Raw genomic sequence first — 115,343 nt, forward strand, 5'->3', positions numbered from 1 at the left:
CCGACAACAGCGTGTTCACCCAGGAACTGGATCGCGGGGTGCTTCGGATGCGGTTGCATCTGGATCCCCTGCGCGATCGCGATCCCTTCGACGTCCAGCCCACGGTTTCGCTGCTGCGCACCCAGGCCGACCGCACACCATCTTCCGAAGAGTTGCGATTGGTTTGGGAGAGTCCCGATGTGCTGCAGGCCGAACTCACACTCGAGGGACGGGAAACAGTGTTGCCGACGCTTCACTTCGGCCAAGATCTGCACTGGCAGATGGCCCCGGTCCGCTTGCCCTATTCACCCGAGGCCGCGCCGTCCGATGGCACCAGGGGGCGGGTGACCCTCGAACGGTTGGCTTCGTTCGGCGCAGGTCGTGAGCGCTTGAATCTCGGTGGCTATTGGCGAGATGTTCCGCTGGTCCGCAAATACGTCGATCTGCGGCCCTGGTTCTGCCTGGCTGCATTGCTGTTGATTTTGGGTCTCGTGGCCGAACGCCGAACGGGACTACTCGCGGGTCGTCTGCAGCGAAGTCGCCTCGTTCGGACGGTGCCAACTAGCCCGTCCATGGAGGAATCCAGTCCATCTTCGCGAACGTCGGGCGACCAAACCGTCGAAGCCGGCAAGGCCACCCCGGTTCGGAGAAAAACCGATGACGATGCGGGACAGCGGGAGTCCGGCGGATTGGGTGCGGCCCTGAGTCAGGCTCGCGACCAGGCCGATAAACGCATCGGGAAATAGGCGGTACGGAGAAAGGTCCGCACCGACGAGCGTGGCACGGTGGGCGCGAGTTCGGTGACGAAAACGGACGCCATGTTTTTGAGGGCGTATCCAAGCGGCTAGTTGTTTATGAAAATCTATCCATCGAGATGTGTCTCATCCGTGGGTGACCCTGGTCGATCCAGATCGTTGTCTCCAGCTTCGCCGTTGTCGAGCTGTTCGGTTCCGAGACTGAACGAGGGTGGGGAAGAAGAATGGCTTGCGCGGAAAGCCGTGACCCGCAAGGGATTGGTCGCATAGAATTTTGGGAGACGGCCATTGAATTCTATTGTGACGACAAAGAGACGAATAAATGGCACGCATATCGCACTGCCGTTCCCGGAATCAAACAGACACGTCTTTTCATTGGATACTCAAATGGCTCGTTTACTGGATCAACTCATCATCATCGATATCGAGGCAACCTGCTGGCAGGGAAAGGTACCCAGCGGCATGGTCAGCGATATCATCGAAATCGGGGTGTGCACGCTGGACCTCGCCACGGGCGAGCGCCTGGAAAAAGAAAGTATTTTGGTTCGGCCGCAGCGGTCGACGGTCAGCCCCTTTTGCACCGAGTTGACCACCTTGACCCAAGCTCGGGTGGACGGGGGTTGCACTTTTTCCAAAGCCTGCACCCACCTTGTCGAGACCTACAAAACGAAACGGCGCCCCTGGGCGAGCTGGGGCGATTACGATCGCCGCCAGTTCGAGCGCCAATGCCGCGACACCGGGGAGCCCTACCCTTTCGGTACGTCCCATCTCAATTTGAAGAGCCTTTTTTCGCTGCTGTGCGGACATCGGCGGGAACTGGGCATGGCACGTGCGTTGGATCACCTGGGCCTCACATTGGAGGGCACCCATCACCGCGGAGACGACGATGCGTGGAATATCGGAGCCGTCGCATCGCACCTGTTGAAGCGATATCGCGGGTTGGCCGCTTGAGATGTCTCACAGAACGCGTTGGCGGCATGCCGAAGCCGGAATGATTGCCGTAATATATAAAGCACCCCTCAAAGTTTCTTTCTCTTCATAATCTCGCAAATCGTTTCTCAACAAAGATCGTCACAAATCCATCCCAAAAAAGTCGCAAAAAAAGAAGAAAAAAATAATTGACAACTTATCGCGCTCCACCTTATGATGAACGCGAACGGTTTCGGAACCGTAATAAGTGGAGTTGTGGTAATGAACTGCAAAACATTCAAACTGATCATGACGCGATTTGAACTGACCGCACCGGCAAGTTTCGGTGTAGGCCAGATCGTCGCTGGAAATGATTGGCAGCTCCGCTGCTGCAGAGGTGGACCCACCTTGTGAACGGCATAACCGTTCGGTGAAAAAAGCCCACTTTTGCAACTCGGCAAAAGTGGGCTTTTTTCATTTCGAGAACCGGTAACTACGAGCGAACTGCTTTACTTCCAGCTAGGAGGGGCTACATGGATATCACTTTCGATTCCCTTTCAATCCGTATCACCAAGAGCGCGAACGGCTCGGGTTGTGAACTGTTCGTTCATATTCAGTTTCAGAATGAAGAAGGTGAACCCTGTTCTTTTGAAACAGGTGAAACGAGTACGGCAGGATCGGAAACCGAATTATTTTCATCTTTCGAGCCCCGTGCTTCGTCCGAGGAGAATGACTGATCTCTGAACCCTTCACCGCCTTATGTGGCATCCGATCGGCTCTGATTGAAAAAATACTGGTTTCAATCGCGCTGTGGTGCCGTGTGAACTCAATTATCTAAACCCCACATTCAAGCTTGTTCTCATAGTAATAAAAGGATGACTCTCGCAGTTTTTCCGAGAACCTGTTTCGACCTGTTTCGACACGTCGGCTTCGACGTCGTTCGACACTGCACCGAAACTGGGGGATCCCCTATTTGCACCGAGGAGGTGCCGACATGTTACTCGTGGATTTCAACGGACATCGATATCGACTCAAGCGCGGTGACCTGAACGTGACCGCACGTACCAAGGGCCATGTGATCAAGGAAATGCTGGCCGGCTACTTTCACGTCGATGTGACCCTGTTCGATCCATACGTCGTCGAGTGGGGACAGCGTGGCGAGTTGCGGGTCTACCGCGGCGGGAGTTGCCCGACCAACGCTTGAACGCGGCATCACCGTGTCCCGAACGGAAAAGCTTACATGCACGATCAAGGTGGCGTGGGTTCAAATCCCGCCCGGGCCGTTTCTGTGGCCCGGTAGCTCAGCGGTAGAGCGCTTGAAACGACGCTTTTCGAACTCACATGGTGATCCTGTGGTTTTCCATCTCGCGATCGGGTCGATTCTCCCCGGCTCGATCCGCTCAAGCTTCCAGGAAAAGGAGGAGGCTCGTGTTACACGTGCGCTTCGAGGGCCGTTCCCGTGACGTGCCCCTGAAACAATTGAACCTGACCGCGGCGATGAGCGACGCCCACATTTTGAGTTCGGTCGCGGACCTGCTCGAAGTGAGACGCGAACGCCTTTCGGACTACGTGGTGGACCGCCGACCCAATGGAAACCTGGTGGTTTGCCCGGAAGCCGTGTACGGCTGAGTCCCGCAACGAAGAGGGTCGCTCGTAAATTTTTTTGATCTTTTTTGAATCACACACAAATAAAAAACACTTTTTATCGATACTGCACGATGCGGAGCATCCGCTTCGTTTGCAGGAGGTTTCACATGCTGTCTCAACAATATGAACGCCATTCGCAACAAGAGCGCGACGTCCGCCTGAGCTTGATCAACAGCCTGCTCACCACGCCGCACCGCGAGCTGAAGTCCGTGGCATCGTTTCACACCGAGGCCCTGGCTTTGGATCCGCTCTTCTACGGTCATCTGGCTGTCTGGTATCTCCGCACCGGCCAAGTGCGCGACCACAAGGAAGTGTTTCTGGCGACCTTGCTGACCAGCGAATGGGAAGCCCACCGAGATGCCGGCTTCGTGATGCTCGCCGACCTGCCACCCTATCAGGTGGCGCGGGTTATCGAGTTCATGAAAGTCCACCGAGGCAAAGTGCCGCGATCGACCCGGACCGCCGTCGTGCGCTACCTGCGCCGGCGCGAATCGGATCCCTCGCGCTTTGACCGTGCCGCTTTGAGAGCCCGCAAGGCGATGAAGTACCTGTACGCCACCTTGCACATCAAACCGGCCGATCGAGCCAATCGGATCCTGTTCCGCAACGATCCTCCGCGGGACAGCCTCGCTTACAAACTCAAAACCCTGACGAAGGCCGAAGAACCCGTCGAGCAGGCCCGGATGATCGTGGAGCTGAACATTCCCTACACGATCGCCATCGGTGCGGTTCACCAAGTGACACCCACCGTTCTGTTTGCCATGGTCAATCAGATGAGTCCTCAGGAGGTCATCAACCACATGAGCTCCCTTCAAAAACGAGGCGCTTTGGATCATGCCGATGTCAAAGCTCTGATCGACCGGAAGCTGGAACAGGCCCAAAGGGACGACCGGGTTTCGGCCTACAAAGCCAAGGTGGCGATAGGTGAAGCGAAGCTGGACGAGGAGACGCGTGAGCGACTGGATGCCATTACCGAACGCAAAATTCGAGAAGCGGGACGCATTACGCGTTCGACCGCCCTGCTGGTGGACAAATCCGCTTCGATGAATACCGCGATCGAAATCGGTAAGCGTATGGCCGCCATGATCTCTTCGGTCACGGAAAGCGATCTGCACGTCGTTGCGTTCGACACGGCGCCATATCCCATCGTGGCCCAGGGCACGACCCTGGCCGATTGGGAAAAAGCCTTCAGTTGGTTACGAGCCGGCAACTGCACGTCACTGGGTGCCGGCCTCCTACCCCTGCTGAAGGGGCGCCAACCGGTCGAGCAGATCATCGTGGTCACCGACGAATGGGAAAACACCCATCCCTACTTCGTCGATGTGCTGGCTCGCTACCGGACGGAGCTCGACATCAACCCCGATGTCCTGTTCATCCACGTCGGCAACTACCGGGACACTATGTCCGGGGTGCTGACTTCCGCCGGGGTGCCGGTCGAAACCTACCGATTCGACGGCGATTACTACGCGTTACCCAACCTGTTGCCCTTGCTGTCGCGGCCCAACCGCGTGGATCTGCTGATGGACATCCTGGCCGTTCCGCTGCCGACCCGTGACGACAAGGCGCAAGTCGCCTGAGAACGGGTTCCTCCGTTTCGAGTATTACCTACCTCCCTCCGCAGCGTCCGCGGTGGGGAAAGCCGGTTCCGGTTTTCCCCACCGCCGATGTCAGTCTTCGCGAGGGCAGGCTTCATGTTTTGACTCTGGGATTAGGGCGGACTCTCCGCCCGCCCTCGTCCCCTTTTTTGACGACATTCGATTCTCCGCCCCAGTGCCTGTTGCCCCGATCCAAGCCCCGCGGCCATGCTTCGCGAGGTTTCGATCGCGGCCAAACCCGGCATCGCTCATTGACATCTCCCATGACGAAATAACGAGTTTAAAAAGACTAACTCGTGGATTCGCACCCCAACCAACGACACGTACATACTTGACTGTTAATCAAGACCGCACCCCCCAAAGGGGTGCATCCGTGCCGGTAACTCGTGCGAATTCACCTCAATTATCAATCACGATTCTCGACGATTTCGCAACCCGACTCATGGCGCATACAAACTTGACTCGCAATCAAGCCCGCACCATCGCGTGCGAACCGCGCCTTGGACTTTTGTGAAATCGCACGCTCAATTCAAACATGACGGATTCGCACCCCGACCCTTGGCGCGTACACCCTTGACTTTCAATCAAGCTCGCATCCTGCTCGGATGCACCTCGCGCCAATCACTCGTGCGAATCCACCGATTCAGTCTCTGAACACTTGGGGCTCGGGCCCCGAGTTGTGGGTTTCCCTCGGCGCGGCATCGTCGAGGGCGCTTTCGGTTGCGGGTGGTTTCGTGTTCGTCGGTTCCGGGCCTCGCAGGACCTCTTGCGAGGCATGCGGTTACCGGTGCAGACGAAACCCCCGCTCCCGTTGGCGATTACCCCTGCCAACGCTTACTTCCGTACCGCGGTTCACGGGTTGAACCACTCATGACAACCGGGACAGGACGATACAACGCGGTGCGGAAGTTCCACTTGGATAGCTCCCAAAGAGGCGGTCCATCTCGTTCCTTTCGAGGGCGGGTGGGCCGTCTCTCCCCGGAGAGCGATACCTCGGGAATCATCCTGGAGGGAATGCTTTATGACGTATTCTATGAATGTTCTACACCAATTGAATCAATTGGCCGAAAGGGAGCGCGCCTTTCGCGCCCGCACCTTTCTGGCGCCCTGCCTGGCCGGAGGCGGTGTGCGTACGCGGGTGGACGGCCTGGTCTACCAGTTCCGCATCGACCCGAGCGACTTCGAGGGCTGGGGTCTGTTCCATCCCGACTCTTCGCGAACCGCAAAGGTGGTGGGCGAAGCCGAAATCGATCGGATCGAGGCCTACTTGAATCTGTTTCCCCATTTCCGGCTGTTGCTGGTGGAGCGACTGGGTCGCGGCACCTGGCTGGCCTATCCGGTCAACGAGTCGGACATGCGCCAGCGAGTGGGCTCGGTTCAACCCCTCAAAATTCACCTGGTCCGCGACATGCGGTCATTCGATACGGTGCTTGCCGCTTGGGACGGCAGTCAGTTCTGGTTCGTGGGCGAGGATCGCAAGGCCGATCCTCTGTTCGCTGAAACCCTGCGCCAGGCCGAGCGGGACGGCACTCGTCCTTCGCTCATCAAGGGCCGGGGTTTGACCTTGGAAATGATGCTCGCCTACCAGTTGCGCTGGGTACGCCAGGAGGCCAAACGCAAACCGAAAAACCACGCGCGTTTGTGTGGCGCCTTGAGGTCGGCCGGTGCCGAGTTGGTCGACTTCCACGATCGGGACAACCACTGGGTGGTCACCTGGTCCACCGATCTTGGCGATTCGTTCACTTCAGCCGTGTGTAAAACCGATTTGACCGTGTTGTCGGCGGGTATTTGCCTGGATGACCGGGATAGAGACTTCGACTTGCAATCGCTGGTCGGGGTCGTCGAACGCAGTCCGGATTGGGCTCGTTAGGGGCCTTCGGACATAGATCGGGAAAGGAGAGGTTATGTCGTTTCACGAACACGAAGTTCAATATCGCGGGAAAAACGCCTTGCAGGTCATGACGACCTTCCCGATCACGTTGTGCGGTGTGGGTGCGCTTGGCGCCAACCTCGCCGACCACCTGGCCCGCATGGGGTTCGCCCGCCTGACCTTGATCGACCGCGATCGCGTCGATGCGCGCAACCTGTCGACCCAGCCCTATCAGCGTGGCGATGTGGGCGCGCTCAAGGCCCGCCTGATGGCCCACACCCTGTACCGCGCACTGGGGATCAAGGCCAAGGCGCTCGCTCAGGAGATGACGAAGGACAACGTCGGTCGCTTGCTGGCGGGAAGCGGCCTGGTCGTGGACCTGTTCGACAACGGTCCCAGCCGCGGCCTGGTGACGGAGTGGTGTCGCGAGTTCGACATGCCCTGTGTCCACGCCGGCATGGCCGACGCCTACGGCGAGGTCAGATGGAACGAGCACTACCGCGTTCCCACTGCGGCCCGGGGCGATGTCTGTGACTATCCCCTGGCTCGTAGCCTGGTGATGTTGACCGTATCCGTCGCGGCTGAAGTCATCACTCGCTTTGTGCTCACCGGCACCAAACAAAACTACACCCTGACCCTCGCGGACCTGACGATTCGCGAGGAAGGATGAACTACCCGGGGATCGGACACGCGCCGATCCCCCTTTTTGTCTGGAATCCCGGGATCAGGCTTCGAACAGGCGTGGGCCGCCGGTGAATTCCCAATCGTTGATGGGTTTCAGTTCGTCGCCGAACAGGCATTCGTCGAAGGCCTTGTCCGATACCACCCATTCGTAGCGATAGTCGCCCTCGAACAGTTCGGAATCCAGGTGAATGACGGCACCGAACCAATACAGGCGTCGCAACAGTGCCTCGAATTTATCCAGCCAGGCTTCCCATTGCGTCTCCAGGCTCTCGAACGAACCGGCGAAGTGAATCACTTGGGAACGATGGGTTGCCGCCGCGGGCGCCACGTGAAACATATCGCGTACCAAAGCCGGGGACGCGTCGGTTTCGGGTAGGGTGGCCAGGATTTCCAGGTTGCGTGCGTGGTGGGGGTTCAGGGTCTCCAGTTCCAGCTCGCCGGCATCGATCATGCCGTAAATAATGGTTTCGTGCGTCATGTAATACGACCTCTGCAGGTGTGGTGGGGCAACGCATTATGTCACTACGACGGGGAGCCGGGCCAGTCAAAACTCGACGATCAGTTGTTCGATTCCACCGAGCCGATGGAGGCTGCCGCTTCGCGGACCTCTTCATTCTTGTCGCGCGTGTACTTCGTGAGGATCGTATGCGCTTGGGGGTGCTTGCTGGCCGCCAGTGCCTTAGCCACTGCACCGCGGATCTTGGATTCTTCCTTGCTCTCGAACAGTTTGGTCTTGCTAAGCAATCGATCGAAAAAGGGAATCGTATCGACGCTGTCCAGACTGCCGATCAAGCTTAGGATTTCCAGGCGATCCTTGAGGTCTCCCTCCGGTTCGTAGAGGTTGGATACGAAACGCGCGTAGCTGGCTTGTTCACTGAGTTTGACGTACTGGAAGAGTTTCGAACGAAGGCTGCCGCTGGAACGTTTGAGCAGGGCCTTGCCCTTCTCCACCGCGGCGCGATCGTTGATCAGGAAGATACAGCGGTAGACCAGATCCAAAAGCCGGGTGTTCTTGTCTTCGAGCAGTTTCTCGAGGTAGGGCAGCAACTCCACCGGCGGGCTTTTGGCCATGATCGTCAACAAGTTGCGTTTGATGAACCAGGGTTCGCCCTGTTGAATGGTGCGGTCCAGCTCCTTGAGCAACAAAGGGAAAATCATGGGTCCCATGCGCATGAGGATTTCCAGCAGGCGCCGGCGCACGGCCCGGTCCTCGGAAAGGAACAGGGCGTTCAACAGGGGATTGACGATGCCGAAGCCGTGCTGAATGAAAAGCGACTTCAGGTAGCGCGCCAATTTGGCCTCTTCCGCCTTGATCAGCTCCTCGATCACGCCCACATCCATGAACCGATCCAGTTCCTGGGAGACCATCTTCTGAATTTCGGGCGTTTGTCGGAGCGCCTCTTTGGCCAACAGGTCAAGCCCGTAGGCGAGGCGCACCAAATGATGATTTGCGCGCAGGTACTGCAGGATCTCGAGCAACGATTCCAAGTGGATGCGGTACAGCTCGGGTTCGGTGCAGCGGCTGAAATCCTTGGCGATGGTCTTCAAAATGGAGGAGATCGGCTTCAGCTTGTCTTCGCGAATCAGTGCCTGCACCACCACGTGGTAGCTGGAATAGGCCAGTCGCCGAACCTCGTAGTCCTTCGAGTGCATGTCCTTGCGCATCAGGGTCAGCGACTCTGCCACTTTCTTCAGCTTGTGGTCCTTGATGAACTTGACCATCGAATGGAGCAGGGTTTCGTAATCTTCGTTGGAGATGAACAAATGAACGGCGGGACGTTGACCTTGCGATTCCTGCTTCTGGCGCACGAAATCCTGAACTTCCTCGGTGGGGGCCAGGGACATGGCGACTTCGTCGGCATAGGCGTAGCCGGGCGAAGTGGGCGCCAGGAATTGGTGTGCCGGAATGATATCCGGATCGATGTCCGAAAACGTCTGCTCGGGATCGAAGGTCCCGTTGGTGGCGAGATGCCCTCGCGCGATGGGCAAACTGTCCAGATTGGAAAAGGTGGCATCGAGATTGACCGGGTTGATGGAAATGCGCTGAACATGCTGGCGAAAGAGCATGTTGGAGGCCGAATCGGTGTCGGTAAACCGATTGATCGGTTGTTTCAGGATCCCGATGAACTTTTGTAAGTCCTTGATGTCGGTACCCTCTTCAAAGGTAATGAGTTGAATCTTTCTTTCGCGGCAAATCTCGGAAAACCAACGAGTACTTTCCGATGCATAGACCGAATGGGGGACCGATCTCCCGTTGATTCGGACATGACTCGGTTCCAACTCGATCGAGAGTTTGTCCTCTTCATCCAAGTGGGCCTTGTAGGTCGTCAGGAAGTTCTGAAAGATGCGAACGACCATGGGGTTACCGACCGGGTAGCGCTCGGTGGTATCGAAACAGGCCTTGAGAAGATTGAATATGGCAAGACTGGCTTTAGGTTGCATTGGTTACACGCCCAATCTAGAACTAAAAGACTTATCGAATGAACGGGAGATTCCTTTATTCCGGAGCGATTTTTGGTGGAATAGGGGCCTCGTCCTTTATTCCGAATTGGCTCCTTTTCGAATCTCTCTCGAGTCTTTCCGGCGGTGTGCGCCACGCGGAAAAAACCATCCAGGTGCGTGGAAACGGATACGAAAGCTTAGGGTGAAATCGGACCATGTTAGCCCATTGAGAACCAGTTTTTAGGTAACTGCTGTTGAATCAAACCTTTGTGGGATGACACCTGTTTGGATTGCCCGCATTGGGTATGATTCTAACCCAAGCCGTGCGATTCGGGTGGGTTCGATGTGATTTCTCGACCCCCTCTCGGTGATCTCGCGCACGGCTTTTCGATGAGACGGGCGTGCGGCGATCGCGTGTACCCGATCCGAAAGATGCCGATCCAATGGTCGTAACCTTTTGGTGTTAAAGCACCAAGGGTCCTTCGACGGGCGGCAAGGCACTCGTCGAGAGGAAGTGACATGCTCGCGTTCTTTTTTGGGTTTTATGATCAAATCAATTGGCCGTTTCATTATTTTTTTACAGCGTTTTTTCTCGTGGCCGCCGCCCTCTTCTGGTGGCTCGACCGCAAACGAGGTGGCGACTTCCGCACCGAAGCCCAGAAATTGGGCCTGAGTTACCGAGCCACGTTCGACCCTGGCCTGAGCGAATCCCTTCGAGGTTTGCGGCTCTTGGCGAACACCACCATTCCCGAAGACACCTCGATGGTGGTCGGCGAGGTCGAGGAACACCCGTCCGCCATGTTCGACGTGAACTTTCGTGCCAACGGACCCACCCTGGCGCGACGCTTCCTGTTGTGTTTCACCACTCGGGTACCGGAACGCTTGCCCGAGCTACTCGTGGTTCCCGAGTCGATCGACGACACGATACGGGATATGGTGGGTCGCGAGCGCCTTTATGTGGCGAACGATTGGGTCAACGGTCATTTTCGCGTGGCCTGTCGCGATCGCGAGTTCATCGATCGCTTGATGTCGGGCGAGATGCCCGCTTTTCTTCAGCGTCATCCCACGTCCGTGATCGAAGTGCGAGATCGTCGCATCCTGCTGGCTCGCGAGGTTCCCTTTCAGCCGCAGACGCTCGCGGCGGATATGGATGCCGGCGTGCAAATGGTGGGACTGCTGAAAGGTGCCTTGGATCCGCCGCAGCGCTCCGCCAAAAAGCGCTGACCGGGTTCGAGCGATGATCCGAATGGATGGCCGGGGTTCCTATTGAGGTCGGAAGTACTTTCGACCCACGATGTCCGAAGCCTGAAGGTTGAATTTCATCAAGTACTTGCGCAATCGGTCGCTATCGTTGGAACTCGTCTTACGCGCGCGACTGGCCGCAAAAAGCACGCGCCCCGCTTCGGCCAACGAGCGCGACTGCTCGCACACTTCCAACACTTTCGCCAACTGGGCTTGATCGAATTGATCGATCTCTTCCAATTCATCTTTCGTGAAATAGCGCGCCAGGACCTTGTTTTCCAAACGGGGCCGCTCCCACTGGGCCCGCAACCGCTCCACTTCCTCGGCCACGATGGGCTCGTTGATGCGGCTTCCACCGGAAAGCGTGGCCATCCGCGTCACCGAGGCGTTCAGGTCCCGGAAATTGGCGTTCCATTGACCGTCCGGTCCCGTGGCGAAGTTGAGGAAGCGCGTGTAGGCTTCCTTGTTGAAGGTCGTCGTGCGGCCATGGGTGCGCGCGAATTTCTCCAACTCGTAAAGCAAGTTGGGCTCGATGTCTTCGGGCCGCTCGCGCAGGGAAGGTAACTTGTAAGTCCACAGGTTCATACGTGCCAGGAGATCTTCGCGGAATTTTCCTTCGTGGACCTTTTCCCAAAGGTCGCGGTTCGTTCCGGCGATCAATTGGAAGTCACTGTGGACTTCCCGATCCGAGCCGACCGGCATGAAACTCTTCTCCTCCAGAGCGCGCAGCAACATCGCCTGCTCGTCGCTGCCCAGTTCGCCTACTTCGTCCAAGAACAGGACCCCTTGATGGGCGGCACGCAGAAGGCCGGGCCGATCGCCGATGGCGCCGGTGAAGGCGCCGCGCACGTGGCCGAACAGGGTGGACATGGCGGCGTCGCCGCGCAGGGTGGCGCAGTTGACTTCCACGAAGCGACCGGTGACTTGGCGGCGCAACTTCTTGAGTTCGAAGATCCGTTTGGCCAGGTGGGATTTGCCGGCGCCGGTTGCGCCCATCAAAAGAATCGGGGACTTCGAGCGGATCGCCACCTTTTCGATTTGGTCGATCATGGCGTTGAACCGGGCATTGGCCGTATCGATGCCCGACTTCAGGAACGCCGTGCCCTCCTCCTGTTCCTTGGCGAAACGCGAAGCGATCAAGTCGTATTTGGAAAGATCCAGGTCGATGATTTTGTAGGAGCCGGCCCCCTTGGCCTTTTTCCCGCGTGGCGGCGAGGTTTGAATCAAGTTTGCGGGGAAGTAGCGTGCCTCGGTCAGCAGGAACAGGCAGATCTGGGCGACGTGGGTGCCGGTCGTGATGTGGAGCAGGTATTCTTCCCGATCTTCGTTGAAGGGGTACTCCTGGGCGAATCGCAACAGGGTGGAGAACACCTCCTCGAAATCCCAGGGATCCGTGAAATTCATCGGCTTCACCTGGATTTCCGTTTCGGGAGCGACCGTTTTCATGTCTTCGATCAAAATGTCTGCGGCCTTGGTGAACTCGTCTGGGACCAGCAGGTCGAAGCGATCGATGAGAAAATCCTCGTGCTGACAGATCGAAAGCGTGGGACGCCAACGTTGCCAGCGCTTCTTGCCAAGTCCACCGTCGAGCGTCGTTCCATACAAACCGATCACCACTTTTTTCAAGGTCACGCAACCTCCCCTTCTCGGTTCGAAGATCGTTGGTGCCCATCCGCCAACGGCCTTTCGGCACGCGTCCCCAGCGGTCGCCAATCAGGTGGACCTGCCACGCGACATCGGACCAGGACGAAATCCCGAAATCCGATTCGCCGTCCCTTCGGTTTCCTCTCTGGGAGCAGGCGGGGGATCGATTTCAGGATGGGCACTAGCTGGATTATATAAAAAAATACGGAGATAGGAAAACCGATAGTATTTGTATTCAGATTGGGGCGAGCGCCTGAAAAAGTCGCTGTCAGTGATGTCGAGGTGATGAAGATAAAGCTTTTAATTTCAGGGCATTGATATAAATTTTAACGGAAAGGAATACCTCTTTTTCCCTCTGGCACCCGTGGTGCTCTAGGCCTGCCGGTGTGGCGGGCGGGTAGCCGACCTCCGTTGTGAAAACCAGCGCGGCAGGTATATGAGGGGCAATACCCAAACGCCATTTTTCAGCTCGATTCGGACGGGGTTCTTCCCTGGTCGCACCACCTCTTTTCAAGTTGGCGACCGGATCCGATATATGAAGAGCGTTACCCGGCTACGGCCGCACCACAGAGGGAGTATTTGTATGAGTCACTCAGGTTTTCGTTTGATCGAGACCGAGCACGGAGTTCCCATCAAGGCTTGGATCAAGGGTGTTCCCTTCGATCCTGGTGCCGAAGAGCAACTCCGCAAGACGGCCCAATTGCCGATCATTCACAAATGGATCGCGGTCATGCCCGATGTTCACAAGGGCTTGGGTGCCACGGTCGGTAGCGTGGTTCCCACGAAGAACGCCATCATTCCCGCCGCCGTCGGTGTCGATATCGGTTGTGGCATGATGGCCGTTCGCACCACTTTGAACGCCGCCCAACTGCCGGAAAACCTGCGGCGTTGGCGAACCGCCATCGAGAAAGCCGTACCGCACGGCCGCACGAGTCACGGCGGTCGACGCGACAAGGGTTCGTGGCAGGATGTGCCCAATCGGGTTTCGAAAACCTGGGCCCACCTTTCGCGCGGCTTTCAGGCCATCACCGAAAAACACCCTCGTATCGCCAAATCGAACAACCTGCACCACTTGGGTACCCTGGGTACCGGAAACCACTTCATCGAAGTGTGTCTCGACGAGGAAGATCGCGTGTGGATCATGCTGCACAGCGGATCGCGCGGTGTGGGGAACCGAATCGGTAGCTATTTTATCGAATTGGCCAAAAACGACATGCGGGGTTGGATCGCGAATCTGCCGGACAAGGACCTGGCTTATCTGCGCGAAGGGACCGAACATTTCGACGACTACGTGGAAGCGGTGTCCTGGGCTCAGGAGTTCGCACGCCACAACCGGGCGATCATGATGGATCACGTGCTGGGGGCCATCGCCCAACTCAAAGGCGTTCCGGCCTTCAAGACCGACAACATGGCGGTCAACTGCCACCACAACTACGTCAACATGGAATCCCATTTCGGTGAAGACGTCTGGGTGACCCGCAAAGGGGCCGTCCGCGCCGGTGAGGGTGAGCTGGGCATCATTCCGGGGAGCATGGGCGCGCGATCGTTCATCGTCCGCGGTCGAGGCAATCCCGACAGTTTCCATAGCTGCAGTCACGGTGCGGGTCGCGTCATGTCGCGAACCAAAGCGAAAAAACGGTTCACGCTGGACGACCATATCAAGGCGACCGAAGGCATCGAATGCCGCAAGGATACCGACGTCATCGATGAAACGCCGGCCGCCTACAAGCCGATCGATTCGGTCATCGCCGCTCAATCCGATCTGGTCGAGGTACTCCATACCTTGCGTCAGGTTGTCTGCGTGAAGGGCTGAGGGACAAACTCGGGGCTCGTTCGGGCCTCGAGTTTGCGCCTTCCAAGATAGGGAGCCGTTCGTGGCTTGGGCCCGAGCGCCGATCCCTCGGTGCTTTTATGTGTTTCGCGAGGGCCGGCCCACGCTCGACAGTATTCTCAGGAGTGATTTTATGTTGCGTATCGATGGTTCCATGGGAGAGGGAGGCGGACAAATCCTGCGGAGTTCCCTGGGCTTGTCCCTGTTGACCCGTACGCCTTTCATCATCGAAAACATTCGGGCGCGCCGCGCCAAACCGGGTCTCATGCGGCAGCATCTGACTGCGGTGAAAGCCGCCACCGAGGTGGGGAGTGCCCGGGTCACGGGCGACGAACTGGGTTCGCAACGCCTCGAATTCCATCCAGGAGAGGCCGCCGCCGGTCGCTACCACTTCAAGATCGGCACGGCCGGAAGCGCGGCCCTGGTGCTGCAAACCGTGTTGCCCGCGTTGCTTTTCGCAGAGGAACCCAGTGAATTGATTCTTGAAGGCGGCACCCACAACCCGATGGCTCCGCCCTTCGAATTTCTACAACATGCGTTCCTGCCCTTGCTGCGGCAGATGGGCGCGCAACTGGATCTCGAATTGGAACGGCACGGATTCTATCCCGCCGGAGGGGGCCAGATACGGACTCGCATCCATCCCGTCGAAAACCTGCTGCCCCTGCACCTGCCCGAGCGCCAGGATTCGGTTTCCCTGACCACCCATTCCTGGGTTTCCCAGCTTCCCTATCACATCACCACCCGGCAAATGGATCAGGTCGGCAAGCGTTTGGATATCGCGCCGGATCGACGGCGTCCCCACGTCATCAAGAAGGCGTTGGGTCCCGGCAACGTCCTGCAGGTCCACATCGAGGGCGCCAGCGTGACCGAGGTGTTTACGACGTACGGTCGCAAGGGCAAGCGATCCGAGTATCTCGCGGAGGAATTGAGCTCCGAAGTTCGCGACTTTTTGGATTGCGATGTCTGTGTGGGGCCACACCTGGCCGATCAACTGCTCCTCCCCATCGCCCTGGCCGGGTCCGGTAGTTTTTTCACCGTGAAGCCGACCGACCACACCATCACCAATGCCGAGGTGATTCGCCTTTTTTGCGGAAAGCGGTTTGTCTTCGAAAGAACTCGAGCCGGTGTCTACCGCGTCGGGTTGGACGAGGCGTAGCCAGGTGATGGCCGCACTCGGGCGTGCCCTCCGAAAATGTGGGTTGCGCCACGACAACGACCTGGTTCGAGAGGATTCTCCCCGATCGCGACCTCCAAAAAAAACACCTTTATGAATCGTGTATTTTTCGTTTTTCCGTTATGCTTATACTTGGCGCGCCGCCCTGAGCGTGGGTGGCATCCAATTACCTTGAAAAAGCGATGGTTAAAGGGATTTCAAAAAGCTTCCGATAGGCGTTGAAATTCCATTCGCCCATGAATTCGAAGGTGTTGGAAGTGAGCTGATGTTGCGGTTTCGTGGCCAAGGGGTGGCGGAATCGCGCGGGGTTCCAAAGCCCTTGGATGTGATCTCGATGCGCATCCTCTACCGAGAATCTTTAGCCCTCATGTTGTGTTAGCCATTCGCGTTCCTAATGAATTATCTCAATCTCATTGAACCGCTTCAATAAACATCATGGATGAAGCATGTCCTTGATCGAACCCTATTTTCAGGTATGTTGGTTTCAGGATTCCACGTCAAGTGAACTTGACCGCGCTCCCCGTCTGGTGTTAGAAGGGAACGTTTGTGTGCCATCACCGGAAATAGTCACCAATGGGCGAAAAGGGGCTTAGCTTGAAAGTCGCGTCTCTTTCTCTGAAGTATTTTAAAAAGTTCCACGATCAGACATTCTCTTTCAAGGACCCAGAAACAGGTGACATCAACAACCTGATCGTACTGTATGGCGACAATGCGACGGGCAAGTCTTCCATTTTGCAATCGATCGCGGCGACACTCGGTGTGGCCACCGGCCGTTTGCGTCGCGCCGGGGAGCTCGAATGGCCTGGTTTCCATCTGGAATTGGCCAACAAATCGTGGCAATTCCCCTACGAAGTGGCGCTCGGCATTCACTTTTCAAAGCCGGAACTGGCCGCTGCCTGCGATTATTTTTCCCGGGTTCCCGATTTCGCGGAGAATCCGGAAGCCCTGTTGCCGTCCCAGGAACAGGAGGTCGAACTGAGTCTGGTGGAAGGCAAGGTCAGTGCGCCCAGCCGCGGCCAATACTTTCAATTCCGTGGCCGCGAATACGCCCGCAAGTTGGTGCGCCAGGCGCCCGAGGGGTTCGATCTCTTCAAGCACGTGGGTTCGGTCTTCTGGTACAACGAGTTTCGCGGCTCGTCCGGTCTTCAGGTGGACGAACACGACGACCGCCGCATGAATTTCGACGAAAACACGCTGCGCCGCCGCTTGGCCGATTGGATGTATTTTCACCAGCGGGTCATCGAAGGAAAATACCAATTGCGGCCGGGTCAGCGCGATCTGTACCACGATCTCGAGCAGGCCTTCAAAACCCTGTTTCCCAATCACAGTTTCGAGGGGGCTGTTTCGCGCGAAAGTGGCTCGGAAGTCCCCTGGTTCTTCCTCTACGACGGCCAGAACCAGTACGAGATCTCGGAAATGTCCTCCGGTGAACGGGCCATCATTCCACTGATTTTCGACTTTGCCTTCATGAACATCCACAACTCGGTGATTTTGATCGACGAGGTGGAACAGCACCTCAATCCCGAGTTGCAATTGGCGCTTTTGAATTATCTACCCCGATTGGGATTGAACAACCAATTCTTCCTGACCACCCATTCCGACGTCATTGCCGATGCGGTGCCGGAGTATTCGGTCATCGATTTGAACGAGCTCGAAGCATCGAACGGCTGAGCGGGCGCGGTTGATGGCGATGCGAAGTCGGTACCTGGCGGTGGCGTTGTCGCTGTTCCTGTTCGTGGGCCTTTCGGCTTCCCACGCCGGGCCGCCGGCTCCCAAATGGAACGAAAGTGCGCGCTCCCGCAAGGCGATCGCCAAGGTTCGGCCTGGCCTCGAAAAGCAGCTCGAGGGCCTGCATCTCGCTTGGGGCGCGCCCGTTTTTTTGCGCCTGTTCAAGGAAGAGCGCCAGCTCGAGTTGTGGATGAAGCGGGATCGAACCTTCGCCCTGGTGAAGACCTACCCGATTTGCTACTACAGCGGGAAGTTGGGGCCCAAGCAAGCGGAGGGCGATCTCCAGGCGCCCGAGGGCTTCTACGAGGTGACCTCGGATCTGATGAATCCGTGGAGCGATTATCACCTGTCGTTCAACATCGGATATCCCAATCGATTCGATCGCAGCCTCAAACGCACCGGCAGCCTGATCATGGTTCACGGGAGTTGCGTGTCGATCGGCTGCTTCGCGATGACCGATCCGGCCATCGAAGAAATATGGGCCTTGGTCGATGCGGCCCTGCGCGGCGGCCAGCAGCGCGTACCGGTCCACGTCTTTCCCTTCCACCTGACCGATTCCAAGCTGGATCGCTTCTCCACGAGCCGGTGGTCGGGCTTCTGGAAGAACCTCCAGGAGGGGTACCTGCTGTTCGAGGAGCGGCGCCGCCCGCCGATCGTGTCGGTCAAGGGCGGGCGTTACCGGTTTCGATGAGGCTGGGGCCGGTCACATGGGGTGATCGGCGAGGTAGCGGGCCAGTTCAGGTGCGAAGTAGGTCAACACCATGTCCGCGCCGGCGCGTTTGATGGCCAGAGTGGCCTCCAGCATGGCGCGTTCCTTGTCGACCCAGCCCTTTTCGGCCGCGGCCAGGATCATGCCGTATTCGCCGCTGACGTGGTAGGCGGCCAACGGGACCTGAATGTGGCGACGCACTTCGTGGATCACGTCCAGATAGGCCAGGGCCGGTTTGACCATCACCACGTCGGCTCCTTCTTCGATGTCCAACAGCACTTCCTTGACCGCCTCGCGCACGTTGGCCGGATCCATTTGATAGGTTTTCTTGTCGCCCGAGCGCGGTGCACTGTCCAGTGCGCCACGGAAGGGGCCGTAGAAACTGGAGGCGTATTTGGCCGCGTAGGACATGATGGAGACCTTCTCGAAGCCCTCGGCATCCAGTGCTTTGCGGATGGCGCCGATGCGCCCGTCCATCATGTCGGAGGGCGAGACCATGTGAACGCCCGCGGCGGCGTGCGATACGGCCATGCGGCACAGGACGTCGACGGTTTCGTCGTTGACGATTTCGTCGCCTACCACCAGGCCGTCGTGACCGGTCGTGGTGTAGGGGTCCAGGGCGATATCCGTCTGCAGGTAAAGTTCGGGGATTTCCTGGCGCAGGGCGCGGACGGCGCGTTGAATCAGGCCTTGGTCGTCGTAGGCGCCGGTCCCTTTTTCGTCCTTGTCCTCGCAATACCCGAACAGGTTGACGGCGGGAATGCCCAAGCCGGCCAGCATCTCGCACTCGCGCAAAAGCATGTCGATCGACAGGTGGTAGTTGCCGGGCATGGTGGAAATCTCGCGCTTGACCCCCAGGCCTTCGACGACAAACATGGGATAGATCAGGTCGCCGGTGGAAAGTGTGGTTTCGCGTACCAGGCGGCGCATGGCCTCGTTGGTTCGGTTGCGGCGGTAGCGATGGGTGATCGGCTGCATAATTCCTCCTGGGTCGTCGAGGCCGATTCGGAACTCTTCGATGTACCCGTGCGGCCTCCCGTGAGAAACCCGTCCGGTCGGTGAAAAACCCGTACGCGATCGCCTCGTGTGCATGCTTCACTCTAATGGATGGAGATACGGGGTGCAACGGTGAAAACCGAAGCCCTCCGAGGGCGGCTCGATCCCGCGGCGACACTCAGAAAATCCCCGCCTCGGGGGTGAAACGTGATAGGATTTGGCGGACTCCGGTTACCCGACACTCGAACCGTGTGACCCAAAATATTGTGGCCTTCGATGGGAATTACCCCATATTTGCCCGCGTGTTGTTTTTTTGAGGCGTTTTCATGACTCTTGTGGATGACCTGGTGATCGAAACCACTCCCTGCGATCAGGAATTGCGAACTACTTCGACCGAAGTCGACTTCCGGTTGACCGTCCTGGGCAGCGGCAGTTCCGGTAATTGCAGCCTGGTTTCCAGCGAAGACACCCATCTTCTGATCGACGCCGGGTTTTCGGGAAAAGAGGTTTGCGCGCGATTGGAGAGATCGGGTTTCGATCCCGGCCAGTTGACCGCCATTCTCGTGACTCACGAGCACTCCGACCACGTCAAATCGGTCCACACGCTCAGTCGCAAATTTCAAATCCCGATCTTCAGCACCAATGGAACCTTCGCGGTGGCGCTTCAAGACCGCAAGTTCTACGATTGGCACGAAATCGAATCGGGTCGAAGCTTCTCGCTGGGCGGCATGTGCGTCCACCCCATCAGTTTGCCTCACGATGCCGCGGACCCGATCGGCTTCCGCATCGAATGCGGTGGTCGCATTCTGGGCCATATCACCGATTTCGGTTATCCGAGCGGGTTGGTCATGGAGAGCCTTCGCGGTTGCGATACGCTGTTGATCGAGGCCAACCACGACTTGGAAATGTTGAAGAACGGGCCCTATCCCTGGTCGCTCAAGCAGCGGATCGCCAGCCGTCTGGGTCACCTCTCCAACGAATCGATGTTGGAAATGCTGCCGGAGATTCTCCACGACGACGTGCGCCAATTGGTGTTGGCGCACCTGAGCGACAGTAACAACGATCCTCGCGTCCTTACCCTACAAATGAAGCGAACCCTGCGTCGGCTCGGTTTGGAGAAGATCCCCTTCACCCTCGCCCGGCAAAACGACCCGACGCCGACATATTCGGTATGAGCGACGTTCCCCCCAGCGGAAAACCCAATTACGGTAGCGGTGTCCGCATCGCCCAGGTCATTCACTGGCTCCACCTGCATCCCATCGGACTCAGTGTGCGTGAATTGGCCGACCGGCTGGGCATCCACGAGCGCACCATGTCGCGCTACATCAACACGCTCAAAGAGAGTTTCATCGACGAGGATGGTGAGCCGCTGGTCGAGGTGGTGCGATCGGGGCGCGAGAACCGCCTGCGCTTCCGGCGACGCAATATCGAGATGAAGGGATCGGCCTACGAGTTGATGAGCCTGTACATGGCCCTGGACCTGATGGCCTTTCTCGACGGCACCTTCATTCATCACGGGGCTCAGGATGTATTGAGCCAACTTCAGCAGACCATTTTCAAGACCCAGGGTCACCAGGCCAACCTGATCATGAAAGACTTTCATAAAAAGTTCTTTCACTGGACCGAAGCCCCCAAGGATTACAGCAGCCACAACGAGATCCTCGAGCGGTTGGTGAACGCCCTGATTCGTCAAAAGCAGGTGCGCATGGTGTACCAGTCGCCGGGCAAACCGGAAAAGGTGCACCATCTGCAGCCTTTGAGCATTTTGATGTACAAGCGGGCGCTCTATCTGGTGGGCCGGCGCGAGGTGGACGGCAGCCAGCCCGAGAAGAAGCGCGATCTCACCTTTGCGGTCGAACGCATCAAGGACGTCTCGGTATTGGACACCTGGCAGCCCTATCCCGACGATTACGATCCCGAGAAGCGATTCCAATCGGCCTTCGGTTTGATCCAGGAGCGAGATCCCACCGAAATCCAGTTGCGGTTCGATCGCGTGGTTGCCGCCAACGTCGCCAGTCGGCGGTGGCATCAGAGCCAGGAGCTGACCAGTCTTCCTTCGGGGGCCCTGGACATGCGGCTCAAGCTCGAAACCTCCTCGGAATTGGTGAGCTGGATTCTCAGTTACGGCCCCTATGTGCGCGTCATTTCGCCGCCGAGTCTGCGCCAACGGATCCGAGCGGACCTGGCGCAATCACTTTCCCAGTACGAAGATGAAAACGAAGGGCCGTCCATCAAATCCCCCTATAACCGCGAATGACTTTTATATATATGGTCTTGGGCTCGGCTGTGACGCTGCGTACTTGCCCTTCCTTGCGAAAATCCCGTATAATTTCAGCCAAACTGACGCGAGATTTTCCCAAATGAGCAAGTCACGGGTGGTACAAGTTCACGGTGTAACGGATGTCGGGTGCACCCGTTCGGGAAACGAGGATTGTTTCCTGATCCAATCCACCGAGCAGGTTCGACCGGAACTCAATCCCACGGAGACGCAGCAATTCAACAATGCGCCAGGCATTTTTTTGGCCGTATCGGACGGCATGGGTGGCGCTGCGGCAGGCGAGGTCGCCAGCCAGACGGCGCTGCACGCCTTGCGTGACTTCATGGCCGATCGTCGTCAGGAACTGGCCGAAGCGGGCCCCGAAGATATCGCCCAAATCCTGGAAGGCGGCGTTCATTGGGCCAATCGCGCCATTTTCGCCAAGGCTCGCGAGCTGAATATTCGCAAGCCGATGGGGGCGACCCTGACGGCCGCCTACCAGCAGGAGTCGGTGCTCTACCTGTGCCAGATCGGCGATTCCCGCGCCTATTGTTTTCGCGACGGCAATCTCCTGAAAATCACTCGCGACCAGAGTTTCGTGGGGCACCTGGTGGAGCTGGGCACCATCACCGAGGTTCAGGCCCTGCGCCATCCACAGCGCAACGTAATTCTGCAGGCGTTGGGAACCCAGGACAATTTGAAGGTCGATGTCTCCTACCTGCCCCTGTGCAAGGGCGACATCATCCTGATCTGCAGCGACGGCCTCTATTCCGAGTTCACTCCGGACCAGCTCCAGGAGCGGGTCCGCATGGCTCGGAGCGGGACTCTGGCAAAGCTGGTCCAGCAGTTGGTCGAGGACGCCAAGGTCGCCGGCGGAAAGGACAACATCACCGTGGTCGGCATGTTCGCCCAAGAGGGCTTCCCTCAGCGCGAACCCGGTGAGGTGCCGGGTTATTTGGCGTTTCCCTTTCTCAGTTCGGACAACCCGCTGAAACGGGTCAATTCCATTTTCCACTGATCTGTCGCTCAGGTCGGGTTTCGGATTATCGGAGCGCCTCGTTCCCTTATCGCGGCTTTGCGGTTATGATGATCGCGCCCCGCGCTGTGCCCCACACGCTGCGCTTTTGTAGAATCCGGCCTTGCCAAGGGTGGTTGTGGCGCGTTTTGCGGTGTTTCCGACCGAATACCGGCGTCGGGATCGGCGGGTTCGATCCGATGCGGGTCCCTATCATCGCGGTTTGACCTGTCTTCGAAGAAAGGAAATCCATGACACCCAAGACCGGCGTTCTGCTCATCAATCTCGGAACTCCCGACGATACCACCGTTCCCAGTGTGCGACGTTACCTGCGGCAGTTTCTGTCCGACCCACGCGTGATCGACATCAACCCCGTCGGCCGCTGGTTTCTGCTGAATCTGTTCATTCTCCCCTTTCGACCGAAACAGTCGGCCGAGGCCTACCGGGAGATCTGGAAGCCGGAAGGCTCCCCCCTGATGATCTACAGCCAGGCCCTGACCGATGCGCTGCAAGAAGAGTTGGGACCGGAGATTCCGGTTCGTCTGGGCATGCGTTACCAGAACCCGTCGCTGCGCCTGGCCATGGATGCCTTTCGGGATTTGGGTGTCGAGCGAATCGTGGTGCTGCCGCTCTATCCCCAGTACGCTTCCTCGTCGACGGGAAGCTGCCTGGAAGAGCTGTATCGCATTGCGGGCAGTTATTGGAACACGCCTTCCCTGGCCGTGGTTCCGCCCTTTTACGGGCATCCTTCCTTTTTGGACTGCCAGGCATCGATCGCCCGTGAATCCCTGGGTGATTTGGACCAATACGACGCTTTTTTGATGAGTTTCCACGGTCTTCCCGAACGCCAGATCGTGAAGAGCGAAGTCGGCGGCGGGGGGAACCATTGTTTGGTCGGCAAGGATTGCTGCGCCCGCATCGTCGACGCCAATCGCTATTGTTACCGCGCTCAGTGTTACCACGTGGCACGCGAGATCGCGCAACGTCTGGAGATACCCGAGGAGCGCTATTTCGTCGGTTTCCAGAGTCGCCTGGGACGCACTCCCTGGATCCAACCCTATACCGACCAACTCCTCGAGGAGCTACCCAAAAAAGGGATAAAACGCTTGGGCGTATTGATTCCCTCGTTTACCGCGGATTGCCTGGAAACACTCGAGGAAATCGAGATGCGCGGCGATGAGACCTTCCGCGAAGCGGGCGGCGAGCGGTTGAAAATGGTGCAGTCGCTCAACGACCACCCGGCTTGGATCCAAACCGTGTGTCAATTGATTCGCGAACAGGCGGTCTGAGCGTAGGTCGAAGTCGCGGTCGTTCACAACTTCTTGCTGGCGCAGGGCGGTGACGGCGGTGCTTCGCCGCCGGCGCGTTCCCATTGTTCCGGTGTGTAGAGCTTCAGGGAAAGGGCGTGAATGTCGCGGCTCAGCTCGTCGGCCAGGACCTGATTGACCATGCGGTGGCGGGCCAGCGGTTTTTGCCCCGAGAATTTATCGGTGACCAGCACGACGCGGAAGTGGGATTCCGAGCCCGGGGGCACGCTGTGTTTGTGGCTCTCGTTGACGACCTCGAGAAACCGCGGGGTAAAAAAGGTCGTCAATTTCGTTTCGATGGTGTTTTGTACCGTCACACCAGCCTCCTGTCGAGTGCGGTCGCGTTGCCGCTCGCTCACTTCTTCTTTCGGTACCAACTGCCTCGGGTCAAGCGGTAGATGGTGTCCTTGGGGCTCTGCGAGGGTCGTAGATCCAGCATTAAAAAAACCAAGATACTTGCAAACACCGAAATGCCCAGGGAGATGACCAGCGAGAAACCGGTGACTTCGGCTATTCCCAAACCCAGTAACACGCTCCCCGCAAGAAAAAAGCAAAGGATAATCAAGCGCTTCATAGATGATCCTCGAGTCAGTCGACCACATTCTATATAGATGATCCAAATGGCGACCGGAGTGTTATTCAAACAGAAGTAACGCATCGGGATCAATCAAATAAGAGGTAAAAGAATCGCGGGCCACATCTGCGTTGCAAAATTCCCGCGTACTATCGGTGTTTTGCGTTGGAGATGGAGGCCCGCGCGGCTGGCCATTTTATTTGACAACACCCATTGAAAGCGGTAGGATGCTGAGGCTTAACGGGGAGTAGCGCAGCCTGGTAGCGCATCTGCTTTGGGAGCAGAGGGTCGCAGGTTCGAATCCTGTCTCCCCGACCATCGAACTTCCCGGTGTATCGCCATTGTGCGCCAGTAGCTCAGTTGGATAGAGCAACGGCCTTCTAAGCCGTCGGTCGAGGGTTCGAATCCTTCCTGGCGTACCACTTTCTGCACAGTGGGAAAAGCGAACCCAAGCGGTTACACAAAAGCCCGAAGCGTCAAGCTGGCGGGCTTTTTTGTTTTTAAGAATTGCAGTTTATGAGGCCCATTCGGCAGCCCCGCAGTGATGTTCGGGTCTTACCATCATCCTGTCGGGCTGGTTCGGGTTGGAAAAACCGCGACGGGCACGGATGGTTGTCGCGGCGAGTGAGCCGGCGGTTGTCCTGCGTTTTGTCCTCGTCGGGTTTGCGGGGCCTCGTTCGCGGTCCGGATTCGCGCCAAAAAACGGCGAAAGCCCCCAAGTGTTTTGCCACGGAAAGGGGGCTGCCCGAGAAAAGTCAGGGTGAGAAGCTGTTTCTGCTGTTATTTTTTTATTAAAGAATATTTCGTGTCGCGGCGATCACCTTCGCGCGAGACCACACCCTCGTCGATGAGCTCCTTGATTCGGATGTTCCATGTAGAAGGACTAATCGAAGTTGCGGAGATGATGTCCGATTTTTGGAGGGGACGTCCGGCGTCTTCTAGTGCAGACACGATGCGGCCACGGCTCTCTTTGGCGGACATCCTGTTGCTGACCACTTTTTCGCCCTCTTTGAAGGAAAAGGATAAGCTACGGGTACCGCGCTCGCGCCGTACCACCACGGGAAGATCTTCCTTCTCTGCAACATACATGAAACCCTTGCGAATCTTGCTGGGGTTCTCGCCATCCTCTAAATCCCAATAAACATGGTGTTCTTTAGCGCAAGATTGGGCTTCTTGGAGAATACTCAAATAGTGCTTGTATTCAGCATCCGTTACCAACGGTTTGACCTTTGGCTCAGTTCTAAGTTTTCCCATGTTTCACCTTTCGAGATGTAATGATTGAAAATATTATCATAAATCAAGAGTTATTATAGAAATAAATTGAATCAGTGACGCTTGCCTAGTGTTCCGCGAACCTATGACCGCGCAACGCAACCAAAACATAGCTTAATTAAGCGGTAATTGCAAAGCATGCCAAAACCGGAGTGCATAGTATATCTGAATCGATGGGCTACTACTTCCGTCTTTCGCTGTATTGATGGCGCAACCTGTTTTTTTAGTGTTGCGGCATGGATTCAAAATGGTTCTTTTTTTTCGTAAAGGCCTGGATGATAATGGCTTGCTAAAATTCGACCCATCTTGGCAAGAAGGGAGCACGACTCTCTCGCACCAAGTGGTGGTCGGGTCGGGGGATCATGGTATTTTCGCCGTCGTAACACCTTCATTTTGGGGCTTGGATTCCGAAGTACCCCCCAGACCCTTTCTCGCGTAACGATGCCGTTCCTCGCCTCGTTTGGAGCCCAGTCGGGCCCGATCCATCGCCCGGGCCGGGTGCCTTGATCGAAGGAGTGTCGTATCGGAGCCCGAGTGCCGGTCTCGGGGGACGATCGACTCCTAGCGGTGGGTCGCCGTTCGATTCCCTGCCGTCGCATCCATTCCGCATCGATGGTCATGCGATTGAAGAAGTTCAGTCTTTACTACCGCTAGTTCCGAATGTCGATCGGCTTGCCGGGCGATGGTCGAGGCGTTCGAAAGCGCCGTATTTTGAGGGGAGACGGTTCCCGAATTATTTAAGTCTCAGGTTTTTGATCTCGGTACTCTGGCCCGCTTGATCGACGACCCTTACCGTCCATGGCCCGCTCGAATCGGGGTCGTTCAGCACGATCCAGCGGCGATCGGGGTCGTAATCGCTTTCCACTTCGCCCGACGTGTCGGTGACCCGAATTCGTTCATTGTCGATGCCGCTGCCCTCGTCGCGAACGGGAATGACGATGCGTTTTCCCACGAAGTATTTGTGCACTTTGGGTTTCAGAATGACGGGAGGGCTGATGTCGCGCGCCAGGACGAGCGGGGTCAGATAGGGAACTTTGGCGCGGCGTGGAGATTCGGGCTTCCACTCGTTCCAATGTCTCCATTTCTTTTTGACGGCCGACCACCCGTAAAGCCCCAGGTCCGGTGCCTGATTGGAAACCGAGCCGCTCGCCTCGACGAACAGGCCCTTGGTGGGCCAGCCGTGCCTTCCGAAGCGCAGGACCGGGCTTTTGTACTCCAAAACGCCGGTCATGACTTTGGGGTCGGCCGGCTCCAAAATGACGGCCGTGGGTGGCAGCCCCACTAGTTTGATACCCTTGAGATGGAAGGGGCCGATCTTGTACTCCCAATCGCTTTGATCGGGCAGGCAGCCGACCACGCGCTTGAGTCGGCCGGCGTTGGTCCGCCATACGACGTCGTGTGCGGGCTTGCCCGCCTTGAATTCGGTCCAGAAAGGGACTCCTTTCTCGAGACCTTCCATTTTTTGGGGAAGAAAAAGGGTCCCCTCGGTTTCGTGGGACACCAGTCCCAATCGGTCGCGAATCAAGCTGGCGCCGAGCGTCGTGGGTAGTACCGGCTGCGGCTCCCTGGGTGCGGGCAACACCGCGGCCTCGGGATCCAGACGCTTGGTGAAGGTTCGATTCTGACCCTCCAAATCTTGGATTTCGATGGCCAAGGTGGCGGGCGCCTGGATGTCGGCGATGCCCTCGATCTCTAGAAACGGCATGGTTCCCACCGATTCGGTGCGACCGTCGAAGCAATAGAAAAAGGTGGTGGGTCCAAAACCGGAGTGATAGGGGTCCAATACCAAGCCGGCATCGCGCTGGTGGTTGAAGTCGATGAATTTCGGTTGCCAATGGGCGAGGGTCTTGCCTTCGAAGGTGATTCGGATGGCCGATGGCGCCAGCTTGCTGCCTCGCGGTCCCTTGAGGAAGGCCTCCACGTGGATACCGACTTGGCCTCGGGCCTGGATGGTCTTCCGTCCGGGCTCGGCGACAAAGGGGCCGACATCGCCGTTGACGCGGGCCGCGTCGTTCAGCGGCACCAGGCGAACCCTGCCGAGCGCCGCTTCGGTGTCGAAGGTCAGGGCGGGAAAGTCGAGATAGGTGGGATTGAGTGGGCGGTTGTCTTCGTCGCGCACCTCGAAATGTAGGTGCGGCAGGCCCGCGCCACTCTCCCCCGACCAGGCGATGATATCCCCGGTCTGGACGGGTTGGTTCAACTGCAGGGTCCCGAATCGCTTGGTGGGATCTTTCCCCTTTTTGCGGATCGCGGCGGCGACCTTGGGACCGAACGCCGCCAAGTGGGCGTAGACGGTGGTTTTTTTATCGGGATGCCGAACGTAGATCACCAACCCGTATCCTCGACGGGTCGCACGAACCTGAACCACCCTACCGGCCTTGGCGGGTCGTATTTCGGCGCCTTCCACGCCGCCGGTGGAAAAGTCGAAACCCATGTGGAAGCGCTGCCCGCGGTATTCTCCAAAGGTCCCGGTGACGCCGTGATGGGTGTTCACCGGCCATTGCCATTCGGTGGCGGAAAGTGAGCCGAGGCAAAGACACCATAACAACAAAGGTTTCATCCGGGTCCTCCAGGCGAAAAAGGGAGCGGTCTGGGCTGGGGTTATGCTGAATAGGTTCGCAAGCTTCAAAACCTTACCAAAAAATGAAGAATTTTCGCTATAGAGGTTCGGTATCTCGCTGCAGGCTCACCTGACGAAAAAACCGCGACGAGAAACGAATGCGACTCGGTACGTCGATTTTCTCCGGGTCGTCGGTGCGCGACCGATCGTCCGATGCTCGTTGATTCGACCCAAAACCACCTACATGATGCCGAACATGACCATCAACAAGGCGGTGAAGTTCCATAGCGCGTGAACCCAAATACTGATCAACAGATTTGCCGAACGATAATAGATGATGGCCAAGCCGCAACCGATGGCGAATATCTGCGGCCAGGCCGGTAACGGGTGCATCAACATGAACAGCAGGCTGCTGGTCAGAATCGCGATCCAGGGCTTGGTGTTGCCCAGCAGGAGACGGAAGATGAGCCCGCGGAACAGGATTTCCTCGAAACAGGGAACCACCACGCACAAGAACACGATCAAGACACTGCCCATGATCGGATCCTCGATGATCGCACGGTTTTGTGTATTGTCGATCACGTTGGGAAAGGGCCAGATTCGCTCGATCAGGATCGAGGCGGTGTACGAGGCGTAGAGCACCGCCAATCCGCCCAGGATCTGGAACAGATTCATCCATTTCATTTGGAGGTTGCCGAGCCCGAGCGAGTCCATCATGGGGAATCGGCTGGAGTGGAAAAAGATACGCTTGGCCAGAATCAAACCGATCGCCATCGCCGGCAGGTAGGAGACGATGCGCCGGAGAATACCCGGTTGGCCGGGCAACGCGAATTCCGCGGCGAAGGAGATCGCCAGGTAGGCCAGCAGGTACCAGCCGTAGAACGGGAACAGGTGCTCCACCGGCAGGTAGAGCGGCTTGAGTTTGAAGAACTCCTTCCCTTCCAGCTTGAGATACCGCTGCGAAAAATACATGCTGAGCAGCAGGCCCCAGCCGAATACGGCGAACACCTCGATCAGCCATTGGATCTGGGTGTAGCCGCGAGCCTGGTTCTCGTGATGGCGAATCTGCACGAGCATCTCCGCCGATTCGCGCTCTTTGTTCAGAATCTCGTAGGCACCCAGCGCCAACTGGGCGTCGATCCAATCCTTGACCGATACGGAATCCCAATTGTCCGGTGGATCGGGCCTGGCCAGCATCACGAAGCGCAGCAGCTCGCCCCTCGGGTGCCGTTCCATTTTGGAGAGAACCTGCAGCGCTTCTTCCTGCCGGCCTTCGTGGAAATAGATGAAGCCTACCGGTACCGCGATCTGGGGGTCGTACTCGCTGCGTTCCAAAGCCGACTCCAAAACCGGTTTGAGGGTCTTGAAATCCTGCAGTTCCGCGGTCTTGTACATCAAGTACTGGGTAATCAGGGCGTCGCGGCGGCGACTCAGCCGATCCGCCGTGGACGAGGCTTCGGGCAGGCTCAGGAAATAGGCGGAGACCGCCGTGACGACCGCTGCAACGAAAATGAGAACGGAAAACCGATGACCGGTCATTCAGTCGCCTTCTCCCTCGCCTCCTGAATCGCTTCGTAGAGCGCGCGCGAACTGGGATAACGGGCAACCATGTCCTTGTTCAAACACTTGATCACGATCTGGCACAGTTCCATGGGAAGGTCGGGTCGCAACAACTCGAGGCTGATGGGCGTGGCGGTCAGAATTTTGGAAATCGTGGCGAAGGCGTTGGAGGCGTGGAAGGGATTTTTACCCGAGAGCAACTCGTACATGACGATACCCAGCGAGAAGATATCGGTGCGCTTGTCCAGCGGCTCCCCGCTGGCCTGTTCCGGTGACATGTAACCGGCACTGCCGATGACCATGCCGGCCATGGTCTGGAAACTGTCGTCGTGTCCGCCGTCGGTCTTGTCGAGGAACTTCACCAAGCCGAAATCGAGCACCTTGGGATGTCCCTTGCGATCCAGCTTCAGGTTGTCGGGTTTGATGTCGCGATGGGCCAAGTTCTTCTCGTGGGCGAAGGCGATTCCCTCGATGACGGGCAGCATCAGCTTGTAGAACAAATCGAGCGGAATGCCTTCGGGGTGGTGTTGAATGATATCCGAATACTCCTGGCCCTCCACGTATTCCATCGCCAGATAGTAGGCGCCCTCGAACTCGTCGGCCTCGTAGATACGGGCCAGGGCCGGGTGTTCCAAAATGCGGGCCGCTTGAAGTTCGCGAAGAAAGCGGGCCTTTTTTTCTTTGGTGAGAAGAAAGTTGTTTTGGAGAATTTTTAGCGCAAGTTTTCGATCGTTCTTGATGTCGTAAGCTTCATAGACCACACCGGTATTACCGCCGCCGATGCGGTTGAGGAGCTGGTAATGCGCAAAGGTTGTCCCCATCATAATCAAAACCCAACGAGAAGGCTTTGGCGAAATGAACATGAAACGCCTTTGGTCATTCTACATGATCCCCTAGCATCATTTTTGGCAAAGGCGGGTTTTTTTACAGGATCGCATGGGTCACGGGTGAATCGACGGTTCGTTTTTGGTCACGCGCGTCAACAGAAAGGCGCGAATGTCGGCCGCCTGTCCATCGGTCAACGGAGTGGTGGGATCGATGCGCTCGAGCCACATACTCTTGATTTTGGCGGTGCTGATCGCATCGCGGCGCATGGCGGGACCGATGACCAGGCCGTCGATCTCGAAACCTTCGCCAAACAGATGGCAGGCGTCGCAACCGCGCACGTAGAGCTGGCCGCCGTTTTCGGGGTCACCGTCGTCGGGATCGGGTTGGTCGTTGCGCGGTGCACCGGCGTCGCTCCAGGCTTCCAGGTAGGCCTTTTCGCGTTCGGTGACCTGGGTGCCGTAATCCAGGGGCATCTGCCGCGGCATCGAGGTATCGTCGAAAAAGGTCACCGGCTGATCGAGAATTCCCTCGTAGATCCAGCGGCCGATGGCATCCGCACCGCGAATCACCGTGCCGTCGACGATGGCGGTATCGTAGACCGTCAGGTCGAGATCCGTGACGATGTCGTTGGGGGCGACCTCGGGTTTGGGGTAGGCGTGGCAGTAGCCGCACTTGAGCGTGACGAGTTCGCCGATGCCGTTTTCCCAGGTGGGTTCACCCTGAATCACGATCTCCACCGGTGGGTCCTCACCCAGGGTGTCGGCCTCCGAGCAGGCAACGGTGGCCAGGGCAACGATCAGGGCTCCCGCAAAAAGAACGCAACTCCTGTACATGCAACCTCCTAAAATCGGTAGCCCACGCTGAGCACCAGGTTTCTCAAAAAATCGTCCGTCGCGTTCTGTTCCAGGTTGACGAACAGAGCACCTCTGCGCCAGGTGACGCCGAGCCCACCGTAATAGGTATCTTCCTCGTGGCGCAGGATCGCACCATCCACTTCCACATCGAGGCGGGTTTCGATATCGTTCACACCGAGAAAACCGTAGTATTCGAAATCCTTCCAGATGCGCCCCACGCTGAGGTCGACTCCCTGGTTCTGGAAATCGAAGAGATCGGTGACGTCCGGTTCGGTCACCGGCCCTTCCACATCCCCGTCGCTGTAGCTGGCACGCAGGGCGAAGTGGGTTTTGGCCAATGTGAAGCGGTAGCCCAGTTCCAGGGAGATGAATTCGGCCTCGTAATCTTGGAATTCGATTCCCGGCGCATAGGCGGCACCGAGGTGCAGGCCCGAGGCCAGCAAATAGCGGCCGCGAAACTTGGGCACCAGGTTGGGGGGATCGATCGGTTCGTCCTTGCGACCGACTCGCGTGTCGATGCTGGGTTGCGGGTATAGGTCCAGCACCAGTTCGAGGGCGCGCTTATCGGGTTTGGTGGGCGCACCGGCGGGTCGGAAATCCAGCAAATAGGCGTTGATGGCCTGAAGCCGGCCCGATTGTTCCTGGAAGGTGGTGTCTCCCCAGGCGAGGGCGGGAAGGCTGAACAAAAGGACGATGATGAAACGGAACCCGGTCATGGGTAAAACCTCCTCCCGAAACGCACGCACGTTTCCATGCGGCGGTGGGGGTTGTGGTTCTGAGGACAGTCGAAACGCTCCGGCGATGTAATCGAACCGCAAGGAAAAGCGAGGGTTGGGATAGAGGGAATGCGAGGCCATTGTAACCGGAAACGTGGGGCCGGGCGAGTCCCGTCCGGAAAAAAAGAACATCTTCGGGGTAAAAATGGCGATTGGTGACAAGAGGTCCAAAAAAGAAAAGGCCCCGGAAAGGGGCCTCGAGAGTTTAAGGGATGTCACCTCACATCGCGAGAGGCTTGATCAATGGAGCGATTCAACTAGCAGTCAAATGAACGAAAAAACAGTTACCCGAAACAAGAAGATGGTCCTGATGGTAACCACATCGAGTCGGCCCGAAAAGGGTTGGCTCCCGATGCGATACAGGGGGTATCATGCAATATCCAGGCCTGAAAAACGCGATGTTTCCTGGTCGCGAGACACGTTTTCAAGTGGCTTGGTTTCATGGAGTTAAACAAACCCCCCGGGGTTCCGCGAGAATTCTCCGACTTGGACACGCCCGTGCGTTGCTATAATTCCCTTTCGATTCTCATCCAGCCCCTGGCGTTGCGATCCGGGGTGTGTCGCAAGCCCGATGGCCGTGACCGACGCCCCCATTTCTCGCGGTCCGCCTCCGGACCCGCCTGCGGAATTCGGTGTTGCGCGCCTCGATCGATTCACTTCCTCGTTCCTTCCTCGGTTCTCGACACCAACCCACTGCGTCGACCTGCCCGATCCAGCCGGCGACCCAACCTGTTTTTCATCGGAGCGTCCCTTGATTTCCATTCTCATCATCGGTAACGAAATCCTTTCGGCCCAAATCGAGGAAACCAATCTCAAGCACATGCTTCGCGAACTGGCGATCGCGGGATACGCCGTAGACGAGGTTCGCATGGTGCGCGACGACCGCGAGGTGATTGCGGCCGCCATTCGCGAATTGAGTCGAAACAGTCGCTACGTGATCAGCTCCGGCGGCGTGGGTCCCACCCATGACGACGTGACCCTGGAAGCCTATGGGGAGGCGTTCGGCAGCGAACTGTACCTGCATCCGGATTTGGAAGCGGGGATTCGCAAGTACTACGGCGATCGCATCACCGCGGCGGCGCTGAGGCTGGCGCGCGTACCGCGCAACACCGAGCTGGTTTACGCGGGCAGCAGCAAGTGGCCCATCATCAAGGTGGAAAACTGCTTCGTGTTGCCGGGCCTGCCCGAGATCTTCGTGAAAAAACTGGAGGGCGTGATTCAGGTGCTGCCGTCGGTGCCGCGCCGCTACTACGCCGAGCTGCTCACTTCTGCCGAGGAAGGGGTTTTTGCCGGTGAACTGCATGCCTTCCAGGCTCAGTTTCCACAGATCGAAATCGGCTCCTATCCGCGCTTCGACCAAAGCCATCACGCGGCCAAGGTCACCCTCAAGGGGAACGACGTGGAAGCCTTGGATCGGCTGTTCAACCTGCTGACGAAGTACTTCACCCGGTCCCAGAGTCTGGTGGCCTCGAGCGCTCCGGAACCCTATCGACCCAACAATTGAGCGTCGATCCGGAAACGGAAATACACCAATTGGGAAACACCCTTGGAATACGGACGATATCCGTCAACCGGGACGTTTCGACCGGATGACAATCGCCGCCTTGCCGGACCCGGGCCGTTCGCGCGGCCATGCGCGAGACGGGTATCGGTGACGTGCGCGAAAGGCCGCGAAGTGCGAGCGAGTCGTGGCTGTCCGATACCCGGCATCGAGATCGTTCAGGTGGATTGATCGATGGGCTTGCCGAGATAGCGCCGGTAGGTTTTCTTGCCGGGGTATTTGAACTCCTCGGCAAGGTTCTCTTCCTTGCTGTGGTCGAAATCTCGATCCAGTCCAATGGCGAACCACAGGCGAAATGCCAAGCCCATGTACCAAAACGCCGCTTTGATGCGGTAGACCAACCAACCGAAAATAAACCGGACGTAGTTCAAGTTAGATTCTCCCTGAATCGCCGGGGGCTGTCAGGAGATTCCCTTTACCCCGCTTCCTCTTCTTTTTTGGGTTGTGATTCGCCGGATTCCAGGTTTTGAGGCTCTTCTTTTCCCGAGATGGCGTCTTTGAAATTGCGAATGCCCGAACCGAGGCCCGACCCCAGTTGTGGCAACTTCTTGGCCCCGAACAAAATAAAAACCAGGGCAACGATCAACGCGATTTCCCAGGGTCCGAGAAACGCTAAATGCATTGAGGGCATACGATCCTCCATACTTCAACACGTCGCTAGTGTAACACAGCCACCTGGCTGTCGCGACGTGTTCGAAACCGGATGAGGGGGGTGGCTCAGGCGATGACCGAACAGATCGGGCAGGCGTCCGGCGCATGTCCGCGGGCGGGGCAATACTCGCGCCCGAAGAAAATGATCTGAAGGTGCAGCCGGTTCCAACGATCGCGGGGGAACACCTGTTTCAGGTCCTTTTCAGTCTTGGTGACGCTCTTGCTCTGGGTCAATTTCCAGCGGTTGGCGAGTCGGTGAATGTGGGTGTCGACGGGAAAGGCCGGAACGCCGAAGGCCTGGGCCATGACGACCGAGGCGGTCTTGTGACCGACCCCCGGCAGGGCTTCGAGATCTTCGAAACTTTGGGGAACCCGGCCGCCGTGTTTGTCCAGGAGAATGTGCGACAGGTCCCAGATCGCCTGGGCCTTGCGCTCCGACAAGCCGCAGGGCCGAATGATTTCGCGAATCGCCTCGGGACTGATCCCAATCATCTTTTGCGGGGTATCCGCCTTGGCGAACAGGTGCGGCGTGACCTTGTTGACGCGCACGTCGGTGCACTGGGCCGACAACAAAACGGCGATCAGCAGCGTGTAGGGATCCTGGTGATCCAGGGGAATGGGGACTTCCGGGTAGAGTTCTTCCAGCTTGGCCATGACGAACCTGGCCCGCTCTTGCTTTCTCAAGCCAACCTTCCTGGGTGCGGCGACGAGTCAGGTGGGAAAAGATACTCAGCGCGGTGTTTCGGTGGGTAATTCCTCGGCGGTTTTTCCCGCCGACTTTTCCATGGAGCGCAGAACCGCCTGGCTCCACTGCTCGGTCTTTTGCACGCTTTCGCCCAAATCGTAATTGAGATGGCCGTTCTTGACAACCATCTTGCCCTGGATCATCAGGTGGGTCATGTGAACCTGGTTGCCCCAGCCGTACACCAACTGGTTCAGAAAACGATTGTCGTTGTAGTTGAAGTGGGGGCGGAAGCCTACATCGGAAATGCGAATCAGCATGAAATCGGCGGGCGAGCCGGGCATCAGCAGGGCCGGATTGAGATCCAGCGCGGAGGCCGCATTGGTGCTGCCGAGTTCCCAGAGCGAATTGATATCGGTCTGGGAACACAGGACGTTCATGGTCTTTTGCAGGCTGCGTTGGGAGAACTCCAGCCATTGGATCTCGGTGGGCACCGCGTACACGTTGCTCATGCCGATGGTGCTGGAAGCCACCGCGATGGGGATTTCCTCGCGAATCAGACCCAAGGTGTTGGGGAAATCGTCACCGCGGGCAAGCGAGGCCGTGGGGCAGACGATGGCCGGGTTCTCGAGCTCGCGCAGCATGCCGAATTCTTCGTCTTCCAGGTGGGTGCCGTTGATGACCACCAGGCGTTTGCTCAGAATGCCCATTTTCTGCAGGGCCCGCAGTGGCGAGGTGCCGTACTGCAGTTGGGCGTTCTCGATCTCCGTTTCGCGCTCGGCGAGGATCACGTGCAGCTTGGTGTCGTAGGTTTCGGCCAGCTCGGCGGCGGCGATGATGGCCTCCGACGAGGTGTGCTCCAAACTGTGGATGCCGGGCATGATGCGAATCAGCGGATCGTGTTTGTACTTATCCTGGAGATCCTTGAATTCCTTGAGAGAGGTGTCCAGCGGTTGAATGAAAGCCTTGGTGCTTTCCGAGGCGCCCTGGTCGAAAAAGGTGTAGACCAGGTTGACGCGCATACCGATCTCTTTGGCGATGGAAATGATCAGTTCGCCGAAATTGCCGCGCCCCGGCTCCTTGAAATAGCCGTTGTGCAGGTAGTGGAATTCGCCGATTGCGGCGACGCCGGAAAGCGCCTGCTCGGCCAGGGCGATGCGGTAGACCGCTTCGAACAATTCGGTGTCGATGGCCTGGCTGAGAGGCCATACCAACTTTTGGCGCAGCTCCTGGAAGGGTGCGTTGAAATCGAACAGGCCGCGGAAAATACGGGTGAAGCCGATGTGGTGGGGGTTGATGAATGCCGGCATGAGAATGTGGTCGGGATACTGGCGCACGCTCTTGGCGTTGGCGACCAGTTGCTCGCGTGGGCCGATCGATTGGATGACGCCCTCGTCGTCGACCATGATGCCCCAGTCTTTTTCGAAGCGGCCTTTTATGCACACTCGATCAGCGGACCAAAGTTCCATACCGTCCCTACCCCCCGCGCCTGGACTTGATCGCGGCTTGGGCTTCTCGATCCATGACTCTCTTTTTCAAGGTCTCGCGTTTGTCGTGTAATTTTTTACCGCGGGCCAAGGCCAACTCGCATTTCACGAAACCACGCTTGTTGAAATACAACTTCAAGGGAATGGCCGCCAAGCCCTTGGTCTTCAACTTGCCCATCCAGCGATTCATTTCTCGCTTGTGCATCAGTACCTTGCGCGGTCGGTCCGGGTCGTGATTGGCATAACCCCCGTTGACGTACGGTGCGATGTGAATGGACTGCAGGTAACATTCATCGCCCTTGAACCGCGCAAAGCCGTCCGTGAGGTTGGCTCGTCCCTCACGCATGGCCTTCACTTCCGAACCCTGGAGCATCAATCCTACTTCCAGCTTCTCTAATATTTCATAGTTATGTCGTGCCTTGCGATTCTCGGCAATGACCTTGATGCCCATCTTCGGAGGCGCTCCAATTTAGCCAAACTTGAGTTAAGACACTTTAGCACAAGCGTCTTGAATAAAGAATTATTTTGATGAACCTGAGCTCGAAGCCCAAAACATAGCTTAAAACCGCCCTAAGAAGCGGGTCACTACGAGGTTCGGCGAAAAGTTCTGCCGACTCGTTATGATGCCATCAGAGTGCATTTAATTCTAACGCAAGTCTCGAGAGCCAAACCAAAGAATCACGGGTATTCGGCCGAAAAATCGGGCGTCGAATACCCGATTCCCGGCGAGGATCCGGCCAGGGACCCACGTCCGGTTTCGGCGGAACGCCACCGATTCGGGAACTCAGACGAGGGCGACCTTGAAGACTTCGTCGATGTCGCTCACGGCAAAGAACTCCAGGCCCTTGCGGATGTCTTCCGGGATTTCCTGCCAATCGCTCTCGTTGAGTTTGGGAAAGAGCACGGTCTTGATTTGCGCGCGCGAGGCGGCCAGTACCTTTTCCTTCAGGCCGCCGATCGGCAGCACGTCGCCGCGCAGGGTCAGCTCGCCGGTCATGGCGACCTCGGCCCGCACTTCCCGCTGCGTCAGGCAGGAGAGCAGCGCGGTGGCCACGGTGATGCCCGCGCTGGGGCCGTCCTTGGGGGTGGCGCCCTCGGGGAAGTGGATGTGGATGTCCGACTCGGAGAAGGTCTTGGTGTCGATGCTGTATTTTTCCGCGCGGGTTCGAATCAGCGACATCGCCAGTTTGGCGCTCTCCTGCATGACTTCGCCCAATTGGCCGGTGAGCACCAGGTTGCCCTTGCCGGGCATGCGCGAGATCTCCACGAAAAGGACTTCCCCGCCGACCGAGGTCCAGGCCAGCCCGGCCACCACGCCCACCTGGTTGCGCTTGAGGCGGAAGTCGGGAAAGATCTTGATGGGTCCCAGGTACTCGGTCAGGTTGGATTTGGTGATCCGGTACAGCTTGTCCTCGCCCTCGGCCACCTTGCGTGCCACCTTGCGGCACACCTTGGCGATCAGACGTTCCAGGTTGCGCAGCCCGGCCTCGCGGGTGTAGCTGCCGATCACCCGTTGCAGCACCGGCTTGGAAAAGGCGATGCGCTTGCGGTTGAGGCCGTGTTCGCTGGTTTGCTTGGGAACCAGGTGGCGCATGGCGATCTGGACTTTCTCCTCCAGGGTGTAGCTACCCAGTTCGATGACTTCGAGCCGGTCGCGGAAGGCCGGTTGCAAGGTGTCCAGCGTGTTGGCCGTGAGGATGAACATGGCGTGGGAGAGATCGAAGGGCACACCGAGGTAGTGGTCGCGAAACGACTTGTTCTGTTCGGGATCCAGTACCTCCAGCAGCGCCGCGCTGGGGTCGCCGCGAAAATCCTGGCCGATCTTGTCCACCTCGTCGAGCATGAACACCGGGTTCATGGTACCGGCCTGGCTGATGCCCTGGATGATGCGGCCGGGCAGCGCGCCCACGTAGGTCTTGCGGTGACCGCGGATCTCGGCCTCGTCGCGCAGGCCACCGAGCGAGATGCGCACGAATTGGCGACCCAGCGCCTTGGCGATCGATTGCCCGAGCGAGGTCTTGCCCACGCCCGGCGGGCCCACGAAACACAGGATGGGCGTTTTCAGGCTGGGGTTGAGTTGGCGCACGCTGAGGAATTCGAGGATGCGTTCCTTGATCTCCTCGAGGCCGTAGTGTTCCTTGTCCAGATACCGCTTGGCGCGCTTGAGTTCCAGGTGGTCCTCGGAATACTTGCCCCACGGCAGCTCGGTCATCCAGTCGAGATAGGTGCGAATCAGGCCCGTCTCGGCCGTATCGGGCGACATGTTTTCCATGCGCCGCAACTGTTTTTCGATTTCTTCGCGGGCGTCCTCGGGCAGCTCCAGATCCTTGATCTTGGTGCGGTAATTGTTGATGTCGTCCTGAACCTCGTTGCCCTCGCCAAGTTCGGACTGAATGATCTTGAGCTGTTGGCGCAAATAGAAATCCCGTTGCGAGCGATCCATTTCACCGCGCGCCTGGGAATGGATCTGGGCCTGCATCTCCAGCAGGGCCACTTCCTTGGTGAGGATCTCGTTGACCGCCGTCAAACGCTTGAAGACGTCGAGCTCGTCGAGGATCGCCTGACCCTCCTGGGACTTGATCTCGATGTTGCTGGCCACCAGATCGGCCAGGCGGCCGGCCTGTTCCATGCCGTTGGCCATCACCAGGACTTCCGAGGAGACCGGCTTCCCGAGCGAGGCGCTGCGCTCCAACTGGGACTTGACGTTGCGCATCAGCGCTTCGATCTTCAACTTGTCTTCGTGCGGCTCGCGATCCTGCAACAACTGGATCTTGGCCTCGCGGAAGGGATCTTCCTGGGTGAAGTACTCGACCCGGCAACGGCTGATTCCCTGAACCAGGATGCGCAAGCGCCCGTCCGGCAACTTGATCATGCGCATCACGCTGGCGACGGTCCCCATCTCGAACAGGTCGGTGGTTTTCGGTGTATCCACGTTCTGATCGCGCTGGCCCAGCATCACCAGCATGCGGTGCCCGTTGAGGGCGGCCTCGACCGCCGCGACCCCCGTCTCCCGTCCGACCGAAAAGGGAAAGATGATGAAGGGGTAGAGGGTGGTGTCGCGCACCGCGACAACCGGGAGAACCTCGGGGATTTTCATGTCTTTTTCGGCTTCAACTACGGGATGACTTTTCATAGGCGAGGGGTGAGGCTCCATTGTTTTGATGCGATGGGACAAATCCGTGAGGCGACAGGCCGGGCGCGCGGCGGCTCACGCCCGGGATCGCCGTTCGTTCCGCTTCCGCGGCCACGGGTCATCGCGGCTCGTGAGGCATTAGACCATTGCCCCCGAATGGATTCAACCGAAAAGGAATCCGGGGCTAGACGACCAGGCTGGGCTGGTAGTGATTATAGTCACCGTGCAGGTAGTACCAAATGCAGTTGCGCTTGTAGTTTTTGGCCTTGTAGAGCGCCTGGTCGGCACGGTTGATGAGCGTGCGTCGGTCGCTGATGTCCTTGTGATCCAGGGTGGCCACGCCAAAACTGGCGGAAACGAAGCCCAGCGGCTGTAAATGCCCGAATTCGAACTTGTGACCCACGACTTTCTTGCGGAAGCGTTCGGTGACGCTCAAGGCGGTCGTCAACTTGGTACCCGGCAAAATGATGACGAACTCTTCGCCACCGTACCGTCCGGTCAAATCGAATTTGCGCACGGAGGATGTGAGGATCTCGGCAATTTTTTTCAGTACCCGGTCTCCGGCCGGGTGCCCGTTGGTATCGTTGTAGTTCTTGAAGTGATCGATGTCGAAAATGACCAGGGAGATCGGGTCGCCGGTCGGCGCCAGCAACTTGATTTCTTCGTCGATCTGCTGCTGGATGTAGGCGTGGTTGTACAACTGCGTGAGGCCGTCGATGATCGACGTGTTCTTCAACTTCTCCAAGCGGGCCTTGATGGTGATTTTGTCCGTCAACTGCGTCAGCACCATCAGGTTGTGAGGAGCCAGGATGTCGCTGGTCACGTAGCCGAAGCAGCTTCGCAACAACTCGGGCCGGTAACCGTCGATGTCGCGGGCCTCGGTGATCAACACCACTTCGAGGTCCTTGTTGATGGACTCCAGGCTGGTCAGTACTTCCTGCCCGTTGATGTCGGGCTCACCCAAATCGAGGAACAGCGCGGTGATCTCCTCGTTGAGGATTTTGAAGAACGCGTGTTCGGGCGTACTGGTCCTCTCGAAACTGATGTTGTTACGGGCCAGAGCGTGACGCAAGGCGGAGGTGCGTTCTTCGTTCCGGCCGACGTAAAGGAAGTTCATGCCGACTCCTCAATGCAGTTCAATGATACATCGGAAGTAAGGGGTTTTGGGTTAAGGCATTGATGGGCAATTTTCACGCGAGGAAGGAAAATAAGGCTAATTCGGAGTTGGGCTTGGGTCAAGTCCGAATTCCCGAGGCATTTGGATTCTTGTCTGGAGGGGAATGATCCGCAGCTCCTTTTTTGCGCGAGGTCGATGGATTCGATATCTCGGAACGGACCTCGAGACCGCGAGATCTCGGTTGGGCTTTGGGTTTCATCGGTTGCAGAGTCGTCGGCATCGAGCTCCCCGAAATCCTCTTGGGGTAGGTTGGCCATCCTGAGCTAGAATAGGCCATTTGACACCACCGGTCGGTGACCTTTGAGGGATTCGTCCTTTTTTCGGCAATTTGCCGCGAAGTTCGTGACCTTCACCGCACTATCTCAATGAGACCGCCGCCATGATCGCGTTGCGGCTCCTGGCTTGGGAGGCATACATGAGCCTGGGTTTAGCGATTTTTCTGGGAATTCTTCAAGGGTTGACCGAGTTTTTTCCGGTCTCTTCCTCCGGACACCTGGCCCTGTTCGGCTCTTGGTTCGGCGTTCATTCGGAAGACATGACCTTCGAGATTCTCGTGCACCTGGCAACCCTTGCCGCCATTATGGTCTATTTCCGCAAGGATTGGGTACAACTGATCAAGATCTTTTTGGGTCGGGAGCGCGGTGACTTCCCTCCCCACATCCTACCGTACCTGGTGTTTTCCATGGTTCCGGCCGGGCTGGTGGGCATTTTTCTCAAAGACCACATTCAGTGGATCAAAAACGAGACTTTTTGGGTTGGCGCCTGCCTGATCGTCACCGGGGTGACCCTGCTGTTCGGATTGCGTGTCAAGCGCGAGGGCGTGCCGATGGAAAAACTGGATTGGTTGTTGGTGGTGGCCATGGGCCTGGCCCAGGCCTGTGCCGTGCTGCCGGGCATTTCCCGTTCCGGATCCACGATCATGTGCGCCTTGTTCCTGGGCCTGCACAAGCAGGCGGCCGCGCGCTTCTCGTTCCTGATGGCGGTGCCGGTCATCGGTGGTGCCGGTGTCCTGACCCTCAAGGACCTGCTCGAGCAGGAGGGCACCCTGTCCACGGACATGCTCGCCGCCTACGGCGCGGGCTTCATGGCGGCGCTGTTCAGCGGATTCTTCGCGCTGGCGTTCATGATGCGGTTGTTGGAAGGGCGTCGTTTCTTTTATTTCGGGTTTTACTGCATTCCGTTGGGCATCCTGGCGATGACCCTCTGAGCGGGATGACCCCCTGAGCGGGAAGTTGGGTCGAAGGTTTGGCATGGTGTCTATCGGCCTGGGGTAACGCCGAAAGTGTCGCATTCGATGATCGTTGTTCGTGATCAACCGAATGCTTGAATGGTGATTGTTCGCGGCCAATCCTGGAGGGATGGCCAGCCCCATGCCGGGTCCACCATTGATAAAAACGCGGGCCAACGGCCCGCCACCAGCGGGCACCCCGGAGGGGTGACACATTACAGCGAAGGCGGTCCGGCGATCCGGTCAAGGAGGCAACGCCGACGCAACCCTGGTTGTTCGGGGTTCCCCAACTCCAGCCCTGGAGGGGCGGCTCCGCGAAGGGCCCAACGAAATTGGCGTAAATCCCGTGAAGGGACCACCGGAATTGGTGTGAACTCCGGGAAGAGCCCACCGGATTTAGCGTAAATCCCGCGAAGGGCCCAACGAAATTGGCGTAAATCCCGTGAAGGGACCACCGGAATTGGTGTGAACTCCGGGAAGAGCACCGGGAAGATGACGGGAACTCCGGGAAGGGCTTCGTAGTCCCGCCCCGTTGGGGCTGGAGTTCGAAAACTCCCAACAACCAGGGTTGCGGGGTCGTTCCGACCCCTTACCCTTCGCTGTATTGTGTCGTCCCTTCAGGACGCCTGCTGGTGGCGTGCCTGCGGCACGCGTTTTTATGTCTAGTGGTCCAAGCATACGGCTGGCCATCCCTACAGGATTGGCCGCGAACGGAGAGCATCCAAACATTGGGTTTATTCCGATCCATCGCCCAATCCGTACGGCCACTCCTCCAGTATTGGCCCGGGACGCAACACGCCCAAGCATGGGTTTGATACGGAGTTTGCTATCCCTTCAAGAACGGCCGGAAACAACGTTCGTGGATCAGCACCAGGCCAGGTCGAAGGCCAGGGTGTTGCCGGCCTGGAACGGCACGATGCCGTCGTACTGCGGCGGGACCGTGACCTGGCGCGGGATCAGTACCACTTCCTCGCGGTTGATCGGCAGTCGATAGAAATTGGCGCCGAATTGCGAGACGAACGGACCCAGACGCGGCAGCATGTCGAGCTTTTCGAAGTGGGTGGCCAGGAATTGTAAATGGTACGGGGCGTTGAAGATACCTGCGCATCCGCAGGCCGTTTCCTTGTCCTGGATCAGGTGTGGCGCGGAATCCGTGCCCGAGAAGAACGAGGGATGGCCTTCGCGCACGGCCTCGTTCAGCGCCCTGCGGTCGCCAGGCCGTTTCGCCACCGGTTTGCAGAACAGGTGCGGCTTGATGGTGGCGCCGATGACGTCGTCGAGGGTGATGTCCAGGTGGTGGTCCGTGATGGTGGCGGCCACCTGTTCGGGCATCGAACGCACCAGCTCCACCGCGGCCTGGGTCGTGATGTGTTCCAGCACGATGCGCAGCTTGGGAAAGTTCCGGTGGATGTCGACCAGGATGTCCAGGAACGCGGCCTCGGCGTCGAGCACGAAGGCCTGGGGCACTTCTCCGTGAAGCGAGAGCACCATGTCCGCGCTCTGCATCGCCTCGTAGATCGGGTACATGGCCGTGAAATCGCTGACGCCGTCCTCCGAGTTGGTGGTCACGCCCAGTGGGTACTGTTTGCCCGCGATCACGTTCAAGTTCGCAGCCTCGGCGATGTCCTCGGGCCGGGTGCTGGGTGTCAGTTTGATGGTGGTGAGAATGTCGAAATCGGCGCCCTGTTTCTGCAGATAGGAGCGGTATTCCATGGCTTCTCGACCCGTGGCGATGGCCGGGATGGTGTTGGGCATCGCCAAGACCCGGCAGGAACCTCCCTCCCGCACCGCTTTGATGGCGGGCAGGGTGCGCTCGTCGTTGCGTAAGTGAATGTGCAGGTCGTCCGCGGCAGGAATGCGAAGTTCCAATGTCTCCCCCTTCAAGTGATTCCCATCTGTTCGTCTTTATCGACGTCGATCCGCCCACCGTGAAAAAAACGTTCCGGCTCCTTCGATCGACGCCACCGTGCCACACGATCGGGGAACATCCGAGCCCGTGCGGGACGCCATGAGTTCGGGGCTTCCCCGGTTGTGAACCATGAGCGTCGAAGGGCCTGCTGCCAGATCCCGGCTGAATCAAAAATTGTAACACTGCTCCGCTGGCCCGTGCTTCTCTTATCGAGGGACGGTTGCTATGATTGCCGGTCGTGCAATGATCACCGGAGGCTCCTTTTGCAGGTCAGAACTCAGCTCGAAGTGCCGCATCCCGTCCTCATCAAAGCCAAAAGCTATGTGGAGCAGAAGTCGATTCCCTTTTTCGACTTTTTTCGCGACATGGTTTTTGGGTTTGTGGCTGTCGCGGATCGAAAAGGCTACTATCCCCATGCGATTTACTCCGACAAGGGCGAGCTGGAGACCTTCTGTAGTTGCAAGGAAGCCAAACCCGGTGAACTGTGCTCCCACGGACTGGCGTTGTTCATGCGGTCCATCAACTGGCCCAACGAGCGCATCGTCCTGACGCGGAAATTCGACAACTATCCGTTGTCTCGCTTTTTCCAGACCGTGGGTCGCAACATCTACAAGACCGATCTACTGACCTCGGGGAACCCGCGCCTGACGGTCCCCGAAGGGGTGCTGGACACGCGCATGCTGAACTATCTGGGTTTCGGCGACGGTTCCGGCAAGCAGGCCGAGCGCGATCGCGAATGCCTGGAGGACGCCAAGGAAATCGTGCGCACCTACAGCGAACTGAACATGATGTCCAACGGCTTTCCCTCGGCGCGGGTGCTGTTCGAGGAATCTTCTCTCTACCCCCTGTGTAAATTGTTGTTCCTGCTGCAGGTTCATTCGCCGTTGCAGATCCGCGTCAACCTGGCCGAGGACCACCAGGTCGCGCTCGACATCCAATTGGCCGGCGAACCACTGTTTCACTGGCTAATGCCGATCGACCTGTTCACCAAGGGCTTGCAGAAGGATCGCGAGTTCTGGGAACCCCTGATGTCGTTCGAGATTCAGTCGAATTCGGTCCAGCTCACCTATCGATGCCATTTCCTCGAAAACAACGATTTGGAAATCGAACCGATGGTGTGCCTGAGCGACGACGTCCACGTGCCGCTCCACGAGGTCCAGATCGCCAATCGGAGCCTGTGCTATCACGAGGCGATGGGTTATTTCCACACCCAAATCGGGCTGAGCCCGTTCGAAATGCAGTACTCCCAACCCGGCACCCACCTGATCTCCTATAAAAAGGTGAAGAAGTTCCTCGTCGAGCACCGCGACACCTTGGAAGGCATGGACCGCAGCCTGATGGACGATTCGCTTTTCGGCGAAGTGGTGGTCATCCAGTTCGATCGCATCATTCTGAATTTGATGAATTTCAGCGAGAACGCGTTTCGGTTCAAACTGGAAGCCCAGTTGGGCGAGCACACTTATTCGATCGCCGATCTGCTGGAGCGGTTTCAGGAGCGCGGTCGCTACATCAACATCGGCGGCAAGGTCTTCGATACGACCGGGTACGACGCGATCTACCTGAAACCGATCCTCGAGGCCGGCGTGGGTTCGGGCGTGCTGGACATGGCCTCGCTGTTCCGGTTCCTGACGTTCTTCAAGGGCCGGGTGCAGGTGGAGACCAACGAGCTGACCGCCGAGGTGTTCGAGCGGCTGCGCGATATGAGTACCTTGACACCGCCCGAGCTCGCAGACACAAATCTTTCTTTAAGGCCTTATCAAGAAACGGGATATGCCTGGCTGTACTTTTTGAGAAAACACGGGTTGGGCGGTTTGTTGTGTGATCAGATGGGTCTTGGTAAAACCCACCAGGGCATGGCGCTCCTGGCCGCGGCCGTGAAGGAGAATCCGGATGCGCGCCATCTCGTCGTCGCGCCGGCTTCGGTGTTGTTCCACTGGAAAGACAAGCTGAAGACGTTCTGTCCCGGCATCCGCGCCACCATCTACCACGGCACCGAGCGCGATGCCGACCGCGATCTCCGCAAGTATCAGGTCTTGCTCACCAGTTACGGCACCTTGCGCAACGACGCCGAGCGCTTCGCCGACCACCTTTTCGATCTGATTCTCTTCGACGAGATCCAAAACCTCAAAAACAGCTCCACCAAATCCTATCGCCAGATCACCCAATTGCGCGGTCTGTGCCGCATCGGCCTGACCGGCACGCCGATCGAGAACCAGGTGTTCGAGCTGAAAGCGTTGATGGACTTGGTGTTCCCGGGTTACATGGGCTCCAATTCGGACTTCAAACGCTATTTCGCCGATCCCATTCAGACGTTCAATAAAAAACACGCGCGCGAACGGCTCCACGACATCGTGTTCCCCTTCGTGTTGCGACGCAATAAAAAGGAAGTGCTCCAAGAGCTTCCGGAAAAGGTCGAGGACCTTCGCCTGTTGGAGTTCTCGCCCTACGAATTCGACCTCTACAAGGACGTGGCCACGCGCGGACGCAAGGCGTTGACGGGTCTGGTGGAACGCTCGCCCCAGTTCATGCACGTATTCCAATTGATCGACCAGTTGAAAAAGGTCTGCAACCATCCGGCGCTCTATTTCGGCAACACCGACTACGCCGCTTATCCCAGCACCAAATGGGATACCTTCACCGAATTGCTTCAGGAGGTGATGGACAGCGGCGAGAAGCTGGTGGTCTTCACCCAGTTCCTGGGCATGGTGGACATTTTCCGGCGCTTTCTCACCGAGCGTGGGATCGGACACGCGGTGCTCACCGGCAAGACGGCCCAGAAGAACCGCGAGACCGAACAACGACGTTTCCAGGAGGATCCGAACTGTCGCGTCTTCGTCGGCTCGATTCTCGCCGCGGGCACCGGCATCGACCTGACCGCCGGCAGCGTGCTGATCCACTACGACCGTTGGTGGAACGCCGCTCGCGAGGAGCAGGCCACCGATCGAATTCACCGCATCGGTCAGAAATCGAACGTGCAGATCTACAAATTCCGCGCCCTGGAAACGGTGGAAGATCGCATCGACGCCATCATTCAGCGCAAGCGCCTCCTGCTCGACGACCTCGTCGGCTTCGACGACGAGCAGCTCACCAAACGCCTGTCGCTCGAAGAACTGTTGGAGATTTTGGGATGATGTACCTGGAAGGTGTGCGCGTTCTGGATTTGAGTCGGATACTGGCCGGCCCCTTTTGCACGCAGAATCTGGCCGACATGGGTGCCGACGTCTTGAAGATCGAGGCCCCTGGCGGTGACGACACCCGCACCTGGGGCCCGCCGTTCCAGGGCGACATGGCGGCCTATTTTCAGAGTTGCAACCGCAACAAGTCTTCGCTGGTACTCGATTTGAAGACCGATGACGGTGCCGCGCGTCTGGCCCGATTGATCGAGGTCGCCGACGTGGTCGTCGACAATTTTCCGCCCGGCGTCCGCCGCCGGCTCGGCCTGAGCCGCAGCCGGATCGCCGAACTGAACCCGCGCGCGGTCACCATGAGCATCACCGGCTATCGCGGCGACCGGGCCCAGGAGCCGGGCTACGACATCATGATTCAGGCCGAATCCGGGATGATGGGGATCACCGGGCCCCGCGGCGATCGCGGCGGCGAGGAGGCCTTCAAGGTGGGCGTGGCCCTGGTGGATGTCCTGACCGGGCTGATGGCCGCCAACGGTATCCTGGCGGCGCTGTTTCGGCGCGAGCGAACGGGAGAGGCCGCGGCACTTTCGGTCACGCTCTACCAAACGGCCCTGATGAGCCTGATCAACGTGGCGGCCAACTACCTGGTGTCCGGCAAACCCAGTGCCCGCTGGGGCAACGAACACCCCAACATCGTGCCGTATCAATCCTTTCGCTTGAAGGATCGATCCATCATCATCGGCGCCGGAAACGACACCCAGTTCCGCCGCTTGAGCCTGTTGTTGGGCTTCGAGGAACCGGAGTGGCTGGCGCGTTCCAACGCCGACCGCGTCGCCCACCGCGAAGAGGTCATCGGTCGACTGAGTGCCGTGTTGGCCGATTGGGAGAGCGAACGGCTCATGGCCCTGTTGAAACGCGAAAAAATTCCCCACGCACCGATTTTGCGGCCCGACGAGGCCCTGAGCCAGGTCTCCACCTGGGATCCCAGCGCGTTGCTTGCGTTGGATCACGCCGAGTTGGGTACCGTTCGCCTGCCCGCTCCCGCTTTGGAAGGTACGGGCATGCGCACCGCACACCAGGCACCGCCGCGTCTCGGCGAGGGCGGTGAAGCGATGGCGGCCCGCTGGCTCGAGCCCTGACCGGAAGCCCCCGCGCAGTTCCCGTTCATCCGTAAGCGGTACCAGGCCTGTAGGTGGAGCAGGGGCGGTAAGCCTGCCAGTTCGACCAATCGAAGCAACGTTACAAACTATAGTGAGTTACGTTGAGGAGCGAAGCACACCCAGGTCGCCCCAGGCGTTCATCGGAGACGTTGGTTCATTTCGGAGAGGGGCGTCGTGCCAGGTAGGTACATAGCGGCGATAAGCGCGCCGGATGAACATTTCGAAGTGATTCAGCCCATCTCACCATGCGGGGAGGATGAATGTTGCAGCTTGGTTGGCTCGCAGCGAGGGAATTTCTCGGCTTCGCTCCTTCGCCTATCTGGTTGAGGTTTCATAGGTTGCTTCGACGAGTCGGCCCAGCGGGCCAACCTACAGGCTTGACGCCCCTCTCGAGATGCGGGGAATTTGGACTTTGCGGCTTTGGATTGGGGTCGTGAGGGAAATGATCGGCTTCGCTATTTGGCGCAATTGATTGCTGTAGCTTGGGTTGCTTCGACGAGTCGGCCCAGCGGGCCAACCTACAGGCCTTACGCCCCTCTCGAGATGCGGGGAATTTGGACTTTGCGGCTTTGGATTGGGGTCGTGAGGGAAATGATCGGCTTCGCTATTTGGCGCAATTGATTGCTGTAGCTTGGGTTGCTTCGACGCGTCGGCCCAGCGGGCCAACCTACAGGCCTTACGCCCACCTCACGATGCGGGGACCATGAACTTTGCGGCTTCGTTGGTGCGGCCCGAGGGAAATGATCGGCTTCGCTCATCGGCATTTCGATCGCCTGATTCCTGGAACCCGTGCCCATCCCGGATGGGTACGACCCTACCGGCATTCGGCTTCGATGGCTGCCACGATGTCGTGGTGGAACGGCTTCTCGCTGAATCGACACAGCTCTTGAAGCCCCGTCGGGCTGGTGACGTTGATTTCGATCAGCTCGTCACCCAGGATGTCGATCCCCGCGAACAAAATGCCTTGCTCCTTCAGGTGCGGCTCGATCGCGTTGCAAATGTCGTATTCGCGCTCCGTCATCTCCCAGGGATGCGGCGTGCCGCCGGCGTCCATGTTGTTCAGCTCCTTGCCCTCCGGATGGAGGCGCAGGATGGCCCCCAGCGGTTTGCCGTTCAACAGCAGGATGCGCTTGTCGCCGTCTTTGGCACTGGGGACGTATTGCTGGGCGATGACGCGGTGCGAACCTGCGTGGGTCGCCATCAGCAGGAGTTGATCGAGATTGGGATCGTCGGCCTTGACGAAGAGGATGCCGCGACCGCCGTGTCCGTCGATCGGCTTGAGGGTGACCCGGCCTTCCGATGCGTGAATGTAGTCGTGCAATCGTTGGGTGTCCTGGGTGATCAGCGAGCCTGGCGTGAAGGCGCCGAAAAACAGGGCCGACAGCTTTTCGTTCCAGTTGCGCAGACCTTGGGGACGGTTGATGACGCGGGTGGACGGCGGCAGCAGGTCCAGCAGCAGGGTCGTGTAGAAGTAGCGCCGATCGAAGGGCGGGTCGGTTCGGATCAGGACCGCATCCATGGTGTCCATGGCGCAATCGAGGGCGGGCCGGCGCGTGAACGGCTGGTCGTGATTCTCGTGGACGTCCACCTCGATCACGTTGGCGTGAAGCTGGTTGTCGCGAACGTAGAGATCGTTCTGCTCCAGGAAAAAGACGCGGTGGCCCCGCTGCCGGGCCGCCAGCATGATGAAGTAGGTGGTGTCCTTGTATGCCTTGACGGTTTCCAGGGGATCCATGATGAAGGCGATGTTCAAGCTTTGATTCACGGCGAATTCCTCGCTTCCTTGAGGTGTGGTGATGCGACGCGGGGGAGACGCCACGCGCCGCGATCCGAGATGTTGGGATTAGAACGTTTCTCCCTGCTCTTCCATTTCCTTGACCTTGCGCTGTAGGGTGCGCAACGAGATGTCGAGCAGTTCTGCGGCTCGGGTCTTGTTGTTGCCGCAGTGGGCCATCATCTGGCGAATGGCTTCCTGCTCCAATTGGCCCATGGTCATGCCGACCGGAATCGTCACGCTGCGCGGCCGATCTTCGCGCTGCTCCAGGTATTCCGGAAAGTCTTCGCGGGTGATGCGGTCGCCCTTGCAGAAGATGACCAGGTGCTCCATGACGTTGCGCAGTTCGCGGATGTTGCCGGGCCATGCGTAGGCACAGAGCGCTTTCATGGCCGCCGGGTCCAGCTCCTTCACCGATTTGCCGTGATCCTCGTTGAAGCGACCCAGAAAATGCTTCACCAGCAGCGGAATGTCTTCTTTGCGTTGCCATAGCGGCGGGATTTGGAGCGTGACCACGTTGATGCGGTAGTAGAGATCCTCGCGGAAGCGGCCCTCGCGCACCTCCTCCATCAAATTGCGGTTGGTGGCGAAGACGAAGCGCGATTGGATGCGAATCATGTCCGAACCGCCGACGCGGGTGAATTCGCGGTTCTCCAGCACCCGCAGCAGTTTGGCCTGCAGATCGAGATTCATGTCCCCGATTTCGTCGAGGAAGATGGTGCCGTTGCCCGCCAGTTCGAATTTACCGATCTTGCGGGTGACCGCGCCCGTGAAGGCACCGCGTTCGTGGCCGAACAGTTCGCTCTCCAGGATTTCGGAGGGAATCGCGGCACAGTTGATGGGCAGGAACCGCTGCCCCTTTTTCTGGGAATGCTGGTGCAGCGCATTGGCGAAAAGCTCTTTGCCCGTACCGCTCTCACCCAGGAGCAACACGTTGGCGTTGGTGCCTGCGACGACGCGCACCTTTTCGAACAGCCGCTCCATCACCGCCGATTTGCCGATGATGTTCTCGAATCCGTATTGCTTGTCCAGGCGGCTCTGCAACATGGCGACCTCGCGGTTGAGCGAGGTGTTGGTGATCAGTTTGGAGACGCGGGCGCGGAACTCGTAGAGATCGATCGGCTTGGTCAGGTAATCGTCCGCGCCGAGTTTCATGGCCTCCACGGCCGAGTCGACCGAGGCGAACGCGGTGACCAGGATGATGCCGATTTCCTCGTTGGCTTTCTTGGTCTCGCGCAGGACGGTCAGGCCGTCGGTGCCCGGCATGCGCAGATCGGTGATGACCAGGTCGATATCGCCGCTGTGGCGACGAATGTGCTCGATACCGGCGGCGCCGTCGTTGAAATCCTCGACGTGATAGCCTTTTTTGGCCAGCGCCAGGCGCATCGCTTTGCGAGATTCGCTCTCGTCTTCGATGATGACTACCTGGCCCATGCTCTCCTCGGTGGTGTTCAGGTGTTTTGCCATTGGTTCAGCCACTCCTCTCCAACCACTTTCACGCCCAGGGCCTGGGCCTTGTCCAATTTGGAACCGGGCTTCTCGCCGCAAACCAGCAGGTCGGTTTTCTTGGTGACACTGGAGGTCACCTTGGCGCCGTGCTGTTTGAGGAGGTCGGTCGCTTCCTTGCGGCTGAAGCCGTCGAAGCTGCCGGTGACCACGACCGTCTTGCCGGTCAGGGCCTGCTCGCCGCCGCGATCGCGATCGCCTTCCGCCACCAGTTTCAGGCCCAGTTCACCGAAGGCCGCGAAGGTCTGGCGGTAGCTGTCCATGCGCAAGTGATCGCTGAGGCTGCGGGCCACCTTCTCGCCGATACCGTGAATGTCGGCGAGTTGTTCCACCTCGGCCGCGAGCAGGGCCTCGTAACCGGGAAACACGTCGATCAGCAATTCGGCGACCTTTTCGCCGATCATCGGAATCCCGACGGCGAACAGGACGCGTGCGAAGGGTTGCTGCTTGGATTTTTCGATTTCGCCGAGCAGGTTGCGAATCCATTTGGTGCCCACTCGCTCCAGTTTCCAGAGTTGTTCCTCGTCCAGGCGATAGATCGAGGCCAGATCGGTGAGCAGCTTCAGTTCCACCATCTGCTGCACGCGTTCCTTGCCCAACCCTTGAATGTCCATGGCGTTGCGCGAGGCGAAGTGCATGATGCGGCGTTCCAGTTGAGCCGGACAGGACAGGTTCTCACAGCGCAGCGCCACCTGATCCGCGACCTTGGCGGGCGGGGTACCGCAGCTCGGGCATTGATCGGGCAGTTGGTAGGGGACCACGCCTTCTTCGCGGCGTGCGGTGATGACCTTGACCACCTTGGGGATGATGTCCCCACCCTTTTCGATGAAGACCCAATCGCCGACGCGGATGTCCTTTTTGGCGATTTCGTCGAAGTTGTGCAGGGTGGCGCGAGCCACCGTGGTGCCGGCCAGACCGACCGGTTCGAAGTGGGCGACCGGCGTGAGTACCCCGGTGCGGCCGACCTGAATGCTGATGTCCAAGATCTTGGTGGTGGCCTGTTCCGCGGGGAATTTGAACGCCGTGGCCCATTTCGGGAATTTGGTGGTGTAGCCGATGGTGTCGTACAGGCCGGTGTCGTCCACTTTCAACACGATGCCGTCGGTGTCGTAGCCGAGATCGTCGCGGCGTGCCGACCAATCCTCGATCAGGGTTTCCAGTTGCGCGTGGTCGGTAATCGACGTGTTGAGCGGGTTGACGGGGAATCCCAGGTCGTGGAGGCCTTGGAGCGCGGCCACGTGGGAATTGATCGATTCGGCCCAGGGTCCCAGGGCCTGGTAGACGAAGATGCGCAGGTGGCGTTTGGCGGCTTCGCGGGAATCCAGAAGGCGCATCGAGCCGGCCGCCGAATTGCGCGGGTTGGCGAACAACGGCAGGTTCTCGGCCAGGCGGGCCTCGTTGATGGCGGCAAAATCGCCGCGATCGATGTAGACCTCGCCGCGCACTTCCATGTACTCGTGGGCCTCCCACTCGGAGACGCGCAGGGGCAGGCCTCGAATGGTCTTGGCGTTGAGCGTCACTTCTTCACCGACCTTGCCGTCGCCGCGGGTGACGGCCCGGGACAGCACGCCGTGGCTGTAGGTGAGGCTGAGCGAGACGCCGTCGATCTTCAGCTCGGCCGAATAGTTGAGCTCGTGACCGGCCGCCTTGACGCAGCGTTCGAAATATTGGGCCAGGTCGGCGCTGTTGTATGAGTTCTCCAGAGACAGCATCGCCACGCGGTGGGCGGCCTCGGGGTGGTCGTCGGCCAAGCCGCCACCGACGCGAAACGAAGGCGAATGGGGTCGCACCAATTTGGCGAAGTTGCGTTCCAGGTCGGTCAGTTCGCGTTCCAGCCCGTCGTACTCCGCATCGCTGATCTCGGGATCGTGATCCAGGTAGTAGCGACGGCGGTGATACTCGATTTGTTCGATCAGCTCGTCCATGCGCGCGGCGGCTTGATCGGCGTTGATTTTTCCGGGCTTGGAGGCATCCTGACTCATGTATTCCCTCGATGTGAAATTCCCCGCGGGGTCCGGCAACCATTTGGAAAAGTGGTGACGCGACGGGGTCCGGTGTCCAAGACGAGGCCGGCGGTGGGCGGCCATCGGGGTCCGACGCCAGGTGTTGCTGAACCTACGTGCCGGTCCCTGCTTGGTTTCAGCGCAGGGCCGCCGGGGCGATTCGAGCGCGTCGCCGCGGTCCGGGTCGTCCTCGGTTGTGAGACCGGTTTCCCTGCGACGAACGCCATGGCGCCATCCCCCGCCGGGGTCGATACGTGGGGTCGACCCAAGCCTCGCCGGACGACAATTCGTCTTGCGAACCAAGCGCATCATAACAGGAGGGCCGAGGCAGCGTCATGTCCATTTGAGGGGTTGTCGACGGTCTCCCGAATCGCCGGTAAAGTGCCTCCCGAGGCCGATTTTTTTTAGGGATCGCAGATTTAATGGAATTTAATTCGCTGCCGAAACGATACTCAGCAAATAACGAGGCGTCCAAACCGAACGACCCGCTCGAGACCTGGGAAGCGTTTATTCCCGTCAGGAAAGCCATGAATTTTTTGCTTGAAAAAAGAAAAGGTTCTCAGAAATGCATGTCTTTGGTGTGGTCGTTCCATTGTGAATTTTCTTGGAACCAGCTTTTCAAAACCCAAAAACGAAAGGATTGCGCTCGTCACCACATGGCGAGTTGTGGTAGGTTGAGATTTCGACGTTTTTACAGATCGAGTAAGCCTGTTCTGAATTGTCGCGTTACCAAGAGGGAAATCTTTGCGGAAAGGTCTTCCGTTGCCCTGCGGAAGTCCGAGGCATTGAGACCATATGGTCGCGAAATACCGTTTTCCTCCGTTTTGACTACCCCTCTAACGGAGAGACGGGAATGCGTCCGTGGTCTCTTCTGGCTCAAACAGCGTCCGTCCGGACGCTTTGCGGACTAAACGTCCAATCCGAAAAAGGAATGTTTCCTGTCATGTTCTTCTCCGGTCGTTCGCATTTGTCGTTTTTGGTTTTGACCTTCCTGTTCCTTTGGTCCTTCCTCCCATTGAAGGCCCAGACTACCTCGACCATGTTCGGCGAAGTGAGGCAAGGTGATGGCGATCCATTGCCCGGTGTCCTCATTCGCGCGGAATCGACCGGATTGATCGGTCAACGTATCGCGGTTTCGGATGCCAACGGACATTTCGTCTTCGTCCAGCTTCCACCGGGTAGCTACGAGCTGACCGCCACCCTGGCGGGCATGCAGACCCTGGTCCATACGGTGGAAGTCAGCTTGAATCAGGTGGCCCGACCCATTTTGCGCATGTCGCCCCAAGAAATCGAAGAATCCCTGAAGGTCGTGGGATCCGAGATGCCGGTGCTCGATACACTGGCCATCACCGCCAATTACGACAACGACTTGGTGGACCGTCTCCCGGTGGATCGGGATCAGGCCGGTACCGCCCTTCTCGCGCCCGGGGTCACGGACTTGGGACCCGGCGGCAACGTGCAGATCAGCGGGGCGCCCAGCTTCGAGAATCTGTACCTGGTGGACGGCGGTGTCGCCAATTTCGACAATATCAAGGGTGAGCCCACCCAGATCGTGATCGAGGACGCCATCCAGGAGACCACCGTGTTGACGGGTTCCATCTCGGCCGAGTTCGGTCAGTTCGCCGGCGGGCTGGTCAATACCATCACGAAGTCCGGGAGCAACACTTTCGAGGGCAGCCTGCGCTTCTCCTTCTTTAACGAGGCCTGGCGCGAGGAGAATGCCGTCGAGGAACGCACCAATCTCGAACTGGAAGACGATTTGAGCAACCTCGGCAGCTTGACCCTGGGCGGCCCCATCATCAAGGATCGGCTCTGGTTCTTCGTGGCCGCGCGTCGCGAGCGCGACGGCAGCAACACCCTGACGCGAGATCCGCGGCCGCTGACGAACGAGCAGGCGCGGGAACTGATGCTGCCGCCCGATCAAAGGGCACCCTCGCCGCAAAGTATTGCCACCGACCGTGAAGACGATCGTTTCGAGATCAAGCTATCCAGTCAAATCGCGCCGGGTCACGATTTCGTCGCCTCCTATTTGAGTCGCGAACAAAACGACATCAACGTCGCCGTCGATGCCCTTCACATCAGTGCCATCCCGCCTTTGGAGCAGGAAGACGAATCCCTGCTCAGCCTGAACTATCGCGGACGGCTGAACGACCTCTTTTCGGTGGAGCTCTGGTACACCGACAAACAGGCCGAGCTGCGCGATTGGTTTCCCGAGGTGGGGCCGGGCGAGGACCTGCGCATCGACTACACGCCGATTCAGGATATCAACGGGTCCCAGGGGGCCTACCAGGCGCCTTTTACCACCGGTCCCATTCCCGAGGAACGCGACAACCGGACCTTCAAGATCAAGTTCACCTACCTGTGGCACACCGAGAACATCGGTCTGCATCAACTGACCGCTGGCTATCAGGACTATCGCGATACCCGGCTTTCGAACAATCAGGCGACGGCCTCCGGTTGGTCACTGACCGCGGCCACGCGATTCGATGAGGACGGGAACCCGATCCCCATCTTCTTCCGAGCCAATCCCGTAGTCGGCCTGACCCGTATCAGCTTCCTGCCCATCGAGCAGGAGTCCCAGGGCAGCGATTTCATCGTGCAGTCGGCCTTCATCAACGACGAATGGTTCCTGGGCGACAGCCTGCGGTTCAACATCGGTGTGCGGTACGACCGCAACGATGCCACCGCCCAGGATGGCTCGCCCGTCGCCGACGACGATCGCTTCAGCCCGCGTCTGGCGGTGCGCTACCATCCCGGCGGCAAGCGCGACCACACCCTGAGTGCGGGCTTCGCACGCTACAACGCGCGATTGGCCGATGTGGCCGGATCGGCCTCCCTGGCCGGCCGCGCCAGCTTCATTTCCTGGGTCTACGACGGGCCTCGAACCGAGTCGATCGCAGAAGTGTTTCAGTGGTTCGACGAGAATATCGGCGATCCGCTGAGTCCCGAGGCTCTGGCCCAGGCCGCCATCGTCCGTCGTCAGGACGCCGATGATCCCACCATCGTCATCGCCGACGACCTGACCTCTCCGATCGCCGACGAATGGACCCTGGGCTACGCCCGCAGTTGGGGCCAGCGCGGTCACCTGAAATTCGACTACGTCTTCCGCGATTACCAGGACTACTACGCCACCTTCATCAACCTGGATACGGGCACCAACGAGGCCGGTACGGCCGACCGACAGGTCATCGACAACGATCCCGGCTTCTACAAGCGCGAGTACCACGCCGTTCAGGTCCAGGGCCAGTGGCAATTCTCCCGAAGCGGCTACCTGGGCGGTTCCTATACCTGGTCCCAGACCTACGGCAACAGCACGCCGGAGAACCGCGATACCGGAAGCGCCTCGCTCAATGCACTGACCATCTATCCCGAGTTCAATTCCTTCGACCAACGTGCGCCGAACGCCTATCTGCCCGAGGATCTTCGCCACAACCTCAAGGCCTGGCTTTCCTATTCCTGGGAGTTGGATTTCGGGTTGTTCAACACCACCCTGTTTCAGACCTACCGCAGCGGTCTGCCTTACGGCGCATTCACCGACAACGTCCTTGCCAACGGTGATTTCGGTTTTCCGCCCAATCCGGGCTACATTAACCCGCCGTTTTTCACCCGGTATTTCTTCGACAACATCGGCACCCACCGCACCGATTCGCTGTTGCAGACCGATGTGGCCCTGAACCTGGAAATTCCCCTTCAGCGCATCGAGTTTTTCCTGCGGTTCGACATTCTCAACCTGTTCAACGGCGATGCCACCCACTTTACGTCGGGGCTCGAAACCAACACCGAGTTCCGCAAGCCGTGGAACGTGCTGACCGATACGCCGAATCGTGGCGAGCATTGGGAATACGCTCGCGATTTCGGCGAGGCCCGGGGTCCCGAATCCCTGCAGAGTACGCGCGAATTCCGGTTCGACGTGGGATTGCGTTTCTGAGTCGGGCAGTACACGCCGAATCGGCGCGCCTCCCGAATCCTGGGCCGGGCTCGGCCCGACCCGGTCGGGCAGCGAAATGATCGGGCGATCCGTGGCGCTCGGGTTGGCTTACCGTGTAACAAACTGACAGGATTCGTTTTATCGTTACGATGCCGGTGCCGTCGACGATCGGTCGCCCTTGGCCTTCCGCTCTCCGAGACGGGAAAGGTCTCCGTATCTAGTTGGGCACTGGAGTAGAATGGTGGCATCGATGCAAGGAGCCGCTTCATGGATTTTACCCCGCCGATACGCCGGGTGTCGCATCCCATCACCGATGTGTCGGAATTGACCCCGAAACCGACCATGGCATTTCACCCGCTGGATCCCAACATTCGCTACATTTGGATTATCGCGATCGGTATTCGCTGGACCTTTCTCTTCGTGTTCGCGGTGGTCGTGTCCCTTTCGGTCCTGGCCGCCATGGAGGAGGTTAAGGGCTGGATCGTCGCCGCCTTGGGCCTTTTGATGTTTCTGGCCATGATCAACGTAACCTGGCCGCTCCTGTCCTATCGGCACTGGGGCTATGCCCTGCGCGATCACGACCTCCTGATTCGGACCGGGGTTCTGTGGAAACGGATCTACGCGGTGCCCTTCGCCCGCATTCAACACGTGGATACCCATTCCGGGCCCATCGAGCGCAGTTTCAATCTGGCCAATCTGATCATCCACACCGCCGGGGCCCAGTTGGGCAGCCTGGAAGTGCCGGGCCTGCCCATCGAGGAGGCAGAGGCCTTGCGCGACTACTTATCCGAGGTTGGCCACACGCATGCAAACATCTGAAAATCAAGCCGAATGGCGGCGGTTGCAACCGGCCATGTTGTTGCTGGGATTCGGCGATATTCTGCGGCGCAACCTGGTTCCGGTCCTGCTCGCCATGATGCTGCAAAAACAGAGAACCTTCATCCTGATCTTCGTGTTCTTCGGGTTCATCCTGTCCCTGTTCAGCCTGATCCTGCGGTTCATCAGCCTGCGGTACCTGGTCGACGCCGACCACATCACCATTCACGAAGGCATTTTCTCCAAGAAGATCCGGCGGATTCCCATCAAACGGATTCACAACATCAATGTGCGCCAAAACATCGCTGCCCGTTTGTTGGGCGTGGTGCGGCTGGACATCGAAACCGCGGGTGGCGGCGCGGCCGAAGCCACCTTGGTGGCGCTGACCCGTTCGGAGGCGGATGAGATCATCGCGATCGTCCGCGAAGGGAAAAAGGAGGCGGGAATCCTTGCCCCGTCCGACGATGTGGACGAGCAAGGCGAGGAAGCCTCCGACGCGGTGTACCGCATCAGCCTGATCGACATCCTGGTGGCGGGTGCGACCACCAGCCGAATCGGACTGGTCCTCATCGCGATCGCCGGGGTGTTTCAATATTTCGACGAGGCGATCTTCCAAAAGAGCCCCGAGTGGATACAGCGCAGCGGCCAGGCGGTCGAATCCCTGCGCAATCAGAGCTGGCTGCATGTGATTCTGGTGGCCGGCGGCACCATTCTATTGTTGTTCTTTATTTCCTGGCTCATCAGCATCATCTCCGCCTTCGTGCGTTGGCACCGGTTCACACTCCGAAGCCACGAGGGGGATCTGAGTATCCGGACCGGCCTGTTCACCGTTCGCGATTACACCTTTCCGATCAAAAAAATCCAGGCCCTGCAGTGTCGCATGTCCGCGTTCCGGCGGCCCTGGGGCTTGATTCAGATCTTCGTGCAATCGGCCGGGCACGTGGGTTTTCAGGATCAAGGCAGCTTGGAATCCGATCTCCTGGTGCCCATCACCCATCGCCGTAGGACCCGTTTCTTCGTGGAAACCGTCTGGCCGGAGAGCCGTTGGGACGAGGTCGATTGGCAGCCGGTCCACATCTACACCCGCAATCGCCATTTTCGGATTCTCCTATTTCTCGGCCTGCTGCTGAGCGTGGCCATCTTTTTCCTGATGAAGGGCGCCAGTGGTGCGCTGGGTTTGGCCACGGCGGTGTTCGTGGGCTCCTCGGCGGTGGCGTTCCTGGTGGCCGATCAGACGTTTCGACAGACCGCCTACGGCCGCGACCAACAATTCGTCTATATAAAGACCGGCTTCATCGGGCTGCATTTCTGGGTCATTCCCATCGCCAAGATCCAGAATGCGGCCGTGGAACAAAACCCCTTTCAGCGCTATTACGGTCTCGCCAGCCTGCGCATCGACGTGGCCGGCGGAGGCGAGCGAGAGGCGGTGATCCCCAATATCGATGTGGGCGAGGCCTGGCTTTTGTTCAACCGGTTCGTGAATCCGGAGGCGCCCCGCACCCAAACCCGGAACGGCTCTTCGAGCCCATCCGAACCGGAGTCCGCTTCCGCCTAGCGGGTGACCGACCGGAAACGAATAGACGCTAACAGCCGAGTGGCTCGCCTGGATGGGTGCGTTACCAGGTCTCGGGAAACGATTCATCGTCAGGGTGCTGCGCCCGTCGCGAGCCGGCGGGTCGGTCGCGGGCCGAAGCGACAAAATCGCGACAGGTGTACCGGCATAGGAACACCCGGAGAAAGACCGTTTGCCGAAAAATGGAACACCCTATTCCAGGCGGCAAACAGATTGGATGACGCGAAAACTGACTGTTTTGTAAAAGTTTCTTTATTTACACGGAGTTACAAAACTGGCACGCTCCTGGCTATAACGAGATCCCGTCGTTTACAAGCCATCTCTCAAAGGAGTATTCCCATGACGAACTATGCGTATATCGAGTGCCCCATTGCCGGTGAGTCCCCGGATGCGGGTTTTGAAGGTCAGATCCGTGTTCACGAAATGAGCGTCAGCTCTGCTCTTCCCGTTTCCGAACTGGACAACAACATCAAAGGCCGTCGTACCCGTCAGCCTTTCATCTTCCGCGCCGAGACCGGCAAGCACACCCCCGGTTTCTATCAGCACCTGTTCAACAACCTCGAAATGGCCGACCTCACCGTTCACATGGTGAAGCCCGACATCAAGGGCGACCAGTTCGAGTACTTCACCATCAAGTTCAAGGAACTGAAGGTGATCAAGGTTGGTTCCTACAAAATGCACGTGCATGCGCCCCATTCCGGCAACTACGTGGACGAAGACGAAATCGCTCTGGTATACGGTGAAGTTACCTATTGCTACAACGAAGACGGCATCGAAGTAATGGACCGTCACGACAACAAGTAATCGACCAATTGTCCGGCCCCTCGGGGTCGGATTTGTCGGGTGTTCCAACAAAACGGCCTATCGTTTTCCCGACACACATGCAAATGTCTATATCGAAAAGGGAGCCAACCGGCTCCCTTTTCTCGTTTGGGGGCCGGTATCGGCGCCGGCTCGCATGGCTAGTGAATACAGTGGGATTCGATCCCCGATCGGGCCGAATCCTCCGAGCTTCGGGTGTCCTGCACCCGGCTCGCGCCGGTGATTTTTATATCCGGCCGCTCAAAAGAAGCGTTGATCCCCTTGCGCTCGCACTATAGAATTGCCTTTTCAGCCAGACAAAGTCAAGGCGGCGTCCGGATCATATCCCGGTCACCGCCTTTCGTGTATTCGGAGGAATCTTTGCAAGGGTATCTGCTTTTCCCCACTGGGCAGAGTCTGTCCGGAACTCTGATCGGCGCCAAGGCACCACAACTGGGCGAGTTGGTCTTCAATACTTCGATGACCGGCTACCAGGAAATCCTGACCGACCCCAGCTACCACCGACAGATTGTCGTGCTGACCTATCCTGAAATCGGCAACTACGGTTGCCATTTGGAAGTCAACGAATCGACCCTGGGTCACGCCGCGGGCATGGTGTTCCGCAATCTGAGCCCCGGGTCCTTTCACAATCGCTATCACCAAACGTTCGACCCTTTTCTGGCTGAAATCGGGGTCACGGCCATTACCGGCCTCGATACGCGCCGTCTGACCCAGACGATTCGCGACGAGGGACCGCGCAACGTGTTGATCGCGCCCCAATCACTGCCACTCGAAGAGGCCAAAGTGCGCCTTGCGGCCGCGGAGCCCATGGAAGGCGCCAACCTGGTGCCCCAAGTCTCCACGACCGAAAAAGTCGTTCACGGCGAAGGCGACCACCACATCGTGCTCCTGGATCTGGGAATCAAGCTGGCCACGATCCGTGCCCTTCAGAAACGCGGCTGCCGCGTGACCCAGGTGCCCTGGAACACCGACCTGGCCGCGGTCGAGGCCTTGAAACCCGACGGGATCCTGATCTCCAACGGGCCCGGCGATCCCGCCGCGGTTCCCGGCGTTCGCGGTACGATCGCCGCACTCATGGATCGCTACCCGGTCATGGGTATCTGTCTCGGATTTCAATTGATGGCCCTCTCCCTCGGGGGACGGACCTACAAATTGCCGTTCGGCCACCGCGGCGGCAATCACCCGGTCAAGTTCGAGGGACGGGTCGTGATCACGTCGCAAAACCACGGGTTCGCCGTGCACGAGGATTCCCTCGACCTGAAGCGCGTCGAGATCACCCACCACTCGTTGTTCGACGGCTCGCTCGAGGGCTTCCGCCTGCGCGACAAGCCGGTTTTCGGCGTTCAATTCCACCCGGAGGCGGCACCCGGCCCCAACGATTGCCTGGATCACTTCGATTATTTCCTGCAACAGGTGGCAAATCACAAGGGAGATCGCCATGCCTAAGCGAGAGGACATCAAAAGCGTGCTGCTGATCGGCAGCGGACCCATCACCATCGGTCAAGCCTGCGAGTTCGACTATTCCGGGGTCCAGGCGATTCGTGCCCTGAAGGAAGAGGGCATTCGCGTCATCCTGGTGAACTCCAATCCCGCCACGGTCATGACCGACCCCGATCTCGCGGATGTGACCTATATCGAGCCCCTGACCCCGTCCTTTCTGACCACCATCATCGAGCAGGAGCGCCCCGATGCCCTGCTGCCCACCATGGGTGGACAGACTGCGCTCAACCTGGCCATGTTGCTCGACGAGCGCGGCATTCTGGAACGCTTCGGCGTCGAGTTGATCGGCGCCTCGGTGGAGGCCATCACCCTGGGTGAGGATCGACTCCGGTTCCGCGACCTGATGACGGAAAACGGGCTCGAAACCTGTCGCGGCGGCTTCGCCCACAGCATGGACGAGGCCCGCACCATCCAGGCCGACATCGGCTTCCCGGTCATCATTCGCCCCAGTTTCACCCTCGGTGGATCCGGTGGCGGCGTGGCCCACACGCGCGAAGAATTCGAAGCGATCGCCGATTCGGGCCTGACCGCCTCGCCCAACTCGCAGATCCTGATCGAGGAATCGATCATCGGGTGGAAAGAATTCGAACTGGAAGTCATTCGCGACAAGGCCGACAACGGGATCATCATCTGTTCCATCGAGAACCTGGACGCGATGGGCGTACACACCGGCGATTCCATCACGGTGGCGCCGGCGCAGACCTTGAGTGACCGCGAATACCAAAATCTTCGCGACATCTCCCTCAAGGTACTTCGCCTGGTAGGTGTGGAAACCGGCGGGGCCAACGTTCAATTCGCGGTCGATCCCCGATCCGACCGGGTGGTCGTGGTCGAGATGAATCCCCGGGTTTCGCGCAGCTCCGCCCTGGCCAGCAAGGCGACCGGTTATCCGATCGCCAAGGTGGCCGCCAAACTGGCGTTGGGCTACACGCTCGACGAACTGAAGAACCAGATCACCCGCGTCACGCCCGCCTCCTTCGAGCCCAGTCTCGATTACGTGGCTGTCAAGTTCCCGCGCTGGGCCTTCGAGAAGTTTCCCCGCGCCAACGCCACCCTGACCACCCAGATGAAATCGGTGGGCGAGGTGATGGCGCTCGGGCGCAGCTTCAAGGAAGCCTTTCTCAAAGCGGTCCAGAGCCTCGAGCAGGGCCGCCATCACCTGGGGATCCCGCGGTCCGAGGCACCCGACGACCTGGAAGAGCGCCTGCGCGTACCCAGTTGGCTGCGCATGCGCAGTATCTTTCACGCGCTGCGTGCCGGGTGGACCATCGATCGAATCTACGCCCTGACCCACATCGATCCCTGGTTCCTGGCCCATTTCCGCGACATCGTGGAGCTGGAACGCGACTTGGCGCGCTACGAGCCCGAGCAAATCCCCGAAGAGCAACTGCGACTGGCCAAGTACTGGGGCCTTTCCGACGCCGGCATCGCCGTGCTCAGCGGTACCGACGAATCTGTGATCACCGCTCGAACCAGTCGTTTCCCCTACGGCTTCAAGGCGGTCGACACCTGTGCCGGCGAGTTTCCGGCGGAGACGCCCTACCTCTACGGCGCATCGGGAGAAGAAAGCGACGTCACGCCGCTGCCAGGTCCCAAGATCGCCATCATCGGCAGTGGTCCCAACCGCATCGGCCAGGGCATCGAGTTCGACTATTGCTGTGTCCAGGCCGTGAATGGGTTCAAGCAGGCCGGGTACCAGACGATCATGATCAACTGCAATCCCGAAACCGTGTCCACCGATTTCGACGTGGCCGATCGGCTCTATTTCGAGCCCCTGATCCTGGAGCGGGTGGCCTGTATTCTCGCCTTCGAGAAGCCCGATGCGGTGGCGGTCGCCTTCGGCGGTCAGACTTCGTTGAACCTGGCCGAACCGCTCGCCAAACTGGGTTATCGCATCATCGGTACCTCCAGTGACATCATCCACAAGGTCGAGGATCGCGAGACCTTTGCCAAAATCATCGAAAAGACGGGGCTGCGCCAAGCCGAACACCGCACCGCCGCCAATATCGAGGAGGCTCGCCGGCTCGCCGCCGAAATCGGGTTCCCCTTGATGGTGCGCCCCAGTTTCGTGCTGGGTGGCCGCGCCATGTCGATCGTGTTCGACAGCGACGACTTGGAGCAAAGCCTGAAAATGGCGATGGAGGCGACGCCCAACCAGGCGATTTTCATCGATCGCTTTTTGGACGATGCCATCGAATTGGACGTGGATGCGCTCTCCGACGGCAAGGACATCGTCATCGTCGGCATCATGCAGCACATCGAGGAGGCCGGCATCCACAGCGGCGACTCGTCCTGCGTCCTGCCGCCCGTGCTGCTGACGCCCACCCAGGTCGCGGAGGTCAAACGTGCCACGCGGGCCCTTGCCAAGGAGCTGGACGTGGTCGGTCTCCTCAACGTCCAGTACGCCTACTGGCGCGACGCGCTCTACGTCATCGAGGCCAATCCGCGTTGCTCCCGCACCGTTCCCTTCGCCGCCAAGGCGATCGGGATCCCGATCCCCGAAATGGCCGCCCGCGTCATGGCCGGGGCGACCATCGGGGAACTGGCTATTCCGCTCGAGCCTGAACCCTACATGTGGCACGTCAAGTCACCCGTCTTTCCCTTCAACAAGTTGCAGGGAGAGGATCCCGTGCTCGGCCCGGAAATGAAATCCACCGGTGAAGTCATGGGCTCGGCCCACTCTTTCGGCAACGCCTTCGCCAAGGCCTACCGCGCGACCGGCTACAAGCTGCCGCGCGAAGGCACGGCCTTTTTGAGTGTGACCGACAACGACAAGCCGGTGATTCTGTTGGTGGCGCGCGATCTCTACCAATTGGGCTTCGAGTTGATCGCGACGCGTGGGACCGCCGAGTTCCTGCGACAACAGGGTCTTCCGGTGGAAACCATTCGCAAACGGCATCAGGGCAGCCCCAACATCGTGGATCGGATTCACGAGCGCAAGGTCGCTTTGATCATCAACACGCCGGTCGGCAAGAAGAGCCACGAGGACGACCGCTACATTCGTTTCGAGGCCCTGCGCCTGAACGTTCCCTGCATCACCACCACCTCCGCGGCGCAAGCCGTGGTATCCGCGATCCGAGCGATCAAATCGGAGCGGTTGATGGTCGAGAGCCTGCAGAGCCTGGCGAAAACCCGAAAAACGAGCTGAATCCGGCCGTACGAAATCGAGGGCCGCGGGTATGCCATCCGCGGCCCTTTTTACATAGGATTCAAAAAGATCGAACCGCTCCCACCACGCCGCCAAGGATCCTGCGGGCGACCGAGCTCGGTGGCGAGGGAACCGCGCCAAAGCCGAGGATCGGGGTCAAGGGCGCATCAATAAAAGAAAGTTGCGAGCACGACGACAGGAGAGGCGCGGCGTCGGTGCTCGGCGACGGATTGAATTTCCGTTCACAACATTCTCTTACATTTTTTTTACGATCTCCTTGACTTGGGTTCCCGGGGCGATCATATTGCCATTATAAGGTTCCCAAAAAGGAGGTATTAATAAGCCCACCAGATCAAAAACTACAATTTGATCCTCATTTAGGTGGAGCCTTACTAAGGTTGCCACCAAAATAAAATGTCTTTACATTTTAATTGTCAAGGTTACCTTCGCGAAAAAAGAGCCTGAGTCCAAAGGACTTCCGGCTCTTTTTTGATTTTGGGGCCTTTCTTTTTCAATGGTATATCGAAGTGTTCCGAGGTCTCGATTTGAGGTGTCGCTCGAATCGATTTTTTTCTCCGTAAAATGTGCCAATGCCTGTTATGTCTTTTCGCCCTCTTGAACGGGTTGATTGTGCGTCGAATACTCACATTTTGGTAACATATTCGACCGTGCACCGGGCCAGGCTCCTCATCTTCCCGCTTGGAACCACCTCGGAGCGCACGACATCGCTATCGCGGACGTTCCGGATGCGATGCCGTGGCCGTTTCGGATCAGGTGCCGTGGCCGGTTCCGATCAGTAGTAGCGCAGGCGCTCCACGCCCGAAACGATGCGGGCCACGCGAGCGACCTGCATCGAGTAGCCGAATTCGTTGTCGTACCAGACGTAGATCACGGCACGCTTGCCGTGGACCTGGGTGGCCAGGGAGTCGACGATGGCCGCGTGGGTGTTGCCGACCATGTCGCTGCTCACCACGTCTTCGTCGCGGGTGTAGTCGATCTGGGCGACCAGCGGGCCTTCCAACGAGGCGCGGCGCAGCATGTCGTTGATGGTGTCGCGATCCACTTCCTGTTGCAGTTCCATGTTGAGGATCGCCAGCGACACGTTGGGGGTCGGTACCCGTACCGCGTTGCCCGTCACGCGTCCGGTGAGTTCGGGAAGGGCCTTGGCGACCGCGCTGGCGGCGCCGGTTTCGGTGATGACCATGTTCAGGCCGGCCGAACGGCCGCGACGCTCTTTCTTGTGGTAGTTGTCCAGCAGGTTTTGGTCGTTGGTGTAGGAATGCACGGTTTCCACGTGGGTGCTCTCGATGCCGAACGCGTCGTTGACCGCTTTCAGAACCGGTACGATGGCGTTGGTGGTGCAGGAAGCGGCCGAGAAAATGCGTTCTTCCTCGTTGAAGGTGCGGTGGTTGACGCCGTAGACGATGTTGGGGATGTCGCCTTTGCCGGGCGCGGTCAGGAGGACGCGGTCGGCACCGTTGGCCTTCAGGTGGAGACCGAGGCCGTCGCGATCGCGCCAGACACCGGTGTTGTCGACGATCAGCGCGTTCTTGATGCCGTAGGCCTCGTAGTCCACCTGATCGGGCGAAGAAGCCGAAATGAACTTGACGAAGACACCGTTGGCGACAAACGCGTCTTCCTCTTCCAAAACGGTGATGTTGCCCTGGTAGGGCCCGTGAACCGAGTCCCGTTGGAACAGGGCCGCGCGCTTGGCCACGTTCAAATTTCCGCGACACACGACCGCCCGCAGCCGCAGGGCGCCGCCGCCACCGGCCTGGTTCACCAGCAGGCGCGCCATCAGTCGACCGATGCGGCCAAACCCGTAGAGCACGACGTCACGGGGTTCGAAGTCGGCGCCGTTCGGTTTGAGATGATCCGTCAGGCATCCTTCCAGGAAGGTGCGGAGCTCACCGCGATCCTTGCCGGATTCCACCCACTTGACGGCTAGGAGACCGATATCGATACGGGAAGGGCACAGGGGCATGTCGGCGAGGGTTTCGATGATGGGCAGGGTCAACTCGATGCCGAAATTCACTTTGGAAATTTGACGCGCGTAATTGTGACTCTTCAAAATGTCGATCGGGCCCTGGTGCACCATGACGCGGCGAAACAACAGTAGCTCCACGGAGCGTTCGACCCAGAGTTTGTGGATGGGCGAAATGGCGCGAATGGCGAGCTTCTCTCGTTCGACGAAATTCTTCAGCTCGTTTTGGTATTGAGAAACCATGAGGACTCCTTAAAAAGAAACCGCCTGGCGGTAGGTGTTGCCGTAGGGGATCACATGGATGGAAGTTGGTGGAAACATGGAAGATTTCGGATCGGGATCCGGCAGATCTCGATCGCGACTCGTGTGCCCTCGATGCCGCGATGCCTTTCCCGCCCGCGAGGCATGGGACGTCCGACAGAAGCTGACCTTCGTTCGCCCCTCGATGACGGCCCTCCGTAAGCGGCCCTCCGAAAGCGGTACTCCCCATTCCACCTGCGCTGCCTTGTCTTATGGTCTGAAACCCAGTTCGAATGATCCTCGTCGGCATGCGGGATCGACCTCGACCTGACGGACTGCAGCGGGCGGCGATCATGCACGGCACAGGCTCCCCCCATGAGCCGTACATCCCTACCCGATCCGGTCCGACACCTCGCTAACTCGCACCCCTTCAAATCACTCGCACCGGGTGAAAAAACTCCCCCAAAAAGTCGGCTGATGGTGACGGCCGCCGCCCAATGGGCGGAAAACCGCGCCAAGTATACCACAGAGCGCACATTCGCCGTGGTTGCTGTTGGCAGTGGTTCCCGTTCCCGCGCTATACTTCCCTAGCTCGCGCGTACTTGCATCGATGAGGTGATGCCCGAGACCCGTCGTTTTTGGTGGCGCGCCATTTGAAATCGCCGGGTTGAGACGGTCAGGAAGCGTGCTCCGATTCGGGTGACCTCTCACCTCGCCAAGCGCGGCCGAGCGCGTTTCAGGTCCCTTCGGTTCCCATGTCTCCTCTGCGTATGACCGTCGGACGCATCGACCGATCTCGGGTCCGGCCGGTGGGAGGCGCCGGTGCTCGACCGTGGCACGGGGGTTGCCAGATCTGGCGGACATGGGCGCGCGTTCCCCGACGACATACCCACCGGTTCCCTCCTCACAGAAATCATTCGAGGTCTTCCCATGGATGGCGGTTTTCTTTCCCTTGGCGACGCACGACACGTCTCACTTTGGAGTGTCGCCGCACTCATGCTTGTCTGCACCGCGATCTATGTGCCGTTCACCGACAAGGGGCCGACCAACGACGACCTCATCTATTTGGATTACGCCGATAGGCTGACCCTGAATCCGGCCCGTTGCCAGGTGTCGGACTACGTGTTTCAGGGGCGGGTCCTCGAGAATTTCGTGGTTTTCGAGTCCACTCATCCGCCGCTCGTGCCCTATTACATTCGCGTGGTGCGCCACCTCGTCGGTCGCGACCTGGTTCATCTCCACCTGGCGTTTCTGCCGTTTCTGTGGCTGGCGACCCTGGGCCTGGCCGGCCTGATTCGTCATTACACCGATCATCCACCCTGGGTGGCGCTGGCCCTGACGCTGGGACCCATGTTCCTTCCCAACGCCGCGACCTTGATGACCGATGTGCCGCTGTTCGCCTTCTGGGTCGGCGGGCTTTGGTATTGGGAGCGGACGCTGGCCCGAACCGGCGCTTCCGCCACCCGCAATTTGATTCCATGTCTGATCTTCACCTTCGCCGCCGTGTTCACCGCCTACCAGGGGTTCGGGTTGCTGGCCCTGATCGCCGTACGCGGCTGGAGCAAAAGGCGCATGGGTGAAGTACTGATCGTTTTCGCCTGTACCGTGGTGCCGATGGTGATCTGGCTGTCCATGGTCTATTACTATCACGGGATCGTGCCCTATTTTGCCGCGCCTCGCGACGAACTCAGCATTGCCACCGAAGTCCACAAGGGACTCGATGCCACCAACATGTGGATCAAGGCCCGGGTCATGGTGCTCTACGGCGGTGCCGCCATCGGCCTGTTCGCGCCTCTGGCACTCCGGCTGGCCGCCGGCGGGCGATTCTTCTATCCGCTGATGGCCTGTCTGGGCTGGGCCTGGGTACTCCTGCTGAATCTTCAAAACGATACGGGCTGGTTCCCCGGTTTCTGGGCCTGGGGCTTGATGGGCTTGGGGCTGGCTCTCTTGCCCTCCCTGTTTCACGCCGTTCGGAGTTTGTTCGGCATCGACGAGGAGGGCAGCATCTGGTTGGTCCTGTTGGCTTGGTTCGCCGGCCTGGCGCTGTTTCAAATCGGGCTCGCGGCCTTCGCCTCACCTCGTTACAACCTGCTGCTCTTTGCCGCCCTGCTTCTGATGGTGCTCCGCGCCACCCCGCCGCGGTTTGCCGCGGTCACCGTCTGGACCTTGATCAGCACCGGTATCGCGGTCGGTCTCGGGTGGATGGTGGCACGCGTGGAGTTCGATTTCAGTCGCGCCCAACGCGTCGCCGATCTGGAACTTCCCGTCGCGCCCGGCGAAATTCACTTCGTCGGCGAGATGGGGGTTCGCCACTACGGCGAACAGGCCGGCATGATCTATCTACAGGTCGACCAAACGGATGACGTGCGCTACCTGCTCGTGCCGCGTCTCACCGATCACATCCAGGTGCCCGAATCGCTGCTGGCGCGTGCGGAGATCGCCGGCCGATACGAGGTGCCGAGCCGCTGGCCCCTGCGGCTGCACGCACCCGACCACCACACCAGTTACTATCTGCACGCACGGGGCATCTTGCCGTTCTCGTTCGTTCCCGGCCCGGGAACGATGGAAGCTTACACCCTCTTCAAGGTCTATCACCAGATCATGCCCGCCTGGGTCGTCGGCCCCGAATCCAGGATCGAACCGGCGGGACCCATCTTGCCCGAATCGCCGATCGTCACGGAGTTCGATTGCCCGAAGGATGGACTGACGCGGGTTCGACTGAATCTGGCGACCTACAACCGGATCAACACGTCGACGTTGCGGGTGGCGATCAGCGAACTCGGCCTGGCGGAGGCCGAGGAGTCCCTGTTGTGGTCGGTCGATCTCGATGCCGCCCAGATTCGCGACAACAGTTGGTTGACCCTGGATTTAGAGCCCCTTGCGAGCGCCGGCAAACGCTTGAGACTGGCGCTTTCCTCGCCGGATGCGACTCCCGCCAACGCGGTGACCATTTGGGTGAACAGGGCCGGCGCGGGCGGCTACCGCTACGGAGAGACGGTTCAAGCAGGCCAATTGGGACTCTCGATGTTTTGTTTCCCTCGTGCAGCCGCCGGGGAAGTCGAGACGGTGGCGCCGAATCCCAGCGAGTGACTGCAGACGCCGGCTTCGCCAGCTTCGATGTTTTCCCGGGCCGACCTCTGCTATAATGGTCGGGCTCTTTTCGGGGGCAAAGGAGGACCGACCATGCTGACCACTTTTCTTTTTGCACTCGTCGTGTTCAGTGTCTGTTTTTTCGGGTTGGGCATCGGGTTTTTTCTTCGTGGCGTGGCCATGAAAGCCTCCTGCCGCAGCACCGCCCATTTCATGGATGAAGATCCAAGCTGCGGGGCCTGCGCCAAGAAGGAAAAAGAGCTTTGCCCCAGCGACGACGAGTCCGGTCTACTGCACATCTCCCAGATCAGCAACCCCCACCGCACCATGAAAGAGCGCGACAAGCCCGAACCCGGTTATCAAGTCTGAGAGCCACCGATCGGCGGCTCGGTATCGGCATGCGGGTTTCAGGCATCGGGCGTTTCTGCTTTGGCAAAAGCAGGGTGGGCGCCCAGCTTGGAAGTATCAACGCGAAGCGCACCGATTCGGTGAGCCCGCACGCGCGTAAGAGACGTAAAGCCTGTAGGTTGGCCGGCTCGGCCGACTATTCGGAGTAACGTGTGTAGCAGGCCGGAGTTACGCCAAAGAGCGAAGCCGATACTTTCCCTCACCGCGCGCTGTCGAAGCGACCTGCCACAGATCGAAATCAATCATCGAGAGATTTAGAGGCTCGACTTTGCTGCTTCGAACTTTTCCCACTGGAACTTGCGAAGGGTGGGTTACTCCGAAAAGTAGGCCGCGCCATACCGGGCGTGCCATACCGATCCTGCTCAACCAATCGAAGCGATCTGGCATAGATCGAAATCGATCATCGAGAGATCTGTAGGCTCGACTATGCTGCTTCTCACTTTTACCACTGGAACTTGCGAAGGGTGGGTTACTCCGAAAAGTAGGCCGTGCCATATCGGGCGTGCCATACCGATCCTGCTCAACCAATCGAAGCGATCTGGCATAGATCGAAATCGATCATCGAGAGATCTGTAGGCTCGACTATGCTGCTTCGCACTTTTCCCACTGGAACTTGCGAAGCGTGGATCGCTTCGAAGTGTCGGGCCAGCGGCCCAACCTACCGCAATTCCGCCCCTCAAAGCATTCGGGAACTCCGGGCACGGGTCGCTTCGACAAATTCATCCGGCGGGCTTACCGTCCCTTTTACCGTTACTGGTTTTCCCGCAGCTTCGTCGAGGAAAGCTCCTGGTAGGGGTGGTTCGCCAATCGCGCGACCTGACAGCCGTGGGCGTTCAACCAGGTGGTGGCGCGCTTGAGCGATTTCGGCTTGGAGTGGCGCGGCGCCACGAAAAGCGTATCCAGTGAGGCGGCGAGGGTTTCGGCTTCGAACCAGTCCGGGAAGCTCGCGAAGCTGTCCTCACCGACCAGCAGGGATCGGGACTCACGCGTCACGTAAGGAACCCATTGCGCCGTGGGGTTCGGTTGTTCTCGCCCGCAAAAGCCGGGGAAGACGCAGGCGCCCAAATCGGCGACCGCCGATTGGAGTTCGCGAAACAGCGACCAGTAGCAGCGATCGGAGGGGCCCTTTTTGAAGGGGTTGGCGTCGGGAACGACCACGACGTCCTGGGGATTGGGGCAGAGCGAGACGCAGGCGTGGTGGCCCAGGTGCCAGGGGTCGAAGGTTCCGCCGTAGAAAACCGGGTGGTGGGGAAAGTATTCCGGCACACCGAAGGCACCCACCGTGCGTAGGGGTGCGACGGCGGTCGGCATCGGCTGCCAGAAGCAGCCCAGGGCTTCACACAGAATGGCGCCGTGATCGAAGGCCAGCCGCGGCAGCTCGCGCAACGGCACCCACTGTGCCTCGCGGGCATCGTCGCAACCGCGCACGTAGCGCGATTCGGGCAGCCAGAAAAGGAACGGCTGAGAGATCGTCCAGCCGCGTGGGTCGCGATCCTTTTTTGCGCGTAACGATAGCGGAATCGCGCGGGTGGGCGGCAAATCGAGTCGGGTTTCTTCTTTGAGCTCGCGCAGGGCGGCGGAGAAAGGCAGTTCGAAGGCGTCGACGAAACCGCCGGGAAAGGCCAACCAATCCCGGAAGGGCGCGCGACCGCGACGAATGACCAGGATTTCCATGGCCTCGCCACTTCCGGAGAGGACCACGGCATCCACCGTCAGGGCTGGTTTGGGATATTTGGACATAGGCACCTGGAGTTCATGGCGTTGGGGTCATGCGAATTTCCGAGCGATTGGCCGGGGCCGAATCACTCCGTGGCCGACGATGGGAAGGCACCTCGCGGAAGGTCGGTTTGGCGGATTCGAAGCGAGGAATTCGAGATCTGCATGCACCCGATTGGGCCGGTGGGATTCGCGAAAAACCCGAATCCCACCGGGGCCGCGATCGGGACCGCCGGTCGGGTGGACCCGTGGCCCACCCGTCAGGTCAAAGGGCCGCGTGAATGGCCAGGATGTGGGCCACGCAGCAGGTCAATTTCTTGGCGTAGGGAACGTGGAGGAATTCGTTGGGGCCGTGAGCGTTGCTGTTGGGACCCAACACGCCGGTGACCACGAACTGGGCCTTGGGAAATTTCTCGCCGAGCATGCCCATGAAGGGAATGGTGCCGCCCTCGCCCATGTGCAGGGCCGGTTTGTCGTAGAAGGTCTGCGATACCTCGTCGAGCGCATCGGCCAGCCAATCGGCCAGGGGCGGCGCGTTCCACCCGGTGGCCGCTTCCTCGAACTCGCAGGTGATCTTGGCGTTGTAGGGCGGATTGCGGGACAGAATGTCTTCGACGACCTTCTGGGCCTCGTGGCCTTCCAGGGTCGGTGGCAGACGCAACGACAGTTTCAGGGTGGAATAGGGCCGCAACACGTTGCCGCCCGATTGAACCGGAGGCAGCCCCTCGGCACCGGTATAACTGAGTGCGGCGCGCCAGGTACGGTTGAGGATGCAGGCGACCGGGTCGTCGGTGGCCGGCTGCATGCCCTGGACGAAGGGATACTTGCGGTAGAGTTCCTCACCCAGGGAATCGGCGACGCGCCGGGCTTGCGCCACGCGCTGTTCGGGAATTTCCACCTTGAGCGATTCGGGTACGATCTCACCGGTGTTCTCGTCTTCGAGGCGCGCCACCAACTGGCGCAACACGCGAAACGAGGACGGGACGATGCCGCTGGCGTCGCCGGAGTGCACGCCCTCCTCCAGGACGTCCACGCGCACGGTGCCGCCCACCAGGCCGCGCAGGGAGGTCGTGCTCCACAACTGGTCGTAGTTGCCGGCACCCGAATCGAGGCAGACCACCAGATCCACCTCGCCGATTTCCGCGGAGAAGTGATCCACGTAGGCGGGCAGGTCCGGCGAGCCGCTTTCTTCGGAGAATTCGATCATCACCACCGCGCGGGGCAGCTTCACGCCCTGCTCGCGCATGGCCATCATGGCGCACATCGAGGCGAAGAGCGCGTAACCGTCGTCGGCACCGCCGCGACCGTAGAGCTTGCCGTCCTCGTAAACCGGTTTCCACGGTCCCAGGTCGGCGCGCCACCCGCTCATTTCGGGCTGCTTGTCCAGGTGACCGTAGAGCAGGATGGTCTTGTCCAGATCACCGGGGATATCCAGCAGAATCAAGGGAGTACGACCTTCCAGGCGACCCTGGTAGGTCTTCATGCCGGGGATCGGATGGGCCTCGATCCATTTCCAGGCCAGTTGGAAGGCATCTTCCATGTGGCCGTTTGCATCCCAATTGGGATCGAACGCGGGCGACTTGTTGGGGATCCGAATGTAATCGATCAGGGTGGGGACGATTTCGTCGTCCCAGAACTTGTTGACGAACGCTTCAGTGACTTGGGGATTTGGCATAAACGAACCTTCCTCATTTACTTAAAAACCGCGTCACCCGGTGCTCCGGTGTCGGGCCCGTTGGACGTTCGGGCGCGTGGCGATGGTGACGGGTCGACCCTGCTTCTGGCTGGGGCTCACAAATTCGGGCGGCTGCCTGGGTGTGGCGTCGGGACATGCGAAAAGCCGTGCCCACAGCGACGTCGATCGCCCGTGGCGAAATCGGGGAACATGCCCGTGATGACCGAAACGGAACCCGTGGACCATTGTACATCGGAATCGTTCGGCACCCCAGAGGGATGACCGTCGGGGGGCGGCGCGCCGCGTTTGAAAGGGTCCAGGGCGTCGAACGCCTCGCCGTTCACCGTCCCTTCGCGGCATGGCTGGCCCCGTGGACGGGCCGCCTCAAACGGCTCGTGTCGGAAGGACCGAATCCGGTCGCGGTGATGGCGGCCGGATTCGGCAAAACGCAGTCATTCTACCTGGCGTTCGATGGCGCGCAAGTCCACGATCATCGATACCTGGCCGTCGCCCATCACCGCCGCACCGAGATACTTGCGCAGGTCGATCCAGGGCACGGGGCGCAGAACCACTTTCTGCAGGCCGAGAATGACATCCACGAAAAAGGCGAAGGGTCGAGACTTGGCCTCCACCGTGATCAGGATGCCGTCCAGAAGATCGTTGTATTCGCCGTAATAGGGGCCGTCCAAATGCGTGATCGGCATGATCATGCCGTTGCGCTTGACGCATACCGCGCCGTTGGGAAGCCGGTGCAGGTCCTTGGAGAGGGGGCGGAAGGATCCCGAAATGCTGTCCATCGGCACCACGAACCGTTGCTCGCTGATCTGCACCACGAAGCTCTGCATGATCTGGGTGCCCACGGTTGCGGGTAACTTGATGAAGAATTCGGTACCCTGACCCGGTTTCGTTTTGACTTCCATGCGCCCGCCGGCATCCTCGACCGCGCGTTTCACGGCATCCATGCCCACGCCGCGTCCCGAGATCTCGGTGACCGCGCTCGCGGTGGAAAAACCCGACGAAAAGATGAAGTCCACCAAGAGATCTTCGGTGACCGGATCGTTGGGACCCAGCAGGCCGTTCGCGAGGGCCTTTTGGCGGATCTTCTCGTAATCGAGGCCGCGACCGTCGTCCTTGATGGAAAGGGTGATCGTGTCTTCCGATTCGGTCATGGTCACCGTGACCACGCCCGTCTCGGATTTGCCGGTCTGGGCCCGTTCCGCGGGCGGCTCGATGCCGTGATCGGCGGCGTTGCGCACCATGTGCACCAACGGTGCCTCCAGGGTTTCGATCAGGCTGCGGTCGATGGTGAGATCGTCCCCGGCGATGACCGTATCGATGCGCTTGTTGCGAGACGAAGCCACGTCGCGCACGATCCGCCTGGATTTCTCCAACATGGTGCGCACCGTGACCTTGCGGATTTCCATGATGCTGGCCTGAAGGTCGTCGGAAAGCTTGGTGAAGGTGTTGATGACGCGCAGAAACGCCGAGGTGATCGGCAACCCCGCCTGGGTTTTGAGCAGCTCGCTGTGGATGTAGCGGAACATTTCGTCGACCGCGATCAACTCGCCCACGAAGCTGAGGAAGGCGTCGATGCTGTCTTCCGAGACCCGCATGGTGCGACCGCGGTCCTGTTTGCGGGCTTCCGCGGCCGGTTCCTCCGCGCGGCGCGGCTGGTCGGCGGCCGGCTGCTCCTCGGCGGCTGCGGACTCCGCTTTTTCGGGCTTGGGCTGCACATCCCCCTGGCCGCTGGGTGACGGTTCGTCGGATGGGGCCCCTTCACCGGCATCCGATGCCTCGTCGGCCGCCCCGCCTCCGCCGGGATAGGTTTCCCAGGCTTGCATCTGGGCCAGGCGGCGGCCCTTTTCGATCAGTGAATTGCGCAGGATGTCGTCGAATCCGATGCGGCTCACGAACAGGTCGAACTCTTCCAGCGCTTCGGCGATGGTGTGTTGCGCCGCGTCGGTTTCGGCCAGTTCGGTCATTTCTTTCAGGCAGGCCTCCACCAGTTCCGCCTGCTGCTCTTTGGTCAGCCCGGAAGGTGGGTTTTCGAGGATTTGCATCATGGAGGCCAGCGGTCCGTCGGGGGTCGCGTCTTCTTCGGGAGCCTCCTCCGCAGGTTCTTCCTCGGGGGTGCCGGCAGCCAGGAGGTCGATGGCCTGCATCAGGGTCGCGTGTTCCTCGGTGTTGGCCAACAACGGTGCGTCGGCCAGCTTTCGCAGCAGGACCAAGGCTTGGGGGATCGGGCTTTCGACGGCTTCGGTGGAGGCGTCGAGCTGCTTGACCACCTGTTCCATCACCGCTTCGTAGCGCTCCGCCTCGCAAGCCTCGTCACCGGCTTCGCGGGTGGCGTCGAGAATGGCGAGAATTTCGTCGACACCGGACAGCAAGGTGTCGATGATGACGGGCTGCACCGACAACTTGCCTTTTCGCAATCGGTCGAGGATCGATTCCAGCTCGTGCGCGAGAGCTTTGGTCTTGAGAAGGCCGAAATAAGCCGCGTTGCCTTTCAAGGAGTGAACCGGTCGAAACACGGCTTCGATAATGGACAGGTCGCCCGGCGCTTGCTCTAACTGAACGAACAGCCCCGGGATCAGACTCAATGATTCCACCGACTCATCGATGAAATCGATCATCATCTCTCGGTCGATATCATATTCGTCGTCCACGTGCGTCTCCCCTCAGGGTTTCATACCCCTAAGTTCCCGTAATTTTCGTTGCCAATTCTTTAGGCGCTCTTCGATGCGATTGACTGCATTTTCTAATTCGGCCAAATCCTGTAATGGCTTGAAAATGAAAGTTTCGGCACCGAGCCTCAGGCAACTCAGGGCGTTGTCCAGGGTGACGTAGCCGGTGATGACGATCGGACGGAGGGTCGGGTTGTGTTCCTTGATGTAACGCAACAACTCGATGCCGTTCATGTCGGGCATCATCACATCGGTGATAACCACGTCGATGCGTTGTGTTTCCAGAATGCGAACGGCTTCCCGGCCGTTGGCGGCGGTCATGACGTCATAGTCCAGCAGAGAGAAGTGGCGAGAGAGCATGTCGCGAATCATTTCCTCGTCATCGACGATCAAAAGAATCAAGCTCATGAAATACCCCCTTCAACGGCAGTGGGTGATGGTGCATCGTGATTGAATGACCTGCATTACGAGGCGCCAGCCTCGCGATCGTCGGTTGAGTCGGGAACGGCCTTGGGCAGCCTGATCGTAAATCGGGTGCCGCCCTTCGCCGCGTTCTCCGCGGTGATCGTGCCTTTGTGATCCTCGATAATGCCTTGACTGATCGAGAGCCCCAACCCGGTTCCCTTCCCAACATCCTTGCTGGTAAAGAAGGGGTTCCAGATATCGGGGAGCTTTTCCGGCGGAATGCCGACACCGTTGTCGGTAACCGTCAGCTCCGTGTGCATTGGGTCGAAGGAAGTGCGGAAAACCAGGCGAGGTCGGACGCGGCCGGTCAGCTCTTCCATCGCATCAGCCGCGTTGACGATCAGGTTCACCAGTACTTGTTCCAGTTTCTGGGCATTGCCTCGTGTGTTTGGAAGGTCGGTATCCAGCTCCAACACGACCTCCGCCTCGAGGTGGTTCAAACGATTCCCGCAGAGGATCAAGGCGCGGTGAACGCATTGGTTGAGGTCGACGGGTTCGAAATGTTCGCGGTCTTTGCGCGAGTAAGTCTTGAGGCCGTTGATAATGGCGCTGATGCGTTCGACCCCGTTGCGAATCCCGGAGAGCATTTTCGGAATTTCGGTGAGTACCAGGTCGATCTTGCGGCGGTCGCGTTCCGGGGTGGATTCGGCCTTGCTCTTCAGCGTTCGTTCGACGAGTGGCCAGCATCGTTCGAGGGTTTGCGCGTTGCCGGAAATGAAGGTGGTGGGATTGTTGATTTCGTGGGCGATCCCGGCCGTGAGCACGCCCAGCGAGGCCAGGCGATCCGCGTGCAACAGCATGCGGGCGCGCTGCTCCGCCAGGTCTTCCATCTCGGTGACGGCCTTGGTCAACGCCACGTTTTTCAAATAGAGCTGCTTCTGGGATTCGACCAGGCGCGAACCGACCTTGATGCGGCTGTTCAGCTCCATTGGATCTACCGGCTTGACCAAAAAATCGTCGGCCCCCGCTTCAAATGCAGTCAACATGTCCTTCTTTTCCGATTTGGCGGTAATGAGAATCACGTGGAAGGGTGTGGATCTTTCGCTGCTTCTGATACGGCGAACCAGTTCCAAACCATCGAGGCCCGGCATCATCCAATCGACCAGGCCCATTTCGATGTCTTTTTGTTCGGAAACAAGGTTCCACGCATCCAAACCGTTTTCACAAGTCAAAGGCTGATGTCCCCACTTCTCCAAAAACCGTTCCAAAACTTTAAGGGAGACGCGGTCATCTTCAGCCACGAGAACTTTCATCGCGCACAAACACCTCGAGGACTCGATATAGCCCTACTCGGCCGACAGGGCATAGTGGCTTTAAAATTGAGCTCCTGTGGGGAATTTGCGGCGATCGAGAGATGTGCGGTCCGTGCCCTAGTAACGTCGTTTGGGGCTGTCCATGAACAGGACCCAGGGGGAGATGTCGGGATCGTCGATGCCGTCGGCGAACGTCAGGGCATCGCCCCGATGCGCGAAATAACCCACTTGAACGCGAAAAAAACCGCGATCCGTAGAAACCATTCTTGCCTGAGAAAATTGTGATTCCATGCGCCGCAGCATCGCTTTTGCTTTTTTCTTTTCCTGGAAACTTCCCACTTGCACAGTCCAGTAACCCTCGGCAGCTTGCCGCGTCGGTCGCACCCTCGGTCCTTTTCGCGCCGCCTGCCAATCGTCGTAATGTCGGTTGGCCAGGTAGATCTTCACCGGCGCCGTACCGGTTCCGATCAGGCCGATTTTCGAGGCGGCCCCATGAGAGAGATCGATGACCCGTCCGCGCACGAAGGGGCCGCGATCGTTGATGCGCACGTAGACCCAGCGGTCGTTGTCGCGATTGATCACCTTGACGACGGTGCCGAAGGGAATGGTCTTGTGGGCGGCGGTCAGGTCGTGCATGTTGTAGGTTTCGCCGTTGGAGGTCTTGCGGCCGTGGTAGGGCTTGCCGTACCAGGAGGCGGTGCCTTTTTGCAATAGGTCGCCGTCATCCTTGCCGCGCAGGGAAACGGGTCGTTCGCCACGTAGCTTGATCTCCCCGTTGCGCTTGACGTCCTTGCGCCCGCAGCCGACAACGGTGAGCGCCATCAAAATCATCAGCACCTGGGCGGTCGCCCATGTCGGTTTGGACCAAGCTCGACGCAGCAACATGTACATCCTCCATCGCGATTTCCATTCGAGTCGAAGGAAATCTCGGCTTCCTGTTTCGGCGATGCCTGCCGCCCAAGGGGGCCCGAGCGCGTTGCCGGGCAGGCGAGACTCGGGAAATGACGGGTTCTTCAAGGAGAGACTTTAGCAGCATCGACCTTGCCGCGATCATCACTTTTCGCGATGGACCCCTGAATTTCTTGCTTTTATGGCCCGATCCGGGCTTCGGGACGATGCGGCTGCGGGCCCGATCGAGGTTCGCTCCGTTTAGGATCCCTTGCTCTTGTGCCACACCTTGCGCAGCCAGGGGCCGAACACTTCCATCTGCACCAGGTAATGCTTGCGGTCGGGATCCTTCCAAATGCCCATTTCCGTGCGGGGGTCCATCAATTTGCGCGCCTGATATCGAAGCTGCTGGGTCGTGAAGGGGATTTTGGTGCAGACCTCCAGAAGGAAGAAGCGACCTTCCTGGCAGAGCAGGGTATTGGCGTCCCAATCTTGGTGCACCACGCGAATCAGGGTGTTGCGGTGGTGTCGGTACCAAGCGGCGAAGGTGGGCATGTGAACCAGCCAGGCTCCCTCGTGGAGATCGATGCCCATGTCGGTCCAGGCGCTTTCCGAATCGTAGGCCATCTTCTTGAGCTTGGCGGAGACGAGGTGCAATTTGGCCACCACCTCCTTCAACCCGAAGATGCCGGCCTGATGGAGCAGCGTTTCCTCGTCCCAGCCGGCTTCGATCTCGCGAACCTTCAACTCGCCTTGGGGCAGCGGAATCCGGCTGCGACGGCCGGACGGGTAGGCGGTTCGAGAAATGGGTTGGGTCTCTAGCATGACTGGCGTTCCTCTCCCCGTCGCGGATCGATACCCACCGGACCTACCGCGGCGGGGTTACCCGTCATCCTAACTGCCGTCGACATACATGTCATGAGTTAGCCCGTAAAAGCCCCGCAAAACACAGTATTCGCGAATACAGCGATCGCGAGGAAATATTCGGACAAAGGGGTTCCCGGAAAACACCGTCGCGATCCATGAGCCGGGTTTCCCTGTTCCCCCTGAAATCTGACTTTTTCCAAAAGCACGCAACGGTGCCGGCCGGATTCAGCTCCGGTAACTGGCGTTGATCGTCACGTACTCGTGGCTTAGGTCGGTGGTCCAAATTGTCGCGGTTTCCGGACCGTCGTGAAGGTCGATCGTGACCCGAACTTCCGGGCAGCCGAGGATGCGGCGCGCCTCCTCTTCGTCGAAGGGCAGGGGCATGCCGTTTTCCAGGACGCACATGGTGCCGAAGCGCAGGCTGACCTTGGTGGGATCGAAGGGCAGGCCGGACGCGCCCATCGCGGCCAGGACCCGGCCCCAGTTGGCGTCGCGGCCGTACATCGCGGTTTTGAAGAGCAGTGAGGTGGCCACCGCTTGGCCCAATTGGGCCGCCAGCGTTTCCGTGCCCGCGCCGCAAACCTGCAGGTGAATCAAGCGGCTCGCCCCTTCCCCATCGGCGGCGATTTGCATCGCCAGCGATCGACACACCGTTTCCAGCAAGGACTCGAAGGCTTGCGAATCCGGGCCGACCTCGGCACAGCCGTTGGCCATGATGGCGACCATGTCGTTGGTGCTCATGTCGCCGTCCACGCTGATGCGGTTGAAGGTTCGCGAGGTCACCCGCTCCAGCATCTCCTGCAGCAGGGGAGCCGGGATCGCCGCATCGGTGGTGATCACCCCGAGCATGGTGGCCATGTTGGGATGAATCATGCCCGAGCCCTTGGCGAAGCCGGAGATGCGGTAGCCGTCGCCGTGCACGACGGCGGTTTTGGCGCAGGTGTCGGTGGTGCGAATCGCCTCCGCGGCGTGCAAGCCGTGGCCGCCGTCCAGGCGCGCGGCGGCCTCGGTGATGCCGGCCAGGACCTTGCCACGCGGCAGTTGCACACCGATGACACCGGTGGACATCACCAGCACTTCGTCGGATTTGCAGCCCGTGTCCGCCGCGGCCTGGCGCGCCATGTCGCGTGCCGCGTGGTCGCCGTGCACGCCGGTGACCGCGTTGGCGTTGCCACTGTTGATCACGATGGCCCGCATGCGTCCGCCGCTTCGCTGCAGATTGGCGCGGCTCAGGCATATGGGCGCGGCTTGAACGCGATTGGTGGTGAAGACCGCCGCGGTTTGCGACGGAACATCGCTGACGAGAAGCGCCACGTCGAGATCTCCGGACTTTTTGATGCCCGAGGCCACCCCGGCGGCCTGGAACCCGCGCGGCAACGGAAAGGCGGACGAAGGCACCGCCATCTCGGGAACGGTAGTTGGATTCGTTTGTAGACCCTTGATTTGCAACGTCATGACAACCTCTTACCCGTGGTATCGATTTGGAGGAGAGAGGCGAACCCGGACCGAGGTCCTCTCTCGATTCAGGACGTGACCGTCAATGCGCGCCACATGGCCACCTCGCGGCATCCCTCGCGAAAGGCACAGCCGGTGCAGTCGCCGTCGATCTTGGCCGGCATGCGAGACCGCGCCACCCGCTCGAAGCCCAGTCGTTCGAAGAAACCCGGCTTGAGGGTCATCGCGAACAGGGTTTCGGCTTCTGTTGCTTCCGCCCTTCGCGTCAGGTGATCCACTAGCATGCGACCGATGCCGAGGCCGGCGTAGCGGTGGTTCACCGCAAGGGACCGGATCTCCGCGGATCCGTCCCCCCAGTCGAACAGTGCACCGCATCCGATGACCGTGCCGGCCGTTTCGACCACCGTGAATCGTGGAATGGCCGATCGAATCGAGGCGTGGGTCACGGGCAGCATTTCACCGACTCGCGCGAAACCCGCCACCAACCGAACGATGGCGTCGGCGTCCGCCTGTTCCGCGGCGCGAATGTGGGGTTCCGGGGACAGAAGTGGCTTGGTGGGCGATGAGGCGTCTTTGGGAGCGCTGACGATGACCATATCCGCCTCTCACCGATAGACCCGGGTCGCGGTTGTCGCCCGTCCGATGGAGACGTGGGGAATGCCTTCGACCACGCCGGCTGCGGCGGCCTTCACCTTGGGAATCATGCCGTCGCGCACGATGCCGTCGCGAATGGCGTCCTGGGCTTCCGTCAGGCTCAGCGAAGTCATCGGCAGCCCGCTCTCGCCCAGTACGCCGGGCACGTCGGTGATGAAGGAAAGCCCCGCGGCGCCCAGTGCCTTGGCCACCGCCACCGCCACCTGGTCGGCGTTGACGTTGTAGGCACAGCCGTCTTCGCCATAGGCCACGGGCGCGATCACCGGCGTCACGCCCTGAGCCAGCAAGGCGTGCAGAAAATCGGTGTTGATGCCGGTGATTTCGCCCACGTAGCCCAAATCCGCGGGAACGCCGTTCTCCTGGATGAGCATCTTGCGGGCGCGCAGCAGGCGCATGTCGGCACCGCTCAGGCCCAGGGCGTTCAGACCGGCATCGTTGAACAGGCGAACCAGGCGTTTGTTGACCTCGCCCACCAGCACCATTTCGACCAGTTTGAGCGTGGTGGCGTCGGTGACGCGCAGGCCGGCGACATAGCGCGGCACGATGCCCAACAGTTGCTGGAGCCGTGCCACTTCGCGGCCGCCGCCGTGGACCACCACGAAGGGCTGGCTGCGTTCCTTCAGTTCCGCGGCGAAACTCTGGAGAAACGTTTGGTTTTCGCTTTCGCCGCCACCCAGTTTGAAGACATCGATCAACATGGCAATCCCTCCGTTTCGGGCAGGCCGAACATGAGGTTCATGTTTTGAACGGCTTGTCCGGCGGCTCCTTTGAGCAGATTGTCGATACTGGCGACGACCACCAGCCCTCCCTCGCAGGGGTGCAGCGAGATGGCCGTATGGTTGGTACCGCAGGTGTGTTTCAAGGAAGCGGTGGCGCCTTCGGCCAACAGGTGGACGAAGGGTTCCTTTTCGTAGCGGGCCGCGTAATGCTCCCGGATTTCCGACATCGAGGGCCCCTGGCTCAGCGGTACGTGAATGGTGGCGAGAATGCCGCGATTCACCGGCGCCAGGTGCGGCACGAACACGACCGAAGGGATCTCCGCACCGCTCATGTCGCGCAGGGTTTGCATGATTTCGGGAACGTGGCGATGGACCTGGCCGGGATGGTAGGGCGTGACGTTCTCGTTGGCTTCGACGAACAACGACGGAATCTTCAGGCCCCGACCGGCCCCGCTCAAACCACTGACGGCATTGATCACGATGCTGCCCTCTGTCAGCCAACCGGCCTCGGCCAGGGGGTACAGTGCCAGGGCCGTGCAGGTGGGATAGCAGCCCGGGTTCGCGACCCGCGTCGCGTCGGCGATGCGCGTGCGGTGAAACTCGCTCAGGCCGTAGACGAAACTGCCCAACAAATCGGCATGGGCGTGCTCGGTTTGGTACCACCGGCGGTAGTGGTCGATCTCGCGCAGGCGGTAGTCGCCGCCCAGGTCGATGACCCTGACCCCGGCTCGCGCCAGGCGCGCGGCCTCTTCCTGCCCGCGTCCCGGTCCGGCACCGTGAGGCAGGCACAGGAAGGCCAGGTCGATCTCGTTCAAGGGGACCGACTGTGGGGAACACAACGGGAGGTCCAGGGTCGTCGGATGTAGCTGGTTCAGGTTCGCGTCGGGGTTGGAACCGCTGGTGGCGTGGCCCAGGCGAACCCGTGGATGGTTCAGCAGCAACTTGACCAATTCGAAGCCGCTGTAACCCGTGGCACCGAAGACGGCCACGTCGATGTCTTTGGAAGACTGAATCATGAGTCGTGCCTCATTTTATGGAAAGGGACGCGTGCCCGGTCGTGCCGGGTGCGCGGAGAACCGAACGGGGAACCCGCCCCGGTTGGCGCGTGGCTCGGCGGAGTTCCCGTCCGGATGCTGTGCGTTTCGAACCGCGATTGAAAGGGTTGGCGTACCTGCGGATCGGTGATGGGAAAGCTCGCGGATCAGCGGCTTCGTCGGCGTCGGTGAAACCGGCCGGGGGGAACAGGGCGGGCCCAAGGAAAAACGAGTGGAAACATCAACATGGTACCGGCTCCAAAAACGATGCGCTCGGGGGGCAGGTGCGCGCAAAACATGGAGAGACTATACATCCCGGACGAAGAGGATAGCAATAAAATTCTGTTAAAAAGTGAATAAACTGAATTTTATTCAGGAGGTATTCATCCTGAGCGATCCGTCGAAAGGCGTGATAGCCAGGCTGACTTGATTGTGAGCGCTTTGATTAAAATGTTTCATAGTAGTTGTTTGAAGAAAAATTTACTTCAGGGATTCGAAGCCGGGTGTGATCGGCTGGGATCTTGGCGATGGATATGGTTTTATTCTAGAGTGTGTTCGCCCTCGACTCGCGGTTTCGGGCCCGACGCCTTTCACCCCATCCCCGACGGGAATCCGGGTTAGAATAGGCCCGCACGGTTCCCGGATGGGTTTCGAGCGCTCTGGAGTTCACGGCGGTTGTTTATGACGGTTTTGGAAGATCTACAAAACTACTTGGCATACATGGAGACGGTCGGGTTCGGCAATCTCCAGGTTCCTGCCGACCTTTTTGCCCGCACCGCTCGCAGGAGCCCCGCGGAGCGCACGGCATCGCGGGCCGCCCCCTCCCAAAGCATGCCGACCTTCGCGCCGCCGCCCGCCAATCCCCTGGCCGACGGGACGCGCGCGGTCGCGGAAAAGCCGGCTCCGGCCAAGGCCGCCGCCGCGCCCAGCCTTCTCTCGATCATGGACATGATGAAGGGCCCGGCCTTGGAGAGCGAGGACAATCAGGCCAAGGCCGATCAGGTGGGCGGCGAAACCAAGGTTGACCGGTTGCGCAATCTGTATCAAACCTTTCACGCCTGTCAGGCCTGCGCGCTGGGCACGACTCGAAACCGCTTCGTGTTCGGCGAGGGCGATCCGGAGGCCTCCCTGATGTTCATCGGAGAGGGCCCGGGTCGCGACGAAGACATGGCCGGTCGGCCCTTCGTGGGTGCGGCGGGCCAACTGCTGAACCGGATCATCGAGGCCATGGGGTTTCGGCGCGATCAGGTGTTCATCGCCAATGTGGTCAAATGTCGACCGCCGCAAAACCGCAAACCGCTCCCGGATGAAACCAGTGCCTGCACGCCGATCCTGGTCAAACAGATCGAATTCGTGAACCCCAAGATCATCGTCGCTCTGGGGGCGACGCCCTTCTGTTTTCTCAAGGGTCAGAACGTGTCGATCATGCGGCATCGCGGCCAGTTCTTCAAATGGCGCGACTACCGGGTGATGCCCACCTTCCATCCGGCCTACATTCTGCGCAATCCCGTTTCCAAACGAGACGTGTGGGACGACATGAAAAAGGTTCTGGCTGAATTGAAAAAGTCGTAATGAGCGGAGAGGTAACCCGATTCGGCGATCAGGCCGCCCGGATCGAACGGGCCGGCGCGACGAGCGCACGCCGGTCGGACTCGTTGGAACAGGAATATCCGCGTCGGGATTCGGCGCATCGCGTGATCTGGAAGGGATAGAGAAAGACCATGCTGACCCGGCTCAAAGTCAAAGGATTCAAGAACCTGGCGAATGTGGACCTGTTTTTCGGGCCCGTGACCTGCGTGGCCGGTGCCAACGGCACGGGCAAGTCGAACCTGTTCGATGCGTTGCGGTTCCTGGGCGATGTGGCCGGTGAGGACCTGGTGACCGCGGCTCGGGCGCAGCGCGGCGTCTATGCGGACGCACAGATTCCCCAGCTCCTGTTTCATCGCGAGGGGGCGCGCCAGACCGCCAAGATCGAATTCGAGGCGGAGATGATCGTGCCGCACTCGGGATTGGACGAGCAGGAGCGGGAAGTACTGGCGACCGCCAATCACCTGCGGTACCGGTTGGTGTTGCGTTGGCGCCCCGCCGAAGCGGAGGTGCCTGGCCGATTGGAGATCGAACACGAAGAGCTGGTACCGGTGGCGTCCCGATCGGGAGCCAACCTGCTTCACTTCCCGCACGCCAACCACTGGCGAACCAGCCTGATCCACAAAACGGACAGTGCCGCCGAGAACCAAAAGGGTTCTTTCATTTCCACGGGCAGGGAAAAGGGCAAAAAAGTCGTTTCGCTTCGAACCGATCGCCTGCCGGTCAAGCCCATTTCGGTGCTGACGGATGGTTTGCGTGCGACGGTGCTGTCCAGTGCCCCGTCCGACTATCCCACGGCCTGGCTGGCTCGGCGGGAAATGCAGTCCTGGCGCCATTTACAGCTCGAACCGGAGGCTCTGCGCCGGCCGGTTGCGGGACAGGCAGGCTCGCCCGAAGAGCGGGACGGTGAAGATAAGGCCCTGATTTCCGTGTGGCGGCGGGTGCGTCGCTCGTGGCAGTTGCCGCGCGACGGTTTGGAGGGAGACGGCGGTTTGGAGGGGCGTCTGGCCCAGCGCCTGATCGACCTGATCGACGACGTGCAGGCGATTCGCGCCGGTTTCGACGAGGAAACAGGCCTGACCTGGTTGGAAGTATGTGATCGATCGGGCTTGTGGTTGCCGGCCCACGCACTTTCGGACGGAACCTTGCGATTCCTGGCCTTGGCGCTGCAGGAGCAGGATCCCGGCGCGCCGCGGCTCCTGTGCCTGGAGGAGCCGGAAAACGGGCTTGCGCCCCAGCGGTTGCCGGCTTTGATGGCGTTGCTGCGAGCCCTTGCCGGCGATGTGGAGGACTTCGTCGACGAGTGCAATCCGCCATTGCAGATCCTGTTCACCACCCACGCGCCGGGATTGGTCAGCACCGCGGGGATCGACGAGTTGCTGGTCGCGGAGCTGATCAGCCCAGGCAACGCTTGTTTCCGGTTCCCCCGTGGCAGTTGGCGGAAGGCGGCCCAGCCGAGGCTCAAGCCGCTGCGGGAAGAAGACCTGGCCCCATGGCGCATCGCCGCGCCAGCGGACGAAGGCACCGAAGAGCGCGAGGAGGCGGTGGCCGTCCGACCGGGCCGAGCCACGCGCAAAACCGCACTCGACCACCCCCTGCTCCCGTTCGGCGAACCCACCTGACCCGCATTCGGAGAGGGATACCGTGCCTGTAGGTGGCGCAGAGGCGGTAAGCCTGTCAGCCTGGTTGATCGAAGTTAGTGACTTGAAATAAAAGCGTTACTATAAATGCGAAGCCCGGCGGGATGCGGAAGACTTCCCAATCGAAGTAACCAAAGCAGACAGTGCCCGCATTTCAAAAGCGTTGTCGAGCAGGTAGGTTGGCCCGCTGGGCCGACATTTCGAAGCGACCCAGGCGAGGAGTTCCCGAATGCCGAGAGATTCGTCGTGCCCAGTAGGTACATCCGCTGGATGTACTTTTCGAAGCGACCCAGGCAACGGGTGATCCAAATGCCAATGAGCGAAGCCACTCGCTCCGTATCAAGCCCACACCGAAGTGCGTTGCCTCAGAAGTTCCCGCAGGCTGAGAGAGGCGTCGTCGCGGTACGTTGGGCAAAGGCGGTGAGCCAGCTTGCTCCACCAATCGAAGCAACGTAATAAACCATAGTATGTTACGAAAAAGAGTGAAGCACCAGGTTCCGTGAATGACCCATGCCGAAGCAGATTTTTTGAAAGTACCCGAATGACGAGAAAGGCGCGGCGTCATAAGTTGGGCAGGGGCGGTTGGCCTGAGATCTCGATCAATCGAGGTAAATTGCTCCCTTTCAGCTAGAAGGGATAAAGTGCGAATAATGCGCGGATGGCGGGGTCCGCTATGCAAATACCCTCGGATCGGAGGGGGTGTTTTCATCGGCGGGTGATCCTGCGGAGAGGGTGTGCTCCGCTCTTGTTGATTGCTTGGATTTGAGACCTGCGCCGCTCCATCTACAGGCTTTGCACCGCTCTGGAAAGTAAGGGTTCTGCAAGCGAACGCACTTCGGTGTGGACGTGATGCGGAGGGAGTGGCTTCGCTCATCGGCATTTGGAGCGCCCGATGCCTGGGTTGCTTCGAAATGTCGGCCGGGCCGGCCAACCTACCGCCACGACGGCTCTCTCAGCTTGCGGGAACTCCATCGGCACGCACTCCGGTGGGGGCGATCAGCGGTTGCCGCGCATGGCGGAGGGGGATCCCAGCTCCGACATCAACTCCATCAAGTGCAGGTGGCGGTGGTTGCGCGCCATGTCCATCGCCGATAGGCCCGCCTGACCCGGATCTTCCGGATCCGCGCCGTGCGCCATGATCAGGGTCAACATGCGTTCGTCGTTGTTGGCCACCGCGTGGTGCAACGCCTGGAATCCGTGGCGATCGGTGCCGGTCACGTCGGCGCCGTTTTGCAGTAGCAGTAACGCGATCTGCACGTGCCCCTGGTTGGATGCCAGCACCAACACCGGCATCGCTTCGTTCGGTAGCACGCTGTTCACGTCGGCACCCTGCGCCAACGCGGCGCGAACCAGGGCCGCCTCACCGCGATCCACCGCCCAGATCAGCTTGCCGTCGGCGTCCGCCTTACGGAAATGGGCGGCTTCGTCCGGAGCGTACCCGCTCAAGGTGCGTTTGGTACGCAGGTCGAACGGATCGACCTTGATGAACAGCAAGCCCAATCCCAAACCCACCAAGGCCGCCAGCACCATCGACCACTGGGGCGCCCACGACTGGGACCCGCGGGGCGTCATGCCGTGGAGCGATTGACGTAGCCGAGTACCGGTCGCCCGGTTCTCCGTCTCGAGCGATTCGATCGCCTGAAGGAACCAGAACCGCACGTCCTCGGGCAGATCCAGGTTGGCCGGCAGGCGGTCGCCGAGACGAAAGATGCGCTTCAAATCGCGAATCAAGGCCGGGTTTTTGGGACGGTGACGGGCCAGCAGGCGAACCAGCCAGGTCAGCAGCCGCTCGCGTCCGGCGGCATCGCACCCCAGACGGTCTTCCAAGACCTCCACCAGTTCCGGAACGAGGCGATCGTGCTCGGCGGGCCGGTGCAGATAAATGTCCCGAAACGTGTCGTAGGCTCGGAAGGCGGCCCGGGCCCCGGGACTGTCCGGGTCGGGAATCAGGTAGGCCTCTTCCAAAACCGGCGACTCGCCGCCCGCCACGGCCAGGGCGTATTCTCGGGCCTCCTGCAAACGGCGCAGGTCCTCCGCCTGGTCGTGTGGGTCCACCGTCGAGATACGTTCGTGGAAACCCTCGTTGATGGCCTCCACGTCGCGACAGGGGCTCAGGCCGAGCAGTTGCCAATATCGGTTGTGTTGCAGGGGCGCCATGTCGTGTCCTGGAAGGGAAAGTGATCGGGTGCGCTGTGTCCGAGACAAATTCTATCGGAAATCGGCGGTAGTGAACATCATTGTGATGGTCGGATCCGAACTGGAGGCGTGAGTGAGCTCATCGATGGGCCTTTTTCGCGTCATGAATAGGAGAAGTGTGCCTGTGCGCGACGCTGAATGGGTCGATCGTCGCCTCGATCGGTTTTCGGCCTTGCCAACCGAAATCCAACCTAGTTGAATGGTAAGGGAGCCGTGCCTTGGCGAGTCGGTCAGCGGCGCCGGTTTTATGCGGCGTGGCCCTGCGGTCGACCGAACGCCACCGCGACTCGCTCGCTGAAATGCGGGTTGGGATGCAGTCGTACCTTTTTCTTCGGTCGGACGCTCTGCGTGGTTCGCCGCGCATCCCGTTCACACACGGATCCTCGAAACCATATCTCCCGATACGGCCTTTTTCCAATCCCTCTATGGCTGCGCCGTATCGATCGGATCGTCCAACCACAGATTTCTACCGAATTCAGGGGGGATTTCGCCCATGCGAACCACTTATGATCCATCCGTTCAAGCAGGCGCCGACCGCGCCGGAAGAACGGATTCCCAGCGGCGCTCGTTCGCCGTGCTCCCGCGCCTCATCGGCTTGCTGCTCGTTGCCTTGAGCGCTGCCGGCGGCATGTCGATCGCCGCCGAGAAAACGCCTGCCGCCAAGGCGGAAGTTGCCAAAAAAGAAGAATGGAAGGTCGCCGAACCGGATCTGCCGACCTTCCAGACCGAAATCGATACCCGCGAAGGAACCTGGATGTCCGTCGACGTCAGCCCGGACGGCAAACGCATCGTCTTCGACCTGCTCGGCGATCTGTTCACCATGCCGATCGAAGGCGGCGAGGCCGTGGCGCTGACCTCGGGCCTCGCCTGGGACATGCAGCCGCGCTTCAGCCCGGACGGACGCTGGATCGCCTACACCAGCGATGCCGGCGGCGGCGACAACATCTGGATCATGGACCGCGACGGCAAGAATCCGCGCAAGGTGACCGACGAATCGTTTCGCCTGATCAACAACCCCACCTGGAGTCCGGACAGCGAGTTCATCGCGGCCCGCAAGCACTTCACCGCGATGCGCAGCCTGGGCAGCGGCGAGATCTGGTTGTACCACCGCACCGGCGGCAAGGGGTTGCAGCTCAACGAAAAGCCCAACGACCAGAAGGACTTGGGCGAGCCGGCCTTTTCCCATGATGGCCGCTACATCTTCTTCAGCCAGGACACGACGCCCGGCCCGATCTTCCAGTACAACAAAGATCCCAACCCCGGCATCTACAGCATCAAGCGACTCGATCGCGAGACCGGCAAGATCGAACTCTTCCTGCAGGGTCCCGGCGGCGCGGTGCGACCCACGCCTTCGCCGGACGGCCGCTACATGGCCTATGTACGCCGGTACCACTACAAAACCGCGCTGTTCCTGCACGACATGAAAAGCGGCGAGAACCGCTTGCTCTACGACGGCTTGGACCGCGACCTCCAGGAGACCTGGGCGATTCACGGCGTGTATCCGGGCATTGCCTGGACGCCGGACGCCCGCGACCTGGTGTTCTGGGCCGGCGGCAAGATCCATCGCCTGCGCGTGGAAGACGGCAAGCGCGTGGAAATTCCGTTCCACGCCAAACAGTCCCACACCATGGTCAAGGCATTGCGCTATAAGACCGAAGTGGCCCCCTCGGAGTTCGACGTCCACATGATGCGTTGGGTGACGATCTCTCCGGACGAGAAGCGCGTCGTGTTCCAGGCCCTGGGCCACCTCTACGTGGCCGATCTGCCCAACGGCGAGCCCCGTCGCCTGACCAACCAGAACGACCACTTCGAGTTCTATCCCAGCTTTTCCCGCGACGGCGCCTGGATCGTCTACAGCACCTGGCACGATCAGGATCTGGGTTCGATCCGCATGGTGTCCGCCAAGGGCGGCGTCGGTCAGGTCATCAGCAAAGAGCCCGGCCACTATCTGGAGCCCGTGTTGGCGCCCGACGGTTCGGCCGTGGCCTACCAGAAATCGGTCGGCGGGTACCTGACCAGTCCGTTGTGGTCCAAGGAGCCCGGTATCTACCGCCAACTGCTCAAAGACGGACAGCCCGAAGGTGACCCCAAGCGCATCAGTGAAGACGGGAGCCGTCCCCATTTCGCCAAGAAGGGCGACCGCGTCTTTTTCACCGCGAGCGCCGATAAGGGTGCCCTGCTCCTGTGCAGCGTCGACATGAACGGCTTCGAACGGCGCGAGCACGTGCGCAGCGAAATGGGCGACGAACTGCGGGTGTCACCCGACGGCCGCTGGTTGGCCTTCACCGAACACCACAATGCCCACATCACCGCCATGGTGCCCACCGGCAAGCGCTACAACATCTCTCCCAACATGAAAAGCATGCCGATCACGCGCGTTTCCAAGAACGCCGGTACCTACCTGCACTGGAGCGGCAAATCCGACAAACTGTTCTGGTCGCTGGGCAACCAGTGGTTCGAGCGGGACCTGAAACAGGCCTTCGCCTTCCTGGAGGGCGCGCCCGAATCTCTGCCGGAACCGACCGAGAAGGGTCGGACCATCGCCTTCGAGGCTCCCTATGCGCAGCCCGATGGTGTCGTGGCGCTGACCGGTGCCCGCATCATCACCATGAAGGGTGACCAGGTGATCGAAAACGGGACCTTGATCATCGAGGGCAACCGCATCAAAGCGGTGGGCCCCGCCGGTGAGGTCGCGATTCCCAAGAAGGCCAAGGTGACCGACCTGGCCGGCAAGACCATCATTCCCGGTCTGGTGGACGTGCACGCCCACGGCCCCCAGGGTATCGACGAGATCGTTCCGCAGCAGAACTGGCACAATTACGCCGGCCTCGCTTTCGGGGTGACCACGATTCACGATCCCTCCAACGACACCAGCACCATTTTCGCCGCGGCGGAAATGGCCAAGGCGGGCATGATCCTGGCCCCGCGCATCTTCTCCACCGGCGCCATCCTCTACGGTGCCCAGTACCCGACCCTGACCGCCAAGATCGAGAGCCTCGACGATGCGCGCGAACACCTGAAGCGCATGAAGGCCGCCGGTGCCATCTCGGTCAAGAGCTACAACCAGCCGCGCCGCAACCAGCGCCAACAGGTCCTGGTGGCGGCCCGTGAAACCGGTATGATGGTCGTGCCCGAGGGCGGTTCGCTGTTCATGCACAACATGACCCAGATCGCCGACGGCCATACCGGCATCGAGCACGCCCTGCCGCTGGCCAAGGTCTACGACGACGTGGTCCAGTTCTGGTCCGCCACCGACGTGCAGTACACCCCCACGATCGGTGTGGGCTACGGCGGGATCTGGGGCGAGAACTTCTGGTACGACACCACCGACGTCTTCGCGCACGAGCACCTGCGCAAGTACGTACCCGGTCACGTGCTGGATGCCCGCTCTCGCCGCCGCGTCAAGGCCCCGTCGGAAGAGTACAACCACTTCCGTATCGCCGAGAATTGCAAGGTTCTGGCTGATGCGGGTGTCCGCGTCAACATCGGCGCCCACGGGCAACGCGAGGGTCTGGCCGCGCACTGGGAGATCTGGATGATGGTCCAGGGCGGCATGACGCCGCACGAAGCGCTTCAGGTCGCCACCGTCAACGGTGCCCGCTACCTGGGCATGGATGGCGACATCGGCTCGCTCGAATCCGGCAAGCTGGCCGACCTGGTGGTTCTGGACCAGAACCCGCTCGACGACATTCGCCACACCGAAAGCCTGCACATGGTCATGCTGAATGGTCGGCTTTACGATGCCGACACCATGAGCGAGGTCGGTGAAACCGCCAAGCCGCGCGAACCCTTCTTCTGGGAGCGTTCCGGCGAGGCCCTGCCGTCGATTTCGTCCCAGGTGCACAGCGCCCACGGCTGCGTCTGCACCGCCCACCAGTAACGACCGCCACCCGGCCGACCTGTCACTGATGCCCATCCAGAAACGGAACCGAAACTGCCGAGTTGGTTCGCTGGATGGGCTCGGTATCGGGTCTTAGGCGTCAGGTCTCGGCAAGGAACTCATTCCTAGGTGCAAAGCTGATACTTGATACCAAATTGCACTGAGAGCCTGCCGATTACGAGGTACCGTTTCAAAAATCCGCTGTTTTGGATGCCAACTAAAAAAAGGGCGCGTTTCCCTGGGAGGAACGCGCCCTTTTTCATTGATGGAACGAGCTTGTCGAAAGGTTCGAGCGACCTCGATCAAAGCGGCTCGAGATCGCTGGTCACATAGGTGAGCTCTTCATCGGCCAGGCAGTCCTTGAAGTCGATGAAGATGTAGGTCGGATATCCCAGCTCGGGGTGAAACTCGGCCTCCACGACATCCGCTTCGTCGAGGTTGTCTTCGATGAAGGAGAACAGTTCGTACACCGATTTGTAATGGGCCACCCGGGAAACGGGCACCTGACCCTCGTCCTCGCGGTAGGTGAGCGAAGTGATTTCGCCAGCGACGTACTCCGCCACCACGTCTCGGGTGTAGGTATCTGAACAGAAGCAACGACGCGACTGCACGAACCGGTACGCATTGTTGAACGACTGCTGGCCCCATTTTTCGCGGGCTTTTAGCAGCTCGGCGCGGAGCTCTTCGAACGAGGGGTAGGGATGGGCCAGATTACCGATCAGGAAACTGCTCTCCTTGTTGGCGTCGAGGGAGCCTTTCAGGCCCAGCGTGACCACCGGCAGAAGCGAGTTCAGTTCCACGAAACTGTTGGCGACCGGGTTGAACATGGTGCCCAGGTTGAGGGTCGTCTTCTCACCCGGATTCAAGAAAATCGGGTCGGCTTCGGCCAACATCTCGCCGCTTTGGGCGTGTTGCTTCAGGGTGAGCCGCGTGGCTTGGCAGGTGTTGTTGATGACCACGAAACCGTCGAAATTCTGGGTCCAGTCGGCGGTGTAGACGCGCCAGCGACGTGCGTTCTCGTGGACCGAGGGGATGTAGACCGCGTTATTGGGTTTGGCCTGCGGCTCGTAAATCAATCCTGCGAAGATGCCCTCTCTGGCGGGAAACAACAGGTAATCGGCGTCCTGGCCCTCGGTTACTTCCGTCACGGTTTTTTTGATGGTCGCACCCGCGGGCACCGGAATGACCCCTGACCAAACGTGCTCGCCGCTCTGACGGCGTGCGTCCAAAATGAAATCGACGGCCGCGTCACCGCGGTTCTCGACAACGATATAGGTCTGGAAGCTGTCGGTGTCACGGGCCACGTGGGGAAGAATCTCGTAACGCGTGAAGAGCTGTGCATGGAGCGGTTGCGGAAAAAGAGCGATCATCGAGGTGACAAGTAGTGATAAGTTCATCCATTTCATGGAAACGACCTCCTGAATTGTGGGTGCCTTCCTGTTTTGCAATCGAGAAGCCAGGAGTGGGTGGTCTGACCGAAAGAGGCGCGCGAGGCCGCGATGGGGTACCTGCGGCAGCGGTCGCGAATCCGCGCGGCGCGGGAATCGAGCTCGGTTCGGAGTCGTCGCGAACCCGGGATTCGGGACCCTTTCGGAGGCCGCGAACCGGCGCCTCACAAGGGGCTCGGCGGTCGAAATCGGTTGTCAAATCGCGACCTGACGCGAAGCCAGGTTCGAAAAACCTAACCTCTTCTGAGAAACAGGTTTCGGTTTTCCAGAGAGTTCAGAATCTGATATATTGAAGGACCGCCTAATACGATTCTACTCCAATCACGGCGATTTGCGAGGACTCCTTTCCCAGATGTCATTTGGTGCCAGCGTCGGCCGCAATGCCAGAAAATGAATCATCGTGCCAGCATTTGTTGCGGGTTTGAAACCGGCCGACGGGTTTTTGTGTGCATCGAATGGATGCCGTTAGCGGGATGCGTCCTCAGGGGGTTTATGTGATTCAACTCGATGATTTGCTCAAGGAAATGGTGGCGAAAAACGCTTCGGATTTGCATCTCAAGCCCATGAGGCCGCCATTGTTTCGCCGCGACGGGGTGCTGCTCGCCTCCGAGCACCCGCCGATGCGGCCCGAGGAGATCAAACAGACCCTGGACGGTATCCTCCAAGCCCGTCACCGTCGCGAGTTGGAAGAGAAGCAGGCCGTCGACGTCGGCTATTCGGTCAAAGGGGTTTCCCGCTTTCGCGCCAACATCTTCATCCAGCGGGGTACCTACGGCGCCGTGTTCCGGCGCATCCCGATCCAGATCCCCAGCCTCGAGGACTGGGGCCTGCCGGACATCATCGAAGAGTTCACCAAGCTTCACCAGGGCCTGGTCCTGGTGACCGGCCCGACGGGCAGTGGCAAATCGTCGACCCTGGCCGGCATGATTCGCCTGATCAACGAAACGCGCCCGGTCCACATCCTGACCATCGAAGACCCCATCGAGTTCTTGTTTCGCGATCAAATGTCCGCCATCACCCAGCGCGAGATCGGCATGGATACACCCACCTTCCAACAGGCGCTGCGCAACGCCATGCGTCAGGATCCCGATGTGATCATGGTCGGGGAGATGCGCGATACCGCCACCATGGAGACCGCCATCACCGCGTCCGAGACCGGCCACCTGGTGTTGTCCACCCTGCACACCAACAGTGCCAGCCAGTCGATCGACCGCATCATGGATGCGTTCCCCTCGTCTCAGCAGAAGCAGGTCCGCATGCAGCTTTCCCAGGTCATGCAGGCCATCATCACCCTCAAACTGCTGCCGATGAAAAACGACGCCGGCCGCATCGCGGCGGTGGAGCTCTGCCGCAATTCGCCGGTGATTTCCAAGATGATCGCCGAAAACCGAATCGGGGAAATCGACGAGGAAATGGCGAAATCGGTAAACTATTACAAGATGCAAACCATGAATCAGTCGATGATCGCACTGGTCGTCAACGGCAAGATCACCGTCGAAACGGCAATGGCATCTTCTCCCAATCGGGAAGAACTCGACTTGGCGCTTCGCAAAATCTTTTACAAATCCCAAGAAGGGGGACCGCAGATGGGTGAAAGTTTTTCCGATTTTTCCAAGATCGAAGAGTTGATGGAATCCAAGCGTTTGTACACCGAGCTGCAGGACAAGTTCCAATTCGAAGTGGAGTCGCGCGAAACCCGCGTCCGCGAGTTGGAAGCCGAGTCGCAACAGGCGGAGAACCGCTTGCAGCAGGCGTTTCAGCAGTTGGACCGGTTGCTCAAGGAGAAAGAGTCGCTGGTGGCCGAAAAGGAAAAGATGCGCGAGTTCTACGAGAAGAAAATGGCCTCGCTGCGCAAACAGTTTCAGGACCGCCTCAGCCAGGGCCGCAAATAACGATCGCTGCCGGGCCGCCCAAGCACCTCCGCGCTCGAAGGCCGTCCGGAGCGCGGCATGGCTTCGAGTCCCGGGCGGGGAACTCCCTGCCGGAACCTTCTTATCCGCAGGCGGCCACCGGTGCCGGTCGTTCGATGAACGCCTGGTACCAGAGCACCATGCTGACCCAGCGAAAGATCTGGTCGGAGTAGTTGGCTTCACCCGCCACGTGCTGACGCAACAGTTTTTCCAGACGCTCCATGTTGAAGATGCCCATCCGGCGGCTGGAATCGTCGAGCAGGATCGGGAACACGATGTCTTCCGCGTGGTCGCGCAACCAATCGGCGATGGGTGAATTGAAGCCGATCTTGTACCGGCGGTCGAGCACTTCGTCGGGCACCACACCGCGCATGGCGTCGCGCAAAATCTTTTTGCCCAGGCTGTCGCGAAACTTGAAGCTGCCGGGCAGCGTGAACGCGAATTCGACGACGTTGACGTCGAGGAACGGCAGGCGCGATTCGAGGCCATGGGCCATGGAGATCGCGTCGCCGTAATGGAGCAGGTTGACCAGGTGCTCCATTTGAATGCGCAGGTTCGCGTTGACGCGGTCGTAACTGGGGTGGGGCGTTTCGAACCGGGGCAGTTTGGGCGGGTCGGCCCAGGCGCCCTGGTAGACGCCGGCATCGCCGCGCCAGACCTGGAACAGGTGATGGCTCCAGGGCATCATGCTGCGTACCAGCATCAAAAAGTAGAACTTGGGTCCGAAGTTGGTGCCGATCTCCTTCTCGAACTTGGCGGTGGTTCTCAGGTTGCGGATATCCTTCATCACGGCACCTACCTTGCCTTTGCCGAGAAGGTCGCGGAAACGCGAGTAGATGACGGTGGTGAGGTAGCCGGCCAACAGTTCGTCGGCGCCTTGCCCCTCGAGCAGGACCTTCACCTTGCGGCGCGCCGCCTCGGTGATGTTCCAATAGGAGAGAATCGGCGATGCCGCGTGGGGCGATTCGAGGTGGTGGAGGCAGAGTTTCAGACGCGAAACGACCTCGCCCCCTTCGATTTTGATGCCGTTGGGGCGCAACCCCAACGATTCGGCCAGTTCCTTGGCCATGGGGAACTCGGAGCGGTGTTGCGATTCGAACATGGAGGTGAAGGTATCCAGGTCCTGGTGGACCCGGCTGGCGAGACAGGCCACGGCGGAGCTGTCCACCCCGGACGAAAGCGTGATCCCGACGGGCACGTCGCTGCGCATGCGCAGGCGAACCGATTGGGCCATGCGGTGGCGCAGCTCTTCGGCGGCTTCTTCGTAGCTGATCTGGTGGTTTTGTTCTTCGGGGTATTGCCAGTACCGGCGAATGGTCACCTCGCCGTCTTCCACGATCAGCAGGTGGGCGGGCGGCAGCCGCGAGATGCCTTCGAAACAGGTTTCCGGCGTTTGCGCGCCGATCCTCTTGCGCATGACCAGATTCAGGGAGTTCCAGTTGGGGCGTGCCAGTTCGGGGGCCACGGCGAGGATCGACTTGATTTCGGAGCCGAACAGGAGCCGATTCTGGTGCACGGTGTAATTGAAGGGTTTGATCCCGAAACGATCGCGGGCGCAAAACAGGCGGTGTCGGCGGTTGTCGTAGATGGCGAAGGCCCACATGCCGTTGAGATGGTCGACCACGGCGTCGCCCCAGGCCGCGTAGCCCTTGATCAGGACCTCGGTATCGGAAGCGGTTTGGAACTGGAACCCCAGGGCGATCAATTCTTCGCGTAACTCGAGATAGTTGTAGATCTCGCCGTTGAAGACCATCGACAAGCCGGCTTCGTGAAAGTGAAACGGCTGGTTGGAGGCCTCGACCAGGTCGATGATGGCCAGGCGGACGTGGGCCAGACCGACACCCGGCGCGGCCTGGACGTAGCCCTCACCGTCGGGGCCGCGGTGCTTCATGGCCGCGATCATGCGCGTCAACTCGTGGTTTTGCACGAGCTGGTCGGCTCGAAGATCATAGATACCGGCGATACCGCACATGTAGCCGCCCTCGAAACGTAGAATTCGTTGAAATCAAGTGTATTAGACTTTTCGACCCGAATTATACTACAACGTCAGCGATTCTTCCTGACGGCTCAGCAAATCGTCGAACCAGGAGATCGTCTTCAACAGCCCGTCGTTCAGCTTGGTTCGCGGTCCCCAGCCCAAAAAGGAGCGTGCGCGCGTCAGATCCGGGCGGCGGCGCTTGGGATCGTCCTCCGGCAGGGGGCGATGTTCGATCTTGGAGCGCGAGCCGGTCAGCAACAGGACGCGTCGCGCCAGATCCATCATCGTGATTTCTTCTTCCGAGCCGAGGTTGATCGGCGTGATCAAATCGGAGGGGCCGGCCATCATCGTCGTGACGCCTTGGATCAGATCGTCCACGAAGCAGAAGGAACGGGTCTGGGTTCCCTCGCCGTAGACCGTGATCGGTTCGTTGCGAAGTGCCTGTACGATGAAGTTCGAAACGACCCGGCCGTCGTCGATCTGCATCCGCGGGCCATAGGTGTTGAAAATGCGCGCGATGCGGATGTCGAGATTGTGTTCGCGGCGGTACTCTTCGCACAGCGTTTCCGCACAGCGCTTGCCCTCGTCGTAACAGGCGCGCACGCTGCTGACACTAACGTTGCCGCGGTAGCTCTCGTCTTGGGGAACCACTTCCGGATCGCCGTAGACCTCGCTGGTGGAGGCCTGGATCAGCTTGGCGTGGTTGCGCTTGGTGAGACCCAGCATGTTGAGCATGCCGATCACGCAGGTCTTGATGGTGCGGATCGGGTTCTGCTGGTAGTGAACCGGCGAGGCGGGACAGGCGAAATTGTAGATCTCCTCGGCTTCCACGTAGACCGGCGAGATGATGTCCTGCTCGATGACCTCCAGCCGGGGATGCGCCATCAGGTGGGCGATATTCTTCTTGCTGCCGCTGATGAAATTGTCGATGCAGATCACGTCGTGTCCGGCGTGTAGCAGGCGTTCGACCAGGTGGGAACCGAGAAAGCCGGCACCGCCGGTCACCAGCACGCGCTTTGGACGAGCCTTTGCCGACGGTTCATTTGGTTTTTTTTCCAATGAGAAGCTCCCGGGATCCAGGTTGCCGCCACGCGCCTCGTGCCACTCTAGCCAAAGAATGTGGATGGGTTGAAAAGCATGGATTTCCCTCATTTTATCCCAATCCCCGTACTTCACAAGATCGGGATTCACGGCCGTGGGGGTTGGCCCCCGTTCCGGAGGTAACTCGACCGTTTTCAAAGTATTCAGGTGCCCGGCGCGGTCGATCGCGGGGAGCCCGTTCGCGACGAGGTTTTGGCCCCACGACAAGGGGCGTCCGCCCGGCGTGTAACAAGGGTGGCGTCATCTCTAATGACTCGAGCGGTTTTGGCCGAAGAGACAGCCAGAGTTCGTTAGAATGTCATCGAAAGCCAACACGAAACCGAAACAATCTCCACGGCTGGTCACATGGCGGGAACCCGGACGGGGCCTGGACCAAGGCGAATCGTGGAGCCGGCGAAACGGGCCCCACACATGAATCATCGCGCGACCCATCCCCGATCCAAACACCAACTCGAAGTGTGTTTGGTCATTCCGCCCTCGATCTTCCTGCTCGACGAACGGGTGTTCGTCAACCTGGGTATCCTCAAAGTGGCCGCCATGCTGGAACAGGGTGGTATTCGCGTGGCCGTCCTGGATCTTTCGGGCATCGAGAATTACCAGGACGTGGTTCGCGATTTCATCGCTACCGTCGGCGCGCCCGTGTACGGCATCACCTCCACCACGCCGCAAATGCCGCAGACCAGCCGGGTCGTGGACTGCATTCGTCAGCACCAGCCCGATGCCCGCCTCGTTTTGGGCGGGCCGCACGTCACCCTGGTCCACACCGCCTACAAGAAGGAGCACCGCCAGGGGGTCGAAGGCCGTGCCACGCGCGGGTTCGCCACCCTGCGCGAGATGTTCGACGTGTTGGTTTGCGGTGACGGCGAAGACGCGATTTTCGAGGCGATTCAGCCCGATTCTCCGCCGCTCATCGACGCCAACGACAAGAAATCACCGCTGTTCATGAGCAACGGACGCTACAATGCGACGCCCTTTCCCGCCCGCCACCTGGTGGATCTGGGCAGTTACCGTTACAAGATCGACGGCTTTCCCGCGACCAGCCTCATCGCCCAACTGGGGTGCCCCTTCGCCTGTGGTTTCTGCGGCGGACGCGAGGCGCCGTTCCTGCGCAAGATTCGCACGCGTACCACCGAATCCATCGTGCGCGAGGTGGAGCAGATTCACCGCACCTACGGCTACACCGGGTTCATGTTTTACGACGACGAGTTGAACGTCAATCCCAAGATGACCGAGCTGATGGACGAACTCACCCGGTTGCAGAAGAGCCTGGGCGTCGAATTCCGGTTGCGCGGCTTCGTCAAGGCCGAGCTGTTCACGGCCGTTCAGGCCGAAGCCATGTTCCGCGCCGGTTTCCGATGGTTGCTTTCCGGTTTCGAATCGGGAGCGCCGCGAATCTTGGCCAACATGAACAAGAAGGCCACCCGCGAGGACAACGCGCGCTGTCTCGCCATCGCACGTGAGGCGGGCATCAAGGTCAAGGCACTGATGTCGATCGGTCATCCCGGCGAGTCGGCCGAAACCGTGGCCCAGACCCAACAATGGTTGCTGGACACGAAACCGGACGATTTCGATGTCACGATCATCACCACCTATCCCGGCACGCCCTATTACGACCATGCGGTTCCCTTGGCGGGCAAGGAGGGCGTGTACGTCTATACCATGCCCAAGACCGGCGATCGGCTCTACGGCCTCGAAATCGATTACAACCGGGTCTCCGACTATTACAAGGGCGATCCGGACGGCGGCTATCGCGCCTATGTCTATACCGACGACCTGAGCTCGGAGGCGTTGGTAGATCTGCGCGGCGCCATGGAATCGGAAGTGCGTGCGTCGCTCGGGATTCCCTTCAATCCCGCCCAGGGCGCCCTGCGGTACGAGCACTCGATGGGCCAGATGGGTCCTGGCACCCTGCCGACCTCCATTTTGCGCAGCTCGATCAACAAGACCCCGGCCTGACGAGATCGTGCGGTTGACCGTGCGATCCGCGATCCTGTGAACTCGTGCCCGGCATGAAAGAGGAAGTGTTCGCTTGAATTCTGGAAAAAAAACCATTCATCGCGACGAGTTGGATCAGACCCTCAATCGCGAAGACCCGTTGGCCTATGTGCGCCGAACCGGTCGCGACACGCTGGAGGAGCGTTTTCGCGCCTTCGCCAATGCGTTGCCGCGAACCGATGACGGCGGTTTGGATCCGGCTTTGCTGTGCGATCGCCCCTGTCCCCTGTGCGCCTGCCGCGATTCCGAGGAGCTGTTCACCAAATACGGCTTCCCGATCCACGCCTGTGACCGGTGTGGTTTCGAGTTCGCCAGGCCGATGTTGGATCCGGACCGCGAGCTCACGCCCGCCGATCGGGAATGGACCGAACGCATGGCCGCCGACCACCTGGCTTTCATCACCAAGTCCTTCTACCGCGACTGCGCCACGCGGCGGTTCGAGTACGAGCTCCAGCAGGTGCTTTCGCTGATCGAAACGCTGCCGTCCCGACCCGCGTTTCTCGAGGTGGGATCGTCGATCGGCCTGGGTTTGTCGGTGGCCGCGCGGTACGGCTTCGAGGTCGTGGGCGTCGAACCGGATCGCGGAGCGGCCGACTGGGCCGAACGCTACGGGTTCGAGGTTCACCGCGACTACTTCCGCGCCGACCTGTTTCCCGACCGCAAGTTCGACGTGGTCATGACGCTCGACGTGTTGGAACACGTGCCCGATCCCGTCGGCTTTTTGCGTGAAATCCGTAAAGTGTTGAAGCCAGGAGGCTTGGTGCTCGTTCAGGTGCCCAATGCAGGGGCGCTGATCACTTGGTTGGAGGGGTCGCGCAACCAGATCTACAACGGCCTGATTCATCTCAACTATTTCGATCCGGCCAGTTTGAACCGAACGGCCCTGACCGCGGGTTTGAATCCGCGCCGAACCACCAGTTTCCTGTCGGAGCTGGGCAAGATTCTGGCCTTCGATCGCGACCACATTCGAGAGGTCATCGCGCGGCATCGACCCGATTTGGTGGACGGGTTCGAGCTGCACCAGGATTGGATCAACGATTCCGGCCTGGGCTACAAGGTGTTGGGCATCTACGCCGAGCCGGAGTAGGCTGCTTTCCCTTAGTTCTCCATCCCGATCGGCGATGACTTCGACATAGGTTAGCGAGTCCTCGGAGTTCCCGCATTTACGGGAGAGGTGTCGTGCCAGGTAGGTGCGACCGCTGGTCGCACATTCCGAAGCTCCTGCTTCTATTGGTGCTTCGCTCTTCAGCGTTTCGGTTCTGCGCAGCCTTGATCGCTTCGAAAAGTACATCCAGCGGATGTACCTACTGGGCACGACGAATCTCTCTGCATTCGGGAACTCCTCGCCTGGATCGCTTCGGCAAGTTCAGCCGGCGGGCTTACCGCCCCTGCTGAACCTACCGTGCACGACGCGTCTCTCGGCAGCCGAGGACTTGGTGACTCGTGGATTCGAGGGTTGACATCGCATGTCGCGCTGGTTATACATATAGCCAAGTGGCTATATTAAATTCCCATTCACGAACGGAGGAACTCATGATCGAAGCACCCCGACCCATCGAGACCTTTTACGAAGCCCTCGTCGAGCAGAACGGCGAGAAGCTGCGCACCGTGCTGACCGACGATTTCACCTTCCAAAGCCCCATGTCCCGGTTCGATACACCCGAGGGCTTCGTCTCGATGGTCGTTCAGTTCGGCGGGACGGTCGAGACGCCCCTGGCGATCGTCGACGGCGATCGCGTCGCCTGCACCTTCGTGTACCGCATGACTTCACCCGGCAATGCCGACATTCCGATGTGCGATATCTTCGAGCTTCGCGACGGCCGTATCAAATCGGTGGTGAACTACGCCAATCCCGCCGATTTCCCGAACCCCGAGGCGTCCTGATCCGGGCGACATTTTTTTTGCCCAGTCATATAGCCAAATGGCTATGTGACTCGGTGCCAATGTTGTCCGACCCGGGGAATTCCCTGGTTTCGTGGGAGTTCCCCCATGTATCAACCTCCAAAGATGTGCTACCCAGGAGTTCGATGTGACTGAAGCACCCCAATCGGCCAAATCCTCCCCTGCCGGGTGGATCGTGCACCACCCGTGGAAAGTGATCGGTTCGACCCTGATCCTCTTGGCGATCGTCGGCTATTTCCTGCAGTTCGTCAGGCCGTCGATCACGTTCCAAGACCTGCTCGGCAAGGATTGGCCCGGCCTGAAGGACTACGAGTTCCTTCAAACCGAGTACATCGCCGACGACAACCTCCTCGTCCTCGTCGAGGCCCGTGACGGCGATGCCTTTACCCAGCGAATCCTGACCGGGGTCCGCGATCTCACCGGTGAACTCTGGAAGACGCCGCACTCGATTCGCGTCGATTCCGTCACCAACTTCCAACATACCGAAGCGGACGGCGACGATCTGGCCGTCGGCGACCTGGTGAACGCTCCCGAGCACCTGGACCAAGCGGCGCTGCAAAGGGTCAAAAAGATCGCGCTCGACGATCCGATCGCCCTGCATCGCGTCGTGAATCCGGAGGGCAACGTGCTCGCGCTGAACGTGACTTTCCACTTCCCGATGCTTTCCGGCGACGAGAAATTGAACTCCTACGGCTACGTGCGCGAACTCGCGGATCGATTCGGGAAGGACCATCCGGAGACCCGTGTCTACGTGGGTGGACTCACCGCGCTGGACGCCACCGTGATGACGATCTCGATGGAAGAGACGGGACTGTTTCTGGGTCTGGTGATGCTGGTCGCGGTGGCGCTATTGGCTTTGATGCTGCGGGCCATCGTGCCCGTGTTCGCCTCGGCGCTGGTGCTCGTGTTCAGCATCATGGCGGGCATGAGCCTGGCCGGCATGATGGGCTGGAAATTGACACCCTTCACCACGACCGTGCCGATGATCATCCTCATCATCGGCGTCGCGGATTGCGTGCACTTGGTTACGGCCTTCGTGCAGCGAAACGGGCGTGAGCCGAAGAATCGCGCCCTGACCGCCGCCCTGGCCGCCAACTTCAAGCCGATCCTCATCACCAGCGTCACCACGGCGATCGGGTTTCTGACCCTCAACTTCAGCGGGTCGCTCTCGATTGCGGCCCTCGGGAACCAGGCCGCGTTCGGCGTGATGTTCGCCTGCCTGTTGTCGGTGACCTTTCTGCCCGCGATGCTGGCGATCCTTCCCATGAAGGTCCAGGCCAAGCGCGAACCCCAAACCGAGCGATACACCCGCCTGGCGGATTGGCTCCATCGAAACCGAAGGGCGGTGCTCGTCGCGAGCGCGCTGGTTGCGGTAGCGCTCGGCCTTCAAGTCCCGCGCAACGTGTTCGACGACCGCATTCCCACCTATTTCGCCGAATCGCTACCCTGGCGCCAAGCCAACGATTTCAGCGAAAACCAGTTCGGCAGCGCCTACAACTTCACCTATTCTCTCGATGCCGGACACGAAGGGGCCGTTTCCGATCCCGAGTACCTGAAAAAGGTCGAACGGTTCGCCGAATACCTACGGGGCTTGCCGGAAGCCGCCTACGTCAAATCGGTCACCGACACCTTCAAGCGGCTCAACCGCAACATGCACGGCGACGACCCGGCGTTCTACCGTCTGCCGGAGGATCGGGAAACCGCGGCCCAGTACCTTCTCTTATATGAAATGTCGTTACCCTACGGGCTCGACCTGAACGACCAGATCAACATGGACAAGTCCGCCACCAAGGTACTGGCGGCGTTCAAGTCCATGTCGGTCACCGAAGTGCTGGCCATGGACGCCAAGGTCAATCGCTGGATCGACAGCAACCTACCCGAAATGAGTTACGTGAGTTCCGGCGTCCAGATCATGTTCGCGCACCTGATGTCCCAGGACACCCGGGGTTTGACCCTGGGCGCCATTTACGGGTTGGTGATCATTTCGGCCCTGCTCGTGTTCATGTTGCGCTCGCTCAAGATCGGGCTCCTGAGCATGTTGCCCAACCTGTTGCCGGCGCTGTTGGCGTTCGGCATCTGGGGACTGACCGTGGGCCAGGTAGGGTTCGGGATCGCCATGGTTTCCGGCATGTCGATCGGCATCATCGTCGACGATACCGTCCATTTCCTCACCAAGTATTTGCGGGCGCGGCGAGAGGAGGGCCTGGATGCCAAAGAGGCCGTCGCCTACACGTTCGAGCACGTCGGGCCCTCGATCGTGTTCACCACGGTCGTCCTGGTGGCGGGCTTCCTCCTGATGGTCTCCATATCCGAGTTCCGGGTGAACACGGACATGGGCAAGATGACTTCCATCATTCTGGGATTCGCCCTGCTGTTCGACCTCGTGACGCTGCCCGTCCTGCTGATGATCTTCGACGGAGAACCCGTCGCCAAACCGAACCTCGATACCCAAACCATGAAGGAATTGGAGATATGAAAATCAGATACCTCGCCATCGTGTTCCTTATCCTGCTTCCCTGCCGCGACGCGTTCGCCGATCCCGCCAAGGGATTGGAGGTCGCCATTCGGGTCGACGCGGCCGACAGCGGCTGGAAGGACGAGGAAGTTCAAGCCAAAATGACGCTCGTCGCCGCCAACGGCAGAACGGTGACCCGCGTGCTGCGAACCCGTAATCTGGAAATGACGGGTGACGGCGATCGCTCGCTGGTCGTGTTCGATCGGCCCAGAGACGTCAAGGGCACGGTTTTTCTGACCCATGCCCACAAAAAGGGCAACGACGATCAATGGTTGTTCCTGCCCTCTCTCAAACGGGTCAAGCGCATCTCCTCGAGCAATCGTTCGGGCCCCTTCATGGGCAGCGAATTCGCCTACGAGGACATCTCTTCCGAAGAAGTGGAGCGCTACACCTACGACTACCTCGGCACGGAGCGGGTCGCGGGCCTCGAGTGTCATGTCTACGAGCGGGTTCCGGTCGATCTCCAATCCGGCTACTCGCGGCAGGTGGTGTACGCCGACACCGATCACTTCCGCGTCCTGAAAATCGAGTACTACGACCGCAAGGGCAGTCACCAGAAGACCTTGACCCGCACGGACTACCGCAAGATCGAAGGTTTCTGGCGGGCCGGACGTTGGGAGATGGTGAATCACCTGAACAAGAAAAAGACGATCGTCGACTGGCACGACTGGAAATTCGCCACCGGACTGACCCGTCGGCAATTCGAGAAAAACGCCCTCGCGACCTATCGGTGACCTCGCGATCGCCTCCCAGCGGATCGAGTGGTGCATTCCAACGTCGAGGGAACCCACATTGGAAGGAGCGTCGTGTGAAATCCTTGTCGAGACCAGATTTGGACTTGGTTCTCAAGGCGCTCGCCAACCCGACCCGGCGGGCCATGTTGGCCCGCCTGGCGGAGGGCGACGCCCACGTGACCGAGCTCACCGAACCGCACGATATGTCGTTGGCTGCGATTTCGAAACACCTCCATGTGTTGATCGGCGCGGGTTTGATTCGTCAAACCAGGGAAGGCCGGAACATTCGCTGCCGTTTTTCCGCCGAGCCCCTGGGAGAAATCCTGCTCTGGCTCCAGCCCTATCTAAACGCCGGCCGGAACGGTGGTTTTTATTCCTACCGTGCGGGCTGGGAATCCAACCTGTGATCGGTGATAAAAAGTGGCGCGATCTCTGAAGCGGCGTTTCAGGAATGGTTCCAGGCCTCGAAACCAAAAAATGGGGGAACGGTATGAAGCTGTACAATGCAAATTCTGGCAACACGAAGCGCGTGCGGATTTTTATCGCTGAAAAGGGTATCGAGATACCACGGATCGAGCTGGAGCTGGGTGTCGGCACACGTACTGCCGCATTCCGCGAAATCAACTCGTTGGGCGAGGTTCCCGTGCTCGAACTGGATGACGGCCGCATCATCACCGAGAGCCTCGCCATCTGTCGTTATCTCGAAGCCGCTTATCCCGAGCCACCGCTGATGGGACGAGATGCTTTCGAACAGGGGCACATCGAAATGTGGAGCCAGCGGGTTTTCGGACAGATCTTCATGACCTATGGTCTGTTGGTTCGCCACAGTTTGTCTCTGTTCGCCGATGTCGTCGATCAGGTACCGGAATTCGCCGAGACGCAACGCAAGGCGATTCCCGAAAAATGGCGTTGGCTCGATCGGGAAATGTCGGATGGGCGGCGCTTCATTGCAGGGGATGAATTCACGATGGCCGATGTCCATGGCATGACCGTGCTGATGATCGTGGATGGAATCGGCCATCCGATTCCGGAAGACTGTATCCATGTGAATCGATGGGCCGACACCATGCGCCGGCGATCGAGTTACGCGGCTTAGCCCGCGTTCGCCGCCGGGCGATTACCTGGCCGGACGCGACCTCTGCGTTGACACCAATGGGTGCCACGGTTATATATAGTCACATGCCTATTCATTACCAAACCACGCTGGATCGCACCTTTCACGCCCTCGGCGACGGGACGCGGCGCCAGATCCTCGCCATCTTGGCGACCGAGGGGGTGCGATCGGCGAACGAGCTGCGGGCGCCCTTCAACGTGGCCCAGCCGACGGTGTCGAAGCACCTCAAGGTGTTGGAACGGGCGGGCCTCGTCACGCGCGAGGTCGATGGGCGGGTCCACCGGTTCCGCCTGAACGCCGCACAGCTCCGAGAGGCCGAAGATTGGTTGGCGCGTCATCGTGGTTTTTGGGAAGGCGCATTGAAGCAATTGGATCATTTCCTGGATGAGGAGGACGAATGACGGACGGCCCGTTGTCGATTACCGTGAGCCGGCTCTTTCGCCACCGGCGCGAACGCGTGTTCCGTGCCTTTTCCGTGGCCCACAAAATGGCGCAATGGTTTACGCCCCACAAGGACATCAGGGTTCAGGTGCTGGCGCTTCAATTCGAACCCCAGGGTGCCTTTCGTTTTCGCTGGGACAACCCCGACGGCAGTCACACCATCGTCGGCGGCCGTTTCCAACATATCTCGCCACCCGAGGAACTGGTGTTCACCTGGCTTTGGGAGTCGCCGGATCCACACGCCGGAATCCTGACGCACGTCGTCGTTCAGTTCCTCGACCGCGACGGCCATACCGAGGTCGTCATCAAGCACAGCCGCCTGCCGTCGGAGGAGTCCTGTGCCCGGCACAAAGAAGGTTGGGACGGTGCCCTGGCCACACTGGACGGCTGGTTACCCGCCAACGATTGAGCCAGCGAGCGAGGTCCACGGTCTTCGATAATTCGGCCTGGTCTCGCTTCGCCCGAAACCACGAAATCGCAAAGATTTTCGCGGGATGGGTTGCTTTGTGCTAGACTGCAATCGATTTTGGCATACTTCGGTCTTTGCCACATCCTGTCGAGCCTTACGCCGATGGTCATTTTTTTTTCGCCTAGACCGTCTGGGCCATCGCGCTTTTCCAGTAGGCAAAAACAGGAGCCAATACACCGATGTCATTTGAACGTTTCGGTCTTTCGACCGAGATTTTGCGTGCCGTTGCCGATCAGGGCTACAGCCAACCCACCCCCATTCAAGCCAAAGCCATTCCCGTCGTTCTCGAGGGCACGGACCTTCTCGCCAGTGCCCAGACCGGTACGGGCAAGACCGCGAGCTTTACCTTACCCATGCTGCAACGCTTGAGTCGTCGCCGTTCCGGCCGCGGTAAGCCGATCGTTCGCGGGCTCGTGTTGACGCCCACACGTGAGCTGGCGGCGCAGGTCGGTGACAACGTCAAGGCCTACGGCAAATACCTGTCGCTCAAATCTGCGGTCATCTTTGGTGGTGTCAATATCCAGGGCCAGATCAGGGCGTTGCGAAACGGTGTCGACATCCTCGTCGCCACGCCGGGGCGCTTGCTCGATCACTTGCAAAGAGGCACGCTGGATGTCACCGGCATCGAAATGCTCGTGCTCGACGAGGCCGACCGGATGCTCGACATGGGTTTCATTCACGACATCAAAAAGGTGCTCGCCTATTTGCCGGAGAAACGGCAAAACCTGCTTTTTTCCGCGACCTTTTCCAATGAAATCAAAGCGCTGGCCAACCGTCTGCTCGATCATCCCACTTCGGTGGAAGTCGCCCGCCGCAACACAGCTTCCGAGCAGGTCGAGCAGTTGGTGCACCCGGTTGACCGGCATCGCAAGCGCGAAATGCTGGCCCATCTCATCCAAAGAAACGATTGGCGCCAGGTTCTGGTGTTCACCCGTACCAAGCACGGTGCCAATCGACTGGCGCAACAGTTGGGGCGCCAGAACATTGACGCGGCGGCCATCCACGGTAACAAGAGCCAGGGGGCGCGTACCAAAGCCTTGGCGAAATTCAAGAGCGGCCAGATTCGCGTTCTGGTCGCAACCGATATCGCTGCCCGCGGTCTGGATATCGACAAACTCCCCCACGTGGTCAATTTCGAGTTGCCCAACGTGCCCGAGGATTACGTCCACCGCATCGGTCGCACGGGTCGCGCCGGTTGCGAGGGCATCGCGGTCTCCCTGGTATGTGTCGACGAGCACAAGTTGTTGCGCGATATCGAAGGGCTGTTGAAGGTATCCATCACGAAAGAGACGATTCGGGGTTTCGAACCCGATGCCAGTCTCGCTCCGGAACCCATTCGCCAGGGCCGTAAGCCCGCGGCGAAGCGTGGGCATCGCGAAGGCGCGAGTGGTCAGAACCGTTCGCGCAATCACGGCGAACCCCGCAAAGAGAAAAAACGCGACGAATCGGGCGAGAAGCCGCGGGGACGCGTGGCTCGGGACCGCCAAGCCAAGGGCAATCAACAGGATCCACGTACCGGACAGGCCAATGAGGTGCCCCGCAAAAGCGGATCCCGCAAACGACGAAGACCTCCCCGGCTCGCTTCGTCTCGCCCTTCACCGTTCAGTGACATTTAACTGGGGTTCGGCAATTCGGCCCTCGGCCTGAGCGGCAGGGCATCCCAATCACGCAGTTTGATCGTGCTAAATAGGCTCTTGGTTCAATTTGCGGCCAGGTCCAGCAGCAGGTCGCTGAATTGTGCGAGCGCTTCGCCGTCCTCGAAGATCACGCCGCGGTCGCGCGCGATGCGGCCGCGTACTTCCTCCGCGTAGTCGCGGTCGTTGGCCAACGCGATCGCCTTGTCGACGAATTCGGCGTCCGTACCGACCACGCACTCCTCGAAGCCCATGCGACCATAAATCGCCGAAGTCACCCGCCCCCGCATCATCGTTCCCGGCAGCGTGACCACCGGCGTTCCCACCGCCAGCGCTTCGTAACTGGTCATGCCGCCGCCGAAATGGTACGGATCCAACATGACGTCGGCCGCCGCGATGAGGTGAATGAAGTCGGCCTGTGACACGCGTGGCAGGAAGCGAATGCGCTCGGCGACGTTGGGAATGTCCCGTTGCAACCTGGCCCGCAACAACTCGGTCCAGCCGGGCAGGTTGCCTTCGACCAACAGGATTTCCGCGCCTTGGTCGCGCCTCAGGATCTGCGCCATGACCGGATCGAAATCAGGATGGAATTTGAACAGGCTCTGGGGACAGATGTAATAGGTGCGATCCGCGTCCAAACCGAAGGCGGCGCGATCCTTGAGCGTGGGACCCAAGTCCGGGAAGGCCACGCCCGTTGCCGGCACCCGTGTCATCAGCAGTTTCTCGCGGTAGTGACGTTGCGCTTGCTCCGGCTCCATGCCCTCCGAAGACACGAAGTAATCGATCGTATCGATGCCGCTGGTGGTCGGATGCCCGATGGTGTTGAGCTGAATCCTGGCCAGACGGCAGAACGCGAGCATGTAGGTGAGGATATCCATGCCGATGTCCAAGTGACACAGCATGTCAAAGCGCTCGGCCGCCAATATGTCGCGCGCGGCTCGAAAGCTCTGGGGAAACCGCACCAGCTTGTCGGACTTGTGCGCCAGGCGGGTCACCAGCGCATCGCGATTGGTCTCGTGGGTGCAGAGCGTGACGTGGAACCGATCGCGCGGCAGCCGCGTGATCAACTCGCCGAACAGCTTGCCGATGGTGTGGTTGCGCAGGTATCGCGAGACGAACCCGATGTGGATGCGGCCGTCGTCGTGGTTTCGGACTTTGTCGCAGTGGGGGGCGGTGTAGGTCAGCGCCGGGATCTTGCTTCGATAGACATCGCCGATCAGGCTTTGCAGGTCCTTGTCGGGCAAACCCGTGTAGGGCAGGAAAAAGTGGCCTCGGTTGATCTCTTCGACGGGGTCGCCAAGGGTGAAATCCTGGTTGGCCAAATCGCGGAAATTGTCCTGCACGTATCGAAAGGCGCCATCGATTTCGGCTTGGGATTGGGGGATGACGGGGAGGATCAGGGACCCCTTGATCAGGAAACGCGGCTCTTTGCGAATCTGGAAGGCGTTGGTGTAGTCGTCGAGTGCCGCCTGCCATCGGCCTTCGTCCTGCATCAAGTCGCCGCGGCTGCCGATCGCCTTGGTGAAATGGGGATTCAAGTCGATGGCTTGGGAGTAGGCCGACAATGCCGGCTGGTGCTTTCCCAGATCGCGATAGAGGTTGCCCAGGTTGGTGTGGGTTTCGGCCAGGTTGGGATTGAGGGCGAGGGCCTGTTTGAAATGGTTCTCCGCCTCGGCGTGGCGACCCAGGTTCTGTTGTGTGAGGGCCAGGTTGTTGAGGAAGAAGGGTTGACGCGGATTGACGGCGATCGCCTTGGAAAACCAACCCAGTGCCTCGGCCGGCTGACCCGATTCCAGATAGACCCGACCCAGGTGGTTGGCGGCATCGGCGTGGTTGGGTTGCAGGGCCAGGGCTTCGCGCAGCAGGGCCACCGCTTTGTCCGTCATGCCCAACCGGTAGACCGTGTAACCCAGATTGCTGAGCGCATCGGGAAATACGGCGTTCAGTTCCAGGGCCTTGCGGTAGGCTTCGGCCGCTTCGGGCCAGGCCTCCAACTGCACGTGAACGTTACCCAAGCTATTGTGGAAAAAAGGGTTGTCCGAACGAAAGGCAATCGCCTGGGTGATCAACTGTCGGGCCGCGTCCCAGTTGCCGGCGACCAGGTTCGCGACGCCCAACAGGTGCAACGCGTCCGCATGGCGCGGCACCTTTTGAATGGCTTTTTTACAGCAAAGCGCGACCTTGTCCCATTGGCCCTTTTCATAATGGAAGACCGCTTTCTGGTAGGCCGCGTCGGCCTGTTCGCGATGTTTACCGGGGGTTCCGACCGCCACGGAGCTGTGGGACTTCTTCTTTTTTCGGCCCGATTTGCGACTCATAGGCGTGCGTTCCTTGGCTGCATCCCGCTTTGGCGATGGGGAACGGCGAGGCGTGACGTTTGGCGGCCGGTGTCCGATCGAAAGTTGGATGGGATAGTTTCAAGATGTTCCCCATTTAACGTCCGATTGCACGCGCGGTCAACCCTTGCGCTGGGAGAACCGCCGGGCACGAAAAAACCCCGCCGTGGGGAGCCCAGCGGCGGGGTTGTGAATGGTTGCCACAAATCGGCCTGATCGTCAGGCATCTCGAGATCGATTCATTTCTTGCGAGTGTTCGGGGGAGCTAGCGGGCCTGTACCTGAATCGCGATACTGCGGTCGGCGGGCAGTTCGGCCACCGCGACGACCACCTGACCATCGTGTTGGCTGACGATCGAGGCCGCACCCGAGGTCACCTGATAGTTCTTGCCGGCTTCCATCGTCAGATACAGACGGCAGTCGCGGAACGATTCGAGGTGCCGGTTGACGATCGTGATCGATTGGCTGGAGCGCCCTTCCTCATTGCCGAGGCGGACTTCCAGATTGGGGTCGTCGGTGCCCCAAAAGTTGCGCTCGTAGGTTTCCAGGGAGTTTTCCGCGTCGCGACGGCCATTGCTCTTTTGGGCGGTATAGTCGCCCACTTCACCGTCGACGATCTGGATCAGGCGGTAGCCCAGGTGATCCGTGATCAAGGCCTTTTGCTGTTTGCCGCGCATTTCGGGAGGAAGCTGTTCCGCGATTTCACGACGAGTCTCTTCGTCGAATGCCACCCAATCGCCGACCGGGGCCCAGCTCTCCAGGTCCGCGCGCCATTCCATTTGCCGAGCGGTGCCGTTCTCGTGTTTGAACACCACCGCCGCCTTTTTACAAGAGGTGGTGGTCTGGAGGAAGATCGGTCCGTCGAAAGGATCCAAATTGCCGCTCTTGCGATCGCCCCAGGCGTCGTTGACCTGATCCTTGTGGGTGTGGCCGGCGAGTACCAGGTCCACGTCGTAGCGGTCGCAAAGGTCGACGAAGCGGTCGCGGCCGTGTTTGTTCGCGGTGAAGGCGTCGTAAAAGGGCCCGTGCATGCCGATGAGCTTGGTTTTTTCGGCGTGTTGGCTCAGGACGCCTTCCAGCCAGTCCAGTTGGGCGCCGTCCAGGCCGTAGCAGCGCCACAGTTGCCAGAAACCCAGGTCGTAGCCGGTATCGACGTTGATCACCAGCATGTTCCCGAAGACGGCCGCGTAGTCGGGGAACGGGTTGACGTATCGTTGGTAGAGGGTCAGGTTCTCGTCGTCGTAGTAGTCGTGGTTGCCGTCGACGACGAAGATGGGCACCCGCAGCTTGCGTGTCACGCGAACGAAATCCTGATACCACTCGGCCTTGGCCGACTCGGCGATGTCCCCGGTGCAGACCAGGAAATCGGGGTTCAGCAGGTTGGCGTCCCGAACCACCTTCTCGTATTCGGCCAGGGTGTTTTTGTAGCCGATGTGGGTGTCCGAAATGTGCAGGACCTTCCAATCGCGGTCGAGACTGTCGACGACGCTGACGGCATTGTGGGCGGTCATTTCGTTGCCGTCGATGTCGAGGGTCAGTGAATACAGCCCGGGCGCGAGGTTGCCCAGCGATACGTCCAGCAGGTAGCGCTGGTTGGCCTTGTGGAATGTGGCGAAACGCAACGCGTAGTCGGCGGCATCGGCGGGGCGCAGGTTCTCCGCCGCAACCAGCGATCGCGATGCGTCGGCGCGGGACACCAATGCTACCTGGCCGGGTGCCTTTTTCGCGGCGGTGGCGGGCATTTCCACGATCACCTCGATCGTGGTGTTGGCTTCGGCGATGGTGGGCAGCGCCAGGTTGGGACGAAGGATGCGACTCTGCCCGAACAAAGCAGGGCAGGTCGCGAACAGAACGACAATCAGAAGCTTTTTCATGATTCTTCACTCCAATGAAAATGGGATGGAAAAAATGATGGATGCGGGGCACATCTCGTCGCCG

Annotated in this window: 84 protein-coding genes and 2 tRNA genes (1 of these 86 cut by a window edge); 45 read left to right on the plus strand and 41 right to left on the minus strand. The window is 59.6% G+C overall.

Translation table 11 applies throughout. The features are described from left to right. From J3U87_RS14830 to J3U87_RS14865, 8 genes are all read left to right on the plus strand, one after another. Nucleotides 1-725, plus strand: the 3' end of a protein-coding gene (locus J3U87_RS14830) for a VWA domain-containing protein (RefSeq protein ID WP_237383833.1). Its footprint begins 2,053 nt before the window's first position; only the last 725 of its 2,778 coding nucleotides appear in the window; its start codon lies beyond the left edge, outside the window; its stop codon occupies nucleotides 723-725. A gap of 396 nt (nucleotides 726-1,121) precedes the next feature. Continuing rightward, a complete protein-coding gene (locus tag J3U87_RS14835; RefSeq protein WP_237383834.1) occupies nucleotides 1,122-1,685 on the plus strand; it encodes a 3'-5' exonuclease in 564 nt (187 codons plus the stop codon). A gap of 491 nt (nucleotides 1,686-2,176) precedes the next feature. Continuing rightward, entirely contained in the window at nucleotides 2,177-2,380 is a 204-nt protein-coding gene (locus J3U87_RS14840; RefSeq protein ID WP_237383835.1) for a hypothetical protein, read from the plus strand. 257 nt (nucleotides 2,381-2,637) lie between these two features. Beyond that, the gene (locus J3U87_RS14845; protein WP_237383836.1) at nucleotides 2,638-2,847 is read left to right on the plus strand and encodes a hypothetical protein; all 210 of its coding nucleotides are present in this window, start codon (nucleotides 2,638-2,640) and stop codon (nucleotides 2,845-2,847) included. Nucleotides 2,848-3,071: 224 nt separating this feature from the next. Continuing rightward, nucleotides 3,072-3,272 carry a hypothetical protein gene (locus J3U87_RS14850; RefSeq protein WP_237383837.1) on the plus strand — a complete coding sequence of 67 codons (201 nt, stop codon included), beginning with the start codon at nucleotides 3,072-3,074 and terminating at the stop codon, nucleotides 3,270-3,272. A 125-nt stretch (nucleotides 3,273-3,397) separates the two neighbouring features. Further along, nucleotides 3,398-4,867: a vWA domain-containing protein gene (locus J3U87_RS14855; RefSeq protein ID WP_237383838.1), complete on the plus strand. Its 1,470-nt coding sequence runs from the start codon at nucleotides 3,398-3,400 to the stop codon at nucleotides 4,865-4,867. A gap of 1,039 nt (nucleotides 4,868-5,906) precedes the next feature. Next, nucleotides 5,907-6,755, plus strand: coding sequence for a hypothetical protein (locus tag J3U87_RS14860; RefSeq protein WP_237383839.1), 849 nt, complete (start codon nucleotides 5,907-5,909; stop codon nucleotides 6,753-6,755). 34 nt (nucleotides 6,756-6,789) lie between these two features. Further along, nucleotides 6,790-7,425 carry a HesA/MoeB/ThiF family protein gene (locus tag J3U87_RS14865; RefSeq protein ID WP_237383840.1) on the plus strand — a complete coding sequence of 212 codons (636 nt, stop codon included), beginning with the start codon at nucleotides 6,790-6,792 and terminating at the stop codon, nucleotides 7,423-7,425. Nucleotides 7,426-7,479: 54 nt separating this feature from the next. On the opposite strand, the gene J3U87_RS14870 is transcribed toward J3U87_RS14865, so the two are convergent. Then, nucleotides 7,480-7,917 (minus strand): hypothetical protein, encoded by a 438-nt coding sequence (locus J3U87_RS14870; RefSeq protein ID WP_237383841.1) that lies wholly within the window; start codon nucleotides 7,915-7,917, stop codon nucleotides 7,480-7,482. A gap of 80 nt (nucleotides 7,918-7,997) precedes the next feature. Continuing rightward, nucleotides 7,998-9,881 (minus strand): HEAT repeat domain-containing protein, encoded by a 1,884-nt coding sequence (locus J3U87_RS14875; protein ID WP_237383842.1) that lies wholly within the window; start codon nucleotides 9,879-9,881, stop codon nucleotides 7,998-8,000. A gap of 519 nt (nucleotides 9,882-10,400) precedes the next feature. Between J3U87_RS14875 and J3U87_RS14880 the strand changes: the two genes are divergently transcribed. Beyond that, nucleotides 10,401-11,105 (plus strand): hypothetical protein, encoded by a 705-nt coding sequence (locus tag J3U87_RS14880; protein WP_237383843.1) that lies wholly within the window; start codon nucleotides 10,401-10,403, stop codon nucleotides 11,103-11,105. Nucleotides 11,106-11,144: 39 nt separating this feature from the next. On the opposite strand, the gene rtcR is transcribed toward J3U87_RS14880, so the two are convergent. Then, nucleotides 11,145-12,749 (minus strand): RNA repair transcriptional activator RtcR, encoded by a 1,605-nt coding sequence (rtcR, locus tag J3U87_RS14885; protein ID WP_237384502.1) that lies wholly within the window; start codon nucleotides 12,747-12,749, stop codon nucleotides 11,145-11,147. A 601-nt stretch (nucleotides 12,750-13,350) separates the two neighbouring features. Here rtcR and J3U87_RS14890 point away from each other — a divergent pair. The 4 genes from J3U87_RS14890 (at nucleotide 13,351) to J3U87_RS14905 (ending at nucleotide 18,191) form a co-directional block, all read left to right on the plus strand. After that, the gene (locus J3U87_RS14890) at nucleotides 13,351-14,580 is read left to right on the plus strand and encodes an RtcB family protein (RefSeq protein WP_237383844.1); all 1,230 of its coding nucleotides are present in this window, start codon (nucleotides 13,351-13,353) and stop codon (nucleotides 14,578-14,580) included. A 151-nt stretch (nucleotides 14,581-14,731) separates the two neighbouring features. Next, entirely contained in the window at nucleotides 14,732-15,754 is a 1,023-nt protein-coding gene (gene rtcA, locus J3U87_RS14895) for an RNA 3'-terminal phosphate cyclase (RefSeq protein WP_237383845.1), read from the plus strand. 612 nt (nucleotides 15,755-16,366) lie between these two features. After that, nucleotides 16,367-17,443 carry an AAA family ATPase gene (locus J3U87_RS14900; protein WP_237383846.1) on the plus strand — a complete coding sequence of 359 codons (1,077 nt, stop codon included), beginning with the start codon at nucleotides 16,367-16,369 and terminating at the stop codon, nucleotides 17,441-17,443. 19 nt (nucleotides 17,444-17,462) lie between these two features. After that, nucleotides 17,463-18,191 carry a L,D-transpeptidase family protein gene (locus J3U87_RS14905; RefSeq protein ID WP_237383847.1) on the plus strand — a complete coding sequence of 243 codons (729 nt, stop codon included), beginning with the start codon at nucleotides 17,463-17,465 and terminating at the stop codon, nucleotides 18,189-18,191. 12 nt (nucleotides 18,192-18,203) lie between these two features. Here J3U87_RS14905 and hemB read toward each other — a convergent pair whose 3' ends face one another. After that, complete coding sequence (gene hemB, locus J3U87_RS14910) at nucleotides 18,204-19,187, minus strand: porphobilinogen synthase (protein ID WP_237383848.1); 984 nt, start codon at nucleotides 19,185-19,187, stop codon at nucleotides 18,204-18,206. A 344-nt stretch (nucleotides 19,188-19,531) separates the two neighbouring features. Between hemB and J3U87_RS14915 the strand changes: the two genes are divergently transcribed. The 4 genes from J3U87_RS14915 to hemH all read left to right on the plus strand — a co-directional run bounded on the left by J3U87_RS14915 (nucleotide 19,532) and on the right by hemH (nucleotide 23,766). After that, entirely contained in the window at nucleotides 19,532-20,380 is an 849-nt protein-coding gene (locus J3U87_RS14915; RefSeq protein WP_237383849.1) for an MBL fold metallo-hydrolase, read from the plus strand. Beyond that, nucleotides 20,377-21,462, plus strand: a complete 1,086-nt coding sequence (locus J3U87_RS14920) for a helix-turn-helix transcriptional regulator (RefSeq protein ID WP_237383850.1) — start codon at nucleotides 20,377-20,379, stop codon at nucleotides 21,460-21,462. Before J3U87_RS14915 ends, J3U87_RS14920 begins: the two co-directional genes overlap by 4 nt. Nucleotides 21,463-21,565: 103 nt before the next feature. Continuing rightward, nucleotides 21,566-22,480, plus strand: coding sequence for a PP2C family protein-serine/threonine phosphatase (locus J3U87_RS14925; RefSeq protein ID WP_237383851.1), 915 nt, complete (start codon nucleotides 21,566-21,568; stop codon nucleotides 22,478-22,480). A gap of 248 nt (nucleotides 22,481-22,728) precedes the next feature. Then, on the plus strand, nucleotides 22,729-23,766 hold the full coding sequence (gene hemH, locus J3U87_RS14930; protein WP_237383852.1) for a ferrochelatase: 1,038 nt from the start codon (nucleotides 22,729-22,731) through the stop codon (nucleotides 23,764-23,766). A 23-nt stretch (nucleotides 23,767-23,789) separates the two neighbouring features. Here the strand turns inward: hemH and J3U87_RS14935 are convergent, their stop codons facing one another. After that, nucleotides 23,790-24,101, minus strand: a complete 312-nt coding sequence (locus J3U87_RS14935) for a BolA family protein (RefSeq protein WP_237383853.1) — start codon at nucleotides 24,099-24,101, stop codon at nucleotides 23,790-23,792. A gap of 38 nt (nucleotides 24,102-24,139) precedes the next feature. Continuing rightward, complete coding sequence (locus J3U87_RS14940; protein WP_237383854.1) at nucleotides 24,140-24,358, minus strand: hypothetical protein; 219 nt, start codon at nucleotides 24,356-24,358, stop codon at nucleotides 24,140-24,142. Between the two features lie 241 nt (nucleotides 24,359-24,599). Here J3U87_RS14940 and J3U87_RS14945 point away from each other — a divergent pair. Both J3U87_RS14945 and J3U87_RS14950 read left to right on the plus strand, forming a co-directional pair. Then, nucleotides 24,600-24,676: transfer RNA gene (locus J3U87_RS14945), tRNA-Pro, on the plus strand. Nucleotides 24,677-24,703: 27 nt separating this feature from the next. Further along, a tRNA-Arg gene (locus J3U87_RS14950) sits at nucleotides 24,704-24,780 on the plus strand. Nucleotides 24,781-25,138: 358 nt separating this feature from the next. Here the strand turns inward: J3U87_RS14950 and J3U87_RS14955 are convergent. From J3U87_RS14955 to J3U87_RS14980, 6 genes are all read right to left on the minus strand, one after another. Continuing rightward, nucleotides 25,139-25,612 (minus strand): winged helix-turn-helix transcriptional regulator, encoded by a 474-nt coding sequence (locus J3U87_RS14955; protein WP_237383855.1) that lies wholly within the window; start codon nucleotides 25,610-25,612, stop codon nucleotides 25,139-25,141. A gap of 751 nt (nucleotides 25,613-26,363) precedes the next feature. Further along, nucleotides 26,364-28,190 carry a M23 family metallopeptidase gene (locus J3U87_RS14960; RefSeq protein WP_237383856.1) on the minus strand — a complete coding sequence of 609 codons (1,827 nt, stop codon included), beginning with the start codon at nucleotides 28,188-28,190 and terminating at the stop codon, nucleotides 26,364-26,366. A 240-nt stretch (nucleotides 28,191-28,430) separates the two neighbouring features. Beyond that, complete coding sequence (locus J3U87_RS14965; RefSeq protein WP_237383857.1) at nucleotides 28,431-29,729, minus strand: CPBP family intramembrane glutamic endopeptidase; 1,299 nt, start codon at nucleotides 29,727-29,729, stop codon at nucleotides 28,431-28,433. After that, nucleotides 29,726-30,574, minus strand: a complete 849-nt coding sequence (locus J3U87_RS14970) for a serine/threonine protein kinase (RefSeq protein ID WP_237383858.1) — start codon at nucleotides 30,572-30,574, stop codon at nucleotides 29,726-29,728. Before J3U87_RS14970 ends, J3U87_RS14965 begins: the two co-directional genes overlap by 4 nt. A gap of 117 nt (nucleotides 30,575-30,691) precedes the next feature. Beyond that, entirely contained in the window at nucleotides 30,692-31,411 is a 720-nt protein-coding gene (locus J3U87_RS14975; protein WP_237383859.1) for a hypothetical protein, read from the minus strand. Nucleotides 31,412-31,419: 8 nt separating this feature from the next. Then, nucleotides 31,420-32,148 (minus strand): porin family protein, encoded by a 729-nt coding sequence (locus J3U87_RS14980; protein WP_237383860.1) that lies wholly within the window; start codon nucleotides 32,146-32,148, stop codon nucleotides 31,420-31,422. 811 nt (nucleotides 32,149-32,959) lie between these two features. On the opposite strand from J3U87_RS14980, the gene J3U87_RS14985 reads away from it, so the two are divergent. Beyond that, nucleotides 32,960-33,712 (plus strand): competence/damage-inducible protein A, encoded by a 753-nt coding sequence (locus tag J3U87_RS14985; protein WP_237383861.1) that lies wholly within the window; start codon nucleotides 32,960-32,962, stop codon nucleotides 33,710-33,712. A 215-nt stretch (nucleotides 33,713-33,927) separates the two neighbouring features. Here the strand turns inward: J3U87_RS14985 and J3U87_RS14990 are convergent, their stop codons facing one another. The 7 genes from J3U87_RS14990 to J3U87_RS15020 form a co-directional block, all read right to left on the minus strand. Then, nucleotides 33,928-34,140 carry a hypothetical protein gene (locus tag J3U87_RS14990; protein ID WP_237383862.1) on the minus strand — a complete coding sequence of 71 codons (213 nt, stop codon included), beginning with the start codon at nucleotides 34,138-34,140 and terminating at the stop codon, nucleotides 33,928-33,930. A 44-nt stretch (nucleotides 34,141-34,184) separates the two neighbouring features. After that, a complete protein-coding gene (locus J3U87_RS14995; RefSeq protein ID WP_237383863.1) occupies nucleotides 34,185-34,412 on the minus strand; it encodes a twin-arginine translocase TatA/TatE family subunit in 228 nt (75 codons plus the stop codon). A gap of 74 nt (nucleotides 34,413-34,486) precedes the next feature. Continuing rightward, on the minus strand, nucleotides 34,487-35,104 hold the full coding sequence (nth, locus tag J3U87_RS15000; RefSeq protein ID WP_237383864.1) for an endonuclease III: 618 nt from the start codon (nucleotides 35,102-35,104) through the stop codon (nucleotides 34,487-34,489). Between the two features lie 45 nt (nucleotides 35,105-35,149). Further along, nucleotides 35,150-36,571: an amidohydrolase family protein gene (locus J3U87_RS15005; protein ID WP_237383865.1), complete on the minus strand. Its 1,422-nt coding sequence runs from the start codon at nucleotides 36,569-36,571 to the stop codon at nucleotides 35,150-35,152. 7 nt (nucleotides 36,572-36,578) lie between these two features. Beyond that, nucleotides 36,579-37,040, minus strand: a complete 462-nt coding sequence (smpB, locus tag J3U87_RS15010; RefSeq protein WP_237383866.1) for an SsrA-binding protein SmpB — start codon at nucleotides 37,038-37,040, stop codon at nucleotides 36,579-36,581. 333 nt (nucleotides 37,041-37,373) lie between these two features. After that, nucleotides 37,374-39,722, minus strand: coding sequence for an endopeptidase La (lon, locus tag J3U87_RS15015; RefSeq protein ID WP_237383867.1), 2,349 nt, complete (start codon nucleotides 39,720-39,722; stop codon nucleotides 37,374-37,376). 184 nt (nucleotides 39,723-39,906) lie between these two features. After that, nucleotides 39,907-40,839 carry a GGDEF domain-containing protein gene (locus tag J3U87_RS15020; protein WP_237383868.1) on the minus strand — a complete coding sequence of 311 codons (933 nt, stop codon included), beginning with the start codon at nucleotides 40,837-40,839 and terminating at the stop codon, nucleotides 39,907-39,909. A gap of 475 nt (nucleotides 40,840-41,314) precedes the next feature. On the opposite strand from J3U87_RS15020, the gene J3U87_RS15025 reads away from it, so the two are divergent. Then, nucleotides 41,315-42,106, plus strand: coding sequence for an undecaprenyl-diphosphate phosphatase (locus J3U87_RS15025; protein WP_237383869.1), 792 nt, complete (start codon nucleotides 41,315-41,317; stop codon nucleotides 42,104-42,106). A gap of 885 nt (nucleotides 42,107-42,991) precedes the next feature. Here the strand turns inward: J3U87_RS15025 and pyrC are convergent. Continuing rightward, nucleotides 42,992-43,996: a dihydroorotase gene (pyrC, locus tag J3U87_RS15030; protein ID WP_237383870.1), complete on the minus strand. Its 1,005-nt coding sequence runs from the start codon at nucleotides 43,994-43,996 to the stop codon at nucleotides 42,992-42,994. A gap of 303 nt (nucleotides 43,997-44,299) precedes the next feature. On the opposite strand from pyrC, the gene J3U87_RS15035 reads away from it, so the two are divergent. Both J3U87_RS15035 and J3U87_RS15040 read left to right on the plus strand, forming a co-directional pair. Then, entirely contained in the window at nucleotides 44,300-47,167 is a 2,868-nt protein-coding gene (locus J3U87_RS15035) for a DEAD/DEAH box helicase (protein WP_237383871.1), read from the plus strand. Continuing rightward, complete coding sequence (locus J3U87_RS15040; protein ID WP_237383872.1) at nucleotides 47,164-48,303, plus strand: CaiB/BaiF CoA transferase family protein; 1,140 nt, start codon at nucleotides 47,164-47,166, stop codon at nucleotides 48,301-48,303. The genes J3U87_RS15035 and J3U87_RS15040 overlap by 4 nt, the downstream gene beginning before the upstream one ends. Before the next feature lie 835 nt (nucleotides 48,304-49,138). On the opposite strand, the gene gshB is transcribed toward J3U87_RS15040, so the two are convergent. From gshB to ligA, 3 genes are all read right to left on the minus strand, one after another. Next, the gene (gene gshB / locus J3U87_RS15045) at nucleotides 49,139-50,089 is read right to left on the minus strand and encodes a glutathione synthase (protein WP_237383873.1); all 951 of its coding nucleotides are present in this window, start codon (nucleotides 50,087-50,089) and stop codon (nucleotides 49,139-49,141) included. 78 nt (nucleotides 50,090-50,167) lie between these two features. Then, a complete protein-coding gene (locus J3U87_RS15050; protein WP_237383874.1) occupies nucleotides 50,168-51,565 on the minus strand; it encodes a sigma-54-dependent transcriptional regulator in 1,398 nt (465 codons plus the stop codon). Further along, nucleotides 51,550-53,586 (minus strand): NAD-dependent DNA ligase LigA, encoded by a 2,037-nt coding sequence (gene ligA / locus J3U87_RS15055; protein WP_237383875.1) that lies wholly within the window; start codon nucleotides 53,584-53,586, stop codon nucleotides 51,550-51,552. The genes J3U87_RS15050 and ligA overlap by 16 nt, the downstream gene beginning before the upstream one ends. A 988-nt stretch (nucleotides 53,587-54,574) precedes the next feature. Here ligA and J3U87_RS15060 point away from each other — a divergent pair. From J3U87_RS15060 to carB, 6 genes are all read left to right on the plus strand, one after another. Next, entirely contained in the window at nucleotides 54,575-57,535 is a 2,961-nt protein-coding gene (locus J3U87_RS15060; protein WP_237383876.1) for a TonB-dependent receptor, read from the plus strand. A gap of 267 nt (nucleotides 57,536-57,802) precedes the next feature. After that, nucleotides 57,803-58,354 carry a PH domain-containing protein gene (locus J3U87_RS15065; protein ID WP_237383877.1) on the plus strand — a complete coding sequence of 184 codons (552 nt, stop codon included), beginning with the start codon at nucleotides 57,803-57,805 and terminating at the stop codon, nucleotides 58,352-58,354. Beyond that, nucleotides 58,341-59,906, plus strand: coding sequence for a PH domain-containing protein (locus J3U87_RS15070; RefSeq protein ID WP_237383878.1), 1,566 nt, complete (start codon nucleotides 58,341-58,343; stop codon nucleotides 59,904-59,906). Before J3U87_RS15065 ends, J3U87_RS15070 begins: the two co-directional genes overlap by 14 nt. A 357-nt stretch (nucleotides 59,907-60,263) precedes the next feature. Further along, nucleotides 60,264-60,728, plus strand: coding sequence for a type VI secretion system tube protein TssD (tssD, locus tag J3U87_RS15075; protein WP_237383279.1), 465 nt, complete (start codon nucleotides 60,264-60,266; stop codon nucleotides 60,726-60,728). A 378-nt stretch (nucleotides 60,729-61,106) separates the two neighbouring features. Next, a complete protein-coding gene (gene carA, locus J3U87_RS15080; RefSeq protein WP_237383879.1) occupies nucleotides 61,107-62,192 on the plus strand; it encodes a glutamine-hydrolyzing carbamoyl-phosphate synthase small subunit in 1,086 nt (361 codons plus the stop codon). Beyond that, on the plus strand, nucleotides 62,185-65,394 hold the full coding sequence (carB, locus tag J3U87_RS15085) for a carbamoyl-phosphate synthase large subunit (protein ID WP_237383880.1): 3,210 nt from the start codon (nucleotides 62,185-62,187) through the stop codon (nucleotides 65,392-65,394). Before carA ends, carB begins: the two co-directional genes overlap by 8 nt. 793 nt (nucleotides 65,395-66,187) lie before the next feature. On the opposite strand, the gene J3U87_RS15090 is transcribed toward carB, so the two are convergent. Continuing rightward, a complete protein-coding gene (locus J3U87_RS15090; protein ID WP_237383881.1) occupies nucleotides 66,188-67,621 on the minus strand; it encodes a glyceraldehyde-3-phosphate dehydrogenase in 1,434 nt (477 codons plus the stop codon). Between the two features lie 927 nt (nucleotides 67,622-68,548). Here J3U87_RS15090 and J3U87_RS15095 point away from each other — a divergent pair. Both J3U87_RS15095 and J3U87_RS15100 read left to right on the plus strand, forming a co-directional pair. Next, the gene (locus J3U87_RS15095; protein WP_237383882.1) at nucleotides 68,549-70,708 is read left to right on the plus strand and encodes a glycosyltransferase family 39 protein; all 2,160 of its coding nucleotides are present in this window, start codon (nucleotides 68,549-68,551) and stop codon (nucleotides 70,706-70,708) included. A 93-nt stretch (nucleotides 70,709-70,801) separates the two neighbouring features. Then, complete coding sequence (locus tag J3U87_RS15100; protein ID WP_237383883.1) at nucleotides 70,802-71,077, plus strand: hypothetical protein; 276 nt, start codon at nucleotides 70,802-70,804, stop codon at nucleotides 71,075-71,077. A gap of 789 nt (nucleotides 71,078-71,866) precedes the next feature. Here the strand turns inward: J3U87_RS15100 and J3U87_RS15105 are convergent. From J3U87_RS15105 to argC, 11 genes are all read right to left on the minus strand, one after another. Continuing rightward, complete coding sequence (locus tag J3U87_RS15105) at nucleotides 71,867-72,856, minus strand: NUDIX domain-containing protein (protein WP_237383884.1); 990 nt, start codon at nucleotides 72,854-72,856, stop codon at nucleotides 71,867-71,869. 241 nt (nucleotides 72,857-73,097) lie between these two features. Further along, nucleotides 73,098-74,507, minus strand: coding sequence for a M20 family metallopeptidase (locus J3U87_RS15110; protein ID WP_237383885.1), 1,410 nt, complete (start codon nucleotides 74,505-74,507; stop codon nucleotides 73,098-73,100). A gap of 452 nt (nucleotides 74,508-74,959) precedes the next feature. Further along, a complete protein-coding gene (locus J3U87_RS15115; RefSeq protein ID WP_237383886.1) occupies nucleotides 74,960-77,173 on the minus strand; it encodes a chemotaxis protein CheA in 2,214 nt (737 codons plus the stop codon). Nucleotides 77,174-77,185: 12 nt separating this feature from the next. Next, the gene (locus tag J3U87_RS15120; protein WP_237383887.1) at nucleotides 77,186-77,599 is read right to left on the minus strand and encodes a response regulator; all 414 of its coding nucleotides are present in this window, start codon (nucleotides 77,597-77,599) and stop codon (nucleotides 77,186-77,188) included. A gap of 56 nt (nucleotides 77,600-77,655) precedes the next feature. Next, nucleotides 77,656-78,909, minus strand: coding sequence for a response regulator (locus J3U87_RS15125; protein WP_237383888.1), 1,254 nt, complete (start codon nucleotides 78,907-78,909; stop codon nucleotides 77,656-77,658). A 117-nt stretch (nucleotides 78,910-79,026) separates the two neighbouring features. Beyond that, nucleotides 79,027-79,794 (minus strand): septal ring lytic transglycosylase RlpA family protein, encoded by a 768-nt coding sequence (locus J3U87_RS15130; RefSeq protein ID WP_237383889.1) that lies wholly within the window; start codon nucleotides 79,792-79,794, stop codon nucleotides 79,027-79,029. Nucleotides 79,795-80,058: 264 nt separating this feature from the next. After that, nucleotides 80,059-80,622 (minus strand): hypothetical protein, encoded by a 564-nt coding sequence (locus J3U87_RS15135; protein ID WP_237383890.1) that lies wholly within the window; start codon nucleotides 80,620-80,622, stop codon nucleotides 80,059-80,061. A 267-nt stretch (nucleotides 80,623-80,889) separates the two neighbouring features. Then, nucleotides 80,890-82,119, minus strand: a complete 1,230-nt coding sequence (gene argJ / locus J3U87_RS15140; RefSeq protein WP_237383891.1) for a bifunctional glutamate N-acetyltransferase/amino-acid acetyltransferase ArgJ — start codon at nucleotides 82,117-82,119, stop codon at nucleotides 80,890-80,892. Nucleotides 82,120-82,187: 68 nt separating this feature from the next. After that, a complete protein-coding gene (locus J3U87_RS15145) occupies nucleotides 82,188-82,715 on the minus strand; it encodes a GNAT family N-acetyltransferase (protein WP_237383892.1) in 528 nt (175 codons plus the stop codon). A gap of 9 nt (nucleotides 82,716-82,724) precedes the next feature. After that, a complete protein-coding gene (gene argB / locus J3U87_RS15150) occupies nucleotides 82,725-83,471 on the minus strand; it encodes an acetylglutamate kinase (protein ID WP_237383893.1) in 747 nt (248 codons plus the stop codon). Further along, nucleotides 83,465-84,508, minus strand: coding sequence for an N-acetyl-gamma-glutamyl-phosphate reductase (gene argC / locus J3U87_RS15155; RefSeq protein WP_237383894.1), 1,044 nt, complete (start codon nucleotides 84,506-84,508; stop codon nucleotides 83,465-83,467). The genes argB and argC overlap by 7 nt, the downstream gene beginning before the upstream one ends. Nucleotides 84,509-85,207: 699 nt before the next feature. On the opposite strand from argC, the gene J3U87_RS15160 reads away from it, so the two are divergent. Next, nucleotides 85,208-86,098, plus strand: a complete 891-nt coding sequence (locus tag J3U87_RS15160; RefSeq protein ID WP_237383895.1) for a uracil-DNA glycosylase — start codon at nucleotides 85,208-85,210, stop codon at nucleotides 86,096-86,098. A gap of 149 nt (nucleotides 86,099-86,247) precedes the next feature. Then, nucleotides 86,248-87,735, plus strand: a complete 1,488-nt coding sequence (locus J3U87_RS15165; RefSeq protein WP_237383896.1) for an AAA family ATPase — start codon at nucleotides 86,248-86,250, stop codon at nucleotides 87,733-87,735. 1,014 nt (nucleotides 87,736-88,749) lie between these two features. Here the strand turns inward: J3U87_RS15165 and J3U87_RS15170 are convergent. Beyond that, nucleotides 88,750-89,910: an ankyrin repeat domain-containing protein gene (locus tag J3U87_RS15170; RefSeq protein ID WP_237383897.1), complete on the minus strand. Its 1,161-nt coding sequence runs from the start codon at nucleotides 89,908-89,910 to the stop codon at nucleotides 88,750-88,752. A 532-nt stretch (nucleotides 89,911-90,442) separates the two neighbouring features. Here J3U87_RS15170 and J3U87_RS15175 point away from each other — a divergent pair. Further along, a complete protein-coding gene (locus J3U87_RS15175; RefSeq protein WP_237383898.1) occupies nucleotides 90,443-93,829 on the plus strand; it encodes an amidohydrolase family protein in 3,387 nt (1,128 codons plus the stop codon). A gap of 302 nt (nucleotides 93,830-94,131) precedes the next feature. Here the strand turns inward: J3U87_RS15175 and J3U87_RS15180 are convergent, their stop codons facing one another. Beyond that, nucleotides 94,132-95,235: a DUF6174 domain-containing protein gene (locus J3U87_RS15180; protein WP_237383899.1), complete on the minus strand. Its 1,104-nt coding sequence runs from the start codon at nucleotides 95,233-95,235 to the stop codon at nucleotides 94,132-94,134. Between the two features lie 536 nt (nucleotides 95,236-95,771). On the opposite strand from J3U87_RS15180, the gene J3U87_RS15185 reads away from it, so the two are divergent. Next, nucleotides 95,772-97,169: a type IV pilus twitching motility protein PilT gene (locus tag J3U87_RS15185; RefSeq protein WP_237383900.1), complete on the plus strand. Its 1,398-nt coding sequence runs from the start codon at nucleotides 95,772-95,774 to the stop codon at nucleotides 97,167-97,169. A gap of 100 nt (nucleotides 97,170-97,269) precedes the next feature. On the opposite strand, the gene asnB is transcribed toward J3U87_RS15185, so the two are convergent. Together asnB and J3U87_RS15195 are read right to left on the minus strand one after the other, a co-directional pair. Next, the gene (asnB, locus tag J3U87_RS15190) at nucleotides 97,270-99,159 is read right to left on the minus strand and encodes an asparagine synthase (glutamine-hydrolyzing) (RefSeq protein ID WP_237383901.1); all 1,890 of its coding nucleotides are present in this window, start codon (nucleotides 99,157-99,159) and stop codon (nucleotides 97,270-97,272) included. Nucleotides 99,160-99,225: 66 nt separating this feature from the next. Next, nucleotides 99,226-100,224: a UDP-glucuronic acid decarboxylase family protein gene (locus tag J3U87_RS15195; RefSeq protein ID WP_237383902.1), complete on the minus strand. Its 999-nt coding sequence runs from the start codon at nucleotides 100,222-100,224 to the stop codon at nucleotides 99,226-99,228. Between the two features lie 453 nt (nucleotides 100,225-100,677). Between J3U87_RS15195 and J3U87_RS15200 the strand changes: the two genes are divergently transcribed. The 10 genes from J3U87_RS15200 (at nucleotide 100,678) to J3U87_RS15245 (ending at nucleotide 111,052) form a co-directional block, all read left to right on the plus strand. Further along, nucleotides 100,678-102,222 (plus strand): B12-binding domain-containing radical SAM protein, encoded by a 1,545-nt coding sequence (locus tag J3U87_RS15200; protein WP_237383903.1) that lies wholly within the window; start codon nucleotides 100,678-100,680, stop codon nucleotides 102,220-102,222. Between the two features lie 73 nt (nucleotides 102,223-102,295). Further along, nucleotides 102,296-103,348 (plus strand): class I SAM-dependent methyltransferase, encoded by a 1,053-nt coding sequence (locus tag J3U87_RS15205; protein ID WP_237383904.1) that lies wholly within the window; start codon nucleotides 102,296-102,298, stop codon nucleotides 103,346-103,348. Nucleotides 103,349-103,794: 446 nt separating this feature from the next. After that, the gene (locus tag J3U87_RS15210) at nucleotides 103,795-104,145 is read left to right on the plus strand and encodes a nuclear transport factor 2 family protein (RefSeq protein WP_237383905.1); all 351 of its coding nucleotides are present in this window, start codon (nucleotides 103,795-103,797) and stop codon (nucleotides 104,143-104,145) included. A gap of 145 nt (nucleotides 104,146-104,290) precedes the next feature. Beyond that, on the plus strand, nucleotides 104,291-106,639 hold the full coding sequence (locus tag J3U87_RS15215; protein WP_237383906.1) for an efflux RND transporter permease subunit: 2,349 nt from the start codon (nucleotides 104,291-104,293) through the stop codon (nucleotides 106,637-106,639). Next, complete coding sequence (locus J3U87_RS15220) at nucleotides 106,636-107,412, plus strand: outer membrane lipoprotein-sorting protein (protein WP_237383907.1); 777 nt, start codon at nucleotides 106,636-106,638, stop codon at nucleotides 107,410-107,412. The genes J3U87_RS15215 and J3U87_RS15220 overlap by 4 nt, the downstream gene beginning before the upstream one ends. Nucleotides 107,413-107,486: 74 nt before the next feature. Then, nucleotides 107,487-107,819, plus strand: a complete 333-nt coding sequence (locus J3U87_RS15225) for an ArsR/SmtB family transcription factor (protein WP_237383908.1) — start codon at nucleotides 107,487-107,489, stop codon at nucleotides 107,817-107,819. 83 nt (nucleotides 107,820-107,902) lie between these two features. After that, nucleotides 107,903-108,508 (plus strand): glutathione S-transferase family protein, encoded by a 606-nt coding sequence (locus tag J3U87_RS15230; protein WP_237383909.1) that lies wholly within the window; start codon nucleotides 107,903-107,905, stop codon nucleotides 108,506-108,508. Nucleotides 108,509-108,591: 83 nt separating this feature from the next. After that, the gene (locus J3U87_RS15235) at nucleotides 108,592-108,927 is read left to right on the plus strand and encodes an ArsR/SmtB family transcription factor (RefSeq protein WP_237383910.1); all 336 of its coding nucleotides are present in this window, start codon (nucleotides 108,592-108,594) and stop codon (nucleotides 108,925-108,927) included. Beyond that, nucleotides 108,924-109,376, plus strand: coding sequence for an SRPBCC family protein (locus J3U87_RS15240; RefSeq protein WP_237383911.1), 453 nt, complete (start codon nucleotides 108,924-108,926; stop codon nucleotides 109,374-109,376). Before J3U87_RS15235 ends, J3U87_RS15240 begins: the two co-directional genes overlap by 4 nt. Nucleotides 109,377-109,615: 239 nt before the next feature. Beyond that, nucleotides 109,616-111,052 carry a DEAD/DEAH box helicase gene (locus tag J3U87_RS15245; protein WP_237383912.1) on the plus strand — a complete coding sequence of 479 codons (1,437 nt, stop codon included), beginning with the start codon at nucleotides 109,616-109,618 and terminating at the stop codon, nucleotides 111,050-111,052. Nucleotides 111,053-111,135: 83 nt separating this feature from the next. On the opposite strand, the gene J3U87_RS15250 is transcribed toward J3U87_RS15245, so the two are convergent. Together J3U87_RS15250 and J3U87_RS15255 are read right to left on the minus strand one after the other, a co-directional pair. Then, a complete protein-coding gene (locus J3U87_RS15250; protein WP_237383913.1) occupies nucleotides 111,136-113,388 on the minus strand; it encodes a tetratricopeptide repeat protein in 2,253 nt (750 codons plus the stop codon). A 283-nt stretch (nucleotides 113,389-113,671) separates the two neighbouring features. Further along, a complete protein-coding gene (locus J3U87_RS15255) occupies nucleotides 113,672-115,279 on the minus strand; it encodes a metallophosphoesterase family protein (RefSeq protein WP_237383914.1) in 1,608 nt (535 codons plus the stop codon). Between the last annotated feature and the right edge of the window lie 64 nt (nucleotides 115,280-115,343).

Origin of the sequence: Sulfidibacter corallicola (assembly GCF_017498545.1) — a bacterium.
Lineage (GTDB): Bacteria > Acidobacteriota > Holophagae > Acanthopleuribacterales > Acanthopleuribacteraceae > Sulfidibacter > Sulfidibacter corallicola.

Excerpts from the sequence above, each read along its gene's own strand:
- J3U87_RS14860 (WP_237383839.1), top strand. The coding sequence starts at position 5,907 with ATGACGTATTCTATGAATGTTCTACACCAATTGAATCAATTGGCCGAA.
- J3U87_RS15050 (WP_237383874.1), bottom strand. The coding sequence starts at position 51,565 with ATGGCAAAACACCTGAACACCACCGAGGAGAGCATGGGCCAGGTAGTC.
- hemH (WP_237383852.1), top strand. The coding sequence starts at position 22,729 with ATGACACCCAAGACCGGCGTTCTGCTCATCAATCTCGGAACTCCCGAC.
- J3U87_RS14855 (WP_237383838.1), top strand. The coding sequence starts at position 3,398 with ATGCTGTCTCAACAATATGAACGCCATTCGCAACAAGAGCGCGACGTC.
- J3U87_RS15090 (WP_237383881.1), bottom strand. The coding sequence starts at position 67,621 with ATGGTTTCTCAATACCAAAACGAGCTGAAGAATTTCGTCGAACGAGAG.
- J3U87_RS14960 (WP_237383856.1), bottom strand. The coding sequence starts at position 28,190 with ATGAAACCTTTGTTGTTATGGTGTCTTTGCCTCGGCTCACTTTCCGCC.
- J3U87_RS14880 (WP_237383843.1), top strand. The coding sequence starts at position 10,401 with ATGCTCGCGTTCTTTTTTGGGTTTTATGATCAAATCAATTGGCCGTTT.
- J3U87_RS15130 (WP_237383889.1), bottom strand. The coding sequence starts at position 79,794 with ATGTTGCTGCGTCGAGCTTGGTCCAAACCGACATGGGCGACCGCCCAG.
- J3U87_RS14970 (WP_237383858.1), bottom strand. The coding sequence starts at position 30,574 with ATGATGGGGACAACCTTTGCGCATTACCAGCTCCTCAACCGCATCGGC.
- J3U87_RS15220 (WP_237383907.1), top strand. The coding sequence starts at position 106,636 with ATGAAAATCAGATACCTCGCCATCGTGTTCCTTATCCTGCTTCCCTGC.
- J3U87_RS15235 (WP_237383910.1), top strand. The coding sequence starts at position 108,592 with ATGCCTATTCATTACCAAACCACGCTGGATCGCACCTTTCACGCCCTC.
- J3U87_RS14915 (WP_237383849.1), top strand. The coding sequence starts at position 19,532 with ATGACTCTTGTGGATGACCTGGTGATCGAAACCACTCCCTGCGATCAG.
- J3U87_RS14890 (WP_237383844.1), top strand. The coding sequence starts at position 13,351 with ATGAGTCACTCAGGTTTTCGTTTGATCGAGACCGAGCACGGAGTTCCC.
- ligA (WP_237383875.1), bottom strand. The coding sequence starts at position 53,586 with ATGAGTCAGGATGCCTCCAAGCCCGGAAAAATCAACGCCGATCAAGCC.
- J3U87_RS14845 (WP_237383836.1), top strand. The coding sequence starts at position 2,638 with ATGTTACTCGTGGATTTCAACGGACATCGATATCGACTCAAGCGCGGT.
- argB (WP_237383893.1), bottom strand. The coding sequence starts at position 83,471 with ATGTTGATCGATGTCTTCAAACTGGGTGGCGGCGAAAGCGAAAACCAA.
- J3U87_RS14920 (WP_237383850.1), top strand. The coding sequence starts at position 20,377 with ATGAGCGACGTTCCCCCCAGCGGAAAACCCAATTACGGTAGCGGTGTC.
- J3U87_RS15105 (WP_237383884.1), bottom strand. The coding sequence starts at position 72,856 with ATGTCCAAATATCCCAAACCAGCCCTGACGGTGGATGCCGTGGTCCTC.
- J3U87_RS15095 (WP_237383882.1), top strand. The coding sequence starts at position 68,549 with ATGGATGGCGGTTTTCTTTCCCTTGGCGACGCACGACACGTCTCACTT.
- argJ (WP_237383891.1), bottom strand. The coding sequence starts at position 82,119 with ATGACGTTGCAAATCAAGGGTCTACAAACGAATCCAACTACCGTTCCC.
- J3U87_RS14840 (WP_237383835.1), top strand. The coding sequence starts at position 2,177 with ATGGATATCACTTTCGATTCCCTTTCAATCCGTATCACCAAGAGCGCG.
- rtcA (WP_237383845.1), top strand. The coding sequence starts at position 14,732 with ATGTTGCGTATCGATGGTTCCATGGGAGAGGGAGGCGGACAAATCCTG.
- J3U87_RS15250 (WP_237383913.1), bottom strand. The coding sequence starts at position 113,388 with ATGAGTCGCAAATCGGGCCGAAAAAAGAAGAAGTCCCACAGCTCCGTG.
- hemB (WP_237383848.1), bottom strand. The coding sequence starts at position 19,187 with ATGCAGCCGATCACCCATCGCTACCGCCGCAACCGAACCAACGAGGCC.
- J3U87_RS14865 (WP_237383840.1), top strand. The coding sequence starts at position 6,790 with ATGTCGTTTCACGAACACGAAGTTCAATATCGCGGGAAAAACGCCTTG.
- argC (WP_237383894.1), bottom strand. The coding sequence starts at position 84,508 with ATGATTCAGTCTTCCAAAGACATCGACGTGGCCGTCTTCGGTGCCACG.
- J3U87_RS15065 (WP_237383877.1), top strand. The coding sequence starts at position 57,803 with ATGGATTTTACCCCGCCGATACGCCGGGTGTCGCATCCCATCACCGAT.
- J3U87_RS14995 (WP_237383863.1), bottom strand. The coding sequence starts at position 34,412 with ATGGAGGATCGTATGCCCTCAATGCATTTAGCGTTTCTCGGACCCTGG.
- J3U87_RS15200 (WP_237383903.1), top strand. The coding sequence starts at position 100,678 with ATGAATCATCGCGCGACCCATCCCCGATCCAAACACCAACTCGAAGTG.
- J3U87_RS14905 (WP_237383847.1), top strand. The coding sequence starts at position 17,463 with ATGCGAAGTCGGTACCTGGCGGTGGCGTTGTCGCTGTTCCTGTTCGTG.
- lon (WP_237383867.1), bottom strand. The coding sequence starts at position 39,722 with ATGAAAAGTCATCCCGTAGTTGAAGCCGAAAAAGACATGAAAATCCCC.
- tssD (WP_237383279.1), top strand. The coding sequence starts at position 60,264 with ATGACGAACTATGCGTATATCGAGTGCCCCATTGCCGGTGAGTCCCCG.
- J3U87_RS15245 (WP_237383912.1), top strand. The coding sequence starts at position 109,616 with ATGTCATTTGAACGTTTCGGTCTTTCGACCGAGATTTTGCGTGCCGTT.
- J3U87_RS15110 (WP_237383885.1), bottom strand. The coding sequence starts at position 74,507 with ATGCCAAATCCCCAAGTCACTGAAGCGTTCGTCAACAAGTTCTGGGAC.
- J3U87_RS15170 (WP_237383897.1), bottom strand. The coding sequence starts at position 89,910 with ATGGCGCCCCTGCAACACAACCGATATTGGCAACTGCTCGGCCTGAGC.
- J3U87_RS15070 (WP_237383878.1), top strand. The coding sequence starts at position 58,341 with ATGCAAACATCTGAAAATCAAGCCGAATGGCGGCGGTTGCAACCGGCC.
- J3U87_RS15180 (WP_237383899.1), bottom strand. The coding sequence starts at position 95,235 with ATGAAATGGATGAACTTATCACTACTTGTCACCTCGATGATCGCTCTT.
- J3U87_RS14940 (WP_237383854.1), bottom strand. The coding sequence starts at position 24,358 with ATGAAGCGCTTGATTATCCTTTGCTTTTTTCTTGCGGGGAGCGTGTTA.
- J3U87_RS14875 (WP_237383842.1), bottom strand. The coding sequence starts at position 9,881 with ATGCAACCTAAAGCCAGTCTTGCCATATTCAATCTTCTCAAGGCCTGT.
- J3U87_RS15145 (WP_237383892.1), bottom strand. The coding sequence starts at position 82,715 with ATGGTCATCGTCAGCGCTCCCAAAGACGCCTCATCGCCCACCAAGCCA.
- J3U87_RS15160 (WP_237383895.1), top strand. The coding sequence starts at position 85,208 with ATGACGGTTTTGGAAGATCTACAAAACTACTTGGCATACATGGAGACG.
- J3U87_RS15120 (WP_237383887.1), bottom strand. The coding sequence starts at position 77,599 with ATGAGCTTGATTCTTTTGATCGTCGATGACGAGGAAATGATTCGCGAC.
- J3U87_RS14980 (WP_237383860.1), bottom strand. The coding sequence starts at position 32,148 with ATGACCGGGTTCCGTTTCATCATCGTCCTTTTGTTCAGCCTTCCCGCC.
- carB (WP_237383880.1), top strand. The coding sequence starts at position 62,185 with ATGCCTAAGCGAGAGGACATCAAAAGCGTGCTGCTGATCGGCAGCGGA.
- smpB (WP_237383866.1), bottom strand. The coding sequence starts at position 37,040 with ATGGGCATCAAGGTCATTGCCGAGAATCGCAAGGCACGACATAACTAT.
- J3U87_RS14925 (WP_237383851.1), top strand. The coding sequence starts at position 21,566 with ATGAGCAAGTCACGGGTGGTACAAGTTCACGGTGTAACGGATGTCGGG.
- J3U87_RS15020 (WP_237383868.1), bottom strand. The coding sequence starts at position 40,839 with ATGAACTTCCTTTACGTCGGCCGGAACGAAGAACGCACCTCCGCCTTG.
- J3U87_RS15240 (WP_237383911.1), top strand. The coding sequence starts at position 108,924 with ATGACGGACGGCCCGTTGTCGATTACCGTGAGCCGGCTCTTTCGCCAC.
- J3U87_RS15100 (WP_237383883.1), top strand. The coding sequence starts at position 70,802 with ATGCTGACCACTTTTCTTTTTGCACTCGTCGTGTTCAGTGTCTGTTTT.
- J3U87_RS14975 (WP_237383859.1), bottom strand. The coding sequence starts at position 31,411 with ATGTACAGGAGTTGCGTTCTTTTTGCGGGAGCCCTGATCGTTGCCCTG.
- J3U87_RS15040 (WP_237383872.1), top strand. The coding sequence starts at position 47,164 with ATGATGTACCTGGAAGGTGTGCGCGTTCTGGATTTGAGTCGGATACTG.
- J3U87_RS15175 (WP_237383898.1), top strand. The coding sequence starts at position 90,443 with ATGCGAACCACTTATGATCCATCCGTTCAAGCAGGCGCCGACCGCGCC.
- J3U87_RS14870 (WP_237383841.1), bottom strand. The coding sequence starts at position 7,917 with ATGACGCACGAAACCATTATTTACGGCATGATCGATGCCGGCGAGCTG.
- J3U87_RS15165 (WP_237383896.1), top strand. The coding sequence starts at position 86,248 with ATGCTGACCCGGCTCAAAGTCAAAGGATTCAAGAACCTGGCGAATGTG.
- J3U87_RS14835 (WP_237383834.1), top strand. The coding sequence starts at position 1,122 with ATGGCTCGTTTACTGGATCAACTCATCATCATCGATATCGAGGCAACC.
- J3U87_RS15210 (WP_237383905.1), top strand. The coding sequence starts at position 103,795 with ATGATCGAAGCACCCCGACCCATCGAGACCTTTTACGAAGCCCTCGTC.
- J3U87_RS15125 (WP_237383888.1), bottom strand. The coding sequence starts at position 78,909 with ATGAAAGTTCTCGTGGCTGAAGATGACCGCGTCTCCCTTAAAGTTTTG.
- J3U87_RS15255 (WP_237383914.1), bottom strand. The coding sequence starts at position 115,279 with ATGAAAAAGCTTCTGATTGTCGTTCTGTTCGCGACCTGCCCTGCTTTG.
- J3U87_RS14965 (WP_237383857.1), bottom strand. The coding sequence starts at position 29,729 with ATGACCGGTCATCGGTTTTCCGTTCTCATTTTCGTTGCAGCGGTCGTC.
- J3U87_RS15135 (WP_237383890.1), bottom strand. The coding sequence starts at position 80,622 with ATGCTAGAGACCCAACCCATTTCTCGAACCGCCTACCCGTCCGGCCGT.
- J3U87_RS15005 (WP_237383865.1), bottom strand. The coding sequence starts at position 36,571 with ATGGAACTTTGGTCCGCTGATCGAGTGTGCATAAAAGGCCGCTTCGAA.
- J3U87_RS14955 (WP_237383855.1), bottom strand. The coding sequence starts at position 25,612 with ATGGGAAAACTTAGAACTGAGCCAAAGGTCAAACCGTTGGTAACGGAT.
- J3U87_RS15230 (WP_237383909.1), top strand. The coding sequence starts at position 107,903 with ATGAAGCTGTACAATGCAAATTCTGGCAACACGAAGCGCGTGCGGATT.
- J3U87_RS15025 (WP_237383869.1), top strand. The coding sequence starts at position 41,315 with ATGAGCCTGGGTTTAGCGATTTTTCTGGGAATTCTTCAAGGGTTGACC.
- asnB (WP_237383901.1), bottom strand. The coding sequence starts at position 99,159 with ATGTGCGGTATCGCCGGTATCTATGATCTTCGAGCCGACCAGCTCGTG.